Genomic DNA, 104,252 nt, shown 5'->3' with positions numbered 1-104,252 from the left:
CATCCGTCGCCATGATCGGTGATGATAGCGCCGCCAGCATCAGCAAAGCCAAAACCGGTTTAAGTCTCATCTTAGTCTCCATCCTGAAGAGGAGATGGTCCCGACAGACGAAAAGCTTTTCGATGCTACCAGAAACGGCATCCAAATTCCGGCCGCCGAGAGGATGATAGGGACTGGGCGGAGACGGCCCTCATGTTACTTCACGACCTTTACTTTCCGCCTTTGATACCTCATCCCCGATGATTCCTCGAACATCAGCCGGATCTCGGGAAACGGCCCATTGCCAATAGCCAAACCCACCATCTTCATTGACCGCCCTCACCCACTCGTCCAAGAAGTCCCGCTTGATCTTGTCCTTTTGGGTGTCTCGTCCCTTCGTTTCAAGGACAAGATAATTCCCTGAAGGGGCCGACTCCTGATCCTCGTTCTGGCCCTCCGGATCTGCGTCGAGCTTTATGATGAAATCAGGCAAATACCGATGGGTCTTACCCTCGAAGATGTAGTAGATGTCGAACCCCAAATGGTCGTTTTTTGCCCAGGCTTTCACGTGGGGGTTGTGGTCAAGCTCGAAGGCCTCGCACGCCTCCCAAGTGCTGTCCAGGACGCAAAAGTTGATGTGAGATTTTGCGGCCCGTTCACAAGGTTTGCCGGTATACCAGGTCCCCATATCCCCAGTTGATCTGATGGGTTTCTCTTTATCAGTGACCAGCGCCATAGATTCGGTATTCTGAAAATAGATGGATTGCCAGATGTGCTGGACCACCCTCCCCATGTTGGAGGTTAAAAGGATGCGCCGTTGAAGATCATCGCACCAGTTTGGCGGGTTTATCCTGATCTTGTCCGAAGCCAAGAATTCCTCTACTAGGTGGACCACCTGAGCCAGAAGCTCGAACTTGTCTCCTTTCCAGTCGTCGGGCTTCATCTGGTCGTAAACGTCTCTTGCCGTCTCGAATACGATCCTCTGCATCCTGAACTTCTCAGCTAAAGCCCTCAAATCGATCTCAGAGATGTTGGTGAGGTCTGCATTGCCCCCGATAATTCTGGCCAGCTCGGCTTTGGTGATGGTGTCGCTAATGTCCAAGGTTAGAGGAGAAATCTCGTCCCATTTCAGCGTGAGATGCGGTTTGTATTGGTGCTCGATCCGTATCAAGTTAGGCCACTTGATCTCGAATTCCATCTTCTCCGGATCTGGCTCTATTTGGGTCTTGGGCTTCGGCTGGGGACCAGGGATACCTTCCTTCGACTCATGAGGCAGAAATGCAAACGGGACTCCGAATATGTTGACGTACTCAGGATCGAACTTCCCATCCTTGTTTATCTCATAGGAGATTCGTCTCAGGCCTCGACCTACCACCTGCTCACAAAGGAGCTGGCTGGAGAAGGCTCTAAGTCCCATGATATGAGTTACCGTCTTGGTATCCCAACCTTCCGAGAGCATCCCCACCGAGATGACGTTCTGAATCTTCTCGCCTGGTTTTCCTTTTTTTCCTACGGTGTCTACCAGGATGCGGAGCAGTTGAGCCTGATCCTTCTTGGAGAGCTTTCGGTCGGTCTCTTCGTCGTCGAAGAGGTCGAGAACGTTTCCCGAAAGATCCTCCTGAGACTCGGCCTCCTTCATAACCTTGGAGTCGATGTGAAGGGTTTTGGCTGGATCGCACAGCTCTTCGATCAGGAACTTGTTGTGGTCGAAGGCGTATTTGATGCGGGCCGCGGTCTCAGTCTTATTGGTGACGGTTATCATCACTGGCGGAACGTCCGAGCCTTCCTCTTCCCACCTCTTCGCCCAGGCGAGCCAGTCGGTGCCCAGCAGATAATAAGCGTTCGTCACCAGCTTTGGGAGGGGTTCGTGCTCCTCTGCCTTCCTGCTGAGGTCCTCTCTAACGTCGGGATCGTTATAGATATGATAGAGCTTAGATTTGTACGTCTTTGAGTCTGGGAGGGCGTCATCCCTTATCACCATCCGGGGGGTCTTGACGAGACCGGACTCGATGGCGTCGTTGAGCCCGAAGTCGCTGACTATCCAGGGGAATAGAGCTGCCTCGGAGCTTGTCTTTCCCGTGGGGGCAAAGGGTGTAGCCGAGAAGTCGTAACATGCCTGGATGTTTCGGGTTCGGTGGATTCTGTCCAGTCCCCCCACCCACTTGGTAGCCTCCTCGATCTCCTCCTTCGTGAACCCCTTTATTTTGGACTCGGCGGGAACTCTCCAGGCGTGATGAGCCTCATCGTTAATCACCACCATGGTCCTGATTTGAGCCATATCGCCCAGAACCTCTCGGACGTAGGCCTCATCGCTCTTGGCCCCCCGCTTATCTACGCCCTTCTTCTTGGCGATCTGATCAGGGGTCTCCCAGTTGAGGGCGTGCCAGTTGACAACTTTGACCTTGGCCTGGTTGAGCTTCTCTCGCAGGCCCGTGGGAACTACTCCGAAGACGTCGTAGTAATTGCCCGGTGCTGATGGGATCAAGACTTGGAGCCTGCTCCTTACTGTCAAGCCAGGCGCCACCACCAAGAAGTATTTGGAGAAACGGGCATCCTGGGGGTAGGCGGTCTTGTTCAAAGCTTGCCAGGCTATGAGCATCGCCATGACTATGGTCTTTCCCGATCCCGTCGCCATCTTGGAGCAGAGCCGCTGCCAAGAGCCGCCATCTGAGGGGATCTCGATCCCGACCTTCTCGGCATCTGGGGCCTCGGAAAGCCATATCAGGGTCTCGATCGCCTCAAGTTGACAGAAGAAGAATCGAAGGTTTCTCTGCTGAGGGTCGTTCCAGTGCTCCAGGAGGCGCCGAGTGATCCCCGTCACGCCCGGATAGCCTTTCTCCCTCCAGGCGTCTACCCGCTCCCTGATCTTGTTGACGAGGGGGATCTCTACGATCACGCCCGAGTCGTCGTAAGATCCGGACCGGCCGGAGGCGATCACGTAACCCGCGGGCCGCCTTCCAGCCACTCTCTCGAAGTGCGTGGTCTTGGGGTCGTACTTCCAGTACTCTGAAGGCCTCTCGTAGGGGGAGTTGATGATCAGGGTGTCTATTTGGGTTCTCTTCACTGGTCTGCCTCCAGGATCTTCAGGCTCTCTATCCCCCGGTCGTCCACGATCTTAACGGCGGCCCTCTTGTTATCGCCGAGTTTAAAGGGGAGAGAGCGGGTCCCTCGATAAGCTTCGATCTTCTCTTCGTCGATCTCGGCTTTCAGGTTCTTTGCGAGCTTGCTCCATCCATCCTTGGAGCCAGCCATGGGGAAGAAGACTTGCCTGGGATAGAGGCTCCTCCCATCGTAGTCCGGGTCCAGCATCCAGAGGGCGATGTTTCCGACGCCGCCTGACTCGACGTTCCCGGTCTTGGTGTTGTAGTAGTCGAACCCCAGCACCTCGACCCGGTACTTGCCCAGGTCGTCGCCTTCCTCGATCTTCTCCAGCTTAACGTCGGGCTGGCCGATGAGCCAGAAGCTCTCGTTGCTGGACCGTTTCTTCTTCAGGTCCTCGGTGAGAAGGTCGCCGTTCATCTGAGCTTTGAGGAGAGTCACCCCTGGCCAGTTCATCTCGTCGATATCCTTGGAGGCCTCGGGGTCGAACTGGAAGGCGGCGAAGACGATGATCTTGGGCTTGGGGACGAGCTTCTGAGCATCCTCTACGGCTCGGGCCACCTGAGTCTGGTCCAAGGGGGCGTGCTCCGGCCCAAAGGATATGACAGCCCTCTGGGGGCCGTCGCCGTTCTTCGTCTCCGCATCCGCATGGAGCCAGCGAGCCCCCAGGAGAGGCTCCACCCTGGAGAACTGGAACCTCTGACCACCTTTGCCCCTTATGCCAGTCTTGAGAAGCTCTTCCCTCCATTCTGACTGGCGGAGGGTCTCGCCAGAGCGGGCTATCGACTCGTCGGCCTCTCCTTTCGGGGCCTCGATCTCTGCGAGGGGCTTGACTACAGGGGAGGGGACGGCCTCGACGGTGAAGGGGCCGGTCACCCGGACCTTGGATTTATCGATGAACGGCTGATCATAGAGGGTCTCCTGGGGGGCGTTCTTCTGAATTGATGCGTCCATCGCCTCCTGCATCTCCCTCTTCAGCCGCCAGAACTGGTCGAAATGGTACTTAGCATCTTGGAGCCAGGACTTATCCCAGTCTCTCGGGACTTCCCACTCCTCTATCGACCGACCCGAAGTTCGGCAGAGCTCGGCGAGAGACTCCTCAATCTTGGGGTGAACCCTCCCATAGATGGCGTCAATCTCCTCGTTGTGGGCGATCGACTTGAGGGTGATGTGGGGGACGGTTTTGTACTTGAAGCCGGAGCTGACGCCCTGGTCGGAGTAGGCCAGCTCGTAGTAATCGAAGATGGGGGTCATCAGCCTCTGCTTTGCGAGGGTGATTGCAACCCTGGAGGTGTCGCAGGTGATCCATCGGCGGCCCCATTGTTCAGCCACATAAGCGGTCGTCCCCGATCCGCATGTCGGGTCCAAAACCAGGTCGCCGGGGTCTGTGGTCATGAGGAGGCAACGTTGGATTACTTTTACCGCCGTTTGAACAACGTAGAATCGCTGAACAGCAAACGTACTTTCAAAAACGTCATCCCAAACATTTGACAAGGGCACAAGAGGGAAATCATCTGCATACATTTTATAGACCAGTGTCTTCCCAAATGCTGTGAGTCGGTTGGATTCTGCTAACTGGACCAGACCAGCATAAGAGGTTTTCCAATGAGTATTCGGTGGGAGCTGATATGCGATCCCTGCAAACTCAAAAGGAAATGTCCCGCTCTCTGTGGCCTCTCGCGCAACTAATGCTGAACTCTTGAACCGCCGACCACCAAAAGGCTTGGCTCCATTAAGTTCCTCTTTATCTAGCCGTCTGATACTTCCATCTGGCTTTTCGGTATAGTTATAAGCAGAAGCAAGCGTTTTTTGGGACCGCTCATTGAACAACTGTCGATACTTGCACTTGGCCTTATCCTTTGCATGCCAGAGAATGAAGTCGTTAACGTTCGACAATTGTGCGCCCAGTCCAGCCACACCGCGCACGAAGACTATTTCACTCACAAAATTCCCCGTTCCAAATATCTCGTCCATCAACTCCCGCACATGGTGTACGTTCTCGTCACTGATCTGCACGAAGATGCTCCCGCTCTCGCTCAGCAGCTCCCGCGCCAAAAGGAGTCGATCCCGTAAATAAGTGAGATAAGAGTGAATCCCCAGCTCCCAGGTGTCCCGGAATGCCTTGATCATCTCCGGCTCCTGGGTGAGGTCCTCGTCTTTGCCGTCCTTCACGTCCCTCTTGTTGACGAAGGGCTGAAAATTCGAGCCGTACCTGATGCCGTAGGGAGGATCGATGTAGATCATCTGGACCTGGCCGGCCATCCCCTCCTTCTCAATGAGGGAGTTCATCACCAGAAGGGAGTCACCGGCGATGAGGCGGTTGGACCAGTTGTGCTTATGCTTATAGAACTCGATCGCCTCTCGAAGGGGCGGATTCTCCCCCGAGAATTCGAATAGGGATTTCTGCCCCTCCTCGCCGTTGCCCTTCCGGACGGCTCGGATGATCGTCTTCGGGTCGATCCGCTCATGGACGTGAAGCGAGAAGGTGGGGACCTCAAAAGAAGTATGCTCGGCCTTACCGGCCCATTGGAGGGAGGGATCTATATGAGGGTCGTAGGCGTAGGTTTTCGTCACTTCTTGGATATCGGTCTCAGGAGTCACAAGGCCGACGGGGGGATTATTGAGCCGGGTCTTATCCTTATGATCGTACTGGTCAACGGTTTTTTTTGAGCCTTTTTCTGCACGTGCCATCTCGAACGTCTCCCTACGCCTGAATAGGACGTACCGTTATGTGAAAAACGTTTTGGTGTTATCTTCCCAGGATGAACCCCACCAGCCCCGCCGATACCCCCGCCTCCGCCGCCGCCTTCGCCACGATCTCCCCGGAGTCCAGCCCCTCGGCGCGAAGTTCCCCCGCTCTCTGGAGGATCGCCCCCTCGTCAACGGTGTAATATTCGTCTATGTCGGTCCTATGGCCCCATATCCGACCCGGAAAGACCTTCACCCCTTGGACCTCCAGGAGGCACCAAGTAGGCTTAGAAAGCTTTGGGAACCGCGACGGAGGGACCTCGATAGCCTTAAGTCGCGGGCATCTTTTCATCAGCTCGAAGAGGACGACGGCGGGGAGGGGGAAGGCCAGATGGACGACCCTCTCTCTTGGATCAAGTTTCGCTATCTCCTCCTTTGAGTTGACGATCCGGATCTTCATGGGGGGTTGCACGCTCCACAGGGCACGTATCCCGCTGCCCTGGCCTCCTCCGAGCTGGAGAACCAGATCTCGTTATGCGAGGCTATCGTCTTCCCCCACTTGCAAGACGGATAATGATACTTATCCGACCTCACAGAACCCACGAATTGCCCGCCCTTCGCGGTTGTGGCGGTGTCCGGGACCGGGGATAGTTCGGGCTGAGGTATCCCCTCTTCCCACCACGCCGCTGGGTCGAATTCGTTGTTTGTGAAGTCCTTAACTACGGCATGGCCAGCATCCACCAGAAGCCGGTTGAAGGGGTGGGTGGTGTTGATCGTCCCGTTGAGGTCCTCCAGGTAGACCACGGCGAGGATCCTCTCGTACATGTCCCGCCCGTCCTTCGACTTGTCATCGATATCCAGCCAGACCTTTTTCCCTAGCAGGGCCTCAGTGGAGGAGACCTTCGCTGGCGGTCCCTCTGGCGTGCTCATCTCCGGGGAGTCCACATCAGCCAGCCTCACCCGCTCGATTTCGTAGAGAATCCGGGGATCTGTCTTCTCGATTCTGAGGTCAAAGGTGTCGCCGTCGACGACGTTGGTAACTACGCCGCTCACCTCGTCACTGGCGGCCAATGCCATTATCGGCAAAAGATAGGCCAGCAACAGCAAAGCCAAAATCGGTTTCGGTCTCGTCTTAATCTCCCTCCTCTGGCGTGGTGGACTGTCGTGATCGCCGAAAAATGTTTCGGTGTCGGTTGGTTATGTGACCCTAAAGCAATGTGTTATATTTAGGGTAACATAACCAAAATGAAAGATCAGAGCCCTAGCGCCTCAGCCTTTAGCTTTCGGGCCTTCGCCGTGGCCGCCTCTCGGGTCATCTTCCGAGGAGAGCCGATGTACTTGTTGACGACCTTGCCACCCATTTTCCAAGACGCGAAATAGTACTCATAGGTCTTCGGCCCCTTCGCGGTGATCTTCTCCACCTGGCCGAGGTAGACGGTCACCGCCTCCAGCCTGGCCTTCTCCATTGCCTCCAGGGCCTCCTCCTTCAGCCTCTCGGCCTCTTCCAGGGCCTCCAGGGCTTTCCCTTCCATCATGGTAGCAACGGCACGGTTCGGCATATCTCGGAGGCTTTGCGCGTGTCGCCTCAATTCATGCGCCACGTCTCTCAGCTCCTTTGCTTTCCAGCCGCTGGTGGTTCGGTGGATGCTCTTCAAGGTATGTAGTTATGTGACCATTGCATGTTTCTATTTTGGAAGTAGTCACATAACTAATGGTGGGGCGTCTCGGCTCCATGCTGCGTTTTATCTGATGAGCTTGCGAGCCAAAACGACTACGAATAGCGCCATGAAAAGGTACCCAAGGATCGCTTCTATCAGAACGACACTTCTAAACAACATGTCTGGCGTAACGTCATTTTGTTTGCTGCCGGTGAACGTCATAACGCTGAAATAGAAGCTTTCAAAAAGCGAGTCGAAATAACCTAAAAAAAAGATCCAACTTATGAAGATGACACCGGACATGCAAAGGATTGTATGCAAAGGACGAACACCATATCCGCAAGATATACAGGCAATGACATCCGGAAGCTTTGACCAATCCCAACCACCCTCATCACTATACCATTTTTTTTTAGATTGACTCTGTTTTCGATATTCATAATAGCAATCTTCTGCATCTGCAAACCGCTCGATAACTTTAAAGTTTTTGATTAATGCTAGATAAGCAGGACCATCGTAAATAAGACTATCTTTAATTTGCGCCCAATTTATATACAATAAATTAAATCTTAAATGCGATAAGGATAATTTTTTACCAAACGTCGCTCCATAGAATTCTGCATTTCCTCCAAATTTAACATCCCAGAAGTAAACATCACCGTCGAACACTGTATAACTGAAGAGTGCATCCCTCCTAAAATCAGAATTCCAGAAGTCCGCATTCTTGCAGAACTCAGCTCTAATGAAATTAGCGTCACAGCCAATGAACTCAGCTCGACTAAAGTCGGCTTCTCCGCCGGTGAACTTTGCATTACCGAAATCTGCATTTCTGCCGGTGAACTTGGCTCCCCAGAAGTATACATTTCTGCCGGTGAACTTCGTTTCCCTAAAGCCAGCATTCTCGCTGAAATTGGCTCTTTCGAAATTAGCGTACCCTCTGAACTCAGCTCCCTTGAATTTAGCATCCCCGCCGAACTTAGTATAACTAAAACGAGTAACTCCACCGAACTGAGCCAAACGGAAGTCGGTTTTGCCGCCGAATTGGGCACCATCAAATCCCGCATAGTTGCTAAATATAGCCCCCTCAAAGTCGGCATTACTACTGAATCGAGCCCCCTCGAAACCGGCATGGATTTTAAAGCGTGCCCCCACGAAGCTGGAATAATATCTGAACTTAGCTTCCTCGAAGCGAGAGTAGTTGTTGAAATAGGCATTCAAGAAAACAGCTTGGTTATCGAACTGAGTCCCCGCAAAGTTGATTCGTTTTCGCATGAATCCATTGCTGAAATCTACTTTTCCATGTACCTCGGAACCTGTGATGTTTATCTCTGAGCTGACCACTACCAATTTACCCGCCGATCCTAGCTTTAACTGAAATTCGGATCTCTCAACGTGTTCAATAGGCAGATCTAGCCCACTTATGTCCAGGTCGCCCTCGACGATCACGTTGTCGTATTCGACGTCCTCGCCCCGCTCGATCTTGGCCAGGATCTCTCTGGCTGGCACTACCCTACGCTCTCTCTCCTCACCCACGCCTCACTCCTCCAGATCACCCGCCGCCAGAATCCCTTCTATCTGCTCCTTCAGGTCGAAGAGGTAATATCGATCCGTCACTCCATTTCGGGTCGTGTTTTTCGCTTGAAGCCCCGCCGCCTTCATCATCCGGCCCAGAGGCCTAGCCTCTATCCCGACGGCCTCCGCCGCTTTCATCGCCCCCTTCTCCAGATCACCATGCCAATTTTACCACCTAGAAATACACGATTACTTATATCCCAAGTTGCGGTATGTGAGCCAAATAGCTTTCGCGAAGCTCTTTGCGGTCTATGTGATCGTAGATATCGATGGCCTCTTTCCGCACGTCCCCTCTCAGCTCCTGGATGAATTCGCGGGGCATCCCCGCCCGTCGGAGGTGGGTGGTGAACCAGTGGCGGCAACAGTGGGGCGAGAAGTGGTCCTCCATTCGCTCAGAATTGGGATCGTGCAAACCAACTTGGGTGGCTACCTTTTCGACCATCCGGCTGACTCCGCTTCGTTGGATTCTTTCGCCCCTGTTGTTGATGAAGAGGGCCATTACCTGATCCTTATTTCGCGACTCTCTCACCCTCAGCCACCGCCTCAAAATGAAAGAGGTCTCGTCGTCGAAAAATACCGTCCTGTTGGTCCTCTTCGCCGTCGGCTTGAGTCGGATGCTTTGCTCCACCCAGTCGATGACGTCGACATCTACAGCAATGAGTTCCTTTCTTCTTATCCCGGTCTTCGCGAAGAGGGTGATGATCGCCTATATCCCCAGTTGCGGTATATGGGCGAGGTAGCTTTCGCGAAGCTCTTTTTCATCTATATGATCATATATATCTATGGTCTCCCTCCTAGCATCTCCGCGCAGCTCTTGGATGAATTCGCGAGGCATGCCCGCTCGGCGGAGGTGGGTGGTGAACCAGTGGCGGCAGCAGTGTGGGGTAAAGTGGTCTTCCAGTCTATCAGACTTCGGATCATGTAGACCCACCCTTTCAGCTGCCTTGACCACAGCATCGTAAATACCATTGCGGTTTAGCCGACCACCATATGCATTCAGGAATAATGCAGGATCATCCTTGAGATTCATACCAATCCGGATTTTTAGCCATCGGCGGAGCAGAAAAGCTGTCTCTTCGTCAAAAAAAATAGTCCTGTTTTTCCTTTTTGCCGTGGGTTTAAGTCTGATTTTCTGCTCGACAAAATCGACATCATAAAGGTCCAGAGTAATTAGTTCGTTGCGCCTAATACCAGTCTTTGCCAACAACGTGATTATTGCTTTGTCCCGGATATCGATTGTGGAGTTTATGAGCATAGCCATTTCATCCGCAGAGATCAGCTTTCTGGTGCGAGCATCGTCATTATTCTTGTATCGCTTGATGTATCGTTTTCTAATGGGGATCACAGGATTTGCGGAGACAATCCCTTCGAAGACCAAATATTCATAGAAGCTCGATATCGCGGAAAAGTTGGCTTCAATAGTCCTCATCGTAAATCCTTTGTAGAGTCGAAGATGCTCTATATATCCTCTGAGAGCGTTTTTATCAACTTCAACGATGCTGATTGCCTGTTCCGCAACGTAGATTGCGAAGTTTTTTAGGCTGGAATGATACGATTCAACCGATCTCTTTGTCATCCCCCGGATGGCGCAGTCCTGAAGGAATCCTTCAATTAACCTATCCATCGCCATCCTCGACCCTCAGGTTTTATCATCCCGTATTCTTCAAGCTCCTCCAGTTGGTGGGATACTGCCTGGATCTGCTCCGACTCCCTAGGATCGATATTCAGGACTTCCAACAGGCGGTAGCTGTCCACGTAATTCCCAGCTTTTAAGATCTCCACTAACTCTTTGCTGTAGCGGCGAATACCTTCAAAATTGGAGCTAAGGAAGACTTCACTTCTATAGCGCTTCAATTCGGACTCGTACCTATCTATAACGATGTCTTTCTGGCGCAGATCATCACGAAGTTTTTTGTTCTCATTCTTTACAGATTCCAGCTCATTCACCATTTCGCGACGGGGACGAAGCTCTTCGTTCTCCGCCAAGGTGCTCTCAACTATCTCGATAACGAATCTGGATAAAGGAGACTTCGCTTCGTCCGCCAAAGCCTGCCATCTCTCTTTATCAGCTTTGGATGGGAGGTAGAGCCAAACGTACCTCGATCTATCGGGTTTGACCAATTAAGTCACCGATATGGAATTGATCCGCAAGTATATAAAGCTTTACCTGTAAAACAGTGATCAAATCCGGGTCTGGGCACTAATTTTCTTTAGGCATGAAGCCGCATCCTCACCTCAATTCGCTTCATATTATTCGACTAAACCGAAACGTTCTTCGCGTTTGATGGCAGAAAGGATAAGTGGTGATTTACGATGGCGTTGCACAAGAAGATCATTAAGGTGCTGGCTCTGGTAGGCATAAGCAGGATCCTCAGATTCTTTAAAAAGAGGTATAAGCGGCGCCGTCAAACCTGCCGACTTTTTCTCTCACCGATCGATCCCCGCTGGCCCGTGGGAAGACACCGATAAATTTTTCACGGACCTTGACCGCCTTCCCAAGAGAGAGGATGGAGAGGAGGGCAGAGGAGATGATACTGAAACTGATCTTACGGGCGGTGGCCGGCGATGGCAGAGATCGATGACCTATTGCGGGCTCTGAAGAGCGGCGATCTGCATTCCCGCACGATGGCGGCTTATGCCCTCGGGAGGATCGGCGACCCCGGGGCCACAGAGCCCCTCATCGAAGCCCTGAAGGACGGGGAAGGGAGGGTCCGGGAGCGGGCCGCCTGGTCCCTGGGGGTCATCGGCGACCCCGGAGCCGTCGGTCCCCTAATCGAAGCTCTGAAGGGTGACGGGGACCAGATGGTTCGATCGAGGGCCGCCTACGCCCTCGGTCAGATCGGTGATGCCGGGGCACTCGATCATCTGATGGCGGCCCTCGGCGATGAGAATAAAGGGGTCCGATGGAGGGCGGTGGAGGCCCTCGGGAGGATCGGCGACCCTAGGGCGGTCGATCCCCTCATCGACGGACTGGGGGATGCCATATGGTCCGTCCGATCCAGGGCCGCCTGGTCCCTCGGGAGGATCGGCGACCCTCGGGCGGTCGATCCCCTCATCGAAGCTCTGAAAGACGGATATGAGCACGTCCGCCGGAACGCCGCCCTCGCCCTCTGCCGGATAGGCGACCCCCGGGCGGCGGGACCCCTCGCCGAGGCGCTGGACGACGAGGCGCCGTCGGTTCAAAGGGCGGCAAAACAGGCGTTGGAGAGGCTGGAGGCGGATTAGCCCCCTCCCCACCCCTCCCCCATCCTTCACACCCCCCCCACAATTTTTGGTGGGCGGTGGCGATGATGCCTGGTCCCCGGCGGGGGAAATGGCGCCTTCACCGAAATTGCTGCCGTTTCTGGGGGCCGGGGGGCGGCGGACGAGTCGGGATGGGCCCACAGATAGATGGTCTTCTGCGTCAGCCCTCTTCTTCTTCGACGGTTTTGACATTTTGTAACGGCGCAATTGTTATAAACTTTCAGCGCTGATATCGATATTGGGGAGAAGACGAGCTAAGCCGTTGAGGTTAGTGAGATGAGAAGATTTGTATTGGCATTGGGCTTATTGGCGTTGGTTTGCCTATGTTTGGGTGCCGCTGCGATCGCTTCGGCGAAAGAGGATCCGGGTCCTGAGCCCCCAGACTGGCTCTCGTCCGGCGTCGGCAGCATCACCTACTACGGATCATTCGGCGATCCCATCGGAATGGAATTTTATGATGATTGGCTGCTACACGACGAATGGTATCCTGTAGCGCGATCGTTCCTGGATGGGGGGGCATACTGGAGATATTATGGTGGGTACTATGGTGCGTACGGCCATCCCATCGCATGGAGATATTATGATGATAGGCTGTTCCACGACGAATGGTACCCAGTAGCGCGGGCATTTCTGGACGGCACTACATATTATGGGACATATGGCCTCGACCGCTATCAGCCAGTCTATATAGATGGGAGCTGGTGGAGAGATCCGCGAGGATATAGGCCGATATACAGGAGAGGGCCGGGATACGTATTGGGCGCCCCCTGGTACGTTTTAGGCTCCACGGTACCCCCCGACGCCCCTCCTTCGTACCCTTGATGCCCGGAGAGGAGCCGCACGGTGCATCAGAGCCGGGTGCCCCTGGGCGTCTGGGTCGCCTAGCGCCTCCTCGCAACAGTTTATCTATCGACTCTGGATACCTGCCGAGCATTTATAGAGACGCACCCTTCAGCGTCCAGCTTTGGGAGTTACGATCATATCTTTAAATTGAGTAACTATTCAGCCCACCGCAAACAGCATCATCAGACCCGCTCTTAGAGATCTCGTGTGGCCAGTTCCAGAAAGCTAACTTCAAGTAACCTCGGCATTGGATATCGTTTTTCATTTTGGTGCAAGTTGTTGATCGGCATACCGTTATAATCAAAGTCAGCATCATGCGGGCGATTCGGTATAGCTGAATAGTTACTAAATTGATATATCAGCACAAGCTAAAGCAAGTTCATAATGTTCGTTCATTGGTCATCGGTTAAGCCAAACAACCGCATTGAATTGCCCGCCGATAGCGGTTCTCTAAGACAAACAATTAAAAATTTATCTAAATCGCCTGCTAATCCCCACGTTTAGATATCACACACAGGGTATTCATCGCGTCGTTTTTCATGGCATAGGGTATATTGAAATATAATTTAATAATGAAAAGAATAACTCTTTACATAGAAAACTATCAAAATACCCTTAACCGATGACAAATGAATGTTCGTTATCATAATAATCCGTAGCTTCATAATACCAATATCTTGCACGTATCTGATCTAATATTCTATACTTATCATCTACATCTATCACGAAAGTACACTCACTAACTCTACTTTACAAGTTTTCCCTCGGTCGAGCGTAGTTTATGAACTACCCCTGCGTCTCACACAATACGGGAGCTTTGCGAAGTCAAATGAGGCATACATATCCAAATGAAACTAGAATATATTCCGCGTAATTTTTAGAAAATATATGCTAAAACCAAAACTTCGAAAGTAGAGTCACTAAAGAGAACCGTACTCGAACCTGCAGGAAAACCTGGTGCCATGGCATGATAGTCTTCCACATTAAAATTCACATCACCCGCCACGACATCGCATTGATCCGCCGACACTGTAAAAGCCAACGAAGAGAAGAGAATGAAGGCAAATTCAACGGGAATTTGTATCTTCTTTAGCATATTCAAGCTTATCCCCTCCCATTAGTACAGACGGATCGGTTCGCCTTTATTCCCCATTTCATCTATGTACCAAGCCGGAATTCTTATGGAACCACCTATTCCTGGTTGTATTGAAAGCTTCCGTTTAGCCTCTTCTTTCCGGGAAATCGCTATCTTCCTATTCATCGCAAGTATACCATTGCTCGGATCTATTCGTAGACCTTCATCAAAACATCGGATTGCTTCATCATACTTGCCCCACCTCAGAAAAACATTACCCTTGTTATTCCATGCATATTTAAATTTGGGGTCCAACTGCAAAGCAACTTCGAAGTAAATCAGCGCCTCATCGTCTCGCCCCAAATTGGACAAACTAATCCCAGCCTCGTTCCAAAACTCAGGGCGGCTAGAATTAAGTTGTATTGCCTTTTCGTAACACTCTAAAGACGTTTCATGCGCCCCTTGGTTCGCAAAAGTTCCACCTCGCAAGAACCATTCTTCCGCGCTTGGAGGGTCGAGGCGATCTCTCACAATACCGAGCACTTCGTTGTATTCGCCAGTGCTAAGCTGTCCGTTCACTGGCGTTATCGCTAGCACTGCTAGTATCAGCACAGCAAAAATTGGTTCCGATCTCGTCTTAATCCGGCATTCCGCAGGTAGGCTATGAAAAACCGAGAATTTTTGGCTTATCTTGATGTGCATAAAATCAAATCTAATACTCAATTATTGTTAATAATAATTTTAGTTGAATCTGTTAACACCGTGTTAACAATTCAGTTTCTTATAAAAAAGAGTCTATTATATTCTAAGTCTTTATGGCGCTGGCCTGATTTGACCTCGATAATGCGTCGAATGATATCTATTCTCAAAAAATCGATAGCAGGAAAATTAATGAGCGTTCAAACCGTTAATGCGAAATGCCGGCTTAATCACCCACCTGGAACGGAAGGGCATTATTAATGAAAAAGTTTTTGGCATGATCGGTGGGCTGGTCACTGACCCGAATCGTGCCTTTCGCTCCTCCGCACCCCATTCACCAAAAAGCGTATATCCGAGCGCCCCCATAATAATAAGATTGACCGATAAAAAAGAGGTGACAAATAATGAGAAGAAGGAGATACCCGTCCATATTCGACGCCTTCGAGGGGCTCTTCAGAGGCTTCCCCTTCGAGGAGGAGCGCGAGGAGGGGCTCTATAGAGACCCCTTCGACGACCTGATCAGGAGGTTCCAGGAGGAGATCCCCGAGGACCTGAAGGAGCTGGTCCGGGAGGAGGAGAGCCCCGCGGGGACGTCCCGGCGCTACGGCCCCTTCGTCTACGGCTTCAGCTACACCGCGGAGCCGGGCAAGGAGCCGACCTTCCGGGAGTTTGGGAACATCCGTCCCGGCCGCGGCGGCATCGAGCCGAGCGCGGGGCGAGAGCCGCTGGTCGACGTGATGGAGGACGGCGACCTCTACAAGATCTTCGCCGAGCTTCCGGGGGTGGATAAGGAGAGCATCAAGCTCGACTCCACGGAAAGAGCGGTGCGGATCGAGACGACGGGCGATAAGAAGTTCGCCAAGACGATAGACTTCGACTCCGAGGTCGATCCCGATAGCGCCAAAGCCAGCTATAAGAACGGGGTTCTCTCCGTCGAGCTGGAGAAGAAGGTGAAGGCGGAGAAGGGCAAGGAGATCAAGATCGAGTAAATTGATTTTTTAATGCGGGCGCGCCGGCGGTTGCCAGCGATGCCGCAGGCCAGGTGACCCAGAAACCTCCTCCTCCCCGCAAGTCTGCAAGCGACAGTTATCCGCGGTAGGTCTGCTCCCTTCCGGGCCTGAACCGGTCCCCGCAGTTGAGATGAACAGACCTGCCCTCCGGCAGACCCGGACATCAATGCCGTCCCCACAGGGCGGAGAATCACAGTCGGCAACTGGACTGAACCTGCAACACCCTCAGTCGTCCACTGGCTTCGTCCCCCGCATATCGGCGATCTCGGGTTACAGGTGACGCCGAGCCACCCGGACTAGCCCGCGGATAACAGAGTCATTTGGGAGAACATAAACCTAACGCAAGAATAGACCAGAATTTGAACCGAGGTGGTGCTAGATGATGGAAGAGATGATAGGCTTTGTCATGGGAAATAAGCAGAGGATAAAGATATTGGAAGTGATCGAGTCCAAGGGGCCCCAGCCCGCCGAGAAGATAGCCAAGTTCGGCAGGCTCACCGCCCCCGTGGTGGGGCGGACCCTGGAGGAGGTCGCAGGCAAGGGGCTCTTGAAGGAGACGGACGGGGTCTGGAAGTTCACCGACCTGGGGGTCGAGCTATCGAAAGAGCTGAAGAAGAGGGGGTGATCCTGATGGAAGTCTCCGAGGCGATAAAAAAGAGGAGGAGCATCAGGAAGTACCAGCCCCGAAAGATCGAGAACGATAAGCTCGACCGGATCTTAGAGGCGGGCAGGCTCGCTCCTTCAGCGAAGAACCTCCAGGAGTGGAAGTTCGTCGTCGTTCGGGACGATGGGCGGAGGAAGCGGCTCGCTGAGGCGGCGAAGGGTCAGACCTTCGTCGGCGAGGCCCCTGTGGTGATCGCTGCATGCGCCACCGTCACCGACTACGTCATGACCTGCGGCCAGCTGACCTACCCCATCGACCTCGCCATCGCCGTCGACCACATGACCCTCCAGGCGGCGGCGGAGGGGCTGGGAACCTGCTGGATCGGGGCGTTTTACGAGGAGGAGGTCAAGAAGGTCCTGAGCATACCCCCAGAGGTGAGGGTCGTGGCGCTCCTTCCCATCGGCTACCCCGCCGAGGAGCCCCCCGCATCGAGGCCGCGAAAGGAGATGGACGAGATCGTCGCCTTCGAGAGCTGGGGATGAGGAGGCGATTTGGGGTCTTGGGACCGGAATTTCGAGGTCGGTGAAGTTAAGTGGAGTTAGGTGGAGTTAGGTGGAGGTCGAGATTGAGGCGGTGAGAATTATGGTCGAAAAAGTGATCAAGACCGACGATGAATGGAAGAGGCTCCTCGGCCGCGATGAGTACCTCGTCACCAGGAAGAGGGGGACGGAGCCCCCCTTCTCCGGCAAGTACTACAACTTCAAGGGCGAGGGGGTCTACCGCTGCGTCGCATGCGCAAACGACCTCTTCTCCTCAAAGGCGAAGTTCGACTCGGGCTCCGGTTGGCCCAGCTTCTGGGAGCCGATCTCCGAGGAGAGCGTCGAGGAGAGGGAGGACAGAAGCTACGGGATGGTCAGGGTCGAGGTGGTCTGTGCGCGGTGCGACTCCCACCTGGGCCACGTCTTTGAGGACGGGCCGCCTCCGACGGGGCTTCGATACTGCATCAACTCTGTGGCTCTGAAGTTCGTCCCCGAGGACGAGCTGAATTCCGAGGGGTGAAGATATCGAAATTTGAAGGCTGATTCTTTTGGCGGAGCACATGCTGGAGATGGCCGGGGCTCTCGTCCGGGTGAGGGATGGAGAGATCGAGGTTCTGACAGATCCGAAGGTCGAACGGTGCCCCCTCCGAAGCGGCCTCTACGGGATCGAGGCGGAGTCGAAAGAGACCGTCGAGGCGGTCCTCAGAGGCCACATCGAAGAGCTGGGGATGTACGGACCCCATCGTGTTTTAGAGTTGAATGAGCGGCCCGTCAGCTTCGGCGCCTCGGAGATGATCGCCGACGCCATGAGGACCGGTCTCGTCGATGCCGCCGTCGTAGTCTGCGAGGGGGCGGGGACGGTCGTTGCAGCGAGGCCCGAGGTCGTCGCCGCCCTGGGCGCCCACATGACCGGCCTCGTCAGAACCGAGCCGATCGAGGAGGTCCAGTCTGGCCTTCGAGAGAGGGGCTGCCTCCTCCTCGACGACCTTTGCACCATAGATCAGGTCGAGGGTTACAAGAGGGCTCTAGCCGCCGGTTTTGAGAGGGTTGTCGTCACCATCACAGGAAGGAGGGCCTTCGAGGCAGAAGAGATCAGAAAGACGGCTTCGCCTTCGGCGGGCGGGTCGGCGCCGGGGGAGGGACCGGTCATATTTGCGGTCCACAACATCGGCTTGACGGTGGAGGACGCCCGAGTCCTCGCCGAGACCTGCGACGTCGTCTGGGGCTGCGCCTCGCGGCAGGTCAGGGAGGTGGTGGGAAGGCAGGCGAAGCTTCAGATCGGGATCTCGATACCCGTATTCGCCCTCACCAACCGGGGCAAAGGGCTCGTCCTCAATCGGGCCCTCGCCTTCGACGAGAGCCTGGTGATGCACAGGGCGACTCTTCCTTACGGGCCGGAGGAGAAGCTGCCGGAGCCCCTCTTTTGAGGTGGGCCCGCCTATCCGATCCTCTCCACCTTCAGCCCGACGTTGTCCACCTTCGTCGATATCGCAATCGCAAGGCCCATCGGCGCGAGGATCTCGTCCATCTCTTTCTCCGACCGCTCCGTCACGACGGCGATGGACGGCCCTACAGAGCTCATACCGACGAACTCCAGCCCCGCCTCCCGGAGGCGGCTCATATGCTGGTAGATGAGAAAACCGTGGTGCTCGACCTCCGCCCGCTTCGAGCCCCGGAACTCGATCTCCCAGATGACCTCCCCGATCTTCTTCAAATCCCCCCGCTCCAGGGCGGGGATCAGGTCCATCAGGATGAAGTAGGCCTTAAGCTCCCGGTCCTGATAGTCGAGGTTTCGGGCCCGGTTCATCAGGAGGTCGAACTCCTCCCTCCCCGACGATGAGACCGTCGTCTCAGGGATGATCACGAAGACGTTCTTTCCTTCCGCGAAGGGATGGTGGTAGGCGAGGGCCAGCTCGTCGCCCATCACCGCCATCCCTCCGTAGGTTACGGCGGCGGGGCCAACGCCGGTCTCAAAGCCCAACGTCACGCGGCCGTCCTCCGTCTCCTCGACGTAGTTGCTTCCGATGAGGAGGCGGATCTCGTCTTTTGTCAGGGGCTCCCCCAGTGCTACGTTCATGGCGGTGGCGAGGGCGACGAGGACCGAGCCGGTGGAGCCGAGGCCGACGTGCTTGTTCTCGTGGTCGCGGACTTTGATCGAAAAGCCGCCGGAGTAGCCCGTCGCCTCCTTGAAGACGGCGACGAAGTGGCGGACGATCGGCTCTCGAGAGTAGTCGATTGAAGTCTCCCGCGGCGTGCACTCCACTTCCGCAAAGCAGCTGATCTGCAGGGCGAAGCCGACGCCGCCGCCGCCGGGCCTGTTGGGGGCAAACCGGTTCATGTCCAGGACGGTGAGGTGGATCCTCCCCGGCGCCGTAGCCCTCACCTTCCCCTCCACGGGCGCAAGGTGGCGCCCCTCGATCCCCAGGGCGTTGATCTTCTCGCCCGGGGAGAAGGGGCTGAACTCGTACTCCACCAGGTCCAGGTCCCCGCCCCGGATCTTCATCTTGGGCATCTCAGGGGCCTCCTCCGCGTCCTGTCCCAATAATCGAGCTTCCTGCGACCATGATCTCCTAAGCTTCAGTCAAAGTATATTCTCTTGGCGGCGGGCGTCTCGGTGGCGAAGGAGGGGGGTCGGCATGCAGAAGCCCTGCATTGGAGGGGGTGCATCCCGCACTGGGGCGCGTCCCGGGAAGGCCTGGCCCGGGTCATCGATCGGATCGACCCGGGCCGGATCGTCCTCATCAACACCTGAGGCGTGGGGGTGGTTCGCCGATCGCTTCGAGGGGGTGGGGGTGGCGGAGGAGGGGGTGGCGGAGGAGGGGGTGGCGATCGAGTTCTAGATGGTGGGGGGGGATGCTCCGACTGGGGCCGGTAGGGCTTGAAAGCCGAATTCACAAGGTATCGATTATGTTCTCAAATTTAAATTTGCTTAGCAGATCCAAATTCTTCTTAGATATATTTAGGGATTATACAATAGAATTATATTCTAGATGTTAGAATGTCTATCTTCATTTCTCTCTAATTGAAAAAACCTTCTGCGGATGATTCGTCACGCATCTGATTAAAGAGTATCTGGAAGCGTTATTATGTTACGTTCTGTAAGTACCATATCGATGATTTTTAAAGGATCATTTGAAACTTTTGCGAGAGAATATGGATATTGTTTAAGTACTTCATTTCCAACTGCGACCATATGTTTATGGCTATTTTTTAATATTTTTATATATATTAAAAAAATGAGAGTATTTTGAATTTTTATTTCGTTAGACTGTACTGTTGAATCCTGTGGTGGTGCAAAATATTACGTTATCGCAGTATGGTGGTTTCAAAAGGCCACCACCATAAGATTCAACAGAATCAGCTAAGGGGGCACGCCGTAGGATCTTCGGGTGTTCCCCGATCTTCATGGAAACATTTTTCTTGGGTCGTGACAAGCCCCTTCTCAAGAGGGTGACTAATACGAAACTGAATGCGATTCTGTGCGTGTTGGCTCTGGCTGCATTGGCCATGCCTGTGTGTGGCCAGGAGACTGCTGAGGAGTGGCTAGAGAAGGGTCGAGTACTATTTAGCGAGGGTAGTTATGACGAAGGCGTTCTAGCGATTGAAGAAGTTATCAAGCTTGATCCAGATGGTGCCTTGGCGTGGACCGGTAAAGGCATGGTTCTTGTAGCACAGGGCAACTATACCGAAGCTATCCAGGCTTATGACGAAGCCATAAGGCTAGATCCTGGATGCACCCAAGCCTGGGTTCGTAAAGGCGTTGCTCTCTATAGTCAGGGAAACTACTCTGAGGCCATACAGGCTTACGATGAAGCCATACGGTTGTATTCTGAGGATGAATTGGCCTGGTATAACAAAGGCGTTGCTCTCCTCCAGCAGGGCAAGTTGGATGAGGCACTCCAGCAATTTGATGAGACAATCAGGCTAGATCCCGAGTATGCCGATGCTTGGAATGGCAAAGGCGTTGCTCTCGCAGGTCAAGGCAAGTACGACGAGGCGATCCAAGCTTACGACGAAGCCATCAGGCTAGACCCAGAGAACGCTGTAGTCTGGAAGAATAAGGGAGATGTTCTTAATGATCAGGGCAAATATGACGAAGCTATCCAGGCTTATGACGAGGCTATCAGAATCGATCCCGAAGATCCTCGGGCCTGGTTTGAAAAGGGTCTTGTTCAAGTTTTCCATGGCAACTGCACCGAGGCGATACAGGCGTATGATGAAGCCATCAGGCTAGACCCTGAGAACGTTTTACTCTGGGGACTTAAAGGCTTTAGTCTAGCTCGCTTGGGCAAGGATCAAGAGGCGATCCAGGCTTATGATGAAGCCATCCGTCTCGATCCTGAAGATTCCGTGGTTTGGAGAAACAAAGGTGACGCTCTCATGAAGCAGAGCAAATATGATGAAGCCATCCAGGCTTATGATGAGGCCATCAAAATTAATCCTGATTATGTCGACGCATGGCATAACAAAGGTGTCGCTCTGCTGAAGTTGAAACGTTACTCTGAAGCCGATGCTGTTTTAGCTGCACTTGGACGTGATACGGAGTGCGATGGTGAAGTTCGTCTTCAATACGAGGTCACTGATGACACCTGGATGGATGCTGGAACAGATGAGGTGGGGGATGGGTTCAGGGTATACTTAATCCTTGATGCAGGCATGGTGGTTCAGAAAATATGTGTCCAGGCGTTTGGAACAGTTACGGTTGACGTATACAAAGACTATCCGAGCGGGAAAGTGGTGACCAAGACGTTCGAGGTTACGGGGGACGATTACTACTGTGCGACTAGCACTACAGGGGAAACGGACCTAGTGTACCTATCGCCCAGAATTAGTAACAGTGAGATCAAACTAGGTGGCGAACCTGAACGGTTTGATATCATCATTACATTCAAGACCGAGAATGGGTATACCTTCAAGGAGGATGACTACCTCTACATATGATGCTGATGTGTCAAAAGCAGCGAGATGAGGCGACGAAGCTCCGATCTATCCGGGGATGGAACCGGTGGCGAAGGAGGGGGTGGGGATCGAGTTCTAGAAGGTGGGTGGGGGGCGCCCTCCCGCCATCCCATCCGGGTTTTGATCTAGGTGATGCTCCGAGATGCCGACGATCTTCTAGGCAAATGTTAATGAAGATGATGGCCCTCCTTCTACAAGAATAGGGATAATTGTGAGGCGTTAGGATGATATATAAATGGGACCACTTGAATCATCTGCAGTTGGGCAAATACGCTGAATATTTCGTGAAGATGGAATTTACGCTAGCGGGATTCGATGTTTATACGCCCGAGGTCGACGATAAAGGTATAGATTTTATAGCTCGAAAAAATGAAAATACATATTATGATATTCAGGTCAAATCTGTTAGAGGACTCAACTACATTTTTTTACCGAAACACAAATTCGATCTAAGGAAGAATTTGCTGGTTGCCATTGTGCTTTTCGAAGAAGGTAAGCCGCCGAAGATGTCTCTTATACCTTCATCAGAGTGGTCCAATCCCAACCGCTTGCTGGTAAGTCGTGATTATGAAGGGAAAAAGAGCAAGCCCGAATGGGGGCTGAATATATCTAAAAAGAATTTGGATTTGCTTAATAAATTTGAATTTGATAAAATAATTGAAACCCTGTGATTATTGAATGCCAGATCGTAGCGAAGGTCGTTGGGGGTGGTGATCGAGGCAAAGGGCGGGACTCCAGGGAGATCCTGGGGTAAGTGGTCAGGGGCGAAGGTCTCGCCAGGGCTGGTTAATTTCATATAAAAGCTTAAAGCCAGTTGTGGCTCTGCATCGAAAAATCTTCTTTAGAGGCTCTCGCTTAAACGGACGTTCTCATCTTCTCCTCTTGGACCTCCCTGAGAGTCCTACCGCGATCATCTTTCCAATCGATTCGCCCATTGGCCGACCTGCCCTGGACGACCCCTGCAGCCGTCGAAGGCGAGTTGAAGAGATAATCCTGTGAGAACTCAAGGTTATCTCCGCTAGGTATCAATACACCCTGCGATTGAAGCTCTTTCCTGAGTTCTGAAAGATAGCGATGGATTGATGCGACTTCGGAACAAACGGCTTTCGATCCCTGGAGGACCAGAAAACCCTCTGGGCTCTCATAACCTCTTGCGGAGATTCCTTTCGCCTCGATGGAGAATAGATGCCTTGATCTCCTCTTTGTCCCGAGAGCCTTTTCAAAGACGGTTAGGCCGAGGAGAGGGAATATGCTCAACATGTCCGCCAGGAAGCTTTCAGCGTCAGCAGCGTCGGCTTCAGATAGGGCGGGCGTTTGAGGTGCGTTTATATTGTCGATAGCGGACCGTTTGGCCTGCCTGGCCATGTCGAGCAACCTCGCCTCTAAATGCTGGACATGGGCTTTGTTAAGGCTGCCATCGGTGGCGACGAAGAAGACCACCCAGGTCCAAAACTCTTTGTTGCCATAATGCTGCTCCAACCTCGGCCCGACCGCATCCCCCTCGCCTATGTATATCTTGGGCAGCTCCCCCTCTTCGGGAGGGCCTACCAGGACGTAAACTCCTGGTTGGGTGAACTCCTTTCTGCCTTTTACCGCAGGCAAAAGAGGTCTTGGACATACTAAACCGCATCCCGTCCAATTGGACTTCGATATTATCCTCAATCCTGCAGGGTTTCCATCGTGGCAAAAGATTTTGATCGAAAATGGTCGGGGCATCGGGGTCTGCTCAGTATTCGTGATATCTCCACCCATTTAACAGACCTCATTATAGCTTATCGATCTTCCGGCCTCCACCATCTGAAGGCATCAGATAGTCCTTCGACATGCGATATAAACCTATTTTTCAATTATCGATTTAGCGGCTGCGTTTTGGCAATTGGTTGTAGCCAATATGATGATCGTTTGACCGGAGAGATCGAATGAATTCGATCTCCTATCTTTGCTTAAGTAGATCTTTCCGTTCCGGTAAGTGATCTTGTAGACTAACTTCATCAGAGATACGACCTTTAGCTTCCCCGGAAAAGACCAACAAAATATACCGTAGTAGCCCGGCAAGGATTCGAACCTTGGTGACGAGGTCCAGAGCCTCGTATGATTGACCGCTACATCACCGGGCTTCAGCACGCCAGATTTCGCTTTTCATGTATTAACCTGTCGATCCGGCCGCCACCTCCGGCCCCTCATCTGTAGTCGAGAAGGACGATCAGGGGCCCATCTACCTCTTCAGCAAGCCTCTCCTTCGAGACCTCGAAGGTGGTGGCCGGCCTCTCGACCTTCTGGCCCGAGAGGAACCGGTCGGGAGGGTCGACCTTGAAGGTGAGGGCCGGGGTCATAAAGTGCATCGGGATGACGACCTTCGGCTTTATCTGGCCGACGACCTCCTTGGCGCCTCCGGCGTCGATGGTGTAGACCCCACCGACGGGGATCATCAGAACGTCCACTTCGCCGAGGGCGGCGGCGTCTTCTTCGCTGAGGAGGTGGCCGAGGTCGCCGAGGTGGCAGATCCTGACGCCGTCCATCTCGAAGCAGAATATGGTGTTATCGCCCCGGAGCTCTCCCTTCTCCTCGTCGTGATACGTCTGGAAGCCTTCGAACCTGATCCCGGCGGCCTCCTTCTCTCCCGGCCCCTTCACCACCGCCGGTCGGCCCTGAAGGGCCTCGACGTTGTTGTGGTCGTGGTGGTCGTGGCTGACGGTGACGGCGTCGGCCCTGAAGGGCCTCGACGTTGTTGTGGTCGTGGTGGTCGTGGCTGACGGTGACGGCGTCGGCCCTGATCCTCGGGAGGGGGTAGCCGACGGCCTCGTCGAAGGGGTCTGTTACTACGACCTTCCCCGAACCGTCCTCGATCCTGAAGCAGGAGTGGCCCAGCCATCTTATCTTCAAAATGATCACCGAAGATGATTATTGATCTTATAGGATAATAATTATTCGATTCGGTAACTCGATTCGATCACTTGACCCGGGCGTCGATGACGGCGTGGAGCATCCCCGGCGAGTACTTCTTCACCCTTGCCCGCCTCTCGATCTGCACCGACCTTCCCGCCCGCTCCGCTGCCTCCGTCAGATCTTCTTCGAGCTTTTCGGGATAGAGCCGCTCGGGGACGGTCTGGTGGTAGTGGAGGACTCCACCGGTCCGGAGGGCGGCGATACCGGCGTCGAGGTAGCGGTCCGTCGTCCCGACATACCCCATCACTGCCCGGTCGGCGACGCCCTTTGGGGTGGCAACGGCGCAGTCGCCCTGGATGGGGACGACGATTCCATCGACGCCGTTGAGCCGCACGTTCTCGACGAGGTAGCCGAAGGCGACCGGATTGATCTCGATGGCGAAGATCCTCTTGGGGCGGGAGTGGACCGCCATGGGGAGGGTGAAGTAGCCGATCCCGGCGAACATGTCGACGACGGTCTCGCCTCTGCCGAGGCGGCCCATCCTCATCCTCTCCCGCATGTTCCCCGGCGAGAACATCGTCTTCATGGGGTCGAGCTTGAAGGCGACCCCGTCCTCCCGGTGGACCGTCTCGGTGGCGGGGTCGCCTGCAATGAGCTCTCGGTCCGGCTCCCGGAAGGGACCGGCTACCCCCCGGTCCAGGAGGACGGAGGAGCAGCGGGGGTAGATCGCCAGGAGAGCGTCGCCGATCTTCCCCTTGAGGTGATGGATCCGGGGGTCGATCTTGACGGCGATCACCCTCCCCAGGATCGACCATCCCCGCGGGAGGAGGTTCCTCTCTTCGGCGCAGATGTCCTCGCCGAAGAAGGCGGCGAGGTCTGGAATGGTCTCGTAAAACTCGGGGGCGTTCTGGAGGACTACCACCATCCCCGGCGGGGCGGAGGTCACGGGTATCTCTACCATCTCGCCCTTTGAGACGGTCTTACGTCTGGGGTCCAGGAGGCCCAGTCGGCGGGCCCGCTGTAGCGTTCTCTGGGCCTCTCTCCTCGGTACCGGGACCGCCAGATGCTCTCTTGGCATTGTAGATCTGATCGAATTCCAGGGGGTCTGCGGTGGTGTTGGACCAGAGGTTTATGGTGCTGTTGGTCCTGCTGACCCTATAGTCTTTGTCGTAGACTAGGACCGACGACTCGTAACCTTCGGGTATCGCCAGGTTGAAGGTGACGGGGACGAGGATGTACTCGTCGGTGAGGGCGACCGAGACGCTGGCGTTGTTGCTGGAGACGAGCTGGATGACGGTGTTGTTGGTGTAATATATCGTTACTATCCCGCCGGTGGCGCTGATGCTCTTGTCCACGTCCGGGGGGAGGACGAGCTCCACCTTGCTCTCCAGCCCCTTGGGGTTTGTTATGTCCAGGTTGAGATAGGAGTTGCCGGAGGCGTTTGTCAGGTAGGCGGAATAGCTGACGAAATCCGACGGCGGAGGCGGGATCGCCGGAGGCTCCGGCGCCTCGGAAGGCCATAAGTAAAAGCCTGCTACGATGAGGAGGAGGCCGATGCCGGCGATGACGAGGGCCTTCTTATCCCTCCACCATCCACCAGACCCCTTCTCCGGCCTCTTCGGTGGGTTCCTCGGCTGAAAGGCCGGAGGAGGGGTCTTATCTGCCGGCGGCTCCCTCTCCACCCCGGAGGCTTGCGGGCCGAAGATCTCCTCCGGTTTTTCCATCTCGACGAAGGCGACGGGCTCGGTCTCATCCTCCGCCGCCTCGGAGGTCTTCACCGTGGGGATTTCGGCTCCCATCGTCCCTTCGGCCTTCTTCTCCTCCGGCTCGAGGGGAGGCTCCTCAGGGGGCGCCACCGGCTGGGGCCTCGCCTCTTCTTTTGCCCCTGCCTCCTCCGCGCCGGGAGGCCTTCTCTCGTCTTCTCCATCAGCCGCTTCGTCTTCGTCTTCGCCCCGGGGTTCAGCCTCTTCGGCCGAAGGCGCCGTGGGGCGGTCCGGCTCCTCCCCCCTCCCCACGTCGAATCCCTCCGGCGGAGCGGGGGGCTCTCCTTCCACCAAACCCTCCGATCCCTCCTCGAGATCCTCCTCTTCCCCCTCCGTCTCGTCTCCTTCGGGGCCCGACTCCTCGGTCCGCGGACCTGCCGAGGGCTTATCCCTCTTGGGCAAGACGACCTCGCCGTTCTCCAGGTCTAAAATGAGGTCGGTATAGGTCCCCGTCTCGTCGACGAACCGTCTGGCCTTGGGTATGAGATAGGATATCCCGGAGATCTTCACCTCCTCGAAGAAACCGGTGGACCTCATCAGCCGGTCCTTGTAGGCGTATATGGCGCCGCTGTCCATCCTCGACTCGATCTCGCTGAGGCTCGGGAAGCGGTCCTCCTCCTCCGCGACCTCTCTTGTGGCCCTGGCATAAGCCTCGAAGAATACCCGGCTCATCCTGTTGAGGCGGTTGGTATACCGTCGGTCGAAGAGGAAGGAGAAGCTTTCGCCGCTCACCGTCTCCCTCTCCGCCGCTACCTCGCGCCAGACCGAGTACGAAACGTCCATCGGTGGTAGAAAAGTCTTCGCCATGATAAGTATTTTTGTATCCCCTCTCCACCAGGACGAGGACGAAAAGGGGGCGCGGAGGTCTCACGTAGCTCTTATATGAAAGCTACCTTTAAATTCCGGAGGGGCCCTAGTTCGGTTCGATGAAGACGGTTCCTTTGGTGCCGGTCCTCCTGGTCTTTCTGGTGGTGGGGATCCACGTAGAGCAGGGGCTTGACCGCTACCATGTGGGTGTGGGGGAAGATGTATTGGTGACGCTCCGCCTCGGCAACACCGGGGAGTCTGCCCTGGACGTCAGCGTAGTTCCGGGGGTCCCTGATGGTCTTCTGGTCCTCGATCCGGGGGTCAGGACCGTGAATATACCGCCGGGAAATTCGGCGTCCGTCGACTATCCGGTTAGGGGCGAGAGCCCGGGCCAGTACGCAATATCATCCCAGGTGATCTACACCGACGAAGAGGGTCGATCCCGCCACATCAGGTGCGGTGACAGGAACGGCAGGCTTCTGACGGTGGTCTAGACGGCCGTCTCCTCCAGAAGCTCCGACCTTGTGAAGATCGACTCGAGGCGGTATCCGACGTCGGCTAGCCGTTCGCTTCCGCCCTCCTCCCGGTCGAGGATGGCGATCGCCTGGATCGGCTCGTAGCCCTCTCCCTTCAGCCTCTCGATGGACTTTATGAGGGACGACCCCGTGGTGACGACGTCGTCGACGACCGCCACCTTCGACCCCTGGGGGAGGGTCGGCCCTTCTACGAACTTTCCGGTACCGTGCCCCTTGGCCTCCTTTCTTATGATCAGCGCCGGAAGGTCCCTCCCCCCGAGGTGGCCGACGACGGATACGGCCGCAACTATGGGGTCTGCTCCCAGGGTCATCCCGGCGACGGCCGCCGCCTCAGGGTCTATCATATCGAGGATCAGCCTCCCCGTCAGGTACGCCCCCTCCGGATGGAGGACGACCTCTCGGGCGTCGACGTAGTAGTCGCTCACCCTCCCCGAGGAGAGGGTGATCTTCCCCCTCCGAAGAGCCCTCGTCCTCAACAGCTCCAAAAGCCTCTCTCTCTCGTCCATGACCTGGACGATGGGGGCGGGGGATATAACCGTTTTCAGCGCCCCCTTCCCGTCATCTTCGCCTGGATAGCCCTCACCCTCTGCAGCCTTCCCAGGTCGGTTCCGTCCAGGAGGTAGACCCTCCCCTCATCGAGGCGAACGATCCTGGGGAGGGGCCCCCTCTCCTCCCGAAAGGCGGCGTCGAGGGGGTAGCCTCCGCATAGGGGGTTATAGGCGGGGACGATCGTCACCTCGGGTCCTGAGATCTTTCGGCCGTACTCCTCCGAGAGCCCCTCCGGCGAGAGGGGGGCCCTCACCCAGGCCCTCTCGGGGGGGGCGGAGCCGATCCGGTCGGCGAGCCTCACCGCCGGATGGAGGTGGGACGCCACCAGGATCTCGGCCTCGAAGACCGAGGAGTCTGGCCAGGTATGGCCGTGGAAGTATCCGGCCCCATCGATGACGACCCCTGTGGCAGGATGGATTTCCACCTCCGGCGGAGCGAGGTGGGATATGCCTACGTCGTGGTTTCCGACGACTATCTCGACTTTTGCGACGCGAGAAAGGGACTTGAGGAATGCCGGGACCTCGGTCTTCTCCTGAAGAGAATTCCAGGGCAGGTTGTGCTTGACGTCCCCCAGGAGGAGGAGCCGGTCGGGGGAGACCTCTTCGAGCCGGGCAGCGAGCCCCTCCAGCATCTTGCCGCTCTGGCTGGGGACGCTGGCGCCGCCGAGCCAGAGTTGGTGCTCTATCCCTATGTGGAGGTCGGCTGCCACCAGCACCCTCTCGCCCCCCTCCACCAGGAGGAGAGGCTCGCTGGGGATCGGCCTTGCAATCGTCATCGGAAGAGGTTATGCCTCAAGGGATTATATCACCATCTCATCCAGGGCTCTTTCCAGCTCAGCGAGGAGCCCTGGGACGTCCTTGACCACAGCCCGGCAGGAGAGCTCGATCATCAGGTTGACGATGGACTCGGACGCCTCCCCCGCCTTCCTGATGTCGGTCCTGATCCCAATTGCCCTCCTTCCGAAGAGGGCGCAGTGATACCCCACCTCCCAGGCGGTCCCGTCGTCGACCTGGGCTCCGTCGAGGATCGCCACCATCAGGGGAGACCTCTCCAGGGCCGAAAGGTTCGCGCGGAATATCTCCTCCGTCGTCCCTGAGGCGGTCTCGAAGGGCCAGACGACCTCGACCCTATCCCCCAGGGCCGCCTCGATTTCTCTTTTGAGATATCCTGCACCATCGATCTCGGACCTGGAGAAGAGGGGGCCTGCGAGGTATACGGATATCTTCTCGACCATATTTTTTCCTCTCCCCTCTTCACCTAGACCCCGTCCGATCTAGTCGGCGGAGGCGGCGATGAGCCTCTCTTTTACGAACTCCGCGTCGAGGCTCGCCAGGAACCACCCCGCCTTCGGCCCCTGCTTCTGCCCCAGGAAGGCGACGTAGACCGCCTCGAAGAGCTTCTTTGGATCCAGGCCTCTCTCCTCGGCGACGGCGTAGACCTCGTTGTGTATCTCCTCGCCGCCCTTCCCCCCGAGCCTCTCCGCCAGGAGGCCTAGGGCTCCCCTCACCTCAGGATTGAGGTCTTTGGCCTTTGAAGGGAGCGTCTCCTGGAGGACGAACTTGACGAAGGGGGGTGCGTATCGGTCGAGCCATGCCCTGACGTTGGCGGCCCGGGAGAGGATCCTTTCGCGGTCGGTGGTGTCGTAGCCGCTCCGGTTCAGGACGACGAAGAGCTGGTCGGGGTCGCCTCCGGCGATCTGGACCGCCGTCACCATGTGCCGGTAGGGGATGGGGGCCGTCTCCTCTCCCCCGATCCGGGATAGCTCCAGGCCCCTCTCCTCTCCCGCCTGCCGGTCGTACTCCTCGATGAGGGAGAGGAGGGGGAGGCCCGGATCGAACTCGATGTGCTTCTCCGGTTTCGTCCTGATGATGAGGTAGCGGAGGACCTCCGGCGGGACGACGTCCAGCATATCCCTTATCGTCACGACGATCCCGGTGGAGGAGTGCATCGCACCCTTCCCCTTCAGGTGGATCCACTCGTAGACGACCGGGTAAGGGGCGGGGCGGCGGTAGACCTCCTCGGAGATCCTCTTTCCCGTATCGTAAGAACCCCCGGCGGTGGCGTGGTCTTTGCCGAAGGGCTCCACGGTGACGTCCAGGATCGACCACCGGGCGGGCCAGTCGACCCTCCAGGCTAGCTTTCCCCCGCCCCTGAAGGATGCAGTCCCCTCATGGCCGCACCGGCAGACGTAATCGGCACTCTCGCCCTCGAGGTCGAAGGCGACGACCTGGGTGGAGTTCAGCCGGCCGCAACTCTGGCATATCGCGTCCAGGGGGCACCAGCTGGCGGGAAGCTCTCTACCTGATACCTCCTTGAGGATCCGGGCGATATCGCCCCTCTTCTCGAGGGCGGTCTTGATCGCCTCGACGTAGAGGCCGTCCTTGTACATCCTGTCTGCCCTGTATATCTCGGGGCGGATCCCGAGCCTCTCCAGAGAGTCGAAGAAGGGGAGGAGGAAGTGGTCTGCGTAGCTGGCGCAGCAGCCTTCGGGGCAGGGGATCTCCGAGAGGGGCTTTCCTACATGTTCCTCGAAGCTCTTGGGGAGGAAGGGGTAGAGCCGCCGGAGGGGGTCGTAGCTGTCGGCGATGTATATAAGCCGGGCGCCGACCCCCCGGTCCCGGAGGGCCCGGTAGACGGCATCGGCGGTCATCACCTCCCGCATGTTCCCGAGGTGGATCTGGCCGGAGGGGGTGATCCCCGTCGCCACCGTCTGAGGGCCCTCGCCTGCGAGCTTCTCCGCCGCCACGTCGGCCCAGTGAATCGTCATGGCCTCTCCATCGATCGAGATAGTGATATTAACTTTCCGCCTTCGGCCTCTTCGAGTAAGGGGAGCGTTGAGACGTGAAGTGATGAGACGTGAAGTGATGAGACGTGAAGTGATGAGACGTGAAGTGATGAGACGTGAAGTGATGAGACGTGAAGTGATGAGACGTGAAGTGAAGATGGTCGCGTACCCAGATTACTGAATAGCGCTAACGGGTGACGTAATGGCTGTTTGGCGGAAAATACGTCCCTTGAATTCGATTCGAGTGGCGATTTTCAGTAGATCGAGTACGCGACCTGAAGATAAGATAAGAGAGATATAGCTGCGGGCCGATCCCCCCCTCATGCAACGGCCTTCCCTCGACGAGTACTTCATGGAGATATCATCTGTGGTGGCGACCCGGTCTACGTGCCTTCGGCATAAGGTAGGCGCAGTCCTGGTGAGGGATAAGAGGATCCTCTCCACCGGGTACAACGGCGCGCCGACGGGCCTCTCCCACTGCCTCGAGGTCGGGTGCCGCCGCGAGAACGTCGAGAGCGGATACCGCCACGAGCTCTGCCGCGCCGTACACGCCGAGCAGAACGCCATCATCCAGGCGGCGATCCACGGCGTCAGCACCAGCGGCGCCACCCTCTACTGCACCCACCAGCCCTGCATCCTCTGCGCCAAGATCATCATCAACTCCCAGATCCGGCGGGTCGTCTACGGCAACCCCTACCCCGACGACGAGGCGCTCCGGTTCCTGGAGGAGGCGGGGGTGGAGGTGACGATGATGCCTCCTTGCGACCCCCCCTTCCAGTGAGGTATGACTCTCCAATTAGGTACGACTCTATAGATCGAAAGCCACGAAAAAGATTTTACCGTCCCGGCCCCTACAACAAGTCCTATGTTCGGGACGAAGGATCATCTGAGGGCGGAAGGGGGCCACCTCACCATCGACGGGGTCGACGTGGTGGACCTCGCCGAGGTCTTCGGGACCCCCCTCTATGTTACGAGCGAGAGGCGGCTGAGGGAGAACGCCAGAGCTTACCGGGAGGCCTTTGCTGAGGCGGACGTCTATTTCGCCGTCAAGGCCAACGGGAACCTCGCCATCCTGAGGATTTTGGCGGAGGAGGGGCTGGGGGCGGACGTCTTCTCCGCCGGGGAGCTATCCCTGGTGAGGATGGCGGGGATCCCCGGAGAGAAGATCCTCTTCAACGGCAACTCGAAGCGGACCGAGGAGCTGGAGATGGCAGTCGAGGCCAAAGTCAGGGTATCCGCAGACTCCCTCGATGAGGTCAGCGCCCTATCCGAGGTCGCCTCTGAGATGGGGGAGGTGGCGGAGGTGGCCTTCCGGGTGAACCCCGACGTATCGGCCAAGACCCATCCCAAGATCGCCACCGGCCTGAAGACCTCCAAGTTCGGGATACCCTGGCAGGAGATCGTCGAGGTCTACAGGATCGCCATGGGCCTTGAAGGGGTGAAGCCCGTCGGCCTCCACTGCCACATCGGCTCCCAGATCCTGGACGTCTCCCCCTTCGTCGACGCCGCGGCGAAGATGATGGACCTGGCGGCGCAGATCGTCGAAGCGGGGGGCGAGATCGAGATGATGGACTTCGGCGGGGGCCTGGGCATCGCCTACACCCCTGATACCCTGGCCCCGACGCCGTCCGAGCTGGCCGCCGGCATCACTCCGATTTTCCAGGAGGGGTGCCGGAGGCTGGGCATAAGCCCGCGGATGATCCTGGAGCCTGGCCGAAGCATCGTAGCCGACTCCACCCTCTTGGTCACCAGCGTGAACGTAGTAAAGAGGGCCCACGTCAACTTCGTCGGCGTTGACGCCGGATTCAACCTCCTGGCAAGGCCCATGCTCTACGACGCCTACCACCATGCCGTCGTCGCCAACAAGATGGACCGGGAGGATGAAGAGAAGTATACCGTCGTCGGCCCCATCTGCGAGAGCGGCGACGTCCTCGCCAGGGACAGAGACCTTCCGAAGGTGGAGAGGGGGGACGTCGTCGCGATCCTCGATGCCGGAGCCTACGGCTTCTCCATGGCCTCCGTCTACAACGGCCAGCCCCGCTGCCCGGAGGTTCTGGTGAGCGGGGGCGGCGCGGAGCTGATCCGCCGGGGGGAGGATGAGAGCGCCCTTCTGGCGGGACAGGTCGTTCCGGCGAGGCTATTGAGGTAGAGTCTCCAGAGGCTTCGGCAGATATGGCCGCCTTCAACCCCTGGATCGCAGCAAGAGCCCTCCTCCAGATGAGGGTGAGGAAGAGGCCCTTCGTCCTCTCCCACGGGATCAACTCCCGGTGCAACCTCCAGTGCCCCTTCTGTGAGTACTGGCGGAAGCCCGGCCCGGAGATGACCACCGATGCCATCTTCGCCATGCTGGATGACGCAAAATCCTTCGGGATCGGCGTCTACAACGCCTGGACGGCGGAGCCGCTCCTCCGCCCCGATCTCCCTCAGGTCCTCCGCCACGCCAGGTCCCTGGGGATGGTCACATCCCTCATCACCAACGGTCTCCTCCTCTCCGAGAGGGTCGGCGACCTATCCGACCTCGATCTCCTCTCCGTCTCCGTCGACGGGATCGACTCCTATCGAGATATCCGGGGCGTCTCAGTCGAGCCGGTCCTGGCGGGGATCAGGGCAGCCCGAGATGCGGGCCATGCGGTCCTGATGAACTGCGTCATCAGCAGAAAGAACCTCTCGGAGCTTGTGGACCTCGTCGGTCTCGCCGGGGATCTCGGGGCCCAGATCTCCTTCGAGCCGCTCCACGAGGCCCCGGGGGTCCAGGGGCGGGTCTGGGACGATTACGGGATCGGTGAGGAGGACCTTCCCGCCTATCGGCGGTCGGTGGACCGGCTCATGGAGCTGAAGAAGGGGGGCGGCCCCATCATCAACTCCCTCACCTACCTGCGGATGGTCCGGGAGAGAAAGCCCAACAACAGCTGCCATGCTCCAGAGATCGTCCTCTCCGTCTCCTCCGACGGGACGGTCCAGACCTGCCGGGTCCATAAAGAGCCCCTAGGCCACGTTTCTCAGGGCCTGGCCAGGGTCTGGGAGTCATCGAAGAAGAGACGGGAGGAGATCGTCCGGAATTGTGAGGGCTGCCTCTTCTTCGGCTACGTCGAAAACAGCCTCCTCTTCGACTTTCGCCCCGAGGTGTTGGCCCACTACCGGTGGATCTGATCTCCAAAAAAAAGGGGGTATGATCCGTCACCGTAGCGAGGGATCAGCAACTGCCGCAGCCGCCGCCACCACCGCCGCCACCGCCGCCACCACCAAAGGTGCCGCCGAGCATGAAGGACGGGTAGAGTACGTTCGTATAGCTTCCCATATTGTCGTGGTAGCCGCTGAGCTGCAGGCTCCCGCTGGCCGCGTTTTGCGAGGCCGTCTGGACGCCCGCGCTTCCCAGCTGTACCGCCGCCACGCCTCCGTCCTGGGACGCCTCCTGGCCGCCGGCTCCGAGCCTGATCGCTGCGAAGGTGGGGACCTGTGGGATACCCATGATGCCGGTGCCGCTGAGCTGTACCGCCTCTTTATCCCCGTCCTGGGATGCCCAGGAGAAGGTGCCGATCCCGAGGCCGTACGTCCCCGGGCTCCAGGAGGTCGCTCCTGCCACCGTCCCCAGGACGATGATGGATAAGGCCATCGCCGTCATGGTTGACGCTTTAAAGTGCCCTTTGAACAATTCTTTCACCCCAGACGGGGCGTAGCTCCGGCGGCTTATATACTTATTGAAGACTATCCTCCCCTCTGATGGAGAATGATCGCGGATCTTGTAGAAAAAAAGATGGACGGTGGCGGATCGAAGATCCACCACCGGAGTCATCGGCCTTTTCATCCATCGTCAGGATCATCGGCCTTTCATCCATCGTCAGGATCATCGGCCTTTCATCCGTCAGCAGTATTATCCGCCGATACGGACCTCGTTTTTGGCGGACTGTCTCAACTCAGATCCCGGGCCGGAGTGCCCCGAAAAGCCGATGCCCTGACGGAAGGAGTTCCATCGGGGGTCCGGCGTCTCGACTACGTTTCTTCCTCCCTGGATTATGGGGCCGTCTCCGGAGCCGACGATGGCGTACCCGAAGATGGACTGGCCGACGTCGTTGTAGGAACCGGCGATGTAGGCGAAGTTGCTCATATCCTGGACCGGGTCAGCGTGAGGGGCTGGCCTCGTCCTGGCGGAGGCGAAGGTCGTCTGGGTGAGGGAGTTTGCGTCCCCTATGATCGTTCCCGAGTTCCACCCTGTCTGGTAGATCTCGTCCCCAACGGCCGTCTGGGAGACCCCCTGGAAGACTTCGTTGTAATCTCCGACGACGGCGACGGCGTTGGCCCCCGCCTGCATTATGTAGCTGCCATCGGCGTTCTGATGGACGCCCTGGTGGACGCTGTTTCCGTCCCCCACCACTACGGCGGCGTTGGCGGCGCTCTGGGTTATGTAGTTCCCCTGGGCGTTCTGGGTGACGCTCTGGCTCACATGGTTGTTGGAGCCGAAGACGATCGCAGAATTTGATGAGCTCTGGCTGACGTAACCGCCCTGGCCGTTCATGCTGATGCTCTGGCTTACGGTATTTGCGTAGCCGAGAGCCGTGGACGTTGCCACCAGCAGGACCATCAGCGAGGCTATGGTCCACCTCGATATCTTTGACAAATTCATCTCACTAACCCCCGTTATATCTTGGTCGCAATGCGCCAAGGGGAGGGGATCGTCCCCTCCCTCCTTTATGGAGGCGGGGTCGGCCGCAGCCGCTCCATTTGATTCCGCCTCCAAACCCCCATCAGCCCCTGCGGTTTAAATCGTTATTTTTCACGTAGACCTTATGTTGGACCGATGTGCACCCTCCATTATGGTCCGGGAGGGGCGCCTTAAAAAAGGGATTAAAACGGCGATCAGCCCGCCGGAGAGAAGCCGGTGAAGTCGTGCCCCTCCATCTGCAAAGCCCTCACCATCTCTCCGGCATCCCGCTCATCCGCCGCTTTAGAGAGGACTTTGACCTTCTTCAGGCTGATCCGCCTTCCGCAGGGACAGGTCCTGGATGCGGTCTTCTCCTCTGCGTAGAGGTGGCGTCCGCATCCGGAACATCTGAATATCAGGTACATCAAAAGAGTTTGAGCCGACGACCGGGATCACACGGCTATGAGGGTCGCGTTGACGACCCCGTCCTGACCCGGCCTGCTGGTGACCCGGGCTGCTCCCAGATCGGTCTTGATGATGGCGCCTTTCGTAATTATGTTTCTCCTGATGTAGTTGAGGTTCGCGGCGTTGTCGTCAACGCTCACGATCTTCGCGATCTTGGACTTTCCAGTCTTTGGATCTGCAACACAGGCAACGTTGCACCTGAGGAGCCTCACCTTGGTGTTGCCGCCCCTGGTCCTTATCAGCTTCTTTCGCGTGACGTCGACGTGCGGCTCGCCGGCATCTCTTCCCAGCTCGTACTTCCTCTTTCCCCGGTTTGAGATGAGCCTTCCGCCGGTCAACTTCCTCTTGGAATTTCCTTGACACTTCATACTATACCCCAGACCGGGGATAGCCTTGGGGGGGCGATATTTATACTTTTGGTCTCGCGACCGGAAGCTTCCGATCCGCCGGTCCCGGCGGATCATCGCCCCCGTCCCAGAGCCCATCGATCCGTCCTCCGTGAACCCAAACCATTAATATGGTATCGCGGATCAGGGGGCTGGGAAAGACGTTCTCCCGGGAGACTGCAGAGGTGCGGTCTGTTGGGGTCGTTCGAAGGCAGGTTATAGATGGCTACAGTCGACGAGCAGATCCAGGCGATAGAAGAGGAGATCTTCAACACCCAGAAGAACAAGGCGACAGAGCACCATATAGGAAAGCTGAAGGCCAAGATAGCGAAGCTGAAAGCTCAGCAGGAGCTTCAGAGGATCAAGGGCGCCGGAGGCGGCAAGGGCTACTACGTCAAGAAGTCGGGGGACGCCACCGTCGCCCTCGTCGGCTACCCCTCCGTCGGAAAGTCGAGCCTCCTCAACCGGCTGACGGGCTCCGACGCTGAGGTGGGGGCCTACCATTTCACGACCCTGGAGGTGATCCCTGGGGTGATGGACTACAAGGGGGCCAAGATCCAGATCCTCGACATGCCCGGGATCATAAAGGGCGCCTCCAGGGGGAAGGGGAGGGGTCGCGAGGTCATCACCGCGGCGAGGGCCGCGGACATAATCCTTCTGATGGGGGACGTCTACAACTACCGCCTCGACGTCCTGGAGCGGGAGCTCTACGATGCCGGGATCAGGCTGGACAAGGTCCCCCCCGACATCACCCTCAACCCCTCGGATAAGGGGGGGATAATCCTTCGAAATACCGTCCCCCTCACCAGGATGACGGAAGTCGAGATCGCCGAGATCCTCCGGGCCTATGGGATCGTAAACGGGATCGTGACCGTCAGGGAGGATATCGATACCGAGACCCTCGTCGACTTTCTCGCAGGAAACAGGATATACGTCCCCCAGGTCGCCGTCATAAACAAGATCGATCTCGAGTACGACGACGTCAGAGAGGAGATAAAGAAGACGATCGGCCGCGACTTCATACCCCTATCTGTGGAGGAGGATCTCGGCGTCGAGGAGCTCAAGGATCTGATATACGATACCCTGGGGTTCATCAGGGTATACCTAAAGCCCCAGCGGGGGAAGGCCGACATGAAAGATCCCCTGGTGATCCTGGAGGACTCCACCGTCCGGACGGTCTGCGAGCACCTCCACAGGGACTTTGTCAGGCACTTCCGGTACGCAAAGGTCTGGGGAAAGAGCGCCAAGTTCCCGGGCCAGTCGGTGGGGCTCGACCATCCCCTCGCAGACGAGGACGTCCTCTCCATCGTCGTTCGGGGCAGGTAGCGGGCAGGCTTGGCCCCCCTTCGCCATTCCCCGCCTTCTTCTTCTTCTTCCCCTTTGTCCTTTATCCGCCGCAGATATTCCTCATTCGGAATATGCTCCGGCCCGAGGGTGAGAGCTTATATATTCTCCGGCGAGATGGCGGGGGTTGAGATCTTCAGCTTAACTTCGACAGGATGAGTGCTAAGATGTCGAGGCGAACGATAGTTTTATTGACGGCGGCGCTCCTTTTGGCGGGCGTCGCCTCGGGAATGAGTGGGGGAAAAGAGCGGCCCATCAGCACTTGGGGCGGCCTTCAGGAGCAGCCCGCCATAGACGGTTCCATAGTCGCCTGGGCGGACAACAGAAGCGGCAACTTCGACATATTCATGTACGACCTCGAGACCGGGACCGAGAGGGGCGTCTCCTTCTTCCCCGGCCATCAGGACCGCCCCGCAGTCAGCGGAACGAGGATCGTCTGGCAGGACCTGCGAACCGGAGAGTCGGACATATACCTCTACGACTACGCGACACGAGAGGAGATGCCTATCACCACCGCCTCCGGCAACCAGTTCCTCCCGGACATAGACGCAGATCGGGTCGTCTGGATGGACGAGCGGGACGGCGGCTGGAACATCTACCTATACGATCTGGAAGAAGGGCTGGAGCGGCGGATCACCGCCGACCCTAACGACCAGATCCAGCCGAAGATCAGCGGTGAACGGATCGTCTGGGCGGACAACCGGAAGGGCAACTCCAACATATACATCTACGACCTGAAGACGGGCCGAGAGAGCCCCGTCTCACCGAGTCCGGGGGAGCAAGCCTTTCCGGCCATCGACGGGAACCTGGTGGTCTGGTCCGAGGAGAAGGACGGGGACTACGATATAGTCATCTACGACCTATCGACGAAGAAGGAGACGGTGATCGAGAGGGAGGGGCTGCAGACCGCTCCATCGGTCAAGGGGCACCTCGTAGCCTGGCAGGACCACCGGAGCGGCATCGCCGATGTTTACCTCTACGACGTCAGGACCGGCGGCGAGATGGCCGTAAGTCCGGGGTCGATGAAGATGGCGCCGGCCCTCGGCGAGTGGGGCGTCGTCTGGACCGACTATCGGGCGGGGGACCCGGACATTTACATCTACGACTTCAACCTGGTGGCAGACGACCATGTCACCTCGGCCCCTTACAACCATACAAACCCCTGGATCGACGGAGATAGGGTGGTCTGGACCGACGACCGGACCGGCGTCTTCGACGTCTACATGTACGACTTTATAAGGGATGAGGAGCGCCAGATCACCGACTCTGCGGGCGAGAAGAGCAGCCCCAGCATCAGCGGCGACCTGGTCGTCTATTCTGACAGAAGACGTGGGAATATCGACCTCTTCGTCTACGACCTGTCGACGGGGGCGGAGACCTCCGTACCCGACGACGTACACGACAAGTATTACGGAAAGATAGGTGACGGAAAGGTGGTCTGGATAGACAATAGGACCGGAGACGACCAGGTTTACATATATGATCCTTCCGACGGGTCCGAAATTCAGATAACCACCGGCGGCTCGAAGAAGGCGCAACCGATGGTCAGCGGAGATCTGGTGGCCTGGACGGACAATCGGGCCGGAAACTGGGACATATTCGTCTACAACCTGACCACCAGGGCAGAGACTCAGGTGACGACGGACTCAGGAAAGCAGCAGGCCCCATGGATTTACGGGAATGCCATCGTCTGGATGGACGATCGGAACGACGTCTGGGATATAAGAGCCAAAAACCTGTTGACGGGCATTGAGACGGTGATCACTTCAGGCAATGGAGACCAGGTACAACCGATCATCTCCGGCGATCGGGTCGCCTGGCTGGACAACCGGAACGGGGACTTCGATATCTACCTCTACGACCTGGAGCTGGAGAGGGAGATCCCCGCAGTCACGGGGCCGCTCCACCAAAAACCGAACGACGGGGTCGGCTTTCCCTTCTACGTGAACGTCGCCGGCGGGTCTCAGGTTTTGAGCGGCGACAGGATCGTCTGGATGGACTACCGCGGCGAGACGCCCCAGATCATGACCAGGTCCATCGGAGACGATCCGATTCTGCTGTTGGAGAAGGCGGAGATAGCCACCAGCGGGAGCTTCGTCGTCTGGTCCGACAACCGGGGAGGCGACTGGGATATCTTCGGCTTCGACTTCTATAACAGGCGCGAACGACCCCTGGTCCGGGCGCCCGGCGACCAGAGGAGCCCGGCAGTGGAAAGCGGCCTCCTCGTCTGGCAGGACGATAGGAAAGGCGACTGGGATATCAGGGCTCTGGACCTCTCCTCTGGCGATGAGATCGTCGTCGCCGAAGGGAGGGGCGATCAGGTCCGCCCTTCAGTCAGAAACAGGCGGATCGCCTGGATGGATGACTCCTCCGGCAACTGGGACGTGATGGTGAGAGACCTCGACGGAAGATCGATCAACCCGCCTCCGCGAAGGGCTGGCGATCAGATCAACTCCGTCCTCAGCGGCGACCTCCTCGTCTGGCAGGACAGTAGGGACGGCGGCTGGGACGTTTACGCCTGGGACCTATCCTCCGGGGCGGAGACGAAGCTCACCGGCGAAGGGGACCAGATAAACCCCTCCGTCAGCGGCAACGTCATCGTCTGGGAGGATTCGACGACAGGAGATGTGAGCTACTACTTCTGGGATAGGAAGTGGGGCCGCGCCTACGCGAGACCGGGCCCCCAGTCCGAGCCGAAGGTCTACGGAAACCGGGTCGTCTATCAGGAGAGGACTGCGGATGGATGGTCGCTCCGCACCTTCGATCCCAACACCTGGAGGGACAGGGAGGTGGCCAGCGGCGCAGGGGACGTCCAGTTCTACCTGGACCAGAGGCTCGCCTGGCTGATCTCTCCCAGCGGAAAGTTCGGTCTACAGAACCTGGGGTCGGATCAGATCAGCGTCATCTGTCAGGCTCCTGGGGATCAGACGTACCCGGCCGTCAGCGGGGACTGGGTGGTCTGGATGGACAACAGGACGGGAAACCCCGACATATACCTCTACAACCTCGTCGAGAACGTGGAGTGGCCTCTTGCGGCAGGCCCTGAGCTGGACATGTACCCCGACATATTCGACGACGTCGTGGTGTGGATGTACTATGAAGAGCAGTTCGAATCCTGGGCGATCAGGGCCCTGGACATAGTGGCGGTCAACAGGACCCAGCTCCAACGGGGTATCTCGGTCCCGTCGAGACCCTCCATCAGCGAGGAGATGCTCGCCTGGGGAGACCTCCCCATAGCCGCCTTCGGATGGCGCGTCCAGAAGAAGCCCCTATACTCCACAGAGACGATGGAGGCGATCCCGCCGAGGGGAGAGCAGCCTGACGCTGGCGGGTCGATCGTCGTATATCAGGAGTACAGGAACGATAACTGGGACGTATCCATCTGGTCGGGTTCGAGCCGCACTCCGATAAACGCGGGACCCGGAAACCAGAAAAACCCGACGACCGACGGAAGTCTGGTGGTATGGCAGGACGACAGGTCCGGGAACTGGGACCTCTACTCCTACGACCTGGCCACCCGGAAGGTCGAAGCGGTCACAAACCATCCGTCGAACCAGACGAACCCCCACCTCCGGGACGGCTTCCTGGTCTGGCAGGACGACAGGAACGGCGACTGGGACATTCGGGCTATGGACCTCTCCGCCGGGAAGGAGATGGAGATATTCACTGGTCCCGGCAACCAGACAGATCCTCGGACCGGAAGCTCCAAGATCGTCTGGGTCGACGATTCGATGGGCAAGAAGGACGTCTATATGTACGAGATCTACAGGGAATAGGACCGGTAAGGCCGATGGGATCGAAGTTCGAGGGAAAATCGCCCTCTGGAGGGTCCCCGGCCTCCTCGCCTCCCCAGAAGATTGCGGTTCGTCCACGGCGGCCGGAGCCTGGGAGCAAAGTTTATTTATTCGGCCCTCACTTGTAAGCGGCTTAAAAAAGATCGGGGCATCTGACTATCATGCAATTGGAAGAACTTCGTTTCGGCACGGAGCTGCTCAAACGCGGCTTCGCCAAGATGCAGAAGGGGGGCGTCATCATGGACGTCACCACTTCTGAGCAGGCGGTGGTCGCAGAGGAGGCGGGGGCGGTGGCGGTCATGGCCCTCCAGGCGGTGCCTGCCGACATAAGGAAGATGGGGGGGGTCGCCAGGATGGCAGACCCCAAGATCATCATGGAGATCATCGATTCAGTATCGATACCGGTGATGGCCAAGGTCAGGATAGGCCACTTTGCGGAGGCCCAGATCCTGGAGGCGATGGGCGTCGACATGATCGACGAGTCGGAGGTATTGACCCCCGCCGACGAGTTCCACGTCGATAAGGCCAAGTTCACCGTCCCCTTCGTCTGCGGTGCGAGGAACCTGGGGGAGGCGCTCAGAAGGACGAAGGAGGGCGCCGCCATGATCAGGACCAAGGGCGAGGCTGGGACCGGCGACGTCCGGGAGGCGGTCCGCCACATGAGGATGATAATGGGGACGATCAGAAGCCTCAAAGGGATGAACGAGGACGAGCTTATGAAGGTGGCAAGGGAGATCGAGGCGGATTTCGATCTCGTCCTCGAGTGCAGGCAGATGCAGAGGCTTCCCGTGGTGAACTTCGCCGCCGGAGGGATCGCCACCCCCGCCGACGCGTCCCTGATGATGCAGATGGGGGCGGACGGCGTCTTCGTGGGGTCGGGGATCTTCAAGTCTCAAAACCCCGAGATGATGGCCTCGGCGATCGTGGAGGCGGTGAACAACTACGACGACCCCAAAAAGCTCGTCGAGATATCCACGGGCCTCGGCGACCCCATGAAGGGGATCGACGCCGGTACCCTCCAGCCGGGAGAGGTCCTTCAGACGAGGGGTTGGTAGATCGAGGATAGGGATCATCGCCTTCCAGGGGGACGTCTCTGAGCACGTCCAGGCGATGGAGCGGGTCCTGGGGGGCGAGGGGTCTGTCGTGGAGGTCAGAAGAGGCGGCATCGTCCCCGGCTGCGACGGCATAGTCCTCCCCGGTGGGGAGAGCACCACCATCAGCCGTCACCTCGCTCGGACGGGGGTCGGCGATGAGGTGAGGGGCGCATCGGAGTCGGGCGTCCCCATCATGGCCACCTGTGCTGGGCTCATCGTCATATCCAGGGAGATCGTCGAAGAGACGAGGTTTCACCCCCTGGGGCTTATGGATGTGAGGGTCGCAAGGAACGCCTTCGGTTCCCAGAGGGAGTCCTTCGAGGCGGATATCGATGTATCGGGCTTCGGCTCTCCTTACTGCGCCGTCTTCATAAGGGCCCCTGCCGTCGTCGGATGGTCCCGGAAGGTGGAGGTCCTGGCCCGGATCGAGGACGCGGCGGTGGCGGTGAGGCAGAACGGCCTTTTGGGGCTCGCATTCCATCCGGAGCTGACGGCGGACGGGAGGTTTCACGAGATGTTTTTGGATATGATCCGGGAGGTAGATATCGATGTTGGGGATCGATGACGAGTTTGTGGACAAGTCCCTCGAAGAGATGGAGGAGGATATGAAGAGCCTCCTCAAGGAGTCGGAACGGCTCAAAATGGAAGCTTCAGGCCTTCTGAGAAGGTCCGACGACCTCAGAAACCGGTCTGTTGACCTCCGGCCTCTAGACCCACAGGCTGCAGAGAATTTGTGGCAGGAGTCCGAAGAGCTCCGGGCCGAGGCCCGGGAGATGATGGGCCACTCCGTAGACGCCGCCCTCAAGGCAGGGGAGATCAAGCACCGCATCGAGATCCACGACCAGATCGTAGCGGTGGTGGACAGGGCGGACGAGATCTGGAAGGGGGCTATCAGGAAAGAGAGGTCCTAGATACCCGAATTTTATCAGCCGTTCTCTAATCCTCGAAGGTTATCCTCTTCTGGGTCTCGAAGGTCCCGCTCAGCTTCTGGTCTGCCTTGATCTTCTTGTTGAAGTTCGAGTACTCGGTCCTGGTCCCCCACATTCCCTCGAAGGCCTGCTGGGTATTGAAGAGGAGGGTGTTTTGGGTGCTGTTCACCGACGATAGGGTACCCGTCTCCATCTTCTCGAGGGTCGTGGCGTTGAACCGCTCTGTTACGCTGGCGCCCATGCCGCCGTGGAACCCCGGAGATTGCATAACCTTGAACCCCTTGAGGTAACCCTGGTCGAATACCAAGAGGCGGGTGTCGGTGATGTTGACGACGGGGTTTCCTTTGTTTATCGTCTTCTCTGACTGCATCTCTATCGACCCCTTCCCGTCCAGCTCTTCTCTGTACCTGGCCGATGACTCCCGAAACTCGTTCTTGATGGACACGTCGCCCCTTCCGACGACGGTGGTGGACTCGACGAAGAGCATCCCGCTCTTCTGGCTTTCGACGGCGTCGGGCCTTCTGCCGTCAGAGGCCGCCGTCTCCCGGGAGGGGGCCTCTTCAGCCCCCCTCTCCGGGGCGGCTTCCGACCAGAATAGGATGTAAGGACCGTCCTCAGCCCACCTCTCTCCGTCGCTCACCCTGACGAATACCGCCATGTAGGTCCCCGGAGGTTGGCCGGGGATCTCGTAGCTCCAGTACCCCTCTTTGTTGTCTCCGTCCTCCTGTACCATCTTCTGGGAGTTGATCTTGGTGATTTTGGCCAGATCCAGCCTGCTGATGGCGGTGGCAGGGGTGTTCCAGAGCATATCTACGGATTTGATGCCGATGTCGTCGGTGGCGTGGACTGCCACCACCACCGGCGTCCAAGCCGTTGGCTCCGGGGGGAACGCCCCCACGTCGATTATCTTAGGTGGGCGGTCTACCTGAAGTTCTCCCAGATCTCCTATGACGAGCTTGATGTTCTCGGCGGGGGACCTGGACAGGGAAGGGCTATCCTGGCGGAGGGTGTCAGCCGGAGCCGCGGCCTCTGCGTACCCGGGGATGGCCTCGCGGCTTCTTTGGAGGGTTGAATATCCTGGGGAGCCCTCGGATCCGGCCACCTTCGGCGAGGCCTCCGAGGACGCTCGGGGGTCGACGTCCTCATAGTCTTTGGGGGTGGTGGAGACGGCGATGGTGGGCGAAATTCCGGCTGGAGATGTCAGGGCCGATAAGGGGCCGACCTCGGAAGAGGAGTAACCAGCCCTCCCAGGGGCGGTCGAAGGAGTTGAGATGTATTCGGCGACGGGGCTGCTGGTCGAATATACATAACCTGTGCTCTTCGGGGATGTTCCCGGAGACGAAAGGTACGAAGACGACGGCCCTTCGGCAGAGTAAGAGTACCCTGCGCCCTCAGGTCTTGCCTCTACGCCGGCGGGGACGCCTGGGACGGCTTGCGAAAGATCCTTCGACGGCACGTATCCGACCCCCTCCGGGAGGGCAAAGCGGGGTGATGGGGGCGAGGCGTTGACCCCCACATCTTGGCCACCATACCCTGACCCCTCCGTCGAAGCTCTCGTTGGTCTCGCCTCGAAGGGGGCGGACGATGTGGAAGTGGGTCCCGATCCGGCGGGGGCCGCACCTTCCGACGATCTCGCCTCTACGGCGGCTTTTGAGCTTTGATCGTTCAGCCTGATCTTCTCCAGGATCTCCCTGAGGCGGTTTATCAGGTCGGCGATGCCGGAGACGTCATCATCTCTCTTCGTTGAGCCTCCAGCCTCCCTTTCGGTGACGTTCTCACCGTCGATGGAAACTTCACGATATCCTTCTCCGGCCACCCCCGCCGCCGGATCTGCCCTCGCCGCGGTATCATCTTCTCCCTTGGAGACGATCTCGGCGGCGGGCTCTTCGGCTGGAGGGTCAGGAACCGTCAGCCCCACCAGGAGGATATCTTTGTCCCTCACCGAGCTCCCGTCCCGGGTGAATCCCTCGGCGGTTATCTCCTCCTCCAACTCCTGGGATACCTCTATCTCCCTCTCTATGGCCCGGCTGGACCCCGGCGATATGTAGTCTATCGTCCCCAGGTGGCCGAGGGTCCTCCCCATGATGAAGGTGCTGAAGATGGGGACGTCTCCCGGGTTCTTGACGGTGAAGACGAGGTTGACGGTTCCGCCGGGGGCGGTCTTTGCCGGGTCCGACGACGCGGAGAGGTCGATCTTGGAGGATACGAGCTTCACCCTCACCATCTGAGAGTCGGTCCAGCCCTTCCCCATGGTGTCGGTCCCCTCCGCCTGGAGGTTGAAGGTGGTGTTCGTCTCGGCGAAGAATTCGTGGGTTGTAACTCTGAAGTCTCCCGGATCGAGCCTTCCGATCTGATCCAGGGTGCCCAGGCTCTTCTCCGAGACGGTGACGTCCCTGAGGAGGTCGTCTCCGGTGTTTGTGACGAGGAACGTCAGGTTGAAGGGCCCCTGGGGGCGGGCCTCCACCTCGGAGGGCCTGACGTTGAGGCCGATCCCCGGCGAGACGACCTTGATCTCGAAGGCGGCGGAGGCAGAGACCGTCTCACCGCCGGGGGTCCTTCCTTCGGCCCGGCCCGTCACCTCCCGGCTCTCGTCGGCGGAGTAGGTGGAGGATACCTGGGTTCTGCCTCCGGCGGCGACGGCTGGAAGCCTGAAGGTGCTCTCTGTTTCCCCCACAAAGGTAACGTCTTCGAGATCCACCTCGCCGACGTTCCTTATGGTCCAGACCACCTCCACCGTCTCACCCGGATACGCCGCCCTCCTCTGAGGATCGACGGTGAGGTCCATCCTCGGCTCCATAAGACGGAAGTTCAGGATCTTTGACCTATAGAGCCGACTTCCGGTGGAATCGACGGCATCGACCCTGACTTCGTCGTCGAGGCTCTCATAGATCGCCGAGTCTCTCATGAGGGTCCTCTCCTCCCCAGGTCCCAGGAGCAGAACCTTTCCGATCTTTCCCAGGTCGTCTGAGACCCTCAGGTCTGAGAGGGGATCGTCTCCGGTGTTCTCAAGCCGGACGACGATGGAGACCCTCTGACCCCGGCAGATCTCCTCGGGGTCATTATGAACTTCCATCAACAGGTCTGGAGATACGACCTCCATCTCGAGGGTGGCCTCATCCTCGAGGATCGATCCGTCAAACCCTGTGGCTGAGGCGAAAGCCGTCAGGTTCACCGTCCCCTCCGCCCTCATCGCCCCTTCGAGAGGGATGCCGTCGCCGGGGGCAAGGATCGATGCCGTCGCTCTATCTTCGCCGCAACCGAGGACCAGATCTGTCAAAGGAGCCGTTCCCCGGTTCACGGCGGTGCACCTATACCCGATCATCTCGCCTTTGTGGACGAGGCTCCTGTTGACCTGGAGAGTCACCACCAGCTTCGACTTTCCGGTCTCAGCTTTAGTATCCGTCTCCTTTGATCCCGCAGACGGTCCCGCCGCCGCCCCATCCCCTCCTGTGGGAAGCGGCCCAGAGAGATCTCCAAAGCCGAAATCCAACCTCTGATCGAATTTCAGGTCCAGGTCCATCTCTTGGAACTTGAGCCCATCTCCGAAGCCCACGGTATCGAAGGGGTCGGTGGAGGTCCGAGATCTCGTCGAAGACCTCCCGGCGGAGGGCACGCTGGCGGAGGGCGCGACGACGACCTCTCCTATGACCTCTCTTCCTTCAGCAGACAGGGCCTTCACCTCCAGAGCCCCGCCCGCCTCCGTCCTCTGGGCGGCGGTGGTCAGGCTCTTCTCCTCTCCCGGACCGAGCTTTGCGAGGATGGCGAGGGTGGCGCCGTCGCCGTCATTCAGGGTCACCCGGTGGAGGTCCGTCTCGCCCTCGTTCTTCAACTTGTACTCGATGGCTGCGGGCTGCCCCGGAGCTTCCGGCCCGGATACCACCGTCACCGATAGATCCGGGCTGACGGTGGAGACCTTCAAGGACTTCCGGTCCGCCGCCCTCTCACCGTCGTCGGTGTACCCGGCGGCCGAGACCTCCGTCGAGAAGTCTTCGACGACGGTCAGGGCTCTGGTGGAGGCCTTTGACTCACCGGGGTTGAGGTCTCCCACCTCCACCGTCCAGCCGGGACCTGTGATCGCCACATCTCTCAGGGGCTTTGGAGATCGGTTGGTGACGGTCATCCTCACCGTCGCCTTCTCCCCCGGCCGGACGGCGGCGGGGTCGGCCCCGACCGCGAGCTCGATCTCGGGGGTGGCGGCCGTGATCTTGAGGGTTTGGTCTCCATACGCCAGGGGCTTTGCGAACTCCATAATCGGGACCGAGAAGACCTCCGCGGGCATCCCCACCTGGACGGAGGCCTCGATCCTGGCCACCTCCTCGCCTCTGGAGGTGGCCACCACCTCAAGGCGGGTGGCGGCCTTGAGGGGGGGCGTCGTTCTTGTGAACTTCGCGGATCCGCCTGCTGGAAGGCGGGCGACGAACCCGACCTGGCCGAAGTTGTCTTTTATCGATAAGTCGGTTAACCCCTCTTGCCCCAAATTTTTTAGGCGGATGGTGTAGGTGGCAGACCCTCCATATTCCACCAGGATCTGATTCAACTCCAGATCGAGGTTCAGACCTTCATCGGGGCTGTTGAGGAAGGGGATAGAGAAGGGGAAGGTCCAGGCGGATGCGGTGGGGGCATATACCGAAGTTAGTATGAGGCAGGCTAGACAGAAGAAATGAGCTGCCCTGCCCCGTTTGGGGGGTATCGTCCAAGATCCACCCTTCATAAGCTCCCTCTGAGCAGACGTTTTATTGTTTTTCTTCTATAAAGGAATTTCGGAACAATTAAGCGGTACGGCACCAGGCGGTACGGCACCATATAAGAATACGTGATTTACCATGAGTTATATTTCATATTATCTAACTCATAAAAAAATTCTGGGCGGGCCTTTTATAGGGATACGGTGATACACCTCCTCCATGGACCTCCTCCCTGCCTTCCTGGTGGCTATCCTATTGGTGGGCATCATGACGGCCAGGATCGGCCTCTCCCCCTTCCTGAGCCTCGTCGTCTCGGCTCTCGTCTTCGGGGTCCTCGTCGGGATGGGTCCGGAGCTGACGGGCACGGTATCGACGGGGCTGGCCCGGATCTTCTCGGCCCTGGCGATCATCGTCTTCTCCGGGTCGGTGATCGCCGAGCAGCTCCGTCGGTCCAGGGCGGTGGAGAGGATCGTCGCAGACCTTCTTTTGCTCGTCGGCCAGAAGGGGGGGCTTTTTGCCTCCGGCCTGTCGGGGTACCTGGTGGCGCTCCCGGCGATGTGCCCGTTGACATCTTACCTGATCCTTGAGCCGGTGGTGAGGGAGATGGGGAGGACGGAGGGGGGGTCGGCGAGGAGGTACCTCTATTCGGTGGCCCTCTTCTCTTTGATATCCTTCAACCTCGTATACCCGTCGCCGGTGATGGTCACCCTCACCGGGTCCCTGGGGGTCGACCCCCTCGAGGCTGTGAAGTTCGGCCTCCCCCTCTCTCTTCTCCTCCTCGTTTTCGCCTTCCTCTACCTCAAACGCCTTTCCGTCGTCGAGGAGACGGTGGCGCCGGCGCAGACCGCCCCCCTCCCCCCGAGGCTCCTCTCATGGGCGCCCCTGGCTCTCCCCCTGGTTCTGATCGTCGTCGGCATCTTCTCTTCCGATCCGTGGTTCTTTGGGTCCCCCGACGTCGCCCTCCTGGCCGGGGCGCTCCTCTCGGTGGCTATGGCCAAAAAAGAGGCTGCAGAGATGATCCGGGCGGCGACCAGGAGGGCGGGGGTCATCATCTTCGATTTATGCGGGGCTGGGGCCTTCGGTTACGTCATCGCCGAGAGCGGCCTCGGCCCCGATCTATATGCAGGGCTGGGGCAGCTCGTTCCGGCAGTAGTTCTCCCCTTTCTGGTGGCGTCCCTCATCCAGCTCGCACAGGGGTCGAGGGTGGTGACGGTGGTGATCGCCGCCGAGATGATGAGCGGCTACCCCCTGGAGCCCGTCACCCTCCTCTTCTCCATCGCCGCGGGGGCCTATCTATTCTCCAGCTTCAGCGACCCCTACTTCTGGCTGGTGAAGGATACTACGGGTTCAGGTCTGAAGGAGGCGCTCATCGGCTACACCCTTCCCCTCACCATCTGCGGCCTCTTAGTCTTCTTTGCTACCATCCTCCGCCACCTCCTTCTCGTCTGAGGACGGCCGAGGGTGGGCGGCCCTCACCGCCTCCAGGATCTCCTGGCGATCGGAGGAGAAGTGGAGGTGGGAGGGGCAGTGGCAGTCGGTAGAGCCGAAATTGTCGACGGAAGGGAGCCGTTCGCCGATCTTTCTGGCGATGGCGCACTCCAGGTCATCCCCGGTGACGGTGGCCACCACCTCCACCAGGGTCGAGATGGGGAGGAGCCGGTCTATGTGCCACCTTCGAGCGGGGTTCGTCCCCTCCATAACGGCGATGTGGCGGGCGACCCGGGCGAGGCCGCCTGCGCCCCGGGCGGAGCCGGTGTAGGCGTAGTACCCCTCCTTGAAACGGACCGGGCCCAGGGAGCCGACCTCTATCACCCGGTCCGACTCCAGCCGGAGGACGAGGGTGTATATCCCTTTCTCCATGGAGGACGGAATTGGATTTTGGGGTATAACAGGTTTGGGCGTGGGAGAGCTGTTGATATGATAAGAAGAGGGCTGATTGAAGGACGGCCGGGTTCGAATTTGGTCGATCTCAGATCTGTCTCTCTCAGATCTGTCTATCGTCTCTATCCTACCTGTGGATCTCGGATCGGATCAGCATCAGACCGGTCGAGGTCTTCGATGATCCGTCGCAGCCTCCTCTTCATCTCGCCGTCGATCCGCCTCTCAAGGTCGGCGCGGTCGACTACCAGGTTCTCCCAGATCGCAGTCCCCACGATCATCCCCTTGAGGAAGGCGGGCCTGCAGTCGGTATCGATGGAGCTCTGGACCCGGTTGACGTACCTTCGGAGGGTGGTGCCGGGGATGGATTTGTAGGCGTGGAGCTCGCCGATCACGGCGAGGACCTCACCGTCCTCAAATCCGGACGTTTCGGGATGGGTTTGCACTTGCGGGAAACTATTTATCTTGCGCGCTTCAACTCCGCATGCGTCGGTGCGCTCCAGTTCAAAGCCTTGAAGTATCACGGTTTTGCACAGTAGATCGGGCGGGGGTTGCCAAGTGGCCAAAGGCGCGGGACTTAAGATCCCGTCTCGCAGGAGTTCGCGGGTTCGAATCCCGTTCCCCGCACCTTATCGCCCCTTTATGCAGTCGGTGGGCCTTGATCTATTCTCAGCAATCGCCGATAATCCCCGTCGGTCGTCGTTATTTTTCAAGGGCCATCTTCATATCGCTGACGGGTATCGTGGATCTCGCCCATCATCAGGGAGCTCAGATGGTCTGATGGAGAAGGTGGTTGGGGAGAGATGAGGGAAGATCGAGGTGTTGAGGAGATCGGGAAGGCGGAAGAGTCTTTCCAGATCCTGCTGGTAGAGGACGATAACGCTCACGCCATGATAGTCATGAGGTCCTTTGAGCGGCTCGGCTTCTCCGGCGGGATCGACTGGGTGAGGGACGGGAATGCGGCGCTGGACTATCTCCGGAGGCGTGGGACCGAGGAGGCCGTTCTTCCGAGGCTGGCGATCCTGGACCTCCGGCTCCCGAAGGTCGACGGCCACCAGGTCCTCTCTGAGATGAAGAGCTCCGAGAGGCTGAAGACGATCCCAGTCGTCGTCCTCACCACCTCCACCAATGAAGAGGATCTGCAGAAGGCTCGCAGCCACCAAGTCAACGGCTACCTGACAAAGCCCCTCCGACTGGAAGAGCTGCAGAAGATCGTCGAGGAGGTAAAAGATACTGGTTCGAATGTAACCGGCGCCCTAGACCCACCTGAAACGGATGAGGGAAGCTATGTTCTTGTGGAGGAGCGATAAACCCTGAAGACCCTGAGGCTGAAGTGTCATGACTCTGCGGAAAAGCACTCTTTTAGTCACCGGCGCTCTAATCTTCGTCATGATCGCGATCATCAGCGGCGTCATGATCCTGCTCATGACGAAAAGCCTCGACGAGCTGGAGGAGGAAGACGCAGGCCGAAAGATCGAAACCATCGCCTTTGCCCTCCAGGAGGAGCTCGCCGCCCTGGGCAGGATCAGCGGCGACTGGGCCCCTTGGGATGAAACCAGCCAGTTCGTATCAGACGTAAACGAGGATTACGTCCTGGCTAACCTGAACGAAGCAACCCTCAACAACCTGGGCGTCAGCTTCATGCTATTTTACAACAGCTCCGGCGAATTGGTTTACGCCACCTGGCATAATCCGGCCGTCCCGTACCTCGCTGAGGGCGACCACCTCATTTATCATCCCCACCCAGAAGATCATGTAGCCGGGATCATCGCCCTTGACGGCGGGGTGATGATGATAAGCTCTCGCCCCATCCTGGACAGCCAGTGGAAAGGCCCCATCGAAGGCACCCTCGTCGTAGGTCGCCACCTCGACGAGGCCAGGGTCGAAGAGCTTGGTCGTCGTATCAACGGCGTCCTGAGGATAGTGCCCGTCGATCCTCATCAGGCGCCATCGAAGATCAATGGTATCGGATACCGGGACTCGCCCGTCCTGATCAGGCCGGTTGACGACGAGACGCTCCTCGCCTTCAAGACCATCGAGGATATACGCGGATCTCCGTCCATCCTCCTGGAGGCTCACATTCCGAGGGATATCCACCAGAGGGGCACTGAGATCATGGGCTATCTTCTAATGGCGATGGTCCTGGCGAGCTTCGTCTTCGGGGGGGTGGTCCTCATCTTCCTGGAACGGTCCGTCCTGTCCCCTCTCTCCGTCATCACCACCTCCGTCGATGAGATAAAAATGTCTGAGGAGCCTGATAAGGGCCGGATTTCTGAGTTGAGACGGGGGGAGCTCGGGACCCTCGCAGATTCGATCAACGAGATGCTGGACCGCCTTGAGATCTACAACCATAGGCTTCTGGAGACCGAGGAGAGGTTTCGGGCGATCTTCGAGACCGCCCAGGACTGCATCTTCATCAAAGACCGGGAGAGCAGGTACGTCCAGGTCAATCCCGTAATGGAGAAGATCTTTAAGATGTCGTCCTCGGAGATCCTGGGAAAAGGGGACGAGATCCTCTTCGGCCCCGAAACAGCGGCAATAATTCGCGAGGCAGACTCCCAGGTCCTCTCCGGCAGACCCTTCGCTGGCGAAGTCTCCCGAGAGATCGTCGACGGGATCTCGACCGCCTTTCACGCCATCAAGGTCCCCCTGAGAGACGACCAGGGAAATATAGTGGGGATATGCGGCATCTCAAGGGACATCACCTATCTGAAAGATGCCGAGATGGAACTCGTCAGAAGGGATATGCTCCTCTCCGCCGCCGCCATAGCCTCCTACACTCTCCTCATCAACTCCGATATCGACCGCGTCATCATCGACGCCCTCCAGCTCCTGGGAGAGGCGGTGGAGGCGGACCGGGCCTACATCTTCGAGAACCGGACCGAAGATGGGGAGGTCCTCATGAGCCAGCGTTACGAGTGGACGAAAGGGGAGATCGAGCCCCAGATAAACAACCCCGTCCTTCAGAACCTCCCATACCTCCCCGATTCATCTCGTTTTTATGAGACGATCTTGAGGGGGAGACCTTACAGAGGTCTCGTCAAGGACCTCCCCGAGCCGGAGAGGGCGTACCTGGAGCCCCAGGGGATCGTCTCCATCCTGATCGTCCCCATCATCATGGAGGATCAGCTATGGGGCTTCATCGGCTTCGACGACTGCCATTCCGAAAGGGTCTGGACCAATAGCGAGATATCGGCCCTCCAGGTGGTGGCGGGGATCGTCGGCGGGGAGATCATCCGGTCCCGGACCCGCCGGGAGCTGGAGAGGGCTAAGGACGAGCTAGAGGAGAGGATCGGCGAGGTGGAGGCGAAGAACGCCGAGATGGAGCGGTTCGTCTACACCGTCTCCCACGACCTTCGATCTCCCCTGGTCACCATCCAGGGGTTCGCCGGCTTCCTCAGGGAGGACATATCCGATGGCGATCTTGATAATATCGAGACCGACCTTGGGATGATAGAGGATGCTGCTGTCAAGATGGACCACCTCCTCAAAGACACCCTGGAGCTCTCCCGGATCGGCAGGGTGGTGAACCCGCCGGAGGAGGTCTCCTTCGGAGAGGTCGTCCATGAGGTTCTAGAAGCTCTATCCGATAAGATAAAAGCAAGGCTTATCAAGGTCGTCCTCCCGGAGAGCTGGCCTGCCATTCGGGGTGACAGGTTGAGGATGGAGGAGGCTCTTACCAACCTCGTCGAGAACAGCATCAAGTACATGGGGGTCGAGCCCCATCCCGAGATCGAGATAGGATGGCGGAAGGAGGGGGTGGGGCCGGTCTTCTTCGTCCGGGACAACGGTATCGGGATAGAGAGCGATCAGCGGGAGAAGATCTTCGACCTATTCTACAAGCTCGACCCAGAGTCAGAGGGCAGCGGCGTCGGACTTGCTATAGTCAGGAGGATCATAGAGGTCCATGGAGGGAAGATCTGGGCGGAGCCGGGGGAGGGGAAAGGTACGACCGTCCTCTTCACCCTTCCGACCTCTTGAAGAGGCTCAGATCTTTAGAGGGCTGGCCTTCTCCGCCTCGAGGCTCTTCAGCCCCTCTTCGGCCGAGTCCCGGCTCGTCCTCTTGCGCCATTTCTGAAGGGCCTCCCTTGCGATCTCCGGAAGCTTCTGCATGCTCTCAGCATCTTTTATGACGTAATCCATAGCACCGGACTTGAAGGCAGCAACAGCTATCTTCTCCGAGCCGTACCCGGTGAGGATCACCAGAGGGAAGCCGACCTCCAGGGGACGTTCCGCATTCCCCGTGAGGTCGAGGCCACAGCCGTCCGGGAGGAGGTAGTCTGCTATCACCAGAAACGTTCGGCCTCTGTTCTCCTCGATCCACCTCAACGCATCTCGAAGGTTCGCCAGGTGATGAAACTCTCTTCTCGAACCGCTCTCCTCGAAGATCCGGTGGATGAGGGCAGCATGGCCGACGTCATCTTCGACGAGGATTATCGCCTCCGACCCGTCCAGAGAGGGGTCCTCTCCATCAAAATGGCCGTCCCCTGCCATCTCGGCAGCCACCCTCCTCTGGGATGACGCCATCTCCAACAGCCGCTCTTCGCCGAGGCCCACGGATCCATCGGCGTAATATTCGAAGAGCTTCGTACCCCAGGTGACGGCGCATTCTCCGGTATAGATGGTACCCGATGCGATATCGTAGACGCCGTCTTCTCGAAAGAGCCCCAGGTAGACGAAGGATTCGGTGACCATCAGGACGAGCTTCATATCGTCTCGGGATAGACGTAGCCTGAAGTTATCGAATTTGAAGGACTTCTTAAACTCGGGATCCAGGACTCCATCCGAGGCGATGAGAAAACCCGTCACTTCCTCGGTCAGCAAGAGATCTAAGCAGCTGCCTCTTCTAAGAGCGCTTATGAAAGCATCCGACCCGTTTGGGAATATCAGCGCCGGAAGAACGGCGCGGATGCTCTTCGATCTCGCCAGCATCGATTTCAGCGTCTCGTGGGACTTCAAGGGCTCCGAGGGGTCTGAGAATATGATCTCCGACTGAAAGAGCATGCCGATCCTTTCAAGGAGCACTGGGGGTATGCCGCTTATGTCGTGGTTCAGCCAGTAACCTGGCCTCTCTTCCAGTTTGTTTAAGGTCCTGAGGATCCCCGAGAGGAGGCCGGCTTTAAGCTTTCCGAGGTTGGTCAGCTTATAACCATCTCGATCTCTTGCCACCAGATCAGAATCGCTCATATCCCTGAGGGCGTGGAGGATGGTGGTGTTTCTCCCACCCAGCTCCGCCTGCAAGTCTTTTATATCTTTACTCTCATTTTTTAAACATAGGAGGATGTTCATCCTCAACTCTGAACTTGCAAAGGCCCTGACCAGCTTCACCGATTTCTCTCTCATCCATCCCCACACTCCATCCGTCCGCGTCGCCTCTCACAATTTGAGGATTTGATGACCCGGTTGGTGACGGAGATATCGGGGACCGACCCATCAGAAGCGAGATGATCTTTGGCGGCGATATGCACATTCGGATAATATCGATAGCAGTCTCTAGCCTCCTTCTAATTGGGCATATATGTATCTTTCCTCCCTCCCTGGCCCCCAAGCCCGGCGCGGAGCCGGAGGGGGAAGAGCTGAAGGGGATGGAGGCGGACGGCGCCGCCTCCTCCCCAACCCGCTGGGCCGACTTGGACGTCCACCTCCGCGACGGACCCTCCATTTTTGATATGGGAAACGTATATCTGGGAGGTTTCCCATAGCCACGCCAGGTGTTCTGATTTGGCTCCATCCGACCTTCCCATACTCGTAACCTGTGGACTTCCCTACGCCAACGGCCCCTGTCACATCGGCCACCTCAGGACCTACGTCCCCGCCGACATATACGTCCGGGGTCTGAAGAAATTAGGAAAAGATCCCCTCTTCATCTGCGGCTCCGACTCCCATGGGACCCCCATAGTCGTCAACGCCGAGGAGAGGGGTACGACCCCCACAGAGCTCGTCGCCCTATACCACCAACACTTCGACGACGTCTTTGGGCGTATGGAGGTGGAGTTCGACTACTTCGGAAATACCGACGACCCCTCAAACCACCGCCGTACCCGCTCCCTCGTAGAGGCTCTGATGGAGGAGGGTTACGTCTACCCCCAGGAGATCCAGCTGGCCTACTGCCCATCTTGCGACCGTTCCCTCCCCGATAGATACGTCGAGGGGATCTGTCCTTACTGCGGTTCCCCCGCCAGGGGCGACGAGTGCGACCAGGGGTGCGGCCGCCACCTGGAGCCAGGGGAGATAGCCGAACCCCTCTGCAAGGTCTGCGGGAGCAAGGCCGGATACCGTACTCAGAAGCACTACTTCTTCCAGCTATCGGCGTTCAGCGACTTTCTCGTCGATTTCCTCCAGGAACTCGGGGGGACGACGAACGCCAGGAACTACGCCCTGGAGTGGGTCAAACAGGAGCTGAAAGACTGGTGCATCACCCGAAACCTCGACTGGGGGGTGAAGTTTCCCGGGCACGATGAGCTCGTCGTCTACGTCTGGGTGGACGCCCCCATCGGCTACATATCCTTCACCGAGGAGTGGGCCCTCCGGGCCGACGGCGACTTTGAGAGGTATTGGAGGAATCCGTCCCGGATCGTCCACTTCATCGGAGGCGACATCGTCTACCATCACTGCATCTTCTGGCCGGCGATGCTGAAGGGAGCGGGCTACACCCTCCCCAGCGCCGTTGTGGCGAGCGGGATGCTTAAGATCGACAACAAGACCTTCTCCAAGAGCAGGGGGTACGTCGTATGGGTGATCGACGACTATCTGGACAAGGGGCTCCACCCCGACCTCCTCCGCTACTACCTCGCCTCCTACACCTCCCACACCAAAGAGCTGAACTTCTCCTGGAAGATCTTCGCAGAGAAGGTGAACGGAGAGCTGGTGGGGGCCCTCGGCAACTTCGTCAACCGGGCCGTCACCTTCACCGCCAAGAACTTCGACCGGTCCGTCCCCGCGGGCGACCTCGACCCGGAGGTGACGGCGAAGATCGAGGCTGCGATAGCCGAGGCGAAGGCGGCCCTGGAGGAGTACGAGTTCAAGAAGTTCGCCGACGGTGCCATGGCCCTCGCAGACTTCGGGAACGTTTACTTTCAGTCCCACGAGCCGTGGAAGCTGGCCAAATCCGACAGGGTAAGGTGCGGCGCTGTATTGAGAAACTGCCTGCAGATCGCCAAGGCCCTGGCGATCCTCTTCTCGCCGGTGATGCCCGAAAAGATGGAATCGGCCTGGAGGCAGCTGGGGCTTTCGGGGACCGCGGCTTGGGCCCAATTCGACGACGCCCTCGTCCCCATGGATGCAGGGAGGAAGCTTGGGGTCCCCGAGCACATCTTCGAGAAGATAGACGACTCGATGGTATCGGACCTCGAAGAAATATTCAGGGATCGTGTAGCTGCCCTGGAGGCGAAGAAGGGCAAGAAGGGTGAAGAGAAGATGACTGCCATAAAGTTTGAAGATTTCCAGCGGCTCGACATCAGAACCGCCGTGGTCAGAGAGGCCGAGCCGATCAAGGGTTCAGAGAAGCTCCTCCGTCTCATCGTCGAGATCGGGTCTGAAGAGAGGCAGATCGTGGCGGGGATCGCAAAGACCCACCGACCCGAAGATCTGGTGGGCAGAAATATCGTCGTCCTCGCCAACCTCGAGCCCGCCAAGCTCTTCGGCGTCGAGTCCCGGGGGATGCTCCTGGCCGCAGATCTTGAGGGGTCCGCCGTCCTCCTGGTGCCGGAGACGAAGACCCCTCCCGGGACGAAGATCCGCTGACTTCGCCGGGATCGGCGAGGCAGGCGACCATCGACCGATCCGATCCCGGAAGGGAGAGATCGTCGAGATGCGATATAGAGATGCGATATAGAGATGCGATATAGTCTGGGTGCGGCAGAGTTAAGGCGGCGCCAGATGAATATTCAAAAAATACACATACAAATATAGATTCGCTTTATGACAAGAGATAGGAGGTCATGATATTGCTCCAGGTTGAGAACTTATACAAAGTCTACAGTCTCAAAGACCGCCAGGTGGAGGCCCTGAAGGGAGTCAGCTTCACCGCCAGAGATGGAGAGATCCTCGGGATCGTGGGGAAGAGCGGAAGCGGCAAAAGCACCCTCATGAAGATCCTCCGGGGCGTCGAGAGCTTCGACTCCGGAAGGATCGAGATAGACGGCCTCGTGATAACGCCTGAATCGGATCAGGAGACTGTGAAGGCGCAGAGGCAGATCACCGCCATCCACCTCCAGAGGGACTTCGGCCTCTGGACCGAGTCCGCCCTGAACAATGTGGTGAAGCGGGTCTACTCCCGGAAGACCGGCTACGAGATGATCCCCACAGAGTACGACCTCGGCTACGAGGAGGTCATCTCAGAGGCGATGGAGTACCTGAAGGTGGTGGGGCTGGAGAAGAAGGCGAAGCAGCTTGCCACCATCCTCAGCGGCGGCGAAAAGCAGAGGCTCTTGATAGCAAGGCAGCTTGCCAAAAAGCCCAAGGTCCTCCTCCTGGACGAGCCGGCGACGATGGCGTGCCCCTCGACCAAGCAGGAGGTCCTCGACGCCATAAAGAACGTCAACAGAGAGCTGGGGATCACCACCCTAGTCGTCTCCCACCTCCCGGAGGTCCATCGGTACCTGGCGGATAGGCTCATCTGGCTCGACCAGGGCGAGATCCGGGACGAAGGCGATACGGATGCGGTTTTGGATCGGTTTCTCTCCCTCATAGGCGAGGCAGACCCCCTCGCCCCCAGGCGCGACGCCCCCCCCGCCATCAGGGTGGTGGACCTGAGGAAGAGGAACTATCTCGTAGGGACCGGTGAGGTCCTCAGAATCGAGGATCTGGACCTGGATATAAGGGAGGGGGAGATCACCTCTTTGATAGGAGCCAGCGGCTCGGGTAAGACGACCCTCCTGAAGATCGTCCAGGGGATAGCCAAACCCGACGAAGGGTCCGTCTTCTACCGGCTTGGAGACGGCTGGGTCGACATGGTGGAGTACTCCCGGGAGAGGATGGAGGTTCGAAGAAATCTCGGAATAATGTACCAGGAGTTCGCCCTGATGCCCCGGGAGACGGTCCTGGAGCAGATCGGCTACAAGATGGGGGTTAAGGGGCAGGACGTCATCGATCACGCCCGGAAAGTGGCTGAGGAGCTGGGGATCAGCGATAAGGTCTTGGACGTCATCTACTCCCTCACCGACATGACAGAGGATGACGCAAAAGGGGTCTTGGAGAAGCTGGGCCTCACCACCGGCATCTTCGAAGAGCTCTTCCCAAGGTTTCCTGCGACGGAGGCGAGGAGGTACGCAGAGCCGATATTCGAGGTCATGGACCTGGACACCTCGGTCCTGGACAAGTACCCCTCTGAGCTGAGCGGCGGCGAGAAGGTGAGGGTCTCCCTCGCCCTCGTCCTGGCGTCAAACCCCAAGATCCTCATCCTCGACGAGCCCTTCGGCGACATAGACCCCATAACCCTCCGGGAGGTCTCCAACGCCATAAAGAGGATCAACGCCGAGTTCGGGACCACCATCCTCCTCGTCAGCCACCACGTCGACTTCGTCCGGGAGATATCCCACAGGGCGGTTCTCATCGACGCGGGGTCGGTCTTGGCGGACGGCGACACCAAAGAGGTCTGCGACCTCTTCATATCCAGGTGTGATGCCGCTTACCTCCAGGAGGTCCCCAGGAAGACGGCTCCGGCGGAGAAGGCCTGAGAGAGGATCTCATGGACAGGGAGATAGGCGATATCTACGACCAGATATCCGGTCAGATCTCGCCCCAGGAGTTTGAAGCGCGGGTCGAAGAGAAGGTCTCGTTGATGGGGGAGCTCTGCGACCGGAGGACAGCGGCGATGCTCGTCGCCCGGGAGTTCGGCGAGGTGGAGCTGAAGGTCGCCTCTATAAGGCCCGAGACCGGGAAGGTCACCTTCCTCGGCAAAGTAATATCCATCTCGGCGGTCCACGAGTTTCCCAGGGGCGACGGGTCTTTGGGGAGGGTGGCGAACCTCGCCGTCGGCGACGAGACCGGGACCGTCCGGATCGTCCTCTGGGACGAGCTCGTGGAGCCGGTGACGAAAGGAGAGATCGCCGTCGGCCACACCTTCAGGGTGAGGGGCTTCACCCGGGAGGGGTACTTCGGGACGGAGGTGACGCTGGATCGCGGGGGGCTCGAGGAGGTGGAGGCGGAGATAGAGACGAGGGTCGATGCTTACAAGATCTCTGAAATTAGGGCGGACATGGGGGAGATCACCGTCCTCGGGAAGGTCGTCGACCCCGGCGAGGTCCGGGAGTTCTCCCGGCGGGACGGGACCGTGGGCCTCGTCCGGTCCGTCACCCTAGGCGACGATACCGGGAAGATCAGGCTGACCCTCTGGAACGAGAAGGCAGAGATGGAGATCGAAGAGGGGGAGACGCTGGAGGTCGTGAACGCCATCTCCCGGGAGAGGTACGGCCAGGTGGAGATCCAGGCGGGGGGCTACTCGGCGTTGAGAAAGAGCGATGAACTGATCGAGTTTCAGGAGAAGATCACCGCCATCTCGGAGATGGAGGCGGGATCGATATACAGCATATCTGGGTTCGTTTCAGGCCTCGGAGAGGTCCGGGAGTTCGGCAGGGACGACGGGACCATCGGGAGGGTCGCCAACATCTACATCTCCGACGATATGGGGAGGGTGAAGGTCTCCCTCTGGGACGACCACGTCCGGCTCATCGAGAGGATCGACCTCGGATCCCGGATCGAGCTCTTCGACTGCATGGCGAAGGTGGGATGGAACGGCGAGCTGGAGGTGACCTGCGGTTGGAGGACGAAGGTTACTTTCGCCCCGCCCGAGTAAAGGGGTTAAGGTTGGGACGGTTCAATAGGTCCATCTGGGATTGGTGAAGTATGGCTGAGATATTACTTGAAGATCTCTCCGGGGTGGGCCCTGCCACGGCGGAGAAGCTGAGGGAGGCGGGGTTTGCCAGCGTCGAGGCGCTGGCGGTGGCGTCTCCGGCGCAGCTAGCAGCATGTGCCGACGTCGGAGAGTCGACGGCCGCAAAGATCATCGCCTCCGCCAGGGAGGCGGCGGATATCGGGGGGTTTGAGACCGGCGACATGGTGATGGAGAGGAGAAAGCTCGTCGGGAAGGTGACGACGGGCAGCGAGACCTTCAACGCCCTTATGGGGGGTGGGTTTGAGACCCAGTCGATCGTGGAGCTCTACGGCGAGTTCGGATCCGGGAAGACTCAGGTGGCCCACCAGGTGGCGGTGAACGTCCAATTGTCAGGAGAATTGGGGGGTCTCGACGGCTCCGTCATAATAATCGATACCGAGAACACCTTCAGGCCCGAGAGGATCATCCAGATGGTGGAGGGGCTCTCCCCGTCCCCCGATCCGGATCGTCCATGGGACCCCGAGGAGTTTCTGAAGAACATCCACGTCGCGAGGGCCTACAACTCCAACCATCAGATCCTCCTCGCCGAGAGCGCCCTCGACCTCGCCGAGAAGCTCAAAAAGTCTGGAAAGCCGGTGAGGCTCCTCATCGTCGACTCCCTCACCGCCCACTTTCGGGCCGAGTACGTCGGGAGGGGAACTCTCGCCGATCGGCAGCAGAAGCTCAACAAGCACCTCCATACCCTGATGCGCTTTGCAGACCTGAACAACGCCGTAGTCCTGGTGACAAACCAGGTGATGGCGAAGCCCGACGCCTTCTTCGGCGACCCCACAAAGCCGGTGGGAGGGCACATCGTCGGCCACACCGCCACCTTCAGGATATATCTGCGAAAGTCCAAGGGCGATAAGAGGATTGCAAGGCTGGTGGACTCGCCGAACCTCCCCGACGGCGAAGCGGTCTTCTCGGTGACCACTGCGGGGTTGCTCGATTGATCCGGGTCGTGGCCATCGATATCGACGGGACGATCACCGACGATGAAAGGCTCCTATCCCCGGAGGCGGTGGTGGCGGTCAGAAGGCTCAACTCCCTCGCCGAGGTTATCCTGGTGACGGGAAACGTCCACTGTTTCACCCGGGCGGCGGCGGTCCTCCTGGGGACCTCCAAGACCTTCATCGCCGAGAACGGAGGCGTCGTCTCCTGGGGGGAGGGGGAGATGGAGCTCTTATCCGATCCTGCCATCTGTCAGGAGGCGTACCTTCGGCTCAAAGAGGTCTACCCCTTAAAGAAGAAGGACTCCCGGTATAGGATCACCGATCTCGTCGTCGACTCCGGATTCGACGTTGAAGAGGCAGAAACCCTCCTGGATGGCTGGGGCATCCCCGCCGACCTCGTAGACAGCGGTTTTGCTGTCCACATAAAAGATCGGAAGGTGGACAAGGGACGGGCCTTATCTGAGGTGATGTACCGGCGGGGCATCTTGCGGGAGGAGGTGGCCGCCGTCGGCGACAGCAAGAGCGACCTTCCCATGTTCAGGGTCGTGGGGTTTCGGGCGTCCGTCGGAAATGGGGTCCCGGAGCTTAAGGCGGAGTCTGACTACGTCTCAGAGTTGGAGTTCGGTCCGGGGTTCTGCGAGATCGTGGATCAGATGGTCGATAGAGAGATCTTCTGACCCCTCGATCGTCTCAATTCAGAGCCAGCCCAGCCCACATGCCACCCCCAGCCCCACCAGCAGTCCTCCAGCGATGACCTTGGCCGCCCGCTCCCAGTTGCGCCGATACTCTCGACCGAGCTGCATCCCCACCCAGGTGAATAGCACCGAGAAGGATGCGATGGTTCCTGCCACCGCCAGCGGATGGGCCCGGCCCAGGCCGAGGCTGAAACCCACCAAAAGATTGTCTGTGCTCAGTCCCGCAGCCAGCAACACCAGCCCCTGCCATTGAGTCACCCGTCGCGCCAACTTTTCATCCTTGGAAAGCTCCTCGTCCTCGCTTTGATGATGGAGGCCGCCGATCGCCGTCGGCAGACCCAAACCCACCAGGAGCAACGCGCCCACCAGGTTCGTGTGAAGGCCGATCATCTCCGCGATGGTCGAGCCCAGCCATATGCCGAGGAGAGGCACGAAAAATTCGAAGAGGCCGAAGACGAGCATCACCCGGAAGCGGCGATGCGCCTGCCCCAGTGCCCCCAGGGCCAGAGCCACTGCGAGGTTGTTGGAACCGATTACGGCTCCCAGGATAAGAAAATCGATGGGTGACATGGGGCCTGCCTTGCTCAATATTAGAATTTTCTTCCCTAATCCATATCCCTCAGAATACGGACCCAGTTCGTCTCGCAGACGATCCACCACCCCAGGGTCTCCTTTGCAAACTCCCTCGCCGCGGGGCAGAAGGCGTCGACGGCCAGGTGGTAAGGCATCTCCCGAAGGGGGGGGTGGAGGGGGTAGCGGGTGCAGGTCTTGGGCCGTGCGGGATATATGGTGCACCCTTCCTTGGGATCGTAGAAGGGGCAGGGCTGTTTGAGGGCCCAGGCCTTCAGGCCCTCGTCATACCTGCAAAGGGCCTTGAGCCTCTCCATCGACCATTCGAGGTGGCTGCATATCCTGTCCAAATCTTCTTTTTCGAGGTAGAGCCCCGCCCCTGGGGTATAACAGCACCTCCCGCAGCCGGTGCACCGAAACCTCTCCCAGAAGAGGTCCGCTCCCCAGGATGTCCCCTCCGGGTCTCTTCTATCCTTGGCGGGGAGGGGTATGGCGATCTCGAAGGGCTCGGTCTCGCCCCGGTCGATCGTCTGATGCTGCTCATCTCGGCCGAGGACCGACCAGTGGGGCCTGCGTTCCAGGAGCTTTCTGTGAAGCCCCTCCCGCTTCATCTCGACGCACTCTCTTGCACACCGGAGGTGGCAGAGCCTCTTCGCCTCTGCCAGTTCCTCTTCTGGGGATGATCTTCTCGGGGTTTTGGGGGAGGGCTTTTTGGAGATGGTGATCGCCACCTTTCTTTGAGATCCTCACTTCTTCCAGGCGATCTTATCGCCCTTTATCTTGATGACCCCCTCCTTCTTAAGCGTCCGGGCGATATCCTCGGCCACCGCCGTCCCGTCCACCATCATGGTGAAGTCCTCCATATCCTCTTCGAAGAGGAGGAGTTCTCGAAATTCATCGGCGTCGACCTTACTGGCTCCTTGCGGCGGATCGAGGAGCCTCTCGAAGGTCATCCCCACAGAGCAGATCTTGTAGTACTCCTCGGGGTACTCGATCGCGAAGTCGTCGTCGACGTTCTTGGCAAGAGGGGTCGTCAGTTCGTAGAGCTTGACCTCCACGATCTTCTCGAGACGGACGGCCAAAATGGAGCTTACCAGCTCGTCTTCGAGGTCGCAACTTTCGGGATCGACGATTATCCTGAGGAGCGGGTCTTCTCCCAGCTCTCCATCGGCGCCCTCAAGGCCGATATCGTTCAGCTCCAGGGCCGCATCAAGAAATTGGAGCGCCTCGAGCTTCTCCAAAAGGCTGGTCGCCCTATCCATCATCTCCTCAGGGGAGCCGGACGGGTCTTCCGTGGCGATAGATCCTTCCTCCATGAACTGGGCCATCTCGGCCATCTTCCCCTTCCAGGACGGATCCAGGATGGAAAGGTACCGATCTGCGAACTTCTCGGCCTCGACCCCCTCAGCGAGGCCGGCCTTGATGGCCCCAATGAACCGATCGTAAACGGTGAAATCATCGATCCGCTCCCTCAGCTGGCTCGCCCTCCCTTCCATGTAGATGGCGCTCTCCATGATCGCAGAGATCGACGGTTTCAGATCGACCTTTACGCCAGCCTCTTTGAGCCGGTCGGCGATCTTTGAAGCCTCGTCCTCGTCGTATTCTCCGAGCTTGAACATGGGATATACCATGGAGGAGGTTTATTTAAGATGTTTGGAGATGGCGAGGAAAGGGGCGAGCCGGACCGCCGAGGCAATTCTGAGAAAAACCGGGAAAAAAACGAGATCGCCGAAACCGGATGGCAACCTCTTCGAGAGGTCCGGGGGCGGGCGGCGCCGAGCGCCGCCTTTCCCCCTGGCCCAACTCCGGTTCCTTTGATCGAATAGGTCACTCCTTTGCCACGGGGGGCTTCATCAGGAGGAAGGCTACGACGATGCCTATCACTGCGAGTATCAAGACAGGATAGAATACGCCGGTGTAGCTGCCTGTGGTGTCGTGGACGTATCCTGCGAGCCTGGGGCCCACGATGGCACCGGCACCGTAGGCGAGGAAGACGACGCCGTAGCAGCGGGGATAGTCGCACGTCCCGAAGAAGCTCGCCGTAGCGGTGGGGGCTATGGCGAGCCAGCCGCCGAGGCAGCCCCAGAGGAGGGCGAAGCTGATGATGTAGACGTAGGTCCCTGTGCTCCCAGGTGCCGCTGCCATCATCATCATCACCGACGCGATGGCTATCAACACGAAAGATAGAACCGCAGCATTTCTGGGGGTGAGCTTGTCGGTGAGGCTGCCGAATACCGGCCTTCCGCCGCCGTTGAAGATGGCGAAGAAGCCCACAAGGAAGGTGGCAAGGCCAGCCTCGATCTGGACCACCTCAGTTCCTACGGGCTTGGATATGGATATGGCCATGAGGCCCGCAAGACAGCCTATGAAGTAGCAGATCCAGAGCCCATAGAACCCCTTCGACTTGAGCATCTCCTCACGGTTACATTCGCAAGTTACATGAGCTCCGGGCTTTGGAGCTGGCGGAGTCCAGCCGCTGGGTTTCCATCCGGATGGCGGGAAGACGAGGGGCATCGAAAGGACGGCGATTATTATGACGAAGGCGATCCCGAATACCCTGAAGGTGTTCATGACGCCGGTGGTGCCGATCAGATACCCTGCAATGTTCGCAGTCAAGAGGGCCGAGAAGCCGAACCCCAGGAGGGTAAGACCCACGGCGAGGCCGCGCCTGTCAGGGAACCATCTCGCTGCGACTGCCACAGGGCATCCGTAGGCTATGCCGACCCCAAGGCCGCCGATGACCCCATAGGCAACGTAGAGCCAGGTCACAGAGGTGGCCATGGAGGCGAGGAACCATCCCAGGCCGCAGAGAACGCCGCCGACGAGCGTAATCTTTCTGGGGCCGTATACTTCTATGTACTTCCCGGTCAGCGGCATTGCCAACGCAAAAAATGCAAGGAATAACGAGAACGGTGTCAGGATCTGGCTAGCGGTGACCGTCTGTCCCATTCCAGAGAAGAACTCTGTCAGAGGCCCTACGAAGACGCTCCAAGAGTAGATGCTGCCGAGGCATAGGTTGATAACCATGCCCAAAAATACGAGCATCCATCTACCCTTTTCGGGTTCCATCCCATATATCTTCACATCATCACTCATAGGTTCCACACCCAAAACTCAGATATAGCTAATATTTTCATGCGGTTTTAAGAGACTATACGCCGCCTTGAAAAGTCTGATCGATATCTATTCTCCCTCCCGAGGATACCGTCCCAAAGATTTAATGGACTAGCTTTTACGTGCTCCGAACCTATTTAAAATTACCGCCAAATATTCCGATTATACATTATGCATACCAAATATCGATCCCTTGAAAGAGGTCAAAACGGCTGATGAAGCCGCGTTTATAGACCTATAAACACCTTTAATTCCGGGTGAGAAAGTTAAATGATAAAAAATCTATATTATTTCTTTAACATTCCTTTTCTTTTTATCGCCCTCCATCGAGACGACCAACATGGTCAATGATCATAATGGCTTTTATCTTAGAAGGTCTCTCTTAGAGGACGGTGAGTTTGGATGATAAGAGCGAACCCAATAACCAGCTGGAACGATGCTGAATCGATGGCCACCGTCGCCAAAACAGCCTACGTCGACCCTGCCGCCACCGTCATCGGAGACGTCAGGATCGGAGAGCGGGTATACATAGGACCCGGCGCTTCCGTCCGGGCCGACGAGGCGACGCCGATCATCATCGGCGACGAGTCCAACGTCCAGGACGGCGCCGTCTTCCACGGCCTTGAGGGGACGAGCATAAAGCTGGGGCGGAGGGTATCCATCGCCCACGGTGCCGTCGTCCACGGCCCCCTGGTGGTCGGAGACGGAAGCTTCGTAGGCTTCAACGCCGTCGTTCACGCCTCAACCCTGGGGAATAAGTGCTTCGTCGGCCACCTCGCCCTGGTGGTGGGGGTGACGCTCCCGGACGGAAGCTTCGTACCTCCAGGATCGGTCGTCGACTCTCAGGAGAAGGCAGACAAACTCGGCCCCGTCCCGGAGAGCCTCAAAGGGTTCAACGACGAAGTGGTAAAGGTGAATACAGAGTTCGCGGAGGTTTATCTCCTGATGGATAAGGGCTGCAAGACCCCTCTGATTTGACGGTCTCCTAAGATGTAGGTGTCGATATCAGGGCGGGAGCGTCTCCCGCCCCGATCTTTTTCCATCCTCAATCCGAGCCCATCACCGGGTTTGTCATCCGACGTAGGACCTCTACCATCTCCGTCTTCAACTTCTTAAGCCCCTCCTCCCCCGGGTCGTACTCCAGGAGGTTGGCATGTATCAGCTTTTTTGGGAAGGGGGGACATCGGCCCCGCTGGCATAATATCAGTGCCTCCTTTCCGACGGCGTGGGCGATCCCCAGTTCGTACATCACCGAGGGGTCGGAGTCCGTCAGGTCTGCCACCACCATCCTGGACCTGCATATATCCCTCCAGATCGCCTTGAGCTCGTCCTCGTCCTCGCCGAAATCGAGGGCCCGCCGGGGTATGAGGCCGGCGCCCTCCAGCGCTGGCTTTACGCCCTCATCGTAGAGGTCGTCCCCCTCGTCGGTGAGGGGGAGGAGGACAGAGGCGGTCCGATCGTCCACGATGTAAGAGGCGTGGCCGAAGAGGGGCCTGATCTGCATCAGGCTCATGAGGTTGATCGCCCTCTCCACCTCCGCCTCGACGTGAGCGAGGGCGATCACCCGGAGGATATCTCGCCGGGCCCGGTCGCTCTCCTCCAGGATCACGGCGGGAAAAACTATCATATAGGGGTCTTCGTACCCGAACTCCCACCGGGCGCTGCTGAGGGCCTTCTGCTCGGAGATCTGCTTATCTGGGTGGTATGTGTACATGGTGGATAGAGAGCCAGCATGGTGCTGGGCCAGGATGTAGAGGGTGGCCTTGTCCAAGACCGCCACGATGCTGCTGGGGTTCGTGCTCCTGACGACCCCCCTCTGGATCTTCCGCTCTTCCACCAGGTGGTCCACGATCCCCATGAACTGATCCAACAGGCCGTCCACCTTCTCTATCAGGTCGGAGGGCATATCCCCGCCTTTAATCCTATCTCCCGACTGCATCATGACCGATACACCAGGGATGATAACGTACGTCAGAATATAAGGTTCTTTGGTGCTGATCCAGGGGAGACGCCCCCCCCCCGAGGGGACAACCAATTTGAGGATCCCCCTCAGGGCTCTGCCAGAACTGATGTCTTATCTGAGATTCGCCTCCACCGATTTCGGATCCAGTGCCAGTGAAGGGCTATATGGAGGAGGATCAGGGCCGCGAGGATCAGGCTCGCTATTCGGTGGAGTGCGATCCATTCGGGTCGGGATATCCCGAGGAACAGCTCCCCTGCCAACGTCGCCCCGCCGCCGCGAAACCCTCCACCTGCAGCGGACAGAGCCCACAACAGGACCAGACCCGAAGCCGTCGACGCCAAAAAAGCGATGAAGGAGATGAGGTCGACGAGCAGGTTCAATGCCGTCCGATTCATCTCAGGATCACTATCGCTTCACCGGCCCCAGGGGCAGGACGGTTCTGCCGTAGACCTCGTTGAGCACCTGGGCGCATGCGGCGTATATGGCGGTAAAGCCGCAGAAGATCCCTTCGTATCCGGTGATCATGGCGATGGTGGCGCTGCCAGTGTAGTCTCTGATGGCCAGAAGGAAGAATAGGATCGTCAGCGTGAAGAATACCACCTGCAGAGCCCTGTTCAGCCTCAGGGTTCCTATGAACATGTAGAGGGTGAATAGCCCCCACATGAAGAAGTAGGCGATCATGGCGTTATTCTCGGGTCCTTCCCACCATCCAAATTGGGGCATCAACAGCAGGAATACCAGCGTCAACCAGAAGAGCCCATAAGATGTGAAGGCCGTCGTCCCGAAGGTGTTGCCCTTCTTCCACTCCATTATCCCTGCGATGATCTGGGCGATCCCGCCGTAGAATATCCCCATGGCCAGGATCATAGACCCCAGAGCGAACCAGCCAGCGTTGTGCATGTTCAGGAGAACTGTAGTCATCCCGAAGCCCATCAGACCGAGGGGCGCCGGGTTTGAAGTGGCGTCCTTCAAGTCTACGGGTCCAAGGCGCATTATGTCCTTGGCCCTTTCTCCACCCTTTTCTGTGGCCATATAAATTCCCTCCTCCATTTGCTCGAAGGCCGAATGATTCGACGCCGACTGTCGCTACCGCATCGGATATAGCCTTTTCCTTTTTTAGGAAAATCTTTATCATTAAACATTATAATTTTATCGCTTAATCCTAAATTTTTCACGACTACAGATAAAGATCCTTTACTTTTTTGCCCAATTCGACGAGACAGTTCCACCAGCCTCTTGTCGGATCCGTCGGCCCTGAGTTTGGACGGATCAGAGGGGCGAGGAGATAGATTTACAACGGATGGATCACCATGGATGGAGCATGTTTCCAGGGATCGGTGGCAAGGGGGTAAGCCCCAAGAAGATGAAGCAGATGATGAAGCAGATGGGGATCAACATAGAGGAGATCGAGGGGGTCGAAGAGGTGACGATCAGGACTAAAGACCGGGAGATCTTCTTTCTGGACGCATCCGTCACGGTGATGGACGCCCAGGGCAATCGGTCGTACCAGGTGGTGGGCACCCCCCAGGAGAGGGATCGCCAGGTGTCGATACCCGACGCCGACGTGGAGCTGGTCGTCGCCCAGACCGGATGCAGCTCCGACGAGGCGAGGGCGGCCCTCGAAGAGTCCTCAGGGGACCTGGCAGAGGCGATAGTGAAGCTCAGCTCGGTCTGAAGAGGTCCCTCGAAACTCGCGGGCCACCTTCACCGGGCCGGGGTCTGATGGCCCTTCTCCGGAGAAGGTGAGATGGAGCACCTTCGATCCAGCGATCAGAAAGTTGGAGACGGGATGGGAAGAGTGGAGGTGGAAATTTGGACCGGGCTCGAAGAGAGGCGGAACTGAACCTGCTGCTTTTGAACTTAGCCCAGATACAGGGCGGAATCAGGGACGGTTTGGACCGGCTCCGGGATGAGGGCAAACTGAAGGCGGAGTTTGAGGAGATCGTTGAGAGCGTCATGAGGGAGGTGGATGGCTGGACCGACCAGTGCACCGCCGCCGTGGAGGCTCCCCCGGTCCTCCTCCGGAGGATGGAGGTCCAGGTGGAGCGGCTGGGGAGGATCGAGAGGATGATAGAAGAGCTGGAGGGGTGAACCACGGCGACGGTATCGGTATCCTCCATGTTCCTCTGGGATCTCGACCCCAAGGGGATGGCGGAGGTGATCGCCGGAGCTGGCCTCGAAGGGGTGGAGTTCTGGGTCGAAACCCCCTGGTATTGGGAGGGGGGGAGGCTGGAGGAGGGGGCGGAGGAGGTCCGTCGGGCCTTCAGGGGGCTGAAGACGACCCTTCACGCCCCCGTAATGGACCTGAACCCCTCCTCCTACAACGACCTAGTCTGCAGGGCCGCTCTCGAGGAGTCCCTCCGGGCCATCGATCTGGCTGAGGTTCTGGGCGCGAGGGTCGTGACGATCCATCCTGGGAGGAGGACGGCGAGGCGGCCTCCAAGAGGGGCGGAGCGCGAGAAGCTCCGCCGCTATCTTGAAGCCTCCATCGATCGAGGAGAGGAGAAGGGCGTAGATCTGGCTCTGGAGAATCTCGAACCAGTCCCATGGAATATCTGCGCAGAACCCGAGGAGATGGGCCGGTTCCTCGACGAGTATCCCCTCCTGGGGATGACCCTGGACATATCCCATGCCGTCCCCCCCATCTCTAGGGCCATCTCCTTTCTGGAGACCTTAGGAGGCCGGATCGTGAACGTCCACGTCAGCTCCACCATAAACGGGGTCCGACACCTTCCCGCAAAGGACGGGTCCGTCGATGAGGTCCTGACCACCCTCAGAGATCTCGGATACGGCGGCCCCCTGACCCTGGAGCTGGACGATAAGAAATTCCCCTCGACCTTGTCAAAGGACGGCAAGGTCGGGGTTTTGATAAGAGAGCGACGCCACCTGGAGTCGGTTTGGGGGTGACCCGACCGATCATCCCCATCTAAATCTTCCCCTCGACCAGATCTAGGTTCCCATCATGCGGCCCTTACTGTAGAAGGACGGTGGCTGGTCTGCGGATGAGTCCTCAGATCCGCTGCCCATCATCTGACCCTTCTTGAAGAAAGGCTCGGGAGCCACCATCGTCTGATCCAGGAGGAATGACCTCTGAGTGAGGGTACCTGGGTCGTTGGTGTCGATGAGGCTCTCGTTTACGGGCAGGTCGAGGAAAGCACCCTGGCTGCTTGTCGTCGAAAGGTTGGTGTCAATGAGGCTCTCGTTTATGGGCAGGTCGAGGAAAGCGCCCTGGCTGCTCGTCGTCGAGAGGTTAGCGTCGATCAGGGGTGCGTCGACCGTATCGTTCACCGTATCATTGACTGTGTCGTTGGCGGTATCGTTGACGGTGTCGTTCAAAAAGTCCAGGAGGCCCGCCGGGGCGTCCATATCAGAACCGAGGGCTAGGTAGTCTTGAGTCTCCTGCCCTGAACCGAGGCGGCTAGGGTCTGTAGCCTCCTGCCCTATTACAGACCACGCCTGCAATAGGGCTAGAGCTGCAACCATGATTACCAGAATTCTTCTCATAATACCGGCCTTATACACCGTACATGCATAAATCTTTCCGTCTAGAATGCCGATCCTCCATTGGGGGCGGATTTTGGCTGGCTCTTCAATATGGGCAGAATCGGGCGTTTTTCATGATGCGTCGTCTCCGCCCCTGTCCACCCTCTTCAGCTCTTCGGCTGTCGCTTCGGGGTGCTCGCTGAGGTATCGGGCGACCATCGGCCTGTGGACGAGGGCGCAGTCGACGCAGGACCAGAGCCTCTTTCCCCTCTTAGTCTTGATGAACTTGCCGAGCTCGGGGTCTCTGCAGGGGTAGAGGGGGCAGAAGCAGTGGGTGCAGTCCTGCTCTTCGAAGTGATGGCAGGGGTAGTACTGGCACTCTCCGGCCTCCACGTTGGTGACCGGCTCGTCGGCGGCCTTTCGGATCGCGCAGGGATCGTCGGTGACGATGCCGTCGGCCCCAAGCCTCCTGAGCCAGCGGACCTGATCCGGATCGTTTACGGTCCAGGGATATACCTCGATCCCCACCCGGTGAGCCTTCTTGAAGAGGTTGGGGTTCGTCAACCTCGGGAATATGGCCTCTGCCTTCGCCTCGAGGGCGAGATCGATGGGGCTTATGGGAAGGGATGATATGATGATCCCGGTCCTTATATCTCCCAGCTCCTTGATCTCGCGGACCGATTCGTGGAAGAAGGATGTGACGATCGCCCTTCTTCCTTCAACCTCCCTGACCACCAGATCTTCGAGCCCCTCCTCCTTCATCTCGACGACGATCCCCAGGTCCAGCTCTTCGGCGAGGTCAGCCGCCTGGGCGAGGGTGGGGATCCTCTCGCCTGACCCGGCGTCCAGGAGCCTGATCTCCTCCAGGGTCATCTCCTCCACCCTCCCCGTCCCATCGGTGGTACGGTCGGCGGTGTCGTCGTGGATCACCACCAGAATGCCGTCCTTTGAGAGGCGGACGTCCACCTCCACGAAATCGGCGCCACACCTTTCGGCGGCGCGGATCGATCCCAGGGTGTTCTCCGGGGCGACCGATCTGGCGCCTCGGTGGCCGATGACCGTTGACATCATGACCAGGTCTCTTGAGAAGATATATCACCTTTTCTCCAAGGGCGAGTCGATCCGAACCAGGGTAAGGGTTATACCGTAGGCGGCTGCAAACTCAGCAGAGATGCTCGACAACCTCGATAAGTTCAGATGCCTGAAGAGGAGCACCACGGGGGCGATAAACATTGACCCTCTCCAGCGGGGGGGGGTTCTCACCCCGGAGGCGAGAGAGGCGATGATGGAGTGGGCCGACGGCTACTCCGTCTGCGACTTCTGCACCGGATCTCTGGAGGGGATCGAGAACCCGCCGATAAAAGAGTTCGTCCACCAGGTCCTCCCTGAGTTTCTCGAGGCCGACCAGGTCAGGATAACCCACGGGGCGAGGGAGGGGATCTTCGCCGCTATGCACGCCCTCTGCGGCGCGGGGGAGACGGTGGTGGCCGACGGCAACGCTCACTATACCACTCACCTCGCCGCGGAGCTTGCGGGGCTGAAGGTGGAGCTGGTTCCCGCCGGCGAAGGGCCCCATTATAGGGTAGACCCCCAGGGTTACCAGGAGGCGATGGAGAGGGTGATGGGGCGAGGCGAGAGGGTGGGGATGGCCGTCCTCACATATCCGGACGGAAACTACGGCAACCTGGTGGAGCCGAAGGCGGTCTCGGAGATCTGTCACGATGAGGCCGTCCCTCTGGTCGTCAACGGCGCCTATTCGGTGGGGAGGATGCCCGTCGGCGCGAAGAGCCTCGGCGCGGACGTGATCATAGGAAGCGGCCACAAGTCGATGGCTTCGTCGGGGCCCATAGGGGTCATCGGCGCCACCGAGGAGCTGGGATCGAGGATATTCAGAAGGTCGAAGCTCGTCCCCAATAAGGAGCTGGAGATGCTCGGCTGCACCCTCCGGGGCGCCGGAATCATGACGATGATGGCGAGCTTTCCCGCCGTCGTCGCGAGGACAAAGCTCTGGGACGAAGAGGTGGAGAAGGCCCGATGGTTTGCAGGGGAAATGGAGAAGCTCGGCATGGACCTTATGGGGGACCGGCCCCACGGCCACGATCTCATGTTCTTTAAGTCCCAGGTCCTCTACGAGATATCTAAGACCGCGAAGAAGGGGCGATATTTCCTCTATCGAGAGCTGAAGAAGAGGGATATCTTCGGGATAAAGCCGGGGCTGACGAGGCAGTTCAAGCTGAGCTGCTACCAACTGCCCCGGGAGGATCTGAAGGCGGTCATCTCGGCCTTCGAGGAGATCATCTCATCCCACCCCAAAGCATAAGCTTTATGAGATATGGCCTCCAAGGCCATCCCGAGCGGCTGTGGTCCAGGGGTTAGGACATGAGCTTCCCAAGCTCGTAGCCCGGGTTCGATTCCCGGCAGCCGCACTCATGTTTATCAAATACCACCATCTCTGTTGCGGGGTGCCTCGCTGTAATTTAGCATCTTTTTTTGATGGACCAATCTATCGGTAATTTTTATAAGCTATGAGATCGATTGTACAAAAATGGTTACTGGGATCAAAGTAGTCTCATAGAGGGGGCTATAACGTGGATTTGCTAAATAGATATGATCTGACCGAGGAGTATCTCAAAGGTTTTACCCGCTCTAAGGTACGAACTCAGGTTATTCTCAGCCTGTTGGAAGGCGAAATGTCAGCAAGTGAACTTGAGAAAAAGCTGGGAGCGAGGGTCACCACGATTCTCCACTCTATAAAAGATATGATGGCGTCCGATTTGGTGGAAAAGAGTACACAAAATAGCTATTCTTTAACAAATCTAGGTAAAATGCAGGGATATCGTCTTATGGATGCGATTGACTTCGCCTTGGTGCAGGAGCAACATAAGAAGTTTTGGCTAACTCACGACATTGCAGGAATACCATCACATTTGTTAAAGGATATCGGAATGCTCTCTAAATCAGAGATGATCGAGTCAGATCCCACATCAATTCTAAAGACGACAGAACATTTCGTATCAGGATTGAAAAGATCAAAGATGATCAAGGGTGTCTCACCATATGTTATTCCAGCGTATCCTGATACAATTATAGAGGTCGCCAAAACGGGAGCACGTATCAATCTGATATTAACACCGAAGGTCATCAAGGCACTAATTAAAGATTATGCCCCCGCTTTCCGTGAAGTCAAAGGATATGATAACGTAGTCATAAGGTCTTTAGATAGAGAGACAACCATCGGGTTTACAGTAACAGATTCGTTTCTTTCTTTAGGCCTATTTCGACTTGATGGTAATTATGATCTGGGGAGCGATTTGATCTGCATTGGAGATTCGGCAGTTTCATGGGGGAATGAGCTTTTCGAATATTACAATAAAATGTCTAAGCCGCTATAGTCAAACTGGCGGCGGTGCACCCCGCAGCAGATCTGCGGGGCATTCGATAAAAACTAAAGAAATATATTTATTGTAACATGTATTTCAAATCCGAAACACGGATTCCAAAATTATATATACTCGCAAGACGAAGCGATCCTTGTTCTACAATTACAGCATAGCCGCTTTTTATTGCCCGGCAATATTGCCTGATTATCGAAATATAGCTTGCTATTCATAATGTTGTCAATAACGAAGAGAAATGTTCAAATCCGGTAAAATTGCTCATAAACCATTATGGCTGGAAATGTGGTAAGCCAGAAAAAGCAAACTTATAAAAATTTTGCTGATTTGGTAACCCGCTTTTTTGCGATGCTAAATAGCATACTAACGTTGCTTAGCATAAGCTCGATTTGGATAGGTATAACTGGGTTCTTCGTGACATATATAACCCACATTCTTCTAGGATTGACGCCTAATTTAGAGATATGCTTCGTTGTATTTCTAGTGGTATTCAGCGTCTATAGCCTGAACAAGTTCACGGATGTGAAAGAAGACGAAATCAATATGCCCGAAAGAACAAGATTCATATCTCGCAGGAAAAATATCGTCCTTTTCAGCGCTCTGGGTGCTTATTTGCTCGCAATAGTTTTAACGGTCTTGGCAAAACCCTCAGCCATCCCAGTGGTGTTTATCCCTCTAGTCACGAACGCCATATACGGCTCCAAATTAATACCGTGCATCCCGAGGCTTAAAGATATCCCAGTGATGAAGAACTTCGTTGTAGCTTTATCTTGGGCACTGGTGGTCGTTCTACTTCCTGCAGTTGGCACGATCGATATGTTAAATAGTAATATATTATTCATATTTTATTTTGTTTCAGTAAAGTATTTCATAAACACGGTGCTTTTCGATATAAGAGATGTAAAAGGCGATCAAGAGATGGGGATTAAAACGATGCCTGTGATTCTTGGCGTTAGAAGAACCTTGATCATACTTCTGGGCATTAACAGCACTCTTCTGCTGCTAATCCCCTTTGTTCCAGATGGGATTAAACTGCTTATTGCATTTATGGTCTTGTACGGATACGTTTACACGATTCACTTTAGAGAAAGGAGGAACCCTTTGCAGCTGGATTATTTCGTGGACGGTGAATGGGTTCTAGCAAGCGCGCTGTATATAATAATTATTAATATTTTTAGATTAATGTAGACTTGATTTATCCATAAGCAGACCCATTTTTAGTCGTTAGGTCTCATCGCAGCCCTGGGCCACAGTTTGAAGAATGCCGCGCATAATATATAATTTTAATAAAATAAATAATATTGTTACAAAATGTGTGAACACGGCGGTTCTTGTCTGTTATAGTTTTGTACTCGTATCAAACTCAGGGGAATTAAAAATATTATGATATAGTTTTATACAAAATTTTTTCTTCAAGACATTCGAGGAAAATATTAATATTACTGAAAGGCGAGTAAGATGGAAACGGTTCGGATGTGATCAGAATGAGAATGGTCAAATGGTCAGTTATAATATTCGCATTGGCGACCTTAATCTATCCGTGTGTCGGCCTGAGCGACGTTACAGGAACCTGGGAGTCCTCCTACAGTTTCGGCCCTGTGGAGGAGTTAATGACAGCCAACATACAGCAAGTTGGAAACAATATTATCGGATCTTTCTCTGTAGAGGTTAGTCCCTCGGGGGAGGAGTATGGCGGGATAATCTTCGGAACGATCGAAAGCGGCAAGATTAAGGCGTACTACCTGGCCACGAGAAGCGTAGGGGGAGGTGACCCCCTGGTGACTATATCCTTCACGGACGGGCGGCTGATTGACGATGATACGATTAAGGGCGAATTCTACTATAGAGACAGCGATTCGATGGAGCTTTCAGGCCCCTACCAGGCAGAGAGAGTATAAATGGGCATAAAGATCGAAATCTGCAGCCTAAGGGACGAAAGCGCTACGATCTAGAAAACGAATAACAAAACTGGGCATTATTCGGCTCGGGGGAGCTGTACTCTGCGGACAGCTTCTTTGTTTATCAATTCGGGAGCGTGGAGGGTCACGAATACTCCGACCTTTAGGTCGGGGATGAAGTGAACCCTCGCGCGTTTTTTGGCTCATTAGATCGATAATACATTAGTGACTCTCAAGAGGAAATCAATAGCAATAGAATTCATGCATTTCAGGGAATCTGGCCAACTAAGACTCGAAGACTTCTGAATACCAGAAAGCTGTGGCCGCATGCATTTTGATTAAGCTTCTCGCGGTCTCGTTGTCGGCATCCATGGTATCCTGCAAGCCCATACTTGGAGATGTGGGTGGTAACCGTCCTCTCTGATACGTCCCGGTCGGAGATGGTCTCCTCAAAGCGTTTGATGGGCCCGTCCCTCTCGGCAGCCTCCTGGCATTTGAATACGCTCTTTTACTCGCAGATGGCGTAGGAGGCGGCTTCCAGCCTTTCGCTCAATCTCTTTTATCGAGAGGCTGGCGTAGGCCAGCTTTACGAACTCCTGCTTTTCAAAGGGCGGTTTCAGGTCTGATTCCATGAAGAGGTAAAGCTTGATCCTGGGGCGGCTGACGGTCTTGTTGGCCGCTCGATCCTCCAGCTCTCCGGAGATCTCGATCTCGCTGTGCCCCTCATAAAACCGCCTCAAAGAATTAATAATATATAAATCTTATAATTCATCTTGCGCGCGGTTTGACTTTGCAAACCAGAAGCGTCTCGATGCCTTGGAGCGGTCAGGGTGAGCGGTACCTGCTAAATTGCTCAGGGCACGGCTGAAGATAGATACTGCGTTTTGTCCCTTTTTCTTCTCAATCTCGGCGACATCCTCCTCAAAGGGGATGGCCTTCATCGGATCATCTCCTGATCCGCCACTCACCCGAAACCGTGATTACCCCCCGCGCCCATCTCCCCTCCGGAGTCCGTATCTCATGATCACAAAAGTCTACATCACCCACTCTGAGGAGGACGAGCCCCTCGCCCTGGAGGTCGCCGAGGCCCTCTGGCGGGTGGGCATCGAGAGCTTCGTCGCCATCTATCGGCGGGCCCGAGGGGTGGCGCCGGGGGAGAGGGCGAGGTTTGGGGTTCGCCACTGTGACTGCGTCATCGCCGTCCTCACCCTCGACGGCGTGGTGTCACCAAGGGTCAACCAGGAGATCGGCTTTGCTTGCGGCATCGATCAATTGGTGATACCCCTCCTGGAGACGGGGGCGGAGATGCCCGTCATGATAAGGCACTTAAAGCCGATATCATTTTCCCGCGAGACCTACTCCGACGCCCTCGGCGAGCTGATACTAAATATACGGGACCTCACCAGCCTGGAGTGGCTGAAGATAAGGTGCCCCCTCTGCGGCGAGGAGATGACCCAGTACCTACCGCCCCCGGAGGTGGTGGAGAGGGCGGTTCTGTCCGGGACGGGCCTCGATACCATCTGCACCTACTGCGAGTCCGCCCTCACCCTCGACCCCCGGACCTTCAAGCCAGAGCCCTGACGTTCGCCATGCAGTGACAGTCCAACCCATGCCCGTCCAACCCATGCCTCGACGGGGGCCACCCCCCCGGAGACGTCTAGCGCCTCGCTGAGAGCGATGGGAGATATAATATAGGGGTGGGGGCGTGGGGGTGGGAACGAGGCGAGCTATTCGATGTTATCAGACGGTGATGGGCCGGGAGATCCGGCGCTCAAATTGACTTTTGGACTGCCACCGGACCGGGGCTGTAAATGGGCCTGCGAATCGGCCTCTTTTTCTCCTACAAACCTTTTTATATCAAGAATAGGTCTTGGGGGTAAGATCCGATGATCGGTGGCGGCGAGACGTCCATCTTGATACCGTCCTCCACAACGATGGAGTCGGCGGACGAGAGGATACGCACCCTCAAGGTGGGACAGATCGCCAGAGCAGCTGCGGTATTTCGGGTGGACCGGATCGTCATATATCGCGATGATCAGTTCGACGACTCACGGTTCATATCCCGGGTCCTGCAGTACGCAGAGACGCCCCAGTACCTCCGAAAGAGGCTTTTTCCTCGGGAGAGGGCCCTGAGGTACGTGGGCATCCTGCCGCCGCTGCGCACCCCTCATCATCCCACAAGCTCAAAGGTTTCAACGCTCAAGGTCGGCGAGTATCGAGTAGGTTTAGTAGTCGACGAAGTGGGATCTGACGACGGTGCATGGGTGGACATAGGTGTTGAGCGCCCATTGCCCCTCAAGACCGCTATGCGGTTTTCTGCAGGGCAGCGCCTGAACGTCAGAATCTTTTCGCTGAAACCCCTCGCCGCGGAGCCGGTAGACCGATCGGAGATACCCCACTACTGGGGCTACGAGACCGAGGTCATCCAGAACCTGGACGATCACGTCCGCTCGACAGACAGGGTAGTCGTGGCCACGTCCAGGCATGGCAAGCCAGCAACCCCAGACCTCCTCCGCCAGACGGTCCGTGCGGGCCGCAGGCGCGGTCTGGAGGTGGCATTCGGCTCGCCAGCGCGCGGCGTTGATGCGTTCTTGAGCAGCGAAACGATGGAAGGATGTTGCGTGATTAACACCATACCGCATCAGGGAACCGAAACGGTGAGGCTAGAAGAGGCGATAGTTGCCACCCTCTCCCAGGTCAACCTGATGCGATCACTGGAGGGCTAAATGGCAACCATACACCGACCAAGGCGAGGTTCTCTGGCCTTCAGCCCCCGAAAACGGGCTAAGAGCCAGGTCCCCAGGACGAGATACTGGGCCGCTGGCGAGGAGAAAGCCAGAATGGACGGTTTTGCCGGGTACAAGGCCGGCATGACCCATCTCATAATGATCGACGACAAGCCCAACAGCCCCACGGAGGGGATGGAGATCAGCGTGCCAGTTACCATCCTGGAGGCGCCGCCCCTGGGGATAGCTGCCCTCAGGGTCTACGAGAGGCACAACGGCGGCGTGAGGGCTGCTGGAGAGGCTTGGTCAGAGAAGCTGGACCCGTACCTCGCCCGGTCGATAGCCGTCCCCAAGAACAAGAGGGGCGTCTCTCTCGACGATATCGGGGCTAAAATTGAGAAGATGGAAGAGCTGCGCTTGATCGCTCATACCAACCCCAGGTTTCTTACCGGCGTTCCCAGGAAGAACCCTGACCTGATGGAGATCCAGGTGAACGGCAGCGGCATAGAGGACCAGTTCGAGCTGGCAAAAAGCCTGCTGGGCTCTCAGGTGCCCATATCCAGCGTCTTCGGCTCTGGATCTATAATTGACGTCACCGCCATCACCAAGGGGAAGGGGACCCAGGGACCCGTCAAGCGATGGGGCATAATGCTCCAGAAGAGGAAACACTCTCGAGGCGGCAAGCGCCGCCATATAGGAAACCTCGGCCCCTGGCACCCCCATCACGTGCGGTGGTCGGTCCCCCTCATGGGGCAGATGGGCTACCACCAGAGGACAGAGTTCAACAAGAGAATTCTGGCCATCGGGTCCGACGGAGGCGAGATCACCCCAGAAGGCGGATTTCCCGGATATGGGATCGTCCGGGGCGAATACGCCATCGTCAGCGGAAGCGTCCCCGGCCCCAATAAGAGGCTGGTGAGGATGAGATATGCGGTCAGATCCAAGGGCGCCGATGTGAAGACCCCAGAGGTCCTTTACGTCAGCACAGACTCGAAGCAGGGATTGTGATGAAGGCTAAGGTTATCGATCTATCTGGAAACGAGGTAGGAGAGATGGAGCTTCCGTCGGTCTTCGACGAGGAGTTCCGGCCGGACCTCATAAAGAGGGCGGTTCTGGCGGCCCAGGCCAACAGGACCCAGCCCTACGGTCCCACCAAGCTATCGGGCCTCAAGACCTCAGCCCAGTCATGGGGAACCGGCCGCGGCGTCTCACGAGTTCCCAGGATCTTAAACGGAAGGCGAGCTGCAAGGGTGCCCCAGGCCAAGGGCGGCCGAAGAGCCCACCCCCCAAAGCCCGAGGCGGACAGAACCGAGAAGGTCAACGCGAAAGAGCGGAGAAAGGCGATCCGTTCGGCGATAGCCGCCACAGCGAACTCCGATCTGGTCAGGGCTAGGGGCCACGTATTTTCCGGCGAGTCCGTCGTCGTCGCCAAAGACGACCTGGAGACGGTAGCGAAGACGGGGGATATTCGCAAGTTCCTCGAATCCTGCGGCCTATGGGAAGATGTCATGAGGGCGAAGAACGGCAGGAAGGTCCGGGCTGGCAGGGGCAAGATGCGGGGTAGAAAGTACAAGCAGCCCAAGAGCCTGCTGATAGTGGCAGGCAGAGACGGCGGGCTGATCAAGGCCACCAGAAACCTTCCGGGCGTCGACGTCACCGTTGTGGAGAGGCTGAACGCGGAGCTTCTGGCTCCCGGGACCCAGGCTGGAAGGCTTACGGTATGGACCGAATCATCTCTGAAATGGCTGGGGGAGACCTATGGTCATTAAAAGTCCGTTCATAACGGAGAAGGTCACGAACATGATCGACTCCGAGAACGCCCTGGAGTTTCTGGTGGATATCAGGGCCAACAAGACGGAGATCAAAAAGGAGCTGGAAAGGCTCTACGACGTCGAGATCGTCTCCATAAGGACGATGATCACCTCCAAGGGAGAGAAGAAGGCGGCCGTAAAGCTGGCAGAGGAAGGGAGCGCCAACGAGCTGGCCACCACCCTGGGACTGCTGTGAGGTGACTATATGGGGCACAGAATTATACAACAGAACCGGGGTCGAGGAACTCCCACTTACCGGGCGCCCTCTCACAAGTTCAGGGCGGAGCTCAAGCACATCAAGGTGGACGGCGGCGAGACGGTACGAGGTATCGTCAAGGAGATCGTCCACGATCCGGCCCGATCCGCCCCGGTGGCGAAGGTCGTCCTCGAGAACGATGAAGAGAGGTACATACTGGTGCCGGAGGGGGTCTACGTGGGCCAAGAGATCGCCTGCGGCGCCTCCGCCGAGATCAGGCCCGGCAACTCCCTCTCCCTGGCGGAGATCCCCGAGGGGATCCCCATCTGCAACATCGAGTCGAACCCGAGGTCCGGCGGCCAGTTCGCCCGGTCCAGCGGGGTCTACGGCATACTTGTAGCCCACGACGTGGGCAAGACCGTCGTCCAGCTGCCCAGCGGTGAGATGAAGTGGCTGAACCCGCAGTGCATGGCGACGATAGGCGTCGTCGCCGGCGGCGGCAGGACCGATAAGCCCTTCGTTAAGGCAGGAAAGAAGTACCACAAGATGAAGTCCAAGGCCGGCAAGTATCCCAGGGTAAGAGGCGTGGCCATGAACGTGGTGGACCACCCCTTCGGCGGCGGTGGATGGCAGCATCCAGGAAGGCCCAAGACCGTCAGCAGGAACGCACCCCCCGGTCGTAAGGTCGGGTCCATTGCGGCCAGAAGGACCGGAAAGCGTTAAAGAGGGATTGTTTTGGCGAGGAAATCAGGATCAAGGCTTCCGAAGAGGAAAGAGGAGTTCACCTACCGCGGCCTGAAGGTCGAAGAGCTGAAGAAGCTCAGCTCTGAAGAGCTGATGGACCTCCTCCCGGCAAGGCAGCGAAGACGTCTGAAGAGGGGGCTGACCAAGGACCACAAAAGGCTCCTCTCCAGGGTCAAGGAGAGGGACGCGGTGAGGACCCACCTTCGGGACATGATAGTCCTTCCCGAGATGGTGGGAAAGACGATCGAGATTTATAACGGCAAGGCCTTCAACCGGGTCGAGATCATACCGGAGATGGTCGGCCATTACCTCGGCGAGTACTCCCTGACGAGGGGACGGGTCTCTCACGGCAGCGCTGGCGTTGGAGCCACCCGATCGAGCAAGTTCGTGCCGTTGAAGTGAGGTGGCAGATTTGGGACGACTGAAATATTCCATCACCCCTGAGAAGAAAGAGCGATCGTCCAGGGCGATGGGCACAGAACATCACATATCGCCCAAGCATGCTCTGGAGATCTGCAGCGCCATCAAGGGGATGCGAACCGAGGCTGCGAAGGAGTACCTGGAGGATGTGATCGCCCTGAAGAGGCCCGTCCCCTTCAAGAGGCACAACAAGAAGGTCCCCCATCGGCGGGGTATGGTGGGCTGGGATGCCGGCAGGTACCCCCAGAAGGCAGCGAGGGCCGTTTTGACGGTCCTCGTCAACGCCACCAGCAACGCCGAGTATAAGGGGCTGGACCCCTCCGAGATGAAGATCAACCACGTATCCACCAAGCAGGGGAGGACCCTCCGGGGCTGGATGCCAAGAGCCATGGGGAGAGCCACCCCCAAGGACACGGAGACGGTATCGATAGAGATGATATTGACTGAGGTGAGCTGACTTGGGCGTAGAGAAGAAATTTGTAGAGGACGGCTTCACCAAAGCTCTGGTCCATGAGTATCTCTCCAAGGAGCTCAGTCGGGCCGGTTACGGTGGCATGATGATGAACAGGACCCCCATGGGGATCCAGATCACCGTCTACGCAGAAAAGCCAGGAATGGTCATCGGAAAGGGCGGGAAGCTTATTCGAAAGCTGACCCGAGACCTGGACCGGAACTTCCGGCTGGACAACCCTCAGATAGACGTCCAGGACGTCGGCAAGGCTGAGCTGAACGCCCAGGTGGTGGCCAACAGGCTGGCCAGCTCCCTGGAGCGGGGCTGGTACTTCAGAAAGGCGGGTCAAACGACCCTTCGGAGGGTCATGGACAGCGGCGCTCTCGGCTGCGAGATCGTCCTGAGCGGCAAGGTGACGGGACCCCGGTCCCGGGTCGAGAAGTTCCTATCCGGGTACGTCAAGCATTCGGGGAAACCCTCCCAGGAGATCGTCGACCACGGATACGCCGTGGCGGTGAAGAAGCTAGGAACCATCGGCTGCCAGGTGAGGATAGTGCCCCCCGACGCCATACCGCCGGACAGGTTCCAGATCGTTCCGCCAGCCAAGGAGGCGGCTGAGGAAGTCCTTCCCGTGGAGGAGAAGAAGGACGAGCTGGAGGAGCTTCTGGAATCTGGGACCGAAGGGGCTGTCGAGGAGATAGTCGTCGAGGACCTGGAAGTCGAGATCATCGAGGAAGAGATCCCCAGTGAAGAGGTCGCCGAAGAGCAGGCCGCTGAGGAACCGATCGCCCCCGATGAGGAGGCTCTCTCGGAGACGGTCGTCGAGGAGCAGGCCGTCGAGGAACCGATCGCCCCCGATGAGGAGGCTCCCGCGGAGACGGTCGTCGAGGAGCAGGCCGTCGAGGAACCGATCGCCCCCGATGAGGAGGCTCCCGCGGAGACGGTCGTCGAGGAGCAGGCCGTCGAGGAACCGATCGCCCCCGATGAGGAGGCTCCCGTGGAGACGGTCACCGAAGAGCCGACCGTCGAGGAGGTGGTCCCTCCTGAGGACGAGCCCAAGAGCGAAGGGTGAGACGAGAGGGTGACTTGACATGGCGATATTCAGGGTCGATGAACTGAGGAATATGAGCCCCGAGGAGCTGGGCGAGGAGCTTGAAAAGCTCAATGGTGAGCTGATCCGGGAGAGGGGGCTCGTCGTCTCTGGCGGTGCCCCGGAGAACCCCGGCAGGATAAGGGAGATAAAGAGGTCCATAGCCAGGATCAAGACGATACAGAAGGAGCGTGTTCTGCGGTGATGATCGCTCCTGAGAACCTCGTCAGACATGAGCTGATAGGCCTGCCGGTGGAGGTTGCCAGTGGGACGAACCCCTGCACGGTGGGGATATCCGGCCGGGTCGTCGATGAAACCCGGAATACATTTCTGATCGAGACCAGGAGTGGCGACAAACGCGTTCCCAAGTCCTCTAACTCCTTCGTTTTCACCCTCTCTCAGGGCCTGAAGGTGAAGGCGCAGGGCTCAGTTTTAGTCTCACAGCCCGAAAACAGGATCAACAAAAAAATGCGGATATCGAGGTGGAAATTATGAGGGATGTCGGACTGGGCGTCAAGTCACCTGAGAAGGCCTGTGACGATCCAAAATGTCCCTTTCATGGAAGTCTTCCCGTTCGAGGTCAGGTCTTTGACGGAACGGTGGTCAGCGACAGGATGACCGATACTGTGGTCGTCCTCCGCGAGTTCGAAAGGAAGATGGCGAAGTACGAGAGGTACGAGAAGAGGCGGTCGAAGCTCCACGCCCACAACCCCCCCTGCCTGAAGGCGAAGGTGGGTGACGTGGTCAAGGTCGCCGAGTGCAGGCCTCTCAGCAAGACCAAGTCCTTCGTGGTGGTGGAGGTCGTCCGATGAAGGGGCTTAAGGCCAGCATCGCAAGGCCTATCAACGCCGGAGCGCAGCTCGAATGCGCCGACAACACCGGCGCAAGGACGCTCGAGATCATATCGGTCAAGAGGTACAGGGGCGTCAAAAACAGGATGCCCTGCGCCGGGATTGGCGACATGATCGTGGTATCGGTAAAGAAGGGGACCCCGGAGATGAGAAAGCAGATCTTCACCGCGGTGATAGTCCGCCAGAAGAAGGAGTTCCGGAGGCCCGACGGTCTGAGGGTCAAGTTCGAGGACAACGCGGCGGTCATCACAGACATCGCCGGGATCCCCAAGGGATCGGAGATCAAAGGGCCGGTGGCCAGAGAGGTGGCTGAGAGGTACGGAAAGATCGCCTCAGCCGCATCGATAATTGTGTGATAACCATGAAGAGCAAACAGCCACGCAAACAGAGGAAAGAGAGGTACACCGCCCCCCTTCACAAACTCCGGAAGTACATGCACGCCGCCTTGACCAAGGAGCTCCGCGAGGAGATGAAGGTCCGCAGCGCCCAGGTGAAGGTGGGCGATACCGTCAAGATGATGCGCGGCGACCATGCAGGGACCGAGGGCGAAGTCCAGAAGGCGGACCTGAAGAGCGGCACGATCCAAGTCGCCGGAGTGAGCGTATTCCGTGCAGACGGGACCGAGGTGCCCAGGGCGGTCCAGCCCTCCAACGTCGTCATCACCAAGATGGAGCTGGACGACGAAGAAAGGAAGAAGATCTTTTCCAGGTGATTTAGGTGAGCAGACATCAGAAGAGGGTCGCAAGTCCCAGAAGCTGGCCGATCGCGAGGAAGATCCATACATGGGTGGCCAAGGGCGAGCCAGGCCCCCACTCCGCCAGGGGGAGCATCCCCCTAGTAGTCGTCGTCAGGGATCTTCTGGGGCTCGTCGACAACTCCAGAGAAGCAAAGCGCATCCTCCACGAGGGCGGGGTTCTCGTCGATGGAAAGTCGAGAAAGGACATCAAGTTCCCCGTGGGGATCTTCGACGTGATATCGGTCCCGTCTATGGACAAAAAGTACAGGCTCCTCCAGGACGCCAAGGGGAGGTTCAACCTCTCCGAGCTGGAGGCTGGCGAAGCCCGAAAGCTCTGCAGGATCGAGGATAAGAGGACCCTCCGGGGCGGCAAAATCCAGTTGAACCTCAACGACGGGACGAACATCTTAGCCGATGGGGATTACACCACCGGAAGCTCGGTGATCCTATCGATACCCGATAAGGAGATCGCCGACGTCATCGAGTTAAAAGAGGGGAACCTGGCCATGGTCGTTGGGGGCTCCCACTCCGGCGAGGTCGGGACTATCAAGGAGATAGAGGTCGTCAAGAGCTCTCGCCCCAACAGGGTGATCATCTCAGGCAAGCGGGAGTTCGAGACGACGGTCGATCACGTATTCATGATCGGCATAGACAAACCCGCCATCAAGCTGGGGGCCACGGTATGAACGCCATGTTGGAGCCCAGGATCGAGAAGGTGACCGTCCACATCGGGACCGGCGAGAGCGGCCAGAGGCTCGTCAACGCCGAGACGATCCTCGGCGCCATAACGAGCCGGACCCCTGTCAGGTCCAACGCCAAAAAGACCCTACCGGGCTTCGGGATAAAGAAGAACGAGCCCATCGGGTGCAGGCTGACCCTCAGGGGCGCAGAGGCGGAGGAGTTCCTCAAGGTCGCCCTGGAAGTGGTGGGAGGTGTCCTCCGGCGGGGTCAGTTCGATGAGACCGGAAACTTCTCCTTCGGGGTCGAGGAACATACCGACTTTCCGGGGATGAAGTACGACCCCGACATCGGGATCTTCGGCATGGACGTTTCGGTGGCCCTCAAGAGGGCTGGATACCGGGTGGCCCGAAGGCGCGTCGCTCGGTCGAAGATCGCAAAAAGCCACAGGGTTACAGCAGATGATGCCGTGGAGTTCGTCAAAAATAAATACGGCGTAGACGTTGTGGAGGCGGCATGAAGACCGAAACCAAGAGCTTTGGCCGAGGCGCAAACAGCTGCAAGCGGTGCGGCAGAAAGCCGGGGCTCATCAGGAAATATGGAATTTATCTCTGCAGACAATGTTTCAGAGAGATCGCCCCGGATATGGGTTTTGAGAAGTACTCGTAGGTGATGATTAATGGTACTGTTAGATCCGCTTGCCGATGCCATGTCCATCATAAAGAACGCCGAGGACGTCGGCAAAGGAGAATGCATCATCCAGCCAGCTTCCAAGCTCGTCGGCAACACCCTGAAGGTGATGGCAGACCTCGGATACATCGGCGATTTCGAGTTCGTAGACGACGGCAAGTCAGGGATGTTCAAGGTGGACTTGCAAGGAAAGATCAACAGGTGCGGCGTGATAAAGCCCCGGTTCTCCACCCAGGTATCGGACCTGGAGAAGTGGGAGAAGAGGTTTTTGCCCTCCCGTAACTTCGGCGCGCTCATCGTGAGCACGAGCCAGGGGGTCATATCTCACGTCGACGCCAGGGAGCGCGGGATAGGCGGCCAGCTTCTGGCTTATGTTTATTAGGTGGTGGAGATGGTCAAGGAGTTGGCGCGACTTATAGAGGTCCCAGAGGGGGTCGAGGTGGAGATCGGCGACGACGCCACGGTGACGGTCACCGGTCCATTGGGCACCGTCTCAAGGCGCCTCTGGTATCCTGGTATAGAGATCAGAAATGACGAGTCCGGCCTGGTGGTGGACGCCGATATCACCAGGAAGCGGCACAGGTCCATGGCCGGAACTCTCGCCGCCCACCTCAATAACATGATCAAGGGGGTGACGGAGGGCTTCGAGTACAGGATGAAGGCCGTTTACTCTCACTTCCCAATACAGCTGAAGGTCTCCAAGGAGGAGCTTTTGATCAGCAACTTCCTGGGCGAGAGGAAGCCCCGGACCGCCAAGATCATGGGCGGATCCCAGGTGGATGTAAAGGGCGATACCGTAATCGTCACCGGAATCGATAAGGAACGTGTCGGTCAGACTATGGCCAACATCGAGCAGGCGACGAAGGTCAGAGGGTTCGACATCAGAGTATTCCAAGATGGGATATACCTGGTGGACAAGAGGTGACGGAGTTGACTTCCGATACAGAGAGGTTGATGAAAGTTCGGGCGAGACAGAAGAAGAGGAAGCCCGAGTTCAACCGTTGCGATTCTCACAAGAAGAAGAAGCTATCGCCGAGCTGGAGGCGGCCCCGGGGCCTGCACAACAAGCTCAGACGGCAGATCTCGGCCAAGGGGAAGCTCGTCAGGGTAGGATACAGGAGCCCGAAAGCCGTCCGTGGCTACCATCCCTGCGGCATGAAAGAGGTTCTCGTCAAAAACGCCGGGGACCTGCTGGGGGCCGAAGGCTGTGCCGTCCGGATAGCCGGCACCGTGGGCATGAAGAAGAGAGACGAGATCGAGGCGATGGCCCGGGAGATGAACCTGAAGGTTCTAAACCCCACCTCCGGAGGCGACTGAGGTGCCCAACTTTTCGACCCAGAAGAGGCTTGCGGCTTGCGTCCTCGACGTAGGTGAGAGCAGGGTCTGGATCAACCCCGATCCTGACGTCGCCGGAGAGATCGCCGATTCCATCACGAGGGAGGACGTCAAGTCCCAGATCGAGGCGGGAAACATCAAGGCGAAGCCGCAGAAGGGCAACAGCCGCGCGAGATACAGGGCTCGAGCCGCCAAGAGGGCCTACGGCCACAAGAAAGGTCCTGGGAGGAGGAAGGGTGCGAAAGGTTCCCGGTCTCCGAGGAAAGAGATCTGGATGACGAAGATCCGGGCCCTTCGCCGGAGGCTGAAAGAGCTGAGAGAGGGGGGCGAGATCGACCGTCACACCTATCGGATGCTCTATCGCAAGGCCAAGGGTGGCGAGTACCGGAGCACGGCCCATCTCAACGCGTACATCAAGGCAAAAGGTCTAACGAGGAGTGACTGATGGCAACCGGACCGCGATATAAGGTGCCCTTCAGAAGGCGCAGAGAGGGCAGAACTAATTATCATTTCAGATATAGGCTCATAATTTCTCGAAAGCCTAGACTTGTGATAAGAAAGGGGAACAGGAACATCAATCTGCAGCTCGTCGTAGCAGAGCCCGCCGGAGATCGGACCCTCCTTACGGTCAACTCTCGGGAGCTACAAGAGTTCGGCTACGAAGGAAGTACCGGAAACGTCCCGGCTTCGTACCTGGCCGGCCTCCTCTTCGGCAAGAGGATGAAGGCGATGGGGCAGAACGAGGCGATCTTGGACATGGGGATCCACGCCAACACCAGGGGCAACAGGATATACTCCGCCCTGAAGGGCGTGGTGGACGCAGGGGTCGCGGTTCCCCACAGCCCCGAGATCTTCCCGAACGAAGGCAGGATCCGTGGCGAGGATATTGAGGCTTATCGAGGCGTTGAGTTGACGGCTCAGTTCGATGCAGCCCGCGAGAAGATACTGGGGTGAGCGGATGAGGATGGAATACAGAGAAGAATGGGTCCCCAAGACCAAGCTGGGCAGGCTCGTTTATGAAGGGCAGGTCACGACCTTCGACGAAGCGCTCGCTTCAAGGCTCCCTATCAAAGAGGCGGGTTTAGTCGACGCCCTCCTCCCCGGGCTTGAGGACGAGGTGCTGGACATAAACATGGTCCAGAGGATGACCGACTCGGGGCGACGGGTTAAGTTCAGGGCGACGGTCATCGTCGGAAACAAGGACGGCTACGTCGGCATCGGCCAGGGGAGAGACAACCAGGTCGGCCCCGCCATAAGAAAGGGGATAGATGTGGCCAAGCTGAATATCATAAAGGTGAACCGGGGTTGTGGCAGCTGGGAGTGCGGCTGCGGCGCAGGCCACACCGTTCCCTTCCAGGTGATGGGAAAGGCGGGATCCGTCCAGATAACCCTGATACCGGCTCCGAGAGGTCTGGGGATCGCGGCGGGCGGAACGGCGAGAAAGGTTATGGAGATGGCGGGGATCCAGGACGTCTGGACGAAGTCCTCGGGGAACACCAGAACCACCCTCAACTTCGCCAAGGCCACATACGATGCGTTGCGCAATACCGTCACCATGAGGGTATAGATTATGTATGCGATAGTACGACTTCGGGGAAGCGTCAATACCAAGCCCGATATCAAGGATACCCTCAAGATGCTTCGACTTCACAGGATCAACCACTGCATCGTGGTGCCGGAGAGCCCCCATTATCGGGGGATGATCCAGAAGGTGAAGGACTACGTAGCTTGGGGTGAGATCGACGAGGACGCTCTGGCGTCGATGCTCGAGATGCGCGGCAGGCTCAGCGGCAACAGACGTTTGACCGACCAGGTGATAAAGGATAAGACCGCCTGCGGGACGATGAAGGAGTTCGCCTCGGAGGTCTTTCGAGGGTCTGCGACTCTCCAGGACGCCGGCATAAAGCCGGTATTCAGGCTTCACCCCCCGAGAAAGGGGCACAGAGGTACGAAGAAGACCGTAAAAGAGGGCGGAGAGCTCGGTTACCACGAGTCGATCTCAGATCTTATCCGGAAGATGAGGTAGGACCATGCCTAAAAGCAATCTGAAGAAGTTTCGGGGTAGCAGGACCTGTGGAGGCGGCACCCACAAGAACCGCAGAGGCGCGGGATCGAGAGGCGGCCGCGGCAACGCCGGCGGGTGCAAGCATCACTTCCAAAGAGAGATGATGCGAGGCCGGGCGATGGGCAAGAACGGCTTTTTCAAGCATAACGCCAGGGAAGTCGAGATAGTCAACGTAGGCGATCTTGACTCGATGGCTGTTGAGGGCGGCCGGATCGATCTCGGAAAGAAGAAGGTCCTGGGGAAGGGGAAGCTGACCAGGCCCGTCACCGTCAGTGCAGCGGGCTTCTCCGCCGTTGCCAGGGAGAAGATCGAAGAGGCTGGCGGTGAAGTAGTGGTATCATGAATCAGCAAAGCTTCTTCTACGCCATCGAGCCTTTTGTCAGGAGGCTTCCGGCCGTGGAGAGGCCCGAAGGTCACGTCCACTTCAAGAAGAAGCTCAGCTGGACTGTGGGGATTCTGGTCCTCTACTTCGCCCTCTCCAACGTATCCCTCTTTGGCCTATCTCCTGCATCCATCGATCTCTTCGGGATGTACCGGGCCTTCTTCGCCGGCTCCTTCGGATCTTTGATGCTCCTGGGGATAGGGCCTATAGTCACGGCCTCCATCGTCCTGCAGCTCCTGGTGGGCGCAGGCATCATAAAGCTAAACCTGACGGATCCCCGGGACCAGGCGATCTTTCAGGGGACTCAGAAGCTACTGGTCTTTGTCATGATCATCGTAGAGGCCCTCCCTCAGGTCCTTGGAGGATACCTCCTCCCCGATCAGGGCTTGGCGGCGTCCTTGGGAGTGTCCCTGGGGATGATCTCCTTCTTGATATTCTTCCAGATCTGCATAGGCGGAGTTCTCATCCTCTTCATGGACGAGATCGTCAGCAAGTGGGGGATCGGGTCCGGCGTGGGCCTCTTCATCGTCGCTGGCGTGAGCCAGCAGCTCATAACGGGATTGTTCAACTGGACCATCGGAGACCAGGGTCTGCCGATAGGGGTAATCCCGAAATGGATCTTCATATTCACGAACAATGTCCTGGGGCTCGATGACGTATTCACCACCTCCGGCCTTGAGCGGGTCTTCATCGACGGCGGGATCCTGGCCCTCATAACGACGATCGTCATCATACTCTTCGTCGTCTTCGTGGAGAGCACCAGGGTTGAGATACCCCTCGCCCACAGCGCCGTACGAGGCGCTCGGGGTAGGTTCCCGGTGAAGCTCATCTACGCCAGCGTCCTCCCGATGATCCTGGTGAGAGCCCTCCAGGCGAACATCCAGATGATGGGGACCCTTCTGGTGGGGAGGATCGGGACGGTCACCACCGCCACCACCACCGATACAGCCTCCGGGGTGAACATCGTCTACACCGCTTATTCGAGCATCCTTGGGACCTTCACGTCCACATCGAGTTACGATATGGTGACCGGAGAGATGGTGAGCGCCACGTCGCCGATGCCGATATCCGGCCTCATGTACTACCTCTCGCCGATAAACAGCCCCCATGACTGGATACCGAGCCTCGTCACCAGCAGCAACCCCGGCATGGAGCTTTTGGGGCTTGATCCTATCGCAGGCTGGCAGATCTGGCTTCACATATTCACCGACGCCTTCGTCCTCATCGCCGGCGGCGTGATCTTTGCCATATTCTGGATAGAGACCACCGGGATGGGCGCCAAGAGCGTCGCGGCCAAGATCCACTCCTCGGGCCTCCAGGTTCCCGGCCACAGGAGAAGCGCCGTCAGCATCGAGAAGATCCTCGGCCGGTACATCCCGAAGGTCACCGTCATCGGCGGCGTGATCATCGGGCTGCTCACCCTCGTGGCCAGCCTCCTGGGCACCCTCGGCGGCGCCGGCGGGACCGGCCTTCTCCTGGCGGTATCGATCACTTACAGGCTCTACGAGCAGATCGCCAGCGAGCAGATCCAGGAGATGTATCCGATGATGCGCAGGTTCTTCGGTGAGTGAGCATGAAGACGGACGAGATCGAGAAGCAGATCAACTTCATCCTCCTAGGGGTGGGGACGGCCCTGATGGTGGGGATCATGGTGAGCGCGGATTTCAGGCACTGGATGGGGGAGGTGATGAACGCGGTCCTCGGGTGGCTCCCCGCCATCCTCCCCTTCCACATCGTCCTCTTCGCTCTCGCCGCCGTTACCGGCCTATATGCTAGCCTCATCCAGAAGTACACCATGGACTGGGACTACCTCCGGAGGCAGCAGGAGACGATGAAGGGGTTCCAGCGGGAGTTCCGGGAGGCACAGCTCGCCGGAGATAAGGCCCGTCAGCAGCAGCTTCAAGTCCAGCAGAGGGAGATGCTCGGCGATCAGTCCAAGATGATGAAGATGCAGCTGAAGCCGATGGCCTACATCGGCATCGTATCGATACCCCTCTTCATGTGGGCCTACCTCTATATCGATGAGCACATCATCTATCTGACCTTCCCCTTCTGGGGTGTCCAAGCCATCTCCGATACCGTATTGGGCCCCATATTCTACTGGTTCTACTGGTACTTCATCTGCTCGATACCGATATCTCAGATCATAAGAAAAGCCCTGAACATCGGCGGTATGTGATGATAATCACAGTCAGCGGTCCACCTGGTACCGGGACGAGCACCCTATCCCGGATCCTCGCAAAGGAGCTAGGCCTCCGCCGGGTCAACTCTGGTGATCTATTTCGAAAGATCGCGGACGATCGCGGAATATCTGTCGGAGAGCTGGGGCGGATCGCCGAGGAGGGGCCCGAGATCGACTATCTCATCGACGACGCCCAGAAAGCGATGGCTCTCGAGGCGGGAGGCGTCTTCGAGGGGAGGATCTCCGCCCACGTCCTCGATGCGGACCTCAAGATCCTCCTCAAGGCGGACCGGAAGGTGAGGGCAGAGAGGATCGCGTCCCGAGAGAAGAAGCTCGTAGAAGACGCCCTCCGAGAGTCGAGGGTCCGGGAAGAGTGCGAGGCGAGGAGGTACGAGAAGTACTACAACATAGACGTCAGCGACTTCTCAGTCTACGACCTCGTCATAGACTCTGGGACCTGGAACGAGAGGGGGGTCTCCGCCATCGCCCTGGCGGCAGTGAGGTCCATCGAAGATGGCGGGAAACCTTCCATCTGATCGTACCAGGGAGACCCTGGTACGAAGGGAGGGGAAGACCGACCATATAAACGGTTTTCTCCCTCGCGAGCGCCCCCTCGACCTGCACATCAGCCTGGGATGCATAAACCTGGACAAGCCTCCGGGGCCCACCAGCCACGAGGTGGTGGCCTGGGTGAAGAGGATCCTGGAGATCGAGAGTGCAGGCCACAGCGGCACCCTGGACCCCAAGGTGACGGGGATCCTGCCCATCATGCTCGGGGACTCGACCCGGGTCGTCGAGACCCTCCTCTCCGCAGGAAAGGAGTACATCTGTCTTATGCGGGTTCACGCGACCCTCCCCAGAAAGAGGATCCTGGAGGCCTGTGGCGAGTTCCAGGGGGAGATCTACCAGCGCCCTCCCCTCAAGTCCAGCGTCAAAAGGGCTCTGAGGAAGAGGGAGATATACTACCTGGAAGTTCTGGAGATCGACGGCACAGGCGTCTTATTCCGGGTCGGCTGCGAGGCGGGGACCTACATCAGAAAGCTCTGCCACGACATCGGCCTCGCCCTGGGGACGGGCGCCCACATGGAGGAGCTCCGAAGGACCAAGAGCGGCCCCTTTCGCGAGGACGAGACCCTGGTGACCCTCCACGACCTCAAGGACGCCAAAGAGATCTGGCGGGAGACCGGCGACGAGACCCTCCTCAGGCGGGCGATCCTGCCGGTGGAGGAGGCTTTGAGGCACATGCCCTCCCTCGTCGTCGGCGACGGAGCCGTAGACGCCATATGCCACGGGGCACCCCTGGCATCGCCGGGGCTCTTCAGCCTCGAGTCCGGGATAAAGGAAGGGGAGAAGGTAGTTATTTATACCCTGAAAGGAGAAGCTGTTGCCGTGGCCGTCGCAGCCATGGACAGCGAGGATATGATGAGCTCATCTTCCGGGATCGTGGCCAGGACCTCGAGGGTCGTCATGGCCCCGGGGACGTATCCGAGGCTATGGTCCAAAAAGTCGTAATCGTGCCGAGGTAGTCTAGTGGTAAGGCGCAAGCCTGGAATTCTGCACTGAAAGCTTGTGATTCGCAAGGGTCGCGGGAGTTCGAATCTCCCCCTCGGCGCTCTTTTACTAGTAATGCTTAAGTAGTAGAAGGTCCATTTTATTTCTTGGTGGCCAAAGTGGTTATGCCTGACAAGTCTCGTTACGTGTATCTCTACTTACCTTCCGCCGAGGAGAAAAAGCGTTGGGAGAAACTGGCCGACGAGGCCGGTGTCCCCCTAACGAAGTTCGTCATCGAGATTGTGGAGAACGCTCTCCTGGAGGAGTCGGAGTTCAAGCCTCGGGCCGAGATGGTAAAGGAGCTGGGGAGTCTCAGGGACGAGGTGAGAAAGCTTCAGGATGATCTTAGGCTCAAGAACATCGTCATCGACAAGTACGAGTCCGAGCTGAAGAGGTATCGAAGCGCTACCTTCCTGGAGGGCGGGTTCGAGGGGGCTCGCGAGTACAACCAGGAACTCGTCGATCTGCTGAAGAGGAAGGGCGTAGTTGATAGCTACAAGATTCTCGAAGAGCTGGGGATTGATCCTCGCGAAGCTGATCTCGTGAAGGCTGTCTCCTCGCAGCTTGATAACCTGGAGGCTTATGGGCTGGTGGAGTCCACCTCTCGGGGCTGGAGGTGGAAAGGATGATCGGCTCCACTGATAAGTCATCTGGGATGGTTTCAGATACAGGGAAACGGCCCCCAGCAGAGAGGATAATTGACAGGTTCGAAAGAGACTGCTCAATTCGAGGTATGTCTCCCCTCTCAGTAAAGAGCTATGTCTACAACGTCCAAAAGTTCCACAACTACCTCCAAGAGAGGGGGTTGAATCTGCTAGATGCAGACAAGGACGTATTGAGAGACTACTTGGAATTCATGAGATATGACCGGGGTTTGCATCAGAAGACGGTCGAGAACAACTTCACCACCCTATCTAGCTTCTACGAATATCTCGCCTACGAGGGGTTCCTGGAGGAGAATCCCGTCCTTCAGGTAAGGAAGCGATATCTTCGGCGCTATAAGGACAACGACGACGGCCAGACCCGCCAGCTCATCTCTGTGGAGGATATGACCCGTCTTATCAACTCAACCCTCGATGCAAGAGATAAGGCGATCATCACCCTCTTCGCGAAGACCGGGATACGTCGGAAGGAGCTTATCGCCCTGGATGTCGACGACATAGAATGGGTGGAGCAGAGTATCCGGCTCAAGCCGACGGCGAAAAGGACCAACCGGACGATATTTTTTGACGACGAGACCTCTTTCATATTGAGGCGGTGGCTGAGGGTCAGAGAGTCGCGAAATAAGGATGGTTCAAAGGCCCTCTTCATCAACAACCGGGGCGAGAGAATCCAACGCAGTGGAGTCAGCCGGATGGTCGAAAAGGTAGCCACCCAAGTTGGTCTGCATGATCCTACCTCCGACAAGATGGAGGATCACTTCTCGCCTCACTGTTGCCGCCACTGGTTCACCACCCACCTCCGACGGGCCGGTATGCCCCGCGAATTCATACAGGAGCTTCGCGGAGACGTGCGGAAAGAGGCCATCGATATCTACGATCACATCGACAAGAAGGAGCTGAGAGAAAGCTATTTGGCTCACATACCGCAGATGGGGATATGACTCCAACCGTAACAAAAATCTTATATATAAAAAGGACAAATAGCAAATCGAGTAGTTTACCTATAGCGAGTTGCGGTTCATGAAAACCACAACATGAGATTTCATTCAAGAGTATGGCACTTATGGGAGCCGATCGGAGACAAATCAACGAGAACTTAAAAGTAAGGCTTAAATAGGGGCAAAATAGTCTGTGGTGGCAAAAGAAGGTTTGAGTAGATCAATCATTGGATACAAAAGATGCTGGATGGAGATAAGAGGGGAGCAAATGGGAAAGACAGTTTTCTTTGAGAGAGAGTATAAAACTGACATTAGTGATTTTAGTACCACCGAAGATGTCGACGAGTTCTTAGAGAGCCGCCTTGGTCACAAACTAAAGGTTAAAAAATTTGATAGTAATGTCATTACAACTCGTGGCGGTATATTCGAGTATAAGGAATATGATATAAATAAGGCCTTCGATAAATCCATAAGACGATGAGCATTTAGTAGGGTATCTATTCGCTATTGCTTAGGATTGGCTTGTATGGATCTAGTCGAAGATTTCGAATTCTTTTACAGAACAGAGTTTGTACCGGCTTATGCAGATGTAGTTTCGTTTTTAGGTGATAAGCCCGTACAAATACTCGTCGAAATTGAGAATGCTTTTGCCCATTTTATAAAGTACTTCAACTCCGACCTGGAAAAAAAAGCTAAAGTTGAAAATATAATAAAGGCTAAAAACCATTTAATACGGGCAACATTAGATTGCTACAAAATGATATGGTTAGAAATTAATAAATATCTCCGCCGTATCTACGAATCTCATTTTCTTAGAAGGATATGCACCACAACTGAAGAATTAGAATTCGCCGAGGATTATAATATATTCACGTCTATGGCAAATGACGCAAGGCGTATTGAAATTGATTCAATCGGGATAGATCCCTTAGAAGCTCTAACGAAATACAAAGAAACTATGAAATTTGGATATGAATTAATGCGAAAAGGGGACAAATATCAGCATGGTGCAAGCGATCTGTTTATTAAGAGATACTTATCAATAGATAACCTCATATTCTTTATAATGGGTTTGATTTCAAGTGCTATAGTTGCCATAATATTATAAGTTGCAGTCAAACTGGCTATGGAATTCCTTCCAGAGGGCGGGGGTATCGCCCGGTTTGGTAGGGTTCATAATCGGCGTTTTTCGAAATTAGCATATACGAGAAGTCATGATCATCTCCACAGACTTTTAAGATGAGGGTGATCGAGACGGCTTTGGAGGACCCTGGAGGGAGACCAGAAGAGAAGGCGAGACGAAAGATCGACCGTCTCCTCGAAGATGCGGGCTGGGCCGTCCAGGACCGGGATAACTTCGATCCCCGAGCCTCCAGGGGCATAGCTGTCCGAGAGTTCCCTCTGGATACCGGAAGCGCCGATTACCTTCTCTTCGTCGATCGCCAGGTAGTGGGCGTCATCGAGGCGAAGCCCGAGGGAACGACCCTGAGCGGTGTCTCGGACCAGTCTCAAAAGTATCTCGACGGTATACCCGCCCGTCTCCTCCAGGGAAAGCCCGCCGCCTTCGCCTACGAGGCCACAGGGACCGAGACCTACTTCAGGGACGTTAGAGACCCCCACCCCCGATCGAGGAGGATCTTCTCATTTCACCGGCCCGAGACTCTGGCCGCATGGCTTTCCCGTGAGGATACCCTCAGGTCAAGGCTCCGAAATATGCCACCACTAAATCAAGGGAACCTCAGAGATTGCCAGTTCGAGGCGATCCAGGGTCTTGAGGCATCTTTCGCCGGCGATCGCCCCCGAGCCCTCATCCAGATGGCCACAGGGGCTGGTAAGACCTTTGCGGCGGTGACTTCCGTATATCGACTGATCAAGTTCTGCGACGCTAAACGTATACTGTTCCTGGTGGATAGGAGGACCTTGGGCGAGCAGGCCCTGAAGGAGTTCCAGTCTTACGTTACCCCCTACGACGGCCGGAAGTTCACCGAGCTATACAATGTCCAGCTCCTCAAATCTCATGCTCTCGACGACGTATCCAAAGTCTGTATCACTACCATCCAGAGGCTCTACTCGATACTGAGGGGCGAGGCCGAGTTCGACCCCGACCTCGAAGAGGTATCATATTTTGACGCCCCATATATTCCAGAGAGGCCGGTGGATGTAGCCTACAACCCCAATATCCCCATCGAGTACTTCGACTTCGTCGTGGTTGACGAGTGTCATAGATCGATCTACAACCTCTGGAGACAGGTGCTGGAGTACTTCGACGCCTACATAGTGGGGATGACCGCCACCCCATCGAAACAGACCCTGGGGTTCTTCCACAAGAACATCGTCTCGGAGTACGATCACGAGAGGGCCGTGGTGGACGGGGTCAACGTCGGCTACGAGGTCTACAGGATCAGGACCAGGATCACCGAGGAGGGCGGCAGGGTCGAGGCGGGCCACCAGGTCGGCAAAAGGGACAAGCTCACCCGCGAGCAGAGGTGGGAGCTGATCGACGAGGAGTTCGAGTACGACGGCAAAAAGCTCGACCGGGACGTGGTGGCTCCAGACCAGATCAGGACGATCATCCGGACCTTCAGGGAGAAGCTATTCACTGAGATCTTTCCGGGGAGGTCAGAGGTTCCCAAGACCCTCATCTTCGCGAAGAACGACTCTCACGCTGAAGATATAGTGAACATCGCCCGCGAGGAGTTCGACCGGGGTAACGAGTTCTGCAAGAAGGTCACATACAGGACGACCGGAGAGAAGCCTGAAGACCTGATCGCGAAGTTTCGAAATTCCTATTATCCGAGGATCGCGGTGACGGTGGATATGATCTCTACGGGGACCGATATCCGCCCGCTAGAGTGCCTCATCTTCATGAGGGACGTCAAGTCCAGGGGCTATTTCGAGCAGATGAAGGGACGGGGAACGAGGACGATATCGCCGACGGATTTCAAGGCCGTCACCCCGGATGAGACCTACAAGACCCATTTCGTGATCGTTGACGCGGTGGGGGTGTGTGATAGCGAGAAGGGAGACGGAGGGACCCTCGAACGGAAGAAAGGGACCTCTTTTGATAAGCTGCTGGATGAGGTCGTCCATGGGATCAGGGACGATGACACTCTGACTACCCTGGCCAGCAGGCTCGCCCGGCTCGATAGGAAGGTGGACGAGAAGGACCGGGCCACGATCGAGGAGGTCTCGAACGGCCTCTCCCTGAGGGAGATGGCGAACCGGCTCCTGGACGCCGTGGACCCCGATGCTCAGAGGTCCGAGGCTCAGGTGATCTTTGGGACCGATAACCCGACCCCGGATCAGATCGAGGAGGCGACCAGGAAGCTTGTGGAGAGGGCCTGCGATCCTTTCGACGATCCCAAGCTGAGAAACACCATCAAAGAGATCAAGACAAAGCATGAGCAGATCATCGATGAGGCCAATATAGACGAGATCCTTTCATCCGGGTACGACGCCAAAGCCCAGGAGAAGGCTCATACTATGGTCGAGACTTTCCAAAAATTCATTGAAGATAACAAAGACGAGATCACCGCCCTCCAGATATTCTACAGCAAACCTTATGGGGATAGGCATCTCGCCCTGAAGCAGATCAAGGAGCTGGCCGAGGCGATCGAGAAGCCGCCACTTCACTTCACACCCTCTCGACTATGGCAAGCTTACGAGCAGCTTGAGAGGTCGAAGGTGAAGGGGGCCGGGGCGAAGAAGCTCCTCACTGATATCATATCACTACTGAGGTTTGCCACAGGCGAGAGTGAGATCCTCGAACCGTTCACCGAGACCGTGAACTTGAGGTTTCAGAGATGGCTCGACCTACAGGACCGGGATTTCACTCCAGAGCAGAGGGAGTGGCTGGAGATGATCAAAAACCACATCTCGACCAGTCTCGGGTTTGACGAGGACGACTTCGATTATACGCCGTTCCAGGAGCGTGGTGGACTGCTTCGGGCGCGACAGGTGTTTGGGGATGAGCTGGACACGATCATGGACGAGCTGAACGGAGCGCTTGCGATATGAAGGATAGCAATGATCAGAGTATATCGGCTTTGCCAAATGTGGAATTGCCAATTGGTTGGTCACTAACCAAAATTAATGATATTGTTGACTATGATGGTTTATTTAAGGATGGCGATTGGGTAGAAAGTAAAGACCAAGATCCCAATGGTAATGTTAGACTTATTCAACTTGCCGATATAGGTGACGGTTTTTATCGTAACAAGTCGGATCGTTTTCTTACCTATGACAAGGCAATCGAGCTTAACTGCTCATTCCTAGAATCTGAAGATATTTTAATTGCGAGAATGCCAGATCCTTTAGGTAGAACCTGTATTTTTCCTGGCGACCCTAAGCCCTGCGTTACGGCTGTTGATGTATGCATAGTGAGAACCGGGAAACAAGGAGCTAACCACAATTGGTTGATGTACATTGTTAACTCGCCTGATTTTCGGACGACTATAGAGAGTCTTCAGAGTGGTTCAACTAGAAAGCGCATATCCCGGAAAAATTTATCCAAGATAGAATTCCCACTCCCCCCTCTCCCCGAACAGCGCCGGATTGTGACCAAGATCGAGGAGCTGTTCACCCAGCTCGATGCCGGGGTCTCGGCCCTGGAGAAGTCCCGAGCCCAGCTCAAGCGCTACCGCCAGTCGGTGCTCAAGGCTGCGGTGGAGGGCAAGCTCACAGAGGAATGGCGGCGGAGTCATCCGGACGTGGAACCGGCCTCGGTGCTCTTGGAGCGGATCGAACGAGAGCGCGAAAAGAGCGGGAGGGGCCGACACAAGAAGCTACAGCCTCTCGATGTGTCGGAATTGCCGGAGCTGCCGGTGGAGTGGGAATGGACTAGATTAGATTTTCTGGCTGCGTTGAAAGGTGGGATCACAAAAGATAGCAAACGGAAATCAAACAATTCAAGAAGTATTCCATATTTGCGTGTAGCTAATGTACAGCGTGGATTTCTCGACCTAAGGGAAATAAAAGAAATTGAGGCACCTAAATCGGTAATCTCCGAGCTTCTGCTCGAACCCGGAGATATACTTTTCACAGAGGGCGGTGATCGGGATAAATTGGGTCGTGGCTGGATATGGCAAGGAGAGCTGCCTGAATGTATCCATCAAAATCATGTCTTCAGGGCCAGACTTTATTCAAATGATGTTTCCAACAAATTTGTATCTTGGTTCGGCAATACTTATGGCCAACGCTATTTTATGCGAGAGGGAAAACAAACAACGAATCTCGCTTCGATCAATCTTACAAAATTGAGGGGTTTCCCTGTTTCCTTGCCTCCAAAAGAAGAACAAAAAGAGATCGTCTCCGAGATCGAGTGCCGCCTCTCGGTGGCCGATCAGACCGAGGCCAACCTGGAGGCCAACCTGAGACGCGCCGCCCGGCTCCGGCAGTCGATCCTCAAGAAGGCTTTTCGGGGCGAGCTTATGCCCCAGGACCCAAGCGATGAGCCCGCATCAGTCCTCCTGGAGAGGATAAGAATGGAGCGATCCCAGGCCCGCCCTATAAACAACCGGGGACAGGCCAGGAGAGGTCGAGGAAGACCTCGTAAAACTGCTGCCGTCCAAACGGAGCTGATCTGAAGATGTCCAACGAATCCTCATCAATCGTCCAGCGAGTCTGGAACTACTGCCACGTCCTCAGGGACGACGGCGTGAGTTACGGTGACTACGTTGAGCAGCTCACCTACCTCCTCTTCCTGAAGATGGCCGACGAGCAGAAGAAGCTCCACCCCAACAGACCCGCCCTCATCCCTGAGGATCTGGACTGGTCGAGCCTCAAGTCGAAGAGCGGCCCTGGGTTAGAGCAGCAGTACCTCAAGATCCTCCAGGAGCTGGGCAAAGAGACCGGGACCCTGGGCGTCATCTTCAGGAAGGCCCAGAACCGTATCCAGGACCCCTCCAAGCTTGAACGGCTCATCGCCCTCATCGACGGCGAGACCTGGATGGGGATGGACGTGGACGTCAAGGGCGAGATCTACGAGGGCCTCCTCCAGAAGAACGCCGAGGACGTCAAGGGCGGAGCTGGCCAGTACTTCACACCCCGAGTTCTCACCAGGGTGATGGTGGAGGTGATGAGGCCCGAGCCCGGCATGTCGATCTGGGACCCGGCCAGCGGGACCGGCGGCTTCTTCCTCGCATCTCACGACTACCTCACCACCCATTTTAAGCTCGATAAAGACCAGAAGCACGCCCTCCGGTACAACACCTTCCGGGGCTGGGAGATCGTCGAGGACGCGGCGCGACTCTGCGTCATGAACCTCTACCTCCACGGCATCGGCGGCGAGGAGAGCCTCATAACAGTGGACGACAGCCTCCGAACGGAGCCGAGCGACCACGCCGACATGGTCCTCACCAACCCACCCTTCGGCAAGAAAAGCTCTATAACAATCTTCAATGGCTCCGATAGGGTCGAACGCCAGACCCTGAGCTATAAGAGGGAAGACTTCTGGGCAACGACCTCAAACAAGCAGCTCAACTTCCTCCAGCACGTCAAGAGCCTCCTCAAGATCAATGGGAGGGCGGCGATAGTTGTACCCGACAATGTCCTCTTCGAAGGCGGGGCTGGCGAGACGGTAAGGAGGAGTCTACTTCACGAGTGCGATGTCCACACCCTCCTGAGGCTTCCCACCGGGGTCTTTTATGCTCAAGGTGTCAAGGCCAACGTCCTCTTCTTCGACCGGAAGGGCGCGAGCAAGACTCCGTGGACGGAGCGGCTCTGGATCTACGACCTCAGGACCAACCAGCACTTCACCCTAAAGACCAACCCTCTCAGCTATGAGGACCTCCAGGACTTCATCAGGTGCTACAACCCTGACAACAGGTTCGAGAGGAAGGAGACGGATAGGTTCAGGTCTTTCACCTACGCCGAGCTGATGCAGAGGGACAAGGTCAACCTGGATATCTTCTGGCTGAAGGACGAAAGCCTCGAAGACTCCGAGAACCTCCCTGAGCCCGAGATCCTTGCCCAGGAGATCGTCGAGAACCTCCAGTCGGCCCTGGAGCAGTTCAGCAGCATATACGAGGATCTGGCGGAGAAAGAGGTCTCGGAGCAGTCCTGATAGATCAATTCACGACGGCCATCAGCGGGGCGCTGGTGGCATTGGTCTGGCGGTGGGAGTGATCTTCTCGCCAGCGGCCGGATATGCGGGGCCAGCTCTGTGAGCATCGAAAAGCTTTTCGTCTGTCGGGACCATCTCCTCTTCAGGATGGAGACTAAGATGAGACTTAAACCGGTTTTGGCTTTGCTGATGCTGGCGGCGCTATCATCACCGATCATGGCGACGGATG

General features: G+C 57.4%; 112 protein-coding genes, 4 tRNA genes, 1 other RNA gene and 2 pseudogenes. 75 read left to right on the top strand and 44 right to left on the bottom strand.

Annotated elements, in window-relative coordinates:
• Nucleotides 1–190 precede the first annotated feature (190 nt).
• The 10 genes from P0O24_RS01240 to P0O24_RS01195 form a co-directional block, all read right to left on the bottom strand.
• Nucleotides 191–3,043, bottom strand: a complete 2,853-nt coding sequence (locus tag P0O24_RS01240; RefSeq protein WP_316967917.1) for a BPTD_3080 family restriction endonuclease — start codon at nucleotides 3,041–3,043, stop codon at nucleotides 191–193.
• Nucleotides 3,040–5,769 (bottom strand): site-specific DNA-methyltransferase, encoded by a 2,730-nt coding sequence (locus P0O24_RS01235; RefSeq protein ID WP_449384944.1) that lies wholly within the window; start codon nucleotides 5,767–5,769, stop codon nucleotides 3,040–3,042. Before P0O24_RS01235 ends, P0O24_RS01240 begins: the two co-directional genes overlap by 4 nt.
• Nucleotides 5,770–5,827: 58 nt before the next feature.
• Nucleotides 5,828–6,226 carry a DUF1699 family protein gene (locus tag P0O24_RS01230; RefSeq protein WP_316967916.1) on the bottom strand — a complete coding sequence of 133 codons (399 nt, stop codon included), beginning with the start codon at nucleotides 6,224–6,226 and terminating at the stop codon, nucleotides 5,828–5,830.
• Entirely contained in the window at nucleotides 6,223–6,819 is a 597-nt protein-coding gene (locus tag P0O24_RS01225) for a thermonuclease family protein (protein WP_316967915.1), read from the bottom strand. Before P0O24_RS01225 ends, P0O24_RS01230 begins: the two co-directional genes overlap by 4 nt.
• Before the next feature lie 200 nt (nucleotides 6,820–7,019).
• Complete coding sequence (locus tag P0O24_RS01220) at nucleotides 7,020–7,421, bottom strand: hypothetical protein (protein ID WP_316967914.1); 402 nt, start codon at nucleotides 7,419–7,421, stop codon at nucleotides 7,020–7,022.
• A gap of 87 nt (nucleotides 7,422–7,508) precedes the next feature.
• Nucleotides 7,509–8,957 (bottom strand): pentapeptide repeat-containing protein, encoded by a 1,449-nt coding sequence (locus P0O24_RS01215; protein ID WP_316967913.1) that lies wholly within the window; start codon nucleotides 8,955–8,957, stop codon nucleotides 7,509–7,511.
• A 3-nt stretch (nucleotides 8,958–8,960) separates the two neighbouring features.
• The gene (locus P0O24_RS01210) at nucleotides 8,961–9,134 is read right to left on the bottom strand and encodes a hypothetical protein (RefSeq protein WP_316967912.1); all 174 of its coding nucleotides are present in this window, start codon (nucleotides 9,132–9,134) and stop codon (nucleotides 8,961–8,963) included.
• A gap of 55 nt (nucleotides 9,135–9,189) precedes the next feature.
• On the bottom strand, nucleotides 9,190–9,696 hold the full coding sequence (locus P0O24_RS01205) for a tyrosine-type recombinase/integrase (RefSeq protein ID WP_316967920.1): 507 nt from the start codon (nucleotides 9,694–9,696) through the stop codon (nucleotides 9,190–9,192).
• 6 nt (nucleotides 9,697–9,702) lie between these two features.
• Nucleotides 9,703–10,626, bottom strand: coding sequence for a tyrosine-type recombinase/integrase (locus P0O24_RS01200; protein ID WP_316967911.1), 924 nt, complete (start codon nucleotides 10,624–10,626; stop codon nucleotides 9,703–9,705).
• Nucleotides 10,608–11,117, bottom strand: a complete 510-nt coding sequence (locus P0O24_RS01195; protein WP_316967910.1) for a hypothetical protein — start codon at nucleotides 11,115–11,117, stop codon at nucleotides 10,608–10,610. Before P0O24_RS01195 ends, P0O24_RS01200 begins: the two co-directional genes overlap by 19 nt.
• A gap of 444 nt (nucleotides 11,118–11,561) precedes the next feature.
• On the opposite strand from P0O24_RS01195, the gene P0O24_RS01190 reads away from it, so the two are divergent.
• Both P0O24_RS01190 and P0O24_RS01185 read left to right on the top strand, forming a co-directional pair.
• Nucleotides 11,562–12,221 carry a HEAT repeat domain-containing protein gene (locus tag P0O24_RS01190; RefSeq protein WP_316967909.1) on the top strand — a complete coding sequence of 220 codons (660 nt, stop codon included), beginning with the start codon at nucleotides 11,562–11,564 and terminating at the stop codon, nucleotides 12,219–12,221.
• A 294-nt stretch (nucleotides 12,222–12,515) separates the two neighbouring features.
• A complete protein-coding gene (locus P0O24_RS01185) occupies nucleotides 12,516–13,061 on the top strand; it encodes a hypothetical protein (protein WP_316967908.1) in 546 nt (181 codons plus the stop codon).
• 898 nt (nucleotides 13,062–13,959) lie between these two features.
• Here P0O24_RS01185 and P0O24_RS01180 read toward each other — a convergent pair.
• Together P0O24_RS01180 and P0O24_RS01175 are read right to left on the bottom strand one after the other, a co-directional pair.
• Nucleotides 13,960–14,184, bottom strand: a complete 225-nt coding sequence (locus tag P0O24_RS01180; protein WP_316967907.1) for a hypothetical protein — start codon at nucleotides 14,182–14,184, stop codon at nucleotides 13,960–13,962.
• Between the two features lie 15 nt (nucleotides 14,185–14,199).
• Nucleotides 14,200–14,859 (bottom strand): tetratricopeptide repeat protein, encoded by a 660-nt coding sequence (locus P0O24_RS01175; protein ID WP_316967906.1) that lies wholly within the window; start codon nucleotides 14,857–14,859, stop codon nucleotides 14,200–14,202.
• Nucleotides 14,860–15,260: 401 nt separating this feature from the next.
• On the opposite strand from P0O24_RS01175, the gene hsp20 reads away from it, so the two are divergent.
• Nucleotides 15,261–15,845, top strand: a complete 585-nt coding sequence (hsp20, locus tag P0O24_RS01170) for an archaeal heat shock protein Hsp20 (protein ID WP_316967905.1) — start codon at nucleotides 15,261–15,263, stop codon at nucleotides 15,843–15,845.
• Between the two features lie 12 nt (nucleotides 15,846–15,857).
• On the opposite strand, the gene ffs is transcribed toward hsp20, so the two are convergent.
• Nucleotides 15,858–16,173: signal recognition particle sRNA (gene ffs / locus P0O24_RS01165), an RNA gene on the bottom strand.
• A gap of 72 nt (nucleotides 16,174–16,245) precedes the next feature.
• Between ffs and P0O24_RS01160 the strand changes: the two genes are divergently transcribed.
• From P0O24_RS01160 to P0O24_RS01145, 4 genes are all read left to right on the top strand, one after another.
• Nucleotides 16,246–16,491, top strand: a complete 246-nt coding sequence (locus P0O24_RS01160) for a transcriptional regulator (protein WP_316967904.1) — start codon at nucleotides 16,246–16,248, stop codon at nucleotides 16,489–16,491.
• A gap of 5 nt (nucleotides 16,492–16,496) precedes the next feature.
• Nucleotides 16,497–17,012 carry a nitroreductase family protein gene (locus P0O24_RS01155; RefSeq protein ID WP_316967903.1) on the top strand — a complete coding sequence of 172 codons (516 nt, stop codon included), beginning with the start codon at nucleotides 16,497–16,499 and terminating at the stop codon, nucleotides 17,010–17,012.
• 100 nt (nucleotides 17,013–17,112) lie between these two features.
• Nucleotides 17,113–17,529 (top strand): peptide-methionine (R)-S-oxide reductase MsrB, encoded by a 417-nt coding sequence (gene msrB / locus P0O24_RS01150; protein ID WP_394356647.1) that lies wholly within the window; start codon nucleotides 17,113–17,115, stop codon nucleotides 17,527–17,529.
• Nucleotides 17,530–17,557: 28 nt separating this feature from the next.
• Nucleotides 17,558–18,436 carry a DUF2099 family protein gene (locus P0O24_RS01145; protein ID WP_316967901.1) on the top strand — a complete coding sequence of 293 codons (879 nt, stop codon included), beginning with the start codon at nucleotides 17,558–17,560 and terminating at the stop codon, nucleotides 18,434–18,436.
• A gap of 11 nt (nucleotides 18,437–18,447) precedes the next feature.
• Here P0O24_RS01145 and P0O24_RS01140 read toward each other — a convergent pair whose 3' ends face one another.
• On the bottom strand, nucleotides 18,448–19,521 hold the full coding sequence (locus P0O24_RS01140) for a GHMP family kinase ATP-binding protein (RefSeq protein WP_316967900.1): 1,074 nt from the start codon (nucleotides 19,519–19,521) through the stop codon (nucleotides 18,448–18,450).
• A 124-nt stretch (nucleotides 19,522–19,645) separates the two neighbouring features.
• Here P0O24_RS01140 and P0O24_RS01135 point away from each other — a divergent pair, with 124 nt between their 5' ends.
• Complete coding sequence (locus P0O24_RS01135; RefSeq protein WP_316967899.1) at nucleotides 19,646–19,849, top strand: hypothetical protein; 204 nt, start codon at nucleotides 19,646–19,648, stop codon at nucleotides 19,847–19,849.
• Nucleotides 19,850–20,070: 221 nt separating this feature from the next.
• Here P0O24_RS01135 and P0O24_RS01130 read toward each other — a convergent pair whose 3' ends face one another.
• Entirely contained in the window at nucleotides 20,071–20,202 is a 132-nt protein-coding gene (locus P0O24_RS01130) for a hypothetical protein (RefSeq protein WP_316967898.1), read from the bottom strand.
• Nucleotides 20,203–20,429: 227 nt separating this feature from the next.
• On the opposite strand from P0O24_RS01130, the gene P0O24_RS01125 reads away from it, so the two are divergent.
• A complete protein-coding gene (locus tag P0O24_RS01125; RefSeq protein WP_316967897.1) occupies nucleotides 20,430–21,950 on the top strand; it encodes a tetratricopeptide repeat protein in 1,521 nt (506 codons plus the stop codon).
• Between the two features lie 278 nt (nucleotides 21,951–22,228).
• Nucleotides 22,229–22,639 carry a hypothetical protein gene (locus P0O24_RS01120; protein WP_316967896.1) on the top strand — a complete coding sequence of 137 codons (411 nt, stop codon included), beginning with the start codon at nucleotides 22,229–22,231 and terminating at the stop codon, nucleotides 22,637–22,639.
• 184 nt (nucleotides 22,640–22,823) lie between these two features.
• Here P0O24_RS01120 and P0O24_RS01115 read toward each other — a convergent pair whose 3' ends face one another.
• The 6 genes and pseudogenes from P0O24_RS01115 to P0O24_RS01090 form a co-directional block, all read right to left on the bottom strand.
• Entirely contained in the window at nucleotides 22,824–23,720 is an 897-nt protein-coding gene (locus P0O24_RS01115; RefSeq protein ID WP_316967895.1) for a GIY-YIG nuclease family protein, read from the bottom strand.
• Nucleotides 23,721–24,012: 292 nt separating this feature from the next.
• Nucleotides 24,013–24,085: transfer RNA gene (locus tag P0O24_RS01110), tRNA-Gln, on the bottom strand.
• Between the two features lie 63 nt (nucleotides 24,086–24,148).
• Nucleotides 24,149–24,646: pseudogene (locus P0O24_RS01105) on the bottom strand (MBL fold metallo-hydrolase); the annotation flags it as partial.
• A gap of 157 nt (nucleotides 24,647–24,803) precedes the next feature.
• Nucleotides 24,804–24,860 (bottom strand): annotated as a pseudogene (locus tag P0O24_RS12500) (hypothetical protein); the annotation flags it as partial.
• Between the two features lie 58 nt (nucleotides 24,861–24,918).
• Nucleotides 24,919–25,932 carry a class I SAM-dependent methyltransferase gene (locus P0O24_RS01095; RefSeq protein WP_316967893.1) on the bottom strand — a complete coding sequence of 338 codons (1,014 nt, stop codon included), beginning with the start codon at nucleotides 25,930–25,932 and terminating at the stop codon, nucleotides 24,919–24,921.
• On the bottom strand, nucleotides 25,835–27,400 hold the full coding sequence (locus P0O24_RS01090) for a hypothetical protein (RefSeq protein WP_316967892.1): 1,566 nt from the start codon (nucleotides 27,398–27,400) through the stop codon (nucleotides 25,835–25,837). Before P0O24_RS01090 ends, P0O24_RS01095 begins: the two co-directional genes overlap by 98 nt.
• Before the next feature lie 143 nt (nucleotides 27,401–27,543).
• Here P0O24_RS01090 and P0O24_RS01085 point away from each other — a divergent pair, with 143 nt between their 5' ends.
• Nucleotides 27,544–27,918, top strand: coding sequence for a hypothetical protein (locus P0O24_RS01085; RefSeq protein WP_316967891.1), 375 nt, complete (start codon nucleotides 27,544–27,546; stop codon nucleotides 27,916–27,918).
• On the opposite strand, the gene pyrE is transcribed toward P0O24_RS01085, so the two are convergent.
• The 4 genes from pyrE to lysS are packed head-to-tail and all read right to left on the bottom strand — an operon-like array spanning nucleotide 27,915 to nucleotide 31,276.
• Nucleotides 27,915–28,466, bottom strand: coding sequence for an orotate phosphoribosyltransferase (gene pyrE / locus P0O24_RS01080; RefSeq protein WP_316967890.1), 552 nt, complete (start codon nucleotides 28,464–28,466; stop codon nucleotides 27,915–27,917). The genes P0O24_RS01085 and pyrE overlap by 4 nt on opposite strands.
• A 35-nt stretch (nucleotides 28,467–28,501) precedes the next feature.
• The gene (locus P0O24_RS01075) at nucleotides 28,502–29,284 is read right to left on the bottom strand and encodes a metallophosphoesterase (RefSeq protein ID WP_316967889.1); all 783 of its coding nucleotides are present in this window, start codon (nucleotides 29,282–29,284) and stop codon (nucleotides 28,502–28,504) included.
• A 24-nt stretch (nucleotides 29,285–29,308) separates the two neighbouring features.
• Nucleotides 29,309–29,743: a nucleoside 2-deoxyribosyltransferase gene (locus P0O24_RS01070; protein WP_316967888.1), complete on the bottom strand. Its 435-nt coding sequence runs from the start codon at nucleotides 29,741–29,743 to the stop codon at nucleotides 29,309–29,311.
• Between the two features lie 39 nt (nucleotides 29,744–29,782).
• Nucleotides 29,783–31,276: a lysine--tRNA ligase gene (gene lysS / locus P0O24_RS01065; RefSeq protein WP_316967887.1), complete on the bottom strand. Its 1,494-nt coding sequence runs from the start codon at nucleotides 31,274–31,276 to the stop codon at nucleotides 29,783–29,785.
• Between the two features lie 340 nt (nucleotides 31,277–31,616).
• Here lysS and P0O24_RS01060 point away from each other — a divergent pair, with 340 nt between their 5' ends.
• The 3 genes from P0O24_RS01060 (at nucleotide 31,617) to P0O24_RS01050 (ending at nucleotide 34,444) form a co-directional block, all read left to right on the top strand.
• Complete coding sequence (locus tag P0O24_RS01060; RefSeq protein ID WP_316967886.1) at nucleotides 31,617–32,075, top strand: deoxycytidylate deaminase; 459 nt, start codon at nucleotides 31,617–31,619, stop codon at nucleotides 32,073–32,075.
• A gap of 84 nt (nucleotides 32,076–32,159) precedes the next feature.
• Entirely contained in the window at nucleotides 32,160–33,443 is a 1,284-nt protein-coding gene (lysA, locus tag P0O24_RS01055) for a diaminopimelate decarboxylase (protein WP_316967885.1), read from the top strand.
• A gap of 23 nt (nucleotides 33,444–33,466) precedes the next feature.
• Entirely contained in the window at nucleotides 33,467–34,444 is a 978-nt protein-coding gene (locus P0O24_RS01050) for a radical SAM protein (protein WP_316967884.1), read from the top strand.
• A 43-nt stretch (nucleotides 34,445–34,487) separates the two neighbouring features.
• Here P0O24_RS01050 and P0O24_RS01045 read toward each other — a convergent pair whose 3' ends face one another.
• From P0O24_RS01045 to P0O24_RS01030, 4 genes are all read right to left on the bottom strand, one after another.
• The gene (locus P0O24_RS01045) at nucleotides 34,488–34,916 is read right to left on the bottom strand and encodes a hypothetical protein (protein WP_316967883.1); all 429 of its coding nucleotides are present in this window, start codon (nucleotides 34,914–34,916) and stop codon (nucleotides 34,488–34,490) included.
• Between the two features lie 249 nt (nucleotides 34,917–35,165).
• Nucleotides 35,166–35,915, bottom strand: coding sequence for a hypothetical protein (locus P0O24_RS01040; protein ID WP_316967882.1), 750 nt, complete (start codon nucleotides 35,913–35,915; stop codon nucleotides 35,166–35,168).
• Nucleotides 35,916–36,148: 233 nt separating this feature from the next.
• A complete protein-coding gene (locus P0O24_RS01035) occupies nucleotides 36,149–36,358 on the bottom strand; it encodes a DUF1922 domain-containing protein (RefSeq protein WP_316967881.1) in 210 nt (69 codons plus the stop codon).
• A 27-nt stretch (nucleotides 36,359–36,385) separates the two neighbouring features.
• A complete protein-coding gene (locus P0O24_RS01030; protein ID WP_394356646.1) occupies nucleotides 36,386–36,766 on the bottom strand; it encodes a 30S ribosomal protein S8e in 381 nt (126 codons plus the stop codon).
• Between the two features lie 240 nt (nucleotides 36,767–37,006).
• Between P0O24_RS01030 and P0O24_RS01025 the strand changes: the two genes are divergently transcribed.
• From P0O24_RS01025 to P0O24_RS01005, 5 genes are all read left to right on the top strand, one after another.
• A complete protein-coding gene (locus tag P0O24_RS01025) occupies nucleotides 37,007–38,110 on the top strand; it encodes an OBG GTPase family GTP-binding protein (RefSeq protein WP_316967879.1) in 1,104 nt (367 codons plus the stop codon).
• A 185-nt stretch (nucleotides 38,111–38,295) separates the two neighbouring features.
• On the top strand, nucleotides 38,296–41,904 hold the full coding sequence (locus tag P0O24_RS01020) for a biopolymer transporter Tol (RefSeq protein WP_316967878.1): 3,609 nt from the start codon (nucleotides 38,296–38,298) through the stop codon (nucleotides 41,902–41,904).
• 179 nt (nucleotides 41,905–42,083) lie between these two features.
• Complete coding sequence (pdxS, locus tag P0O24_RS01015; protein ID WP_316967877.1) at nucleotides 42,084–42,977, top strand: pyridoxal 5'-phosphate synthase lyase subunit PdxS; 894 nt, start codon at nucleotides 42,084–42,086, stop codon at nucleotides 42,975–42,977.
• Between the two features lie 7 nt (nucleotides 42,978–42,984).
• Nucleotides 42,985–43,581, top strand: coding sequence for a pyridoxal 5'-phosphate synthase glutaminase subunit PdxT (gene pdxT / locus P0O24_RS01010; protein ID WP_316967919.1), 597 nt, complete (start codon nucleotides 42,985–42,987; stop codon nucleotides 43,579–43,581).
• A complete protein-coding gene (locus tag P0O24_RS01005; RefSeq protein WP_316967876.1) occupies nucleotides 43,565–43,927 on the top strand; it encodes a hypothetical protein in 363 nt (120 codons plus the stop codon). The genes pdxT and P0O24_RS01005 overlap by 17 nt, the downstream gene beginning before the upstream one ends.
• Nucleotides 43,928–43,952: 25 nt before the next feature.
• Here the strand turns inward: P0O24_RS01005 and P0O24_RS01000 are convergent, their stop codons facing one another.
• Nucleotides 43,953–48,656, bottom strand: a complete 4,704-nt coding sequence (locus P0O24_RS01000; RefSeq protein WP_316967875.1) for a hypothetical protein — start codon at nucleotides 48,654–48,656, stop codon at nucleotides 43,953–43,955.
• Between the two features lie 193 nt (nucleotides 48,657–48,849).
• Between P0O24_RS01000 and P0O24_RS00995 the strand changes: the two genes are divergently transcribed.
• A complete protein-coding gene (locus P0O24_RS00995) occupies nucleotides 48,850–50,079 on the top strand; it encodes a GntP family permease (RefSeq protein ID WP_316967874.1) in 1,230 nt (409 codons plus the stop codon).
• On the opposite strand, the gene P0O24_RS00990 is transcribed toward P0O24_RS00995, so the two are convergent.
• Both P0O24_RS00990 and P0O24_RS00985 read right to left on the bottom strand, forming a co-directional pair.
• Nucleotides 50,035–50,490 (bottom strand): GIY-YIG nuclease family protein, encoded by a 456-nt coding sequence (locus P0O24_RS00990; RefSeq protein ID WP_316967873.1) that lies wholly within the window; start codon nucleotides 50,488–50,490, stop codon nucleotides 50,035–50,037. The genes P0O24_RS00995 and P0O24_RS00990 overlap by 45 nt on opposite strands.
• 143 nt (nucleotides 50,491–50,633) lie before the next feature.
• Nucleotides 50,634–50,954, bottom strand: a complete 321-nt coding sequence (locus P0O24_RS00985; RefSeq protein ID WP_316967872.1) for a hypothetical protein — start codon at nucleotides 50,952–50,954, stop codon at nucleotides 50,634–50,636.
• A gap of 98 nt (nucleotides 50,955–51,052) precedes the next feature.
• Here P0O24_RS00985 and P0O24_RS00980 point away from each other — a divergent pair.
• From P0O24_RS00980 to P0O24_RS00970, 3 genes are all read left to right on the top strand, one after another.
• Nucleotides 51,053–51,135 (top strand) — tRNA-Leu (locus tag P0O24_RS00980).
• Nucleotides 51,136–51,311: 176 nt separating this feature from the next.
• Entirely contained in the window at nucleotides 51,312–51,818 is a 507-nt protein-coding gene (locus tag P0O24_RS00975) for a response regulator (protein WP_316967871.1), read from the top strand.
• 28 nt (nucleotides 51,819–51,846) lie between these two features.
• Nucleotides 51,847–54,489, top strand: coding sequence for a CHASE4 domain-containing protein (locus tag P0O24_RS00970; protein WP_316967870.1), 2,643 nt, complete (start codon nucleotides 51,847–51,849; stop codon nucleotides 54,487–54,489).
• Nucleotides 54,490–54,495: 6 nt separating this feature from the next.
• On the opposite strand, the gene P0O24_RS00965 is transcribed toward P0O24_RS00970, so the two are convergent.
• Nucleotides 54,496–55,851, bottom strand: coding sequence for a transcriptional regulator FilR1 domain-containing protein (locus tag P0O24_RS00965; RefSeq protein WP_316967869.1), 1,356 nt, complete (start codon nucleotides 55,849–55,851; stop codon nucleotides 54,496–54,498).
• A 101-nt stretch (nucleotides 55,852–55,952) separates the two neighbouring features.
• Between P0O24_RS00965 and P0O24_RS00960 the strand changes: the two genes are divergently transcribed.
• The 6 genes from P0O24_RS00960 to P0O24_RS00935 all read left to right on the top strand — a co-directional run bounded on the left by P0O24_RS00960 (nucleotide 55,953) and on the right by P0O24_RS00935 (nucleotide 63,011).
• Nucleotides 55,953–56,210, top strand: a complete 258-nt coding sequence (locus P0O24_RS00960; RefSeq protein WP_316967868.1) for a hypothetical protein — start codon at nucleotides 55,953–55,955, stop codon at nucleotides 56,208–56,210.
• A 19-nt stretch (nucleotides 56,211–56,229) separates the two neighbouring features.
• Nucleotides 56,230–58,251, top strand: coding sequence for a methionine--tRNA ligase (metG, locus tag P0O24_RS00955; protein WP_316967867.1), 2,022 nt, complete (start codon nucleotides 56,230–56,232; stop codon nucleotides 58,249–58,251).
• Nucleotides 58,252–58,454: 203 nt separating this feature from the next.
• A complete protein-coding gene (locus P0O24_RS00950) occupies nucleotides 58,455–60,185 on the top strand; it encodes an ATP-binding cassette domain-containing protein (protein ID WP_394356645.1) in 1,731 nt (576 codons plus the stop codon).
• An 11-nt stretch (nucleotides 60,186–60,196) separates the two neighbouring features.
• Nucleotides 60,197–61,303: an OB-fold nucleic acid binding domain-containing protein gene (locus P0O24_RS00945; RefSeq protein ID WP_316967865.1), complete on the top strand. Its 1,107-nt coding sequence runs from the start codon at nucleotides 60,197–60,199 to the stop codon at nucleotides 61,301–61,303.
• A 50-nt stretch (nucleotides 61,304–61,353) separates the two neighbouring features.
• Nucleotides 61,354–62,334: a DNA repair and recombination protein RadA gene (gene radA / locus P0O24_RS00940; RefSeq protein ID WP_316967864.1), complete on the top strand. Its 981-nt coding sequence runs from the start codon at nucleotides 61,354–61,356 to the stop codon at nucleotides 62,332–62,334.
• Nucleotides 62,331–63,011, top strand: a complete 681-nt coding sequence (locus P0O24_RS00935) for a phosphoglycolate phosphatase (protein ID WP_316967863.1) — start codon at nucleotides 62,331–62,333, stop codon at nucleotides 63,009–63,011. Before radA ends, P0O24_RS00935 begins: the two co-directional genes overlap by 4 nt.
• 18 nt (nucleotides 63,012–63,029) lie before the next feature.
• Here P0O24_RS00935 and P0O24_RS00930 read toward each other — a convergent pair whose 3' ends face one another.
• The 4 genes from P0O24_RS00930 to P0O24_RS00915 all read right to left on the bottom strand — a co-directional run bounded on the left by P0O24_RS00930 (nucleotide 63,030) and on the right by P0O24_RS00915 (nucleotide 66,695).
• Nucleotides 63,030–63,599: a manganese efflux pump MntP gene (locus P0O24_RS00930; RefSeq protein ID WP_316967862.1), complete on the bottom strand. Its 570-nt coding sequence runs from the start codon at nucleotides 63,597–63,599 to the stop codon at nucleotides 63,030–63,032.
• 35 nt (nucleotides 63,600–63,634) lie between these two features.
• Nucleotides 63,635–64,330, bottom strand: coding sequence for a YkgJ family cysteine cluster protein (locus P0O24_RS00925; RefSeq protein WP_316967861.1), 696 nt, complete (start codon nucleotides 64,328–64,330; stop codon nucleotides 63,635–63,637).
• Nucleotides 64,331–64,345: 15 nt separating this feature from the next.
• Nucleotides 64,346–65,218 (bottom strand): hypothetical protein, encoded by an 873-nt coding sequence (locus tag P0O24_RS00920; RefSeq protein ID WP_316967860.1) that lies wholly within the window; start codon nucleotides 65,216–65,218, stop codon nucleotides 64,346–64,348.
• Nucleotides 65,219–65,426: 208 nt separating this feature from the next.
• Nucleotides 65,427–66,695 (bottom strand): L-lactate MFS transporter, encoded by a 1,269-nt coding sequence (locus tag P0O24_RS00915; RefSeq protein WP_394356642.1) that lies wholly within the window; start codon nucleotides 66,693–66,695, stop codon nucleotides 65,427–65,429.
• Nucleotides 66,696–67,115: 420 nt separating this feature from the next.
• Between P0O24_RS00915 and P0O24_RS00910 the strand changes: the two genes are divergently transcribed.
• Nucleotides 67,116–67,691, top strand: coding sequence for a gamma carbonic anhydrase family protein (locus P0O24_RS00910; protein WP_316967859.1), 576 nt, complete (start codon nucleotides 67,116–67,118; stop codon nucleotides 67,689–67,691).
• A gap of 67 nt (nucleotides 67,692–67,758) precedes the next feature.
• On the opposite strand, the gene P0O24_RS00905 is transcribed toward P0O24_RS00910, so the two are convergent.
• From P0O24_RS00905 to P0O24_RS00895, 3 genes are all read right to left on the bottom strand, one after another.
• Nucleotides 67,759–68,655: a hypothetical protein gene (locus tag P0O24_RS00905; RefSeq protein ID WP_316967858.1), complete on the bottom strand. Its 897-nt coding sequence runs from the start codon at nucleotides 68,653–68,655 to the stop codon at nucleotides 67,759–67,761.
• Between the two features lie 107 nt (nucleotides 68,656–68,762).
• Entirely contained in the window at nucleotides 68,763–69,071 is a 309-nt protein-coding gene (locus P0O24_RS00900) for a DUF4405 domain-containing protein (RefSeq protein WP_316967857.1), read from the bottom strand.
• 10 nt (nucleotides 69,072–69,081) lie between these two features.
• Nucleotides 69,082–69,708 carry an acetate uptake transporter gene (locus P0O24_RS00895; protein ID WP_316967856.1) on the bottom strand — a complete coding sequence of 209 codons (627 nt, stop codon included), beginning with the start codon at nucleotides 69,706–69,708 and terminating at the stop codon, nucleotides 69,082–69,084.
• 289 nt (nucleotides 69,709–69,997) lie between these two features.
• Between P0O24_RS00895 and P0O24_RS00890 the strand changes: the two genes are divergently transcribed.
• The 3 genes from P0O24_RS00890 to P0O24_RS00880 all read left to right on the top strand — a co-directional run bounded on the left by P0O24_RS00890 (nucleotide 69,998) and on the right by P0O24_RS00880 (nucleotide 71,583).
• Nucleotides 69,998–70,351, top strand: coding sequence for a nascent polypeptide-associated complex protein (locus P0O24_RS00890; protein ID WP_316967855.1), 354 nt, complete (start codon nucleotides 69,998–70,000; stop codon nucleotides 70,349–70,351).
• 137 nt (nucleotides 70,352–70,488) lie between these two features.
• Nucleotides 70,489–70,767, top strand: coding sequence for a hypothetical protein (locus P0O24_RS00885; protein ID WP_316967854.1), 279 nt, complete (start codon nucleotides 70,489–70,491; stop codon nucleotides 70,765–70,767).
• A gap of 27 nt (nucleotides 70,768–70,794) precedes the next feature.
• Entirely contained in the window at nucleotides 70,795–71,583 is a 789-nt protein-coding gene (locus P0O24_RS00880; RefSeq protein ID WP_316967853.1) for a sugar phosphate isomerase/epimerase family protein, read from the top strand.
• A 42-nt stretch (nucleotides 71,584–71,625) separates the two neighbouring features.
• On the opposite strand, the gene P0O24_RS00875 is transcribed toward P0O24_RS00880, so the two are convergent.
• Both P0O24_RS00875 and P0O24_RS00870 read right to left on the bottom strand, forming a co-directional pair.
• Complete coding sequence (locus P0O24_RS00875; RefSeq protein WP_316967852.1) at nucleotides 71,626–72,180, bottom strand: hypothetical protein; 555 nt, start codon at nucleotides 72,178–72,180, stop codon at nucleotides 71,626–71,628.
• A 111-nt stretch (nucleotides 72,181–72,291) separates the two neighbouring features.
• The gene (locus P0O24_RS00870; RefSeq protein WP_316967851.1) at nucleotides 72,292–73,230 is read right to left on the bottom strand and encodes a glycerophosphodiester phosphodiesterase family protein; all 939 of its coding nucleotides are present in this window, start codon (nucleotides 73,228–73,230) and stop codon (nucleotides 72,292–72,294) included.
• Between the two features lie 100 nt (nucleotides 73,231–73,330).
• On the opposite strand from P0O24_RS00870, the gene pscS reads away from it, so the two are divergent.
• From pscS to P0O24_RS00845, 5 genes are all read left to right on the top strand, one after another.
• The gene (pscS, locus tag P0O24_RS00865; protein ID WP_316967850.1) at nucleotides 73,331–74,479 is read left to right on the top strand and encodes an O-phospho-L-seryl-tRNA:Cys-tRNA synthase; all 1,149 of its coding nucleotides are present in this window, start codon (nucleotides 73,331–73,333) and stop codon (nucleotides 74,477–74,479) included.
• Nucleotides 74,480–74,513: 34 nt separating this feature from the next.
• Nucleotides 74,514–74,585: transfer RNA gene (locus tag P0O24_RS00860), tRNA-Gly, on the top strand.
• A gap of 162 nt (nucleotides 74,586–74,747) precedes the next feature.
• Nucleotides 74,748–75,551, top strand: a complete 804-nt coding sequence (locus tag P0O24_RS00855) for a helix-turn-helix transcriptional regulator (protein WP_316967849.1) — start codon at nucleotides 74,748–74,750, stop codon at nucleotides 75,549–75,551.
• Between the two features lie 276 nt (nucleotides 75,552–75,827).
• On the top strand, nucleotides 75,828–76,742 hold the full coding sequence (locus P0O24_RS00850) for a UbiA family prenyltransferase (protein ID WP_316967848.1): 915 nt from the start codon (nucleotides 75,828–75,830) through the stop codon (nucleotides 76,740–76,742).
• Nucleotides 76,743–77,038: 296 nt separating this feature from the next.
• Nucleotides 77,039–77,452, top strand: coding sequence for a hypothetical protein (locus P0O24_RS00845; protein ID WP_316967847.1), 414 nt, complete (start codon nucleotides 77,039–77,041; stop codon nucleotides 77,450–77,452).
• Nucleotides 77,453–77,901: 449 nt separating this feature from the next.
• Here P0O24_RS00845 and P0O24_RS00840 read toward each other — a convergent pair whose 3' ends face one another.
• Nucleotides 77,902–78,192, bottom strand: coding sequence for a hypothetical protein (locus P0O24_RS00840; RefSeq protein ID WP_316967846.1), 291 nt, complete (start codon nucleotides 78,190–78,192; stop codon nucleotides 77,902–77,904).
• Between the two features lie 21 nt (nucleotides 78,193–78,213).
• On the bottom strand, nucleotides 78,214–78,393 hold the full coding sequence (locus P0O24_RS00835) for a hypothetical protein (RefSeq protein WP_316967845.1): 180 nt from the start codon (nucleotides 78,391–78,393) through the stop codon (nucleotides 78,214–78,216).
• 79 nt (nucleotides 78,394–78,472) lie between these two features.
• On the opposite strand from P0O24_RS00835, the gene P0O24_RS00830 reads away from it, so the two are divergent.
• From P0O24_RS00830 to P0O24_RS00650, 37 genes are all read left to right on the top strand, one after another.
• Nucleotides 78,473–79,033 (top strand): toll/interleukin-1 receptor domain-containing protein, encoded by a 561-nt coding sequence (locus P0O24_RS00830; protein WP_316967844.1) that lies wholly within the window; start codon nucleotides 78,473–78,475, stop codon nucleotides 79,031–79,033.
• A gap of 305 nt (nucleotides 79,034–79,338) precedes the next feature.
• Complete coding sequence (locus P0O24_RS00825) at nucleotides 79,339–80,178, top strand: putative RNA uridine N3 methyltransferase (protein WP_316967843.1); 840 nt, start codon at nucleotides 79,339–79,341, stop codon at nucleotides 80,176–80,178.
• On the top strand, nucleotides 80,179–81,186 hold the full coding sequence (locus tag P0O24_RS00820) for a 50S ribosomal protein L3 (protein ID WP_316967842.1): 1,008 nt from the start codon (nucleotides 80,179–80,181) through the stop codon (nucleotides 81,184–81,186). It abuts the gene before it with no gap.
• Nucleotides 81,186–81,947, top strand: a complete 762-nt coding sequence (rpl4p, locus tag P0O24_RS00815) for a 50S ribosomal protein L4 (RefSeq protein ID WP_316967841.1) — start codon at nucleotides 81,186–81,188, stop codon at nucleotides 81,945–81,947. Before P0O24_RS00820 ends, rpl4p begins: the two co-directional genes overlap by 1 nt.
• Nucleotides 81,937–82,185 (top strand): 50S ribosomal protein L23, encoded by a 249-nt coding sequence (locus P0O24_RS00810; RefSeq protein WP_316967840.1) that lies wholly within the window; start codon nucleotides 81,937–81,939, stop codon nucleotides 82,183–82,185. Before rpl4p ends, P0O24_RS00810 begins: the two co-directional genes overlap by 11 nt.
• A gap of 9 nt (nucleotides 82,186–82,194) precedes the next feature.
• Nucleotides 82,195–82,908, top strand: a complete 714-nt coding sequence (locus P0O24_RS00805) for a 50S ribosomal protein L2 (RefSeq protein ID WP_316967839.1) — start codon at nucleotides 82,195–82,197, stop codon at nucleotides 82,906–82,908.
• A 12-nt stretch (nucleotides 82,909–82,920) separates the two neighbouring features.
• Nucleotides 82,921–83,331, top strand: a complete 411-nt coding sequence (locus tag P0O24_RS00800; protein ID WP_316967838.1) for a 30S ribosomal protein S19 — start codon at nucleotides 82,921–82,923, stop codon at nucleotides 83,329–83,331.
• Between the two features lie 10 nt (nucleotides 83,332–83,341).
• The gene (locus tag P0O24_RS00795) at nucleotides 83,342–83,806 is read left to right on the top strand and encodes a 50S ribosomal protein L22 (RefSeq protein WP_316967837.1); all 465 of its coding nucleotides are present in this window, start codon (nucleotides 83,342–83,344) and stop codon (nucleotides 83,804–83,806) included.
• 1 nt (nucleotide 83,807) lies between these two features.
• Entirely contained in the window at nucleotides 83,808–84,872 is a 1,065-nt protein-coding gene (locus P0O24_RS00790) for a 30S ribosomal protein S3 (RefSeq protein WP_316967836.1), read from the top strand.
• Between the two features lie 19 nt (nucleotides 84,873–84,891).
• Nucleotides 84,892–85,095 (top strand): 50S ribosomal protein L29, encoded by a 204-nt coding sequence (gene rpmC / locus P0O24_RS00785; RefSeq protein WP_316967835.1) that lies wholly within the window; start codon nucleotides 84,892–84,894, stop codon nucleotides 85,093–85,095.
• Entirely contained in the window at nucleotides 85,095–85,385 is a 291-nt protein-coding gene (gene rnp1 / locus P0O24_RS00780; RefSeq protein WP_316967834.1) for a ribonuclease P protein component 1, read from the top strand. Before rpmC ends, rnp1 begins: the two co-directional genes overlap by 1 nt.
• Nucleotides 85,382–85,702, top strand: coding sequence for a 30S ribosomal protein S17 (locus P0O24_RS00775; RefSeq protein ID WP_316967833.1), 321 nt, complete (start codon nucleotides 85,382–85,384; stop codon nucleotides 85,700–85,702). Before rnp1 ends, P0O24_RS00775 begins: the two co-directional genes overlap by 4 nt.
• Nucleotides 85,699–86,097 (top strand): 50S ribosomal protein L14, encoded by a 399-nt coding sequence (gene rpl14p, locus P0O24_RS00770; protein ID WP_316967832.1) that lies wholly within the window; start codon nucleotides 85,699–85,701, stop codon nucleotides 86,095–86,097. Before P0O24_RS00775 ends, rpl14p begins: the two co-directional genes overlap by 4 nt.
• A 5-nt stretch (nucleotides 86,098–86,102) precedes the next feature.
• Complete coding sequence (gene rplX, locus P0O24_RS00765; protein WP_316967831.1) at nucleotides 86,103–86,453, top strand: 50S ribosomal protein L24; 351 nt, start codon at nucleotides 86,103–86,105, stop codon at nucleotides 86,451–86,453.
• Nucleotides 86,454–86,458: 5 nt separating this feature from the next.
• Nucleotides 86,459–87,163 (top strand): 30S ribosomal protein S4e, encoded by a 705-nt coding sequence (locus P0O24_RS00760; protein ID WP_316967830.1) that lies wholly within the window; start codon nucleotides 86,459–86,461, stop codon nucleotides 87,161–87,163.
• A gap of 5 nt (nucleotides 87,164–87,168) precedes the next feature.
• Nucleotides 87,169–87,675, top strand: coding sequence for a 50S ribosomal protein L5 (locus P0O24_RS00755; RefSeq protein WP_394356644.1), 507 nt, complete (start codon nucleotides 87,169–87,171; stop codon nucleotides 87,673–87,675).
• Entirely contained in the window at nucleotides 87,672–87,824 is a 153-nt protein-coding gene (locus P0O24_RS00750; RefSeq protein WP_316967828.1) for a 30S ribosomal protein S14, read from the top strand. The genes P0O24_RS00755 and P0O24_RS00750 overlap by 4 nt, the downstream gene beginning before the upstream one ends.
• A gap of 10 nt (nucleotides 87,825–87,834) precedes the next feature.
• The gene (locus P0O24_RS00745) at nucleotides 87,835–88,227 is read left to right on the top strand and encodes a 30S ribosomal protein S8 (RefSeq protein ID WP_316967827.1); all 393 of its coding nucleotides are present in this window, start codon (nucleotides 87,835–87,837) and stop codon (nucleotides 88,225–88,227) included.
• A gap of 9 nt (nucleotides 88,228–88,236) precedes the next feature.
• Nucleotides 88,237–88,770 carry a 50S ribosomal protein L6 gene (locus P0O24_RS00740; RefSeq protein WP_316967826.1) on the top strand — a complete coding sequence of 178 codons (534 nt, stop codon included), beginning with the start codon at nucleotides 88,237–88,239 and terminating at the stop codon, nucleotides 88,768–88,770.
• Nucleotides 88,767–89,162 (top strand): 50S ribosomal protein L32e, encoded by a 396-nt coding sequence (locus P0O24_RS00735; RefSeq protein ID WP_316967825.1) that lies wholly within the window; start codon nucleotides 88,767–88,769, stop codon nucleotides 89,160–89,162. Before P0O24_RS00740 ends, P0O24_RS00735 begins: the two co-directional genes overlap by 4 nt.
• Before the next feature lies 1 nt (nucleotide 89,163).
• On the top strand, nucleotides 89,164–89,625 hold the full coding sequence (locus P0O24_RS00730) for a 50S ribosomal protein L19e (protein ID WP_316967824.1): 462 nt from the start codon (nucleotides 89,164–89,166) through the stop codon (nucleotides 89,623–89,625).
• On the top strand, nucleotides 89,625–90,134 hold the full coding sequence (locus P0O24_RS00725) for a 50S ribosomal protein L18 (RefSeq protein WP_316967823.1): 510 nt from the start codon (nucleotides 89,625–89,627) through the stop codon (nucleotides 90,132–90,134). The genes P0O24_RS00730 and P0O24_RS00725 overlap by 1 nt, the downstream gene beginning before the upstream one ends.
• Before the next feature lie 10 nt (nucleotides 90,135–90,144).
• Nucleotides 90,145–90,747 carry a 30S ribosomal protein S5 gene (locus P0O24_RS00720; protein ID WP_394356643.1) on the top strand — a complete coding sequence of 201 codons (603 nt, stop codon included), beginning with the start codon at nucleotides 90,145–90,147 and terminating at the stop codon, nucleotides 90,745–90,747.
• A gap of 3 nt (nucleotides 90,748–90,750) precedes the next feature.
• Nucleotides 90,751–91,206, top strand: coding sequence for a 50S ribosomal protein L30 (locus P0O24_RS00715; protein ID WP_316967821.1), 456 nt, complete (start codon nucleotides 90,751–90,753; stop codon nucleotides 91,204–91,206).
• Between the two features lie 4 nt (nucleotides 91,207–91,210).
• Nucleotides 91,211–91,588 (top strand): uL15m family ribosomal protein, encoded by a 378-nt coding sequence (locus P0O24_RS00710; protein WP_316967820.1) that lies wholly within the window; start codon nucleotides 91,211–91,213, stop codon nucleotides 91,586–91,588.
• On the top strand, nucleotides 91,585–93,198 hold the full coding sequence (secY, locus tag P0O24_RS00705; RefSeq protein ID WP_316967819.1) for a preprotein translocase subunit SecY: 1,614 nt from the start codon (nucleotides 91,585–91,587) through the stop codon (nucleotides 93,196–93,198). Before P0O24_RS00710 ends, secY begins: the two co-directional genes overlap by 4 nt.
• Nucleotides 93,199–93,200: 2 nt before the next feature.
• On the top strand, nucleotides 93,201–93,806 hold the full coding sequence (locus tag P0O24_RS00700) for a DUF106 domain-containing protein (protein ID WP_316967818.1): 606 nt from the start codon (nucleotides 93,201–93,203) through the stop codon (nucleotides 93,804–93,806).
• Nucleotides 93,806–94,345 carry a (d)CMP kinase gene (cmk, locus tag P0O24_RS00695; protein WP_316967817.1) on the top strand — a complete coding sequence of 180 codons (540 nt, stop codon included), beginning with the start codon at nucleotides 93,806–93,808 and terminating at the stop codon, nucleotides 94,343–94,345. The genes P0O24_RS00700 and cmk overlap by 1 nt, the downstream gene beginning before the upstream one ends.
• The gene (locus P0O24_RS00690) at nucleotides 94,323–95,321 is read left to right on the top strand and encodes an RNA-guided pseudouridylation complex pseudouridine synthase subunit Cbf5 (RefSeq protein WP_316967816.1); all 999 of its coding nucleotides are present in this window, start codon (nucleotides 94,323–94,325) and stop codon (nucleotides 95,319–95,321) included. The genes cmk and P0O24_RS00690 overlap by 23 nt, the downstream gene beginning before the upstream one ends.
• 4 nt (nucleotides 95,322–95,325) lie before the next feature.
• A tRNA-Ser gene (locus P0O24_RS00685) sits at nucleotides 95,326–95,421 on the top strand.
• Nucleotides 95,422–95,467: 46 nt separating this feature from the next.
• Nucleotides 95,468–95,989 (top strand): hypothetical protein, encoded by a 522-nt coding sequence (locus tag P0O24_RS00680; protein WP_316967815.1) that lies wholly within the window; start codon nucleotides 95,468–95,470, stop codon nucleotides 95,987–95,989.
• Nucleotides 95,986–96,963: a tyrosine-type recombinase/integrase gene (locus tag P0O24_RS00675; RefSeq protein WP_316967814.1), complete on the top strand. Its 978-nt coding sequence runs from the start codon at nucleotides 95,986–95,988 to the stop codon at nucleotides 96,961–96,963. The genes P0O24_RS00680 and P0O24_RS00675 overlap by 4 nt, the downstream gene beginning before the upstream one ends.
• A gap of 190 nt (nucleotides 96,964–97,153) precedes the next feature.
• Nucleotides 97,154–97,441, top strand: a complete 288-nt coding sequence (locus P0O24_RS00670; RefSeq protein WP_316967813.1) for a hypothetical protein — start codon at nucleotides 97,154–97,156, stop codon at nucleotides 97,439–97,441.
• A gap of 45 nt (nucleotides 97,442–97,486) precedes the next feature.
• On the top strand, nucleotides 97,487–98,068 hold the full coding sequence (locus tag P0O24_RS00665) for a hypothetical protein (RefSeq protein WP_316967812.1): 582 nt from the start codon (nucleotides 97,487–97,489) through the stop codon (nucleotides 98,066–98,068).
• 131 nt (nucleotides 98,069–98,199) lie between these two features.
• The gene (locus P0O24_RS00660) at nucleotides 98,200–100,977 is read left to right on the top strand and encodes a type I restriction endonuclease subunit R (RefSeq protein WP_316967811.1); all 2,778 of its coding nucleotides are present in this window, start codon (nucleotides 98,200–98,202) and stop codon (nucleotides 100,975–100,977) included.
• Nucleotides 100,974–102,545, top strand: a complete 1,572-nt coding sequence (locus P0O24_RS00655; protein ID WP_316967810.1) for a restriction endonuclease subunit S — start codon at nucleotides 100,974–100,976, stop codon at nucleotides 102,543–102,545. Before P0O24_RS00660 ends, P0O24_RS00655 begins: the two co-directional genes overlap by 4 nt.
• 2 nt (nucleotides 102,546–102,547) lie before the next feature.
• A complete protein-coding gene (locus P0O24_RS00650) occupies nucleotides 102,548–104,023 on the top strand; it encodes a class I SAM-dependent DNA methyltransferase (RefSeq protein ID WP_316967809.1) in 1,476 nt (491 codons plus the stop codon).
• The last annotated feature ends 229 nt before the right edge of the window (nucleotides 104,024–104,252 follow it).

This window comes from Candidatus Methanocrinis alkalitolerans, from assembly GCF_029167205.1.
Classification (GTDB): domain Archaea; phylum Halobacteriota; class Methanosarcinia; order Methanotrichales; family Methanotrichaceae; genus Methanocrinis; species Methanocrinis alkalitolerans.
The sequence above is the reverse complement of the archived record's forward strand: the minus strand, read 5'-3'. Positions and strand labels throughout refer to the sequence as shown.

Excerpts from the sequence above, each read along its gene's own strand:
- P0O24_RS00665 (WP_316967812.1), top strand. The coding sequence starts at position 97,487 with ATGGATCTAGTCGAAGATTTCGAATTCTTTTACAGAACAGAGTTTGTA.
- P0O24_RS00675 (WP_316967814.1), top strand. The coding sequence starts at position 95,986 with ATGATCGGCTCCACTGATAAGTCATCTGGGATGGTTTCAGATACAGGG.
- P0O24_RS00965 (WP_316967869.1), bottom strand. The coding sequence starts at position 55,851 with ATGAGAGAGAAATCGGTGAAGCTGGTCAGGGCCTTTGCAAGTTCAGAG.
- secY (WP_316967819.1), top strand. The coding sequence starts at position 91,585 with ATGAATCAGCAAAGCTTCTTCTACGCCATCGAGCCTTTTGTCAGGAGG.
- P0O24_RS00890 (WP_316967855.1), top strand. The coding sequence starts at position 69,998 with ATGTTTCCAGGGATCGGTGGCAAGGGGGTAAGCCCCAAGAAGATGAAG.
- P0O24_RS00700 (WP_316967818.1), top strand. The coding sequence starts at position 93,201 with ATGAAGACGGACGAGATCGAGAAGCAGATCAACTTCATCCTCCTAGGG.
- P0O24_RS01025 (WP_316967879.1), top strand. The coding sequence starts at position 37,007 with ATGGCTACAGTCGACGAGCAGATCCAGGCGATAGAAGAGGAGATCTTC.
- P0O24_RS00945 (WP_316967865.1), top strand. The coding sequence starts at position 60,197 with ATGGACAGGGAGATAGGCGATATCTACGACCAGATATCCGGTCAGATC.
- P0O24_RS00845 (WP_316967847.1), top strand. The coding sequence starts at position 77,039 with ATGAGAATGGTCAAATGGTCAGTTATAATATTCGCATTGGCGACCTTA.
- P0O24_RS01235 (WP_449384944.1), bottom strand. The coding sequence starts at position 5,769 with ATGGCACGTGCAGAAAAAGGCTCAAAAAAAACCGTTGACCAGTACGAT.
- P0O24_RS01075 (WP_316967889.1), bottom strand. The coding sequence starts at position 29,284 with ATGACGATTGCAAGGCCGATCCCCAGCGAGCCTCTCCTCCTGGTGGAG.
- P0O24_RS00755 (WP_394356644.1), top strand. The coding sequence starts at position 87,169 with ATGTTGGAGCCCAGGATCGAGAAGGTGACCGTCCACATCGGGACCGGC.
- P0O24_RS00915 (WP_394356642.1), bottom strand. The coding sequence starts at position 66,695 with ATGAGTGATGATGTGAAGATATATGGGATGGAACCCGAAAAGGGTAGA.
- P0O24_RS00895 (WP_316967856.1), bottom strand. The coding sequence starts at position 69,708 with ATGGCCACAGAAAAGGGTGGAGAAAGGGCCAAGGACATAATGCGCCTT.
- P0O24_RS01095 (WP_316967893.1), bottom strand. The coding sequence starts at position 25,932 with ATGCCAAGAGAGCATCTGGCGGTCCCGGTACCGAGGAGAGAGGCCCAG.
- P0O24_RS01045 (WP_316967883.1), bottom strand. The coding sequence starts at position 34,916 with ATGACGGCGATGGCCTTATCCATCATCGTCCTGGGGACGGTGGCAGGA.
- P0O24_RS01000 (WP_316967875.1), bottom strand. The coding sequence starts at position 48,656 with ATGAAGGGTGGATCTTGGACGATACCCCCCAAACGGGGCAGGGCAGCT.
- P0O24_RS00725 (WP_316967823.1), top strand. The coding sequence starts at position 89,625 with ATGGCAACCGGACCGCGATATAAGGTGCCCTTCAGAAGGCGCAGAGAG.
- P0O24_RS00960 (WP_316967868.1), top strand. The coding sequence starts at position 55,953 with ATGATCTTTGGCGGCGATATGCACATTCGGATAATATCGATAGCAGTC.
- P0O24_RS01090 (WP_316967892.1), bottom strand. The coding sequence starts at position 27,400 with ATGGACGTTTCGTACTCGGTCTGGCGCGAGGTAGCGGCGGAGAGGGAG.
- P0O24_RS01130 (WP_316967898.1), bottom strand. The coding sequence starts at position 20,202 with ATGGTCGCAGTTGGAAATGAAGTACTTAAACAATATCCATATTCTCTC.
- P0O24_RS01160 (WP_316967904.1), top strand. The coding sequence starts at position 16,246 with ATGATGGAAGAGATGATAGGCTTTGTCATGGGAAATAAGCAGAGGATA.
- P0O24_RS00850 (WP_316967848.1), top strand. The coding sequence starts at position 75,828 with ATGGCTGGAAATGTGGTAAGCCAGAAAAAGCAAACTTATAAAAATTTT.
- rplX (WP_316967831.1), top strand. The coding sequence starts at position 86,103 with ATGAAGAGCAAACAGCCACGCAAACAGAGGAAAGAGAGGTACACCGCC.
- P0O24_RS00995 (WP_316967874.1), top strand. The coding sequence starts at position 48,850 with ATGGACCTCCTCCCTGCCTTCCTGGTGGCTATCCTATTGGTGGGCATC.
- P0O24_RS00690 (WP_316967816.1), top strand. The coding sequence starts at position 94,323 with ATGGCGGGAAACCTTCCATCTGATCGTACCAGGGAGACCCTGGTACGA.
- pyrE (WP_316967890.1), bottom strand. The coding sequence starts at position 28,466 with ATGGACGAGAGAGAGAGGCTTTTGGAGCTGTTGAGGACGAGGGCTCTT.
- P0O24_RS00910 (WP_316967859.1), top strand. The coding sequence starts at position 67,116 with ATGATAAGAGCGAACCCAATAACCAGCTGGAACGATGCTGAATCGATG.
- P0O24_RS01210 (WP_316967912.1), bottom strand. The coding sequence starts at position 9,134 with ATGAAAGCGGCGGAGGCCGTCGGGATAGAGGCTAGGCCTCTGGGCCGG.
- msrB (WP_394356647.1), top strand. The coding sequence starts at position 17,113 with ATGGTCGAAAAAGTGATCAAGACCGACGATGAATGGAAGAGGCTCCTC.
- P0O24_RS00710 (WP_316967820.1), top strand. The coding sequence starts at position 91,211 with ATGCCTAAAAGCAATCTGAAGAAGTTTCGGGGTAGCAGGACCTGTGGA.
- P0O24_RS00920 (WP_316967860.1), bottom strand. The coding sequence starts at position 65,218 with ATGTTCAAGCTCGGAGAATACGACGAGGACGAGGCTTCAAAGATCGCC.
- pdxS (WP_316967877.1), top strand. The coding sequence starts at position 42,084 with ATGCAATTGGAAGAACTTCGTTTCGGCACGGAGCTGCTCAAACGCGGC.
- P0O24_RS01190 (WP_316967909.1), top strand. The coding sequence starts at position 11,562 with ATGGCAGAGATCGATGACCTATTGCGGGCTCTGAAGAGCGGCGATCTG.
- P0O24_RS00970 (WP_316967870.1), top strand. The coding sequence starts at position 51,847 with ATGACTCTGCGGAAAAGCACTCTTTTAGTCACCGGCGCTCTAATCTTC.
- P0O24_RS00880 (WP_316967853.1), top strand. The coding sequence starts at position 70,795 with ATGTTCCTCTGGGATCTCGACCCCAAGGGGATGGCGGAGGTGATCGCC.
- P0O24_RS01030 (WP_394356646.1), bottom strand. The coding sequence starts at position 36,766 with ATGAAGTGTCAAGGAAATTCCAAGAGGAAGTTGACCGGCGGAAGGCTC.
- P0O24_RS00870 (WP_316967851.1), bottom strand. The coding sequence starts at position 73,230 with ATGATGTCAACGGTCATCGGCCACCGAGGCGCCAGATCGGTCGCCCCG.
- P0O24_RS00650 (WP_316967809.1), top strand. The coding sequence starts at position 102,548 with ATGTCCAACGAATCCTCATCAATCGTCCAGCGAGTCTGGAACTACTGC.
- P0O24_RS01085 (WP_316967891.1), top strand. The coding sequence starts at position 27,544 with ATGAAGACGGTTCCTTTGGTGCCGGTCCTCCTGGTCTTTCTGGTGGTG.
- P0O24_RS01070 (WP_316967888.1), bottom strand. The coding sequence starts at position 29,743 with ATGGTCGAGAAGATATCCGTATACCTCGCAGGCCCCCTCTTCTCCAGG.
- P0O24_RS01140 (WP_316967900.1), bottom strand. The coding sequence starts at position 19,521 with ATGCCCAAGATGAAGATCCGGGGCGGGGACCTGGACCTGGTGGAGTAC.
- rnp1 (WP_316967834.1), top strand. The coding sequence starts at position 85,095 with ATGATCGCTCCTGAGAACCTCGTCAGACATGAGCTGATAGGCCTGCCG.
- P0O24_RS00740 (WP_316967826.1), top strand. The coding sequence starts at position 88,237 with ATGGTCAAGGAGTTGGCGCGACTTATAGAGGTCCCAGAGGGGGTCGAG.
- P0O24_RS00905 (WP_316967858.1), bottom strand. The coding sequence starts at position 68,655 with ATGATGCAGTCGGGAGATAGGATTAAAGGCGGGGATATGCCCTCCGAC.
- P0O24_RS01230 (WP_316967916.1), bottom strand. The coding sequence starts at position 6,226 with ATGAAGATCCGGATCGTCAACTCAAAGGAGGAGATAGCGAAACTTGAT.
- rpl14p (WP_316967832.1), top strand. The coding sequence starts at position 85,699 with ATGAAGGGGCTTAAGGCCAGCATCGCAAGGCCTATCAACGCCGGAGCG.
- P0O24_RS01175 (WP_316967906.1), bottom strand. The coding sequence starts at position 14,859 with ATGCACATCAAGATAAGCCAAAAATTCTCGGTTTTTCATAGCCTACCT.
- P0O24_RS01050 (WP_316967884.1), top strand. The coding sequence starts at position 33,467 with ATGGCCGCCTTCAACCCCTGGATCGCAGCAAGAGCCCTCCTCCAGATG.
- P0O24_RS00875 (WP_316967852.1), bottom strand. The coding sequence starts at position 72,180 with ATGAGAAGAATTCTGGTAATCATGGTTGCAGCTCTAGCCCTATTGCAG.
- P0O24_RS01020 (WP_316967878.1), top strand. The coding sequence starts at position 38,296 with ATGTCGAGGCGAACGATAGTTTTATTGACGGCGGCGCTCCTTTTGGCG.
- P0O24_RS00990 (WP_316967873.1), bottom strand. The coding sequence starts at position 50,490 with ATGGAGAAAGGGATATACACCCTCGTCCTCCGGCTGGAGTCGGACCGG.
- P0O24_RS00900 (WP_316967857.1), bottom strand. The coding sequence starts at position 69,071 with ATGAATCGGACGGCATTGAACCTGCTCGTCGACCTCATCTCCTTCATC.
- P0O24_RS01135 (WP_316967899.1), top strand. The coding sequence starts at position 19,646 with ATGCAGAAGCCCTGCATTGGAGGGGGTGCATCCCGCACTGGGGCGCGT.
- P0O24_RS00720 (WP_394356643.1), top strand. The coding sequence starts at position 90,145 with ATGGAATACAGAGAAGAATGGGTCCCCAAGACCAAGCTGGGCAGGCTC.
- P0O24_RS01005 (WP_316967876.1), top strand. The coding sequence starts at position 43,565 with ATGTTGGGGATCGATGACGAGTTTGTGGACAAGTCCCTCGAAGAGATG.
- rpl4p (WP_316967841.1), top strand. The coding sequence starts at position 81,186 with ATGAAGGCTAAGGTTATCGATCTATCTGGAAACGAGGTAGGAGAGATG.
- P0O24_RS00825 (WP_316967843.1), top strand. The coding sequence starts at position 79,339 with ATGATCGGTGGCGGCGAGACGTCCATCTTGATACCGTCCTCCACAACG.
- P0O24_RS01115 (WP_316967895.1), bottom strand. The coding sequence starts at position 23,720 with ATGGGTGGAGATATCACGAATACTGAGCAGACCCCGATGCCCCGACCA.
- P0O24_RS00750 (WP_316967828.1), top strand. The coding sequence starts at position 87,672 with ATGAAGACCGAAACCAAGAGCTTTGGCCGAGGCGCAAACAGCTGCAAG.
- P0O24_RS00835 (WP_316967845.1), bottom strand. The coding sequence starts at position 78,393 with ATGAAGGCCATCCCCTTTGAGGAGGATGTCGCCGAGATTGAGAAGAAA.
- P0O24_RS00805 (WP_316967839.1), top strand. The coding sequence starts at position 82,195 with ATGGGGCACAGAATTATACAACAGAACCGGGGTCGAGGAACTCCCACT.
- P0O24_RS00810 (WP_316967840.1), top strand. The coding sequence starts at position 81,937 with ATGGTCATTAAAAGTCCGTTCATAACGGAGAAGGTCACGAACATGATC.
- pscS (WP_316967850.1), top strand. The coding sequence starts at position 73,331 with ATGCTCGACAACCTCGATAAGTTCAGATGCCTGAAGAGGAGCACCACG.
- P0O24_RS01035 (WP_316967881.1), bottom strand. The coding sequence starts at position 36,358 with ATGTACCTGATATTCAGATGTTCCGGATGCGGACGCCACCTCTACGCA.
- lysS (WP_316967887.1), bottom strand. The coding sequence starts at position 31,276 with ATGACGATTCACTGGGCCGACGTGGCGGCGGAGAAGCTCGCAGGCGAG.
- cmk (WP_316967817.1), top strand. The coding sequence starts at position 93,806 with ATGATAATCACAGTCAGCGGTCCACCTGGTACCGGGACGAGCACCCTA.
- lysA (WP_316967885.1), top strand. The coding sequence starts at position 32,160 with ATGTTCGGGACGAAGGATCATCTGAGGGCGGAAGGGGGCCACCTCACC.
- P0O24_RS00930 (WP_316967862.1), bottom strand. The coding sequence starts at position 63,599 with ATGTCACCCATCGATTTTCTTATCCTGGGAGCCGTAATCGGTTCCAAC.
- P0O24_RS01155 (WP_316967903.1), top strand. The coding sequence starts at position 16,497 with ATGGAAGTCTCCGAGGCGATAAAAAAGAGGAGGAGCATCAGGAAGTAC.
- P0O24_RS00660 (WP_316967811.1), top strand. The coding sequence starts at position 98,200 with ATGAGGGTGATCGAGACGGCTTTGGAGGACCCTGGAGGGAGACCAGAA.
- hsp20 (WP_316967905.1), top strand. The coding sequence starts at position 15,261 with ATGAGAAGAAGGAGATACCCGTCCATATTCGACGCCTTCGAGGGGCTC.
- P0O24_RS00775 (WP_316967833.1), top strand. The coding sequence starts at position 85,382 with ATGAGGGATGTCGGACTGGGCGTCAAGTCACCTGAGAAGGCCTGTGAC.
- P0O24_RS01200 (WP_316967911.1), bottom strand. The coding sequence starts at position 10,626 with ATGGCGATGGATAGGTTAATTGAAGGATTCCTTCAGGACTGCGCCATC.
- P0O24_RS00745 (WP_316967827.1), top strand. The coding sequence starts at position 87,835 with ATGGTACTGTTAGATCCGCTTGCCGATGCCATGTCCATCATAAAGAAC.
- P0O24_RS00655 (WP_316967810.1), top strand. The coding sequence starts at position 100,974 with ATGAAGGATAGCAATGATCAGAGTATATCGGCTTTGCCAAATGTGGAA.
- P0O24_RS00830 (WP_316967844.1), top strand. The coding sequence starts at position 78,473 with ATGATCACAAAAGTCTACATCACCCACTCTGAGGAGGACGAGCCCCTC.
- P0O24_RS00975 (WP_316967871.1), top strand. The coding sequence starts at position 51,312 with ATGAGGGAAGATCGAGGTGTTGAGGAGATCGGGAAGGCGGAAGAGTCT.
- P0O24_RS00820 (WP_316967842.1), top strand. The coding sequence starts at position 80,179 with ATGGCAACCATACACCGACCAAGGCGAGGTTCTCTGGCCTTCAGCCCC.
- P0O24_RS01040 (WP_316967882.1), bottom strand. The coding sequence starts at position 35,915 with ATGAATTTGTCAAAGATATCGAGGTGGACCATAGCCTCGCTGATGGTC.
- rpmC (WP_316967835.1), top strand. The coding sequence starts at position 84,892 with ATGGCGATATTCAGGGTCGATGAACTGAGGAATATGAGCCCCGAGGAG.
- P0O24_RS01060 (WP_316967886.1), top strand. The coding sequence starts at position 31,617 with ATGCAACGGCCTTCCCTCGACGAGTACTTCATGGAGATATCATCTGTG.
- radA (WP_316967864.1), top strand. The coding sequence starts at position 61,354 with ATGGCTGAGATATTACTTGAAGATCTCTCCGGGGTGGGCCCTGCCACG.
- P0O24_RS01185 (WP_316967908.1), top strand. The coding sequence starts at position 12,516 with ATGAGAAGATTTGTATTGGCATTGGGCTTATTGGCGTTGGTTTGCCTA.
- P0O24_RS00715 (WP_316967821.1), top strand. The coding sequence starts at position 90,751 with ATGTATGCGATAGTACGACTTCGGGGAAGCGTCAATACCAAGCCCGAT.